General features: G+C 67.2%; 94 protein-coding genes, 2 tRNA genes, 3 pseudogenes and 1 riboswitch (1 of these 100 running past the window's edge). Of the genes and pseudogenes, 37 read left to right on the forward strand and 62 right to left on the reverse strand.

The window, feature by feature from the left end; translation table 11 throughout:
* Positions 1–4,701 (reverse strand): GLUG motif-containing protein (locus RND78_RS20440; protein WP_312731732.1); only part of this gene is annotated, 4,701 nt, incomplete at its 3' end.
* 294 nt (positions 4,702–4,995) lie between these two features.
* On the opposite strand from RND78_RS20440, the gene RND78_RS20445 reads away from it, so the two are divergent.
* Positions 4,996–5,595, forward strand: a complete 600-nt coding sequence (locus RND78_RS20445) for a response regulator transcription factor (RefSeq protein ID WP_312731733.1) — start codon at positions 4,996–4,998, stop codon at positions 5,593–5,595.
* Positions 5,592–7,373: a hybrid sensor histidine kinase/response regulator gene (locus RND78_RS20450; protein ID WP_312731735.1), complete on the forward strand. Its 1,782-nt coding sequence runs from the start codon at positions 5,592–5,594 to the stop codon at positions 7,371–7,373. The genes RND78_RS20445 and RND78_RS20450 overlap by 4 nt, the downstream gene beginning before the upstream one ends.
* Positions 7,374–7,412: 39 nt before the next feature.
* Here RND78_RS20450 and RND78_RS20455 read toward each other — a convergent pair whose 3' ends face one another.
* The 6 genes from RND78_RS20455 to RND78_RS20480 all read right to left on the reverse strand — a co-directional run bounded on the left by RND78_RS20455 (position 7,413) and on the right by RND78_RS20480 (position 14,326).
* Complete coding sequence (locus RND78_RS20455) at positions 7,413–8,351, reverse strand: class I SAM-dependent methyltransferase (protein WP_312731736.1); 939 nt, start codon at positions 8,349–8,351, stop codon at positions 7,413–7,415.
* Positions 8,352–8,502: 151 nt separating this feature from the next.
* Complete coding sequence (locus tag RND78_RS20460; protein ID WP_312731737.1) at positions 8,503–9,882, reverse strand: MFS transporter; 1,380 nt, start codon at positions 9,880–9,882, stop codon at positions 8,503–8,505.
* 130 nt (positions 9,883–10,012) lie between these two features.
* The gene (salA, locus tag RND78_RS20465; RefSeq protein WP_312731738.1) at positions 10,013–11,287 is read right to left on the reverse strand and encodes a salicylate 1-monooxygenase; all 1,275 of its coding nucleotides are present in this window, start codon (positions 11,285–11,287) and stop codon (positions 10,013–10,015) included.
* Between the two features lie 25 nt (positions 11,288–11,312).
* Positions 11,313–12,038, reverse strand: a complete 726-nt coding sequence (locus RND78_RS20470; RefSeq protein WP_312731740.1) for an alpha/beta hydrolase family protein — start codon at positions 12,036–12,038, stop codon at positions 11,313–11,315.
* Between the two features lie 12 nt (positions 12,039–12,050).
* Positions 12,051–13,235: an OmpP1/FadL family transporter gene (locus RND78_RS20475; protein WP_312731741.1), complete on the reverse strand. Its 1,185-nt coding sequence runs from the start codon at positions 13,233–13,235 to the stop codon at positions 12,051–12,053.
* Between the two features lie 116 nt (positions 13,236–13,351).
* Entirely contained in the window at positions 13,352–14,326 is a 975-nt protein-coding gene (locus RND78_RS20480; RefSeq protein WP_312731742.1) for an AraC family transcriptional regulator, read from the reverse strand.
* 349 nt (positions 14,327–14,675) lie between these two features.
* On the opposite strand from RND78_RS20480, the gene RND78_RS20485 reads away from it, so the two are divergent.
* Positions 14,676–17,645, forward strand: coding sequence for an autotransporter domain-containing protein (locus RND78_RS20485; RefSeq protein WP_312731743.1), 2,970 nt, complete (start codon positions 14,676–14,678; stop codon positions 17,643–17,645).
* 23 nt (positions 17,646–17,668) lie between these two features.
* Here RND78_RS20485 and RND78_RS20490 read toward each other — a convergent pair whose 3' ends face one another.
* Positions 17,669–18,523, reverse strand: a complete 855-nt coding sequence (locus RND78_RS20490; RefSeq protein WP_312731745.1) for an IclR family transcriptional regulator C-terminal domain-containing protein — start codon at positions 18,521–18,523, stop codon at positions 17,669–17,671.
* A 139-nt stretch (positions 18,524–18,662) separates the two neighbouring features.
* On the opposite strand from RND78_RS20490, the gene RND78_RS20495 reads away from it, so the two are divergent.
* On the forward strand, positions 18,663–19,181 hold the full coding sequence (locus RND78_RS20495; RefSeq protein ID WP_312731746.1) for an Mpo1-like protein: 519 nt from the start codon (positions 18,663–18,665) through the stop codon (positions 19,179–19,181).
* Here the strand turns inward: RND78_RS20495 and RND78_RS20500 are convergent.
* The 7 genes from RND78_RS20500 to cobG form a co-directional block, all read right to left on the reverse strand.
* Positions 19,166–19,930: an ABC transporter ATP-binding protein gene (locus RND78_RS20500; RefSeq protein ID WP_312731747.1), complete on the reverse strand. Its 765-nt coding sequence runs from the start codon at positions 19,928–19,930 to the stop codon at positions 19,166–19,168. The two genes, RND78_RS20495 and RND78_RS20500, sit on opposite strands and share 16 nt — an antisense overlap.
* Complete coding sequence (locus tag RND78_RS20505) at positions 19,927–20,961, reverse strand: iron ABC transporter permease (protein ID WP_312731748.1); 1,035 nt, start codon at positions 20,959–20,961, stop codon at positions 19,927–19,929. Before RND78_RS20505 ends, RND78_RS20500 begins: the two co-directional genes overlap by 4 nt.
* The gene (locus RND78_RS20510) at positions 20,958–21,974 is read right to left on the reverse strand and encodes an ABC transporter substrate-binding protein (RefSeq protein WP_312731750.1); all 1,017 of its coding nucleotides are present in this window, start codon (positions 21,972–21,974) and stop codon (positions 20,958–20,960) included. Before RND78_RS20510 ends, RND78_RS20505 begins: the two co-directional genes overlap by 4 nt.
* Positions 21,975–22,004: 30 nt before the next feature.
* Positions 22,005–22,143, reverse strand: a riboswitch (cobalamin riboswitch).
* A 16-nt stretch (positions 22,144–22,159) separates the two neighbouring features.
* Positions 22,160–23,830 carry a precorrin-3B C(17)-methyltransferase gene (gene cobJ, locus RND78_RS20515; RefSeq protein WP_312731751.1) on the reverse strand — a complete coding sequence of 557 codons (1,671 nt, stop codon included), beginning with the start codon at positions 23,828–23,830 and terminating at the stop codon, positions 22,160–22,162.
* Positions 23,818–24,558: a precorrin-2 C(20)-methyltransferase gene (locus RND78_RS20520; RefSeq protein ID WP_312731753.1), complete on the reverse strand. Its 741-nt coding sequence runs from the start codon at positions 24,556–24,558 to the stop codon at positions 23,818–23,820. The genes cobJ and RND78_RS20520 overlap by 13 nt, the downstream gene beginning before the upstream one ends.
* A complete protein-coding gene (locus RND78_RS20525) occupies positions 24,558–25,184 on the reverse strand; it encodes a precorrin-8X methylmutase (RefSeq protein ID WP_312731754.1) in 627 nt (208 codons plus the stop codon). The genes RND78_RS20520 and RND78_RS20525 overlap by 1 nt, the downstream gene beginning before the upstream one ends.
* Entirely contained in the window at positions 25,177–26,463 is a 1,287-nt protein-coding gene (gene cobG, locus RND78_RS20530) for a precorrin-3B synthase (protein WP_312731755.1), read from the reverse strand. The genes RND78_RS20525 and cobG overlap by 8 nt, the downstream gene beginning before the upstream one ends.
* 98 nt (positions 26,464–26,561) lie before the next feature.
* On the opposite strand from cobG, the gene cbiE reads away from it, so the two are divergent.
* From cbiE to cobM, 3 genes are all read left to right on the forward strand, one after another.
* A complete protein-coding gene (gene cbiE, locus RND78_RS20535) occupies positions 26,562–27,764 on the forward strand; it encodes a precorrin-6y C5,15-methyltransferase (decarboxylating) subunit CbiE (RefSeq protein WP_312731756.1) in 1,203 nt (400 codons plus the stop codon).
* A gap of 332 nt (positions 27,765–28,096) precedes the next feature.
* The gene (locus RND78_RS20540) at positions 28,097–28,819 is read left to right on the forward strand and encodes a cobalt-precorrin-6A reductase (RefSeq protein ID WP_312731757.1); all 723 of its coding nucleotides are present in this window, start codon (positions 28,097–28,099) and stop codon (positions 28,817–28,819) included.
* A complete protein-coding gene (cobM, locus tag RND78_RS20545; protein ID WP_312731758.1) occupies positions 28,816–29,547 on the forward strand; it encodes a precorrin-4 C(11)-methyltransferase in 732 nt (243 codons plus the stop codon). Before RND78_RS20540 ends, cobM begins: the two co-directional genes overlap by 4 nt.
* An 89-nt stretch (positions 29,548–29,636) precedes the next feature.
* Here the strand turns inward: cobM and deoC are convergent, their stop codons facing one another.
* Together deoC and RND78_RS20555 are read right to left on the reverse strand one after the other, a co-directional pair.
* Positions 29,637–30,314 (reverse strand): deoxyribose-phosphate aldolase, encoded by a 678-nt coding sequence (gene deoC, locus RND78_RS20550; protein ID WP_312731759.1) that lies wholly within the window; start codon positions 30,312–30,314, stop codon positions 29,637–29,639.
* A 76-nt stretch (positions 30,315–30,390) separates the two neighbouring features.
* A complete protein-coding gene (locus RND78_RS20555; RefSeq protein WP_312731760.1) occupies positions 30,391–31,716 on the reverse strand; it encodes a DUF3100 domain-containing protein in 1,326 nt (441 codons plus the stop codon).
* Positions 31,717–32,046: 330 nt separating this feature from the next.
* Between RND78_RS20555 and RND78_RS20560 the strand changes: the two genes are divergently transcribed.
* Positions 32,047–32,949: a LysR family transcriptional regulator gene (locus RND78_RS20560; protein WP_312731762.1), complete on the forward strand. Its 903-nt coding sequence runs from the start codon at positions 32,047–32,049 to the stop codon at positions 32,947–32,949.
* A 19-nt stretch (positions 32,950–32,968) separates the two neighbouring features.
* On the opposite strand, the gene RND78_RS20565 is transcribed toward RND78_RS20560, so the two are convergent.
* The 3 genes from RND78_RS20565 to RND78_RS20575 are packed head-to-tail and all read right to left on the reverse strand — an operon-like array spanning position 32,969 to position 36,576.
* Complete coding sequence (locus RND78_RS20565; protein ID WP_312731764.1) at positions 32,969–34,123, reverse strand: M20 aminoacylase family protein; 1,155 nt, start codon at positions 34,121–34,123, stop codon at positions 32,969–32,971.
* Positions 34,124–34,126: 3 nt separating this feature from the next.
* On the reverse strand, positions 34,127–35,644 hold the full coding sequence (locus RND78_RS20570) for an aldehyde dehydrogenase family protein (protein ID WP_312731765.1): 1,518 nt from the start codon (positions 35,642–35,644) through the stop codon (positions 34,127–34,129).
* A 2-nt stretch (positions 35,645–35,646) separates the two neighbouring features.
* On the reverse strand, positions 35,647–36,576 hold the full coding sequence (locus RND78_RS20575) for an NAD(P)-dependent oxidoreductase (RefSeq protein ID WP_409457089.1): 930 nt from the start codon (positions 36,574–36,576) through the stop codon (positions 35,647–35,649).
* 301 nt (positions 36,577–36,877) lie between these two features.
* Between RND78_RS20575 and urtA the strand changes: the two genes are divergently transcribed.
* From urtA to RND78_RS20610, 7 genes are all read left to right on the forward strand, one after another.
* Positions 36,878–38,152 (forward strand): urea ABC transporter substrate-binding protein, encoded by a 1,275-nt coding sequence (gene urtA / locus RND78_RS20580; RefSeq protein WP_312731768.1) that lies wholly within the window; start codon positions 36,878–36,880, stop codon positions 38,150–38,152.
* A 259-nt stretch (positions 38,153–38,411) separates the two neighbouring features.
* A complete protein-coding gene (gene urtB / locus RND78_RS20585; protein WP_312731770.1) occupies positions 38,412–39,980 on the forward strand; it encodes an urea ABC transporter permease subunit UrtB in 1,569 nt (522 codons plus the stop codon).
* 23 nt (positions 39,981–40,003) lie between these two features.
* Positions 40,004–41,056 (forward strand): urea ABC transporter permease subunit UrtC, encoded by a 1,053-nt coding sequence (gene urtC / locus RND78_RS20590; RefSeq protein WP_409457091.1) that lies wholly within the window; start codon positions 40,004–40,006, stop codon positions 41,054–41,056.
* Complete coding sequence (gene urtD / locus RND78_RS20595) at positions 41,053–41,898, forward strand: urea ABC transporter ATP-binding protein UrtD (protein ID WP_312731773.1); 846 nt, start codon at positions 41,053–41,055, stop codon at positions 41,896–41,898. The genes urtC and urtD overlap by 4 nt, the downstream gene beginning before the upstream one ends.
* A 139-nt stretch (positions 41,899–42,037) precedes the next feature.
* Positions 42,038–42,736 (forward strand): urea ABC transporter ATP-binding subunit UrtE, encoded by a 699-nt coding sequence (gene urtE, locus RND78_RS20600; protein WP_312731774.1) that lies wholly within the window; start codon positions 42,038–42,040, stop codon positions 42,734–42,736.
* A gap of 195 nt (positions 42,737–42,931) precedes the next feature.
* The gene (gene aroQ / locus RND78_RS20605; protein ID WP_312731776.1) at positions 42,932–43,372 is read left to right on the forward strand and encodes a type II 3-dehydroquinate dehydratase; all 441 of its coding nucleotides are present in this window, start codon (positions 42,932–42,934) and stop codon (positions 43,370–43,372) included.
* Between the two features lie 4 nt (positions 43,373–43,376).
* Complete coding sequence (locus RND78_RS20610) at positions 43,377–44,231, forward strand: shikimate dehydrogenase (protein ID WP_312731777.1); 855 nt, start codon at positions 43,377–43,379, stop codon at positions 44,229–44,231.
* Positions 44,232–44,318: 87 nt separating this feature from the next.
* Here RND78_RS20610 and RND78_RS20615 read toward each other — a convergent pair whose 3' ends face one another.
* The gene (locus RND78_RS20615; RefSeq protein ID WP_312731778.1) at positions 44,319–44,774 is read right to left on the reverse strand and encodes an REP-associated tyrosine transposase; all 456 of its coding nucleotides are present in this window, start codon (positions 44,772–44,774) and stop codon (positions 44,319–44,321) included.
* Between the two features lie 129 nt (positions 44,775–44,903).
* Positions 44,904–47,171 carry a YgiQ family radical SAM protein gene (locus RND78_RS20620; protein ID WP_312731779.1) on the reverse strand — a complete coding sequence of 756 codons (2,268 nt, stop codon included), beginning with the start codon at positions 47,169–47,171 and terminating at the stop codon, positions 44,904–44,906.
* Positions 47,172–47,440: 269 nt separating this feature from the next.
* Between RND78_RS20620 and RND78_RS20625 the strand changes: the two genes are divergently transcribed.
* Positions 47,441–48,817 carry an amino acid permease gene (locus tag RND78_RS20625; protein ID WP_312731781.1) on the forward strand — a complete coding sequence of 459 codons (1,377 nt, stop codon included), beginning with the start codon at positions 47,441–47,443 and terminating at the stop codon, positions 48,815–48,817.
* A 284-nt stretch (positions 48,818–49,101) separates the two neighbouring features.
* Here the strand turns inward: RND78_RS20625 and RND78_RS20630 are convergent, their stop codons facing one another.
* The 10 genes and pseudogenes from RND78_RS20630 to rnr all read right to left on the reverse strand — a co-directional run.
* Positions 49,102–50,583, reverse strand: coding sequence for a glucosyltransferase domain-containing protein (locus tag RND78_RS20630; RefSeq protein WP_312731782.1), 1,482 nt, complete (start codon positions 50,581–50,583; stop codon positions 49,102–49,104).
* A gap of 258 nt (positions 50,584–50,841) precedes the next feature.
* Positions 50,842–51,855: a D-alanine--D-alanine ligase gene (locus RND78_RS20635; RefSeq protein WP_312731783.1), complete on the reverse strand. Its 1,014-nt coding sequence runs from the start codon at positions 51,853–51,855 to the stop codon at positions 50,842–50,844.
* On the reverse strand, positions 51,855–53,249 hold the full coding sequence (dnaB, locus tag RND78_RS20640; protein WP_158896716.1) for a replicative DNA helicase: 1,395 nt from the start codon (positions 53,247–53,249) through the stop codon (positions 51,855–51,857). The genes RND78_RS20635 and dnaB overlap by 1 nt, the downstream gene beginning before the upstream one ends.
* A 150-nt stretch (positions 53,250–53,399) precedes the next feature.
* Entirely contained in the window at positions 53,400–53,846 is a 447-nt protein-coding gene (gene rplI, locus RND78_RS20645) for a 50S ribosomal protein L9 (RefSeq protein ID WP_059231672.1), read from the reverse strand.
* A 20-nt stretch (positions 53,847–53,866) separates the two neighbouring features.
* Complete coding sequence (locus RND78_RS20650; RefSeq protein WP_312731786.1) at positions 53,867–54,757, reverse strand: hypothetical protein; 891 nt, start codon at positions 54,755–54,757, stop codon at positions 53,867–53,869.
* A 35-nt stretch (positions 54,758–54,792) separates the two neighbouring features.
* Positions 54,793–55,023 carry a 30S ribosomal protein S18 gene (rpsR, locus tag RND78_RS20655; RefSeq protein WP_058765609.1) on the reverse strand — a complete coding sequence of 77 codons (231 nt, stop codon included), beginning with the start codon at positions 55,021–55,023 and terminating at the stop codon, positions 54,793–54,795.
* 26 nt (positions 55,024–55,049) lie between these two features.
* Positions 55,050–55,466 carry a 30S ribosomal protein S6 gene (rpsF, locus tag RND78_RS20660; RefSeq protein ID WP_058768704.1) on the reverse strand — a complete coding sequence of 139 codons (417 nt, stop codon included), beginning with the start codon at positions 55,464–55,466 and terminating at the stop codon, positions 55,050–55,052.
* Between the two features lie 182 nt (positions 55,467–55,648).
* A complete protein-coding gene (locus RND78_RS20665; RefSeq protein ID WP_312731789.1) occupies positions 55,649–56,023 on the reverse strand; it encodes a response regulator in 375 nt (124 codons plus the stop codon).
* Positions 56,024–56,149: 126 nt separating this feature from the next.
* On the reverse strand, positions 56,150–56,905 hold the full coding sequence (gene rlmB / locus RND78_RS20670; protein ID WP_312731790.1) for a 23S rRNA (guanosine(2251)-2'-O)-methyltransferase RlmB: 756 nt from the start codon (positions 56,903–56,905) through the stop codon (positions 56,150–56,152).
* A gap of 1,010 nt (positions 56,906–57,915) precedes the next feature.
* A pseudogene (gene rnr / locus RND78_RS20675) lies at positions 57,916–60,327 on the reverse strand (ribonuclease R); the annotation flags it as partial.
* A 213-nt stretch (positions 60,328–60,540) separates the two neighbouring features.
* On the opposite strand from rnr, the gene RND78_RS20680 reads away from it, so the two are divergent.
* Both RND78_RS20680 and RND78_RS20685 read left to right on the forward strand, forming a co-directional pair.
* A tRNA-Leu gene (locus RND78_RS20680) sits at positions 60,541–60,627 on the forward strand.
* Positions 60,628–60,738: 111 nt separating this feature from the next.
* Positions 60,739–60,825: transfer RNA gene (locus RND78_RS20685), tRNA-Leu, on the forward strand.
* 88 nt (positions 60,826–60,913) lie between these two features.
* Here the strand turns inward: RND78_RS20685 and RND78_RS28395 are convergent.
* The 13 genes and pseudogenes from RND78_RS28395 to RND78_RS20745 all read right to left on the reverse strand — a co-directional run bounded on the left by RND78_RS28395 (position 60,914) and on the right by RND78_RS20745 (position 76,063).
* A complete protein-coding gene (locus tag RND78_RS28395) occupies positions 60,914–61,585 on the reverse strand; it encodes a methyl-accepting chemotaxis protein (protein ID WP_409457092.1) in 672 nt (223 codons plus the stop codon).
* Positions 61,586–61,771: 186 nt separating this feature from the next.
* Positions 61,772–62,848: pseudogene (locus tag RND78_RS28400) on the reverse strand (HAMP domain-containing protein); the annotation flags it as partial.
* A 198-nt stretch (positions 62,849–63,046) separates the two neighbouring features.
* Positions 63,047–64,342 (reverse strand): adenylosuccinate synthase, encoded by a 1,296-nt coding sequence (locus RND78_RS20695; RefSeq protein WP_312731793.1) that lies wholly within the window; start codon positions 64,340–64,342, stop codon positions 63,047–63,049.
* 78 nt (positions 64,343–64,420) lie between these two features.
* On the reverse strand, positions 64,421–65,608 hold the full coding sequence (locus RND78_RS20700) for an ATP phosphoribosyltransferase regulatory subunit (RefSeq protein WP_312731794.1): 1,188 nt from the start codon (positions 65,606–65,608) through the stop codon (positions 64,421–64,423).
* A gap of 268 nt (positions 65,609–65,876) precedes the next feature.
* Positions 65,877–66,746: a protease modulator HflC gene (gene hflC / locus RND78_RS20705; protein WP_312731795.1), complete on the reverse strand. Its 870-nt coding sequence runs from the start codon at positions 66,744–66,746 to the stop codon at positions 65,877–65,879.
* Positions 66,746–67,933 (reverse strand): FtsH protease activity modulator HflK, encoded by a 1,188-nt coding sequence (gene hflK, locus RND78_RS20710; protein WP_312731796.1) that lies wholly within the window; start codon positions 67,931–67,933, stop codon positions 66,746–66,748. Before hflK ends, hflC begins: the two co-directional genes overlap by 1 nt.
* Before the next feature lie 98 nt (positions 67,934–68,031).
* Positions 68,032–69,336, reverse strand: coding sequence for a ribosome rescue GTPase HflX (hflX, locus tag RND78_RS20715; RefSeq protein ID WP_312731797.1), 1,305 nt, complete (start codon positions 69,334–69,336; stop codon positions 68,032–68,034).
* A gap of 20 nt (positions 69,337–69,356) precedes the next feature.
* Positions 69,357–69,602 carry an RNA chaperone Hfq gene (gene hfq / locus RND78_RS20720; protein ID WP_312731798.1) on the reverse strand — a complete coding sequence of 82 codons (246 nt, stop codon included), beginning with the start codon at positions 69,600–69,602 and terminating at the stop codon, positions 69,357–69,359.
* 86 nt (positions 69,603–69,688) lie between these two features.
* Complete coding sequence (miaA, locus tag RND78_RS20725; RefSeq protein ID WP_312731799.1) at positions 69,689–70,669, reverse strand: tRNA (adenosine(37)-N6)-dimethylallyltransferase MiaA; 981 nt, start codon at positions 70,667–70,669, stop codon at positions 69,689–69,691.
* 42 nt (positions 70,670–70,711) lie between these two features.
* Positions 70,712–72,613 carry a DNA mismatch repair endonuclease MutL gene (mutL, locus tag RND78_RS20730; protein ID WP_312731800.1) on the reverse strand — a complete coding sequence of 634 codons (1,902 nt, stop codon included), beginning with the start codon at positions 72,611–72,613 and terminating at the stop codon, positions 70,712–70,714.
* A complete protein-coding gene (locus tag RND78_RS20735) occupies positions 72,606–74,036 on the reverse strand; it encodes an N-acetylmuramoyl-L-alanine amidase (RefSeq protein WP_312731802.1) in 1,431 nt (476 codons plus the stop codon). The genes mutL and RND78_RS20735 overlap by 8 nt, the downstream gene beginning before the upstream one ends.
* A 90-nt stretch (positions 74,037–74,126) precedes the next feature.
* Entirely contained in the window at positions 74,127–74,588 is a 462-nt protein-coding gene (gene tsaE, locus RND78_RS20740) for a tRNA (adenosine(37)-N6)-threonylcarbamoyltransferase complex ATPase subunit type 1 TsaE (RefSeq protein WP_312731804.1), read from the reverse strand.
* The gene (locus RND78_RS20745) at positions 74,576–76,063 is read right to left on the reverse strand and encodes an NAD(P)H-hydrate dehydratase (RefSeq protein ID WP_312731805.1); all 1,488 of its coding nucleotides are present in this window, start codon (positions 76,061–76,063) and stop codon (positions 74,576–74,578) included. Before RND78_RS20745 ends, tsaE begins: the two co-directional genes overlap by 13 nt.
* Before the next feature lie 61 nt (positions 76,064–76,124).
* Here RND78_RS20745 and queG point away from each other — a divergent pair, with 61 nt between their 5' ends.
* The gene (gene queG / locus RND78_RS20750; protein WP_312731849.1) at positions 76,125–77,189 is read left to right on the forward strand and encodes a tRNA epoxyqueuosine(34) reductase QueG; all 1,065 of its coding nucleotides are present in this window, start codon (positions 76,125–76,127) and stop codon (positions 77,187–77,189) included.
* A gap of 16 nt (positions 77,190–77,205) precedes the next feature.
* Here queG and RND78_RS20755 read toward each other — a convergent pair whose 3' ends face one another.
* The 5 genes from RND78_RS20755 to RND78_RS20775 all read right to left on the reverse strand — a co-directional run bounded on the left by RND78_RS20755 (position 77,206) and on the right by RND78_RS20775 (position 81,874).
* Positions 77,206–77,892 carry a DUF2931 family protein gene (locus RND78_RS20755; RefSeq protein WP_312731806.1) on the reverse strand — a complete coding sequence of 229 codons (687 nt, stop codon included), beginning with the start codon at positions 77,890–77,892 and terminating at the stop codon, positions 77,206–77,208.
* The gene (locus RND78_RS20760; protein ID WP_312731807.1) at positions 77,889–79,775 is read right to left on the reverse strand and encodes a PAAR domain-containing protein; all 1,887 of its coding nucleotides are present in this window, start codon (positions 79,773–79,775) and stop codon (positions 77,889–77,891) included. The genes RND78_RS20755 and RND78_RS20760 overlap by 4 nt, the downstream gene beginning before the upstream one ends.
* Before the next feature lie 98 nt (positions 79,776–79,873).
* Positions 79,874–80,488: a trimeric intracellular cation channel family protein gene (locus tag RND78_RS20765; protein ID WP_312731850.1), complete on the reverse strand. Its 615-nt coding sequence runs from the start codon at positions 80,486–80,488 to the stop codon at positions 79,874–79,876.
* Between the two features lie 16 nt (positions 80,489–80,504).
* Positions 80,505–81,053: an oligoribonuclease gene (gene orn / locus RND78_RS20770; RefSeq protein ID WP_059232057.1), complete on the reverse strand. Its 549-nt coding sequence runs from the start codon at positions 81,051–81,053 to the stop codon at positions 80,505–80,507.
* Between the two features lie 50 nt (positions 81,054–81,103).
* The gene (locus RND78_RS20775) at positions 81,104–81,874 is read right to left on the reverse strand and encodes a class I SAM-dependent methyltransferase (protein ID WP_312731809.1); all 771 of its coding nucleotides are present in this window, start codon (positions 81,872–81,874) and stop codon (positions 81,104–81,106) included.
* 94 nt (positions 81,875–81,968) lie between these two features.
* Between RND78_RS20775 and rsgA the strand changes: the two genes are divergently transcribed.
* On the forward strand, positions 81,969–82,991 hold the full coding sequence (gene rsgA, locus RND78_RS20780) for a small ribosomal subunit biogenesis GTPase RsgA (protein WP_312731810.1): 1,023 nt from the start codon (positions 81,969–81,971) through the stop codon (positions 82,989–82,991).
* A 67-nt stretch (positions 82,992–83,058) separates the two neighbouring features.
* Here rsgA and RND78_RS20785 read toward each other — a convergent pair whose 3' ends face one another.
* From RND78_RS20785 to motA, 3 genes are all read right to left on the reverse strand, one after another.
* Positions 83,059–83,658 carry a nitroreductase family protein gene (locus tag RND78_RS20785; RefSeq protein ID WP_312731812.1) on the reverse strand — a complete coding sequence of 200 codons (600 nt, stop codon included), beginning with the start codon at positions 83,656–83,658 and terminating at the stop codon, positions 83,059–83,061.
* Positions 83,659–83,821: 163 nt separating this feature from the next.
* Positions 83,822–84,994, reverse strand: a complete 1,173-nt coding sequence (locus tag RND78_RS20790; RefSeq protein ID WP_312731813.1) for a flagellar motor protein MotB — start codon at positions 84,992–84,994, stop codon at positions 83,822–83,824.
* Complete coding sequence (gene motA, locus RND78_RS20795; RefSeq protein ID WP_027598848.1) at positions 84,994–85,845, reverse strand: flagellar motor stator protein MotA; 852 nt, start codon at positions 85,843–85,845, stop codon at positions 84,994–84,996. Before motA ends, RND78_RS20790 begins: the two co-directional genes overlap by 1 nt.
* Before the next feature lie 117 nt (positions 85,846–85,962).
* Between motA and RND78_RS20800 the strand changes: the two genes are divergently transcribed.
* From RND78_RS20800 to RND78_RS20820, 5 genes are read left to right on the forward strand one after another with little or no spacing between them, the layout of a single operon-like run.
* On the forward strand, positions 85,963–87,480 hold the full coding sequence (locus tag RND78_RS20800) for an HDOD domain-containing protein (RefSeq protein WP_312731815.1): 1,518 nt from the start codon (positions 85,963–85,965) through the stop codon (positions 87,478–87,480).
* A 57-nt stretch (positions 87,481–87,537) separates the two neighbouring features.
* Entirely contained in the window at positions 87,538–88,347 is an 810-nt protein-coding gene (locus tag RND78_RS20805) for a rhodanese-like domain-containing protein (protein ID WP_312731816.1), read from the forward strand.
* Between the two features lie 16 nt (positions 88,348–88,363).
* Positions 88,364–89,272, forward strand: a complete 909-nt coding sequence (asd, locus tag RND78_RS20810; protein ID WP_312731817.1) for an archaetidylserine decarboxylase — start codon at positions 88,364–88,366, stop codon at positions 89,270–89,272.
* A gap of 43 nt (positions 89,273–89,315) precedes the next feature.
* Positions 89,316–91,094: a molecular chaperone gene (locus RND78_RS20815; RefSeq protein WP_409457090.1), complete on the forward strand. Its 1,779-nt coding sequence runs from the start codon at positions 89,316–89,318 to the stop codon at positions 91,092–91,094.
* A 40-nt stretch (positions 91,095–91,134) separates the two neighbouring features.
* Positions 91,135–93,204 (forward strand): EAL domain-containing protein, encoded by a 2,070-nt coding sequence (locus RND78_RS20820; RefSeq protein ID WP_312731818.1) that lies wholly within the window; start codon positions 91,135–91,137, stop codon positions 93,202–93,204.
* Positions 93,205–93,311: 107 nt separating this feature from the next.
* Here the strand turns inward: RND78_RS20820 and serB are convergent, their stop codons facing one another.
* The gene (serB, locus tag RND78_RS20825; protein WP_312731819.1) at positions 93,312–94,466 is read right to left on the reverse strand and encodes a phosphoserine phosphatase SerB; all 1,155 of its coding nucleotides are present in this window, start codon (positions 94,464–94,466) and stop codon (positions 93,312–93,314) included.
* Positions 94,467–94,654: 188 nt separating this feature from the next.
* Between serB and RND78_RS20830 the strand changes: the two genes are divergently transcribed.
* The 3 genes from RND78_RS20830 to RND78_RS20840 all read left to right on the forward strand — a co-directional run bounded on the left by RND78_RS20830 (position 94,655) and on the right by RND78_RS20840 (position 98,447).
* Positions 94,655–96,157: an AhpA/YtjB family protein gene (locus RND78_RS20830; protein WP_312731820.1), complete on the forward strand. Its 1,503-nt coding sequence runs from the start codon at positions 94,655–94,657 to the stop codon at positions 96,155–96,157.
* Positions 96,158–96,177: 20 nt separating this feature from the next.
* Entirely contained in the window at positions 96,178–97,716 is a 1,539-nt protein-coding gene (locus RND78_RS20835; protein ID WP_312731821.1) for a C13 family peptidase, read from the forward strand.
* 89 nt (positions 97,717–97,805) lie between these two features.
* On the forward strand, positions 97,806–98,447 hold the full coding sequence (locus tag RND78_RS20840) for an oxidoreductase (RefSeq protein WP_312731822.1): 642 nt from the start codon (positions 97,806–97,808) through the stop codon (positions 98,445–98,447).
* Positions 98,448–98,744: 297 nt separating this feature from the next.
* On the opposite strand, the gene RND78_RS20845 is transcribed toward RND78_RS20840, so the two are convergent.
* A complete protein-coding gene (locus RND78_RS20845) occupies positions 98,745–99,680 on the reverse strand; it encodes a LysR substrate-binding domain-containing protein (RefSeq protein ID WP_295460281.1) in 936 nt (311 codons plus the stop codon).
* Between the two features lie 126 nt (positions 99,681–99,806).
* On the opposite strand from RND78_RS20845, the gene RND78_RS20850 reads away from it, so the two are divergent.
* Positions 99,807–101,183 (forward strand): L-serine ammonia-lyase, encoded by a 1,377-nt coding sequence (locus RND78_RS20850; protein WP_312731824.1) that lies wholly within the window; start codon positions 99,807–99,809, stop codon positions 101,181–101,183.
* Between the two features lie 63 nt (positions 101,184–101,246).
* Complete coding sequence (locus RND78_RS20855) at positions 101,247–101,723, forward strand: YbaK/EbsC family protein (protein WP_312731825.1); 477 nt, start codon at positions 101,247–101,249, stop codon at positions 101,721–101,723.
* On the opposite strand, the gene RND78_RS20860 is transcribed toward RND78_RS20855, so the two are convergent.
* On the reverse strand, positions 101,711–101,839 hold the full coding sequence (locus RND78_RS20860) for a hypothetical protein (protein WP_310123544.1): 129 nt from the start codon (positions 101,837–101,839) through the stop codon (positions 101,711–101,713). The two genes, RND78_RS20855 and RND78_RS20860, sit on opposite strands and share 13 nt — an antisense overlap.
* Before the next feature lie 144 nt (positions 101,840–101,983).
* Between RND78_RS20860 and RND78_RS20865 the strand changes: the two genes are divergently transcribed.
* From RND78_RS20865 to RND78_RS20875, 3 genes are all read left to right on the forward strand, one after another.
* Positions 101,984–103,387: a PLP-dependent aminotransferase family protein gene (locus tag RND78_RS20865; protein WP_312731827.1), complete on the forward strand. Its 1,404-nt coding sequence runs from the start codon at positions 101,984–101,986 to the stop codon at positions 103,385–103,387.
* 86 nt (positions 103,388–103,473) lie between these two features.
* Positions 103,474–104,088 (forward strand): NAD(P)H-dependent oxidoreductase, encoded by a 615-nt coding sequence (locus RND78_RS20870; protein WP_312731828.1) that lies wholly within the window; start codon positions 103,474–103,476, stop codon positions 104,086–104,088.
* Entirely contained in the window at positions 104,085–104,672 is a 588-nt protein-coding gene (locus RND78_RS20875) for a TetR/AcrR family transcriptional regulator (protein ID WP_312731830.1), read from the forward strand. Before RND78_RS20870 ends, RND78_RS20875 begins: the two co-directional genes overlap by 4 nt.
* A gap of 2 nt (positions 104,673–104,674) precedes the next feature.
* On the opposite strand, the gene RND78_RS20880 is transcribed toward RND78_RS20875, so the two are convergent.
* The 5 genes from RND78_RS20880 to RND78_RS20900 form a co-directional block, all read right to left on the reverse strand.
* Entirely contained in the window at positions 104,675–104,959 is a 285-nt protein-coding gene (locus RND78_RS20880) for a YceK/YidQ family lipoprotein (RefSeq protein ID WP_312731831.1), read from the reverse strand.
* A 147-nt stretch (positions 104,960–105,106) separates the two neighbouring features.
* A complete protein-coding gene (gene ubiX / locus RND78_RS20885) occupies positions 105,107–105,739 on the reverse strand; it encodes a flavin prenyltransferase UbiX (protein ID WP_312731832.1) in 633 nt (210 codons plus the stop codon).
* Positions 105,739–107,094, reverse strand: a complete 1,356-nt coding sequence (mpl, locus tag RND78_RS20890; protein ID WP_312731833.1) for a UDP-N-acetylmuramate:L-alanyl-gamma-D-glutamyl-meso-diaminopimelate ligase — start codon at positions 107,092–107,094, stop codon at positions 105,739–105,741. The genes ubiX and mpl overlap by 1 nt, the downstream gene beginning before the upstream one ends.
* 334 nt (positions 107,095–107,428) lie before the next feature.
* Positions 107,429–107,635, reverse strand: coding sequence for a hypothetical protein (locus RND78_RS20895; protein ID WP_312731834.1), 207 nt, complete (start codon positions 107,633–107,635; stop codon positions 107,429–107,431).
* A gap of 1,089 nt (positions 107,636–108,724) precedes the next feature.
* Entirely contained in the window at positions 108,725–109,024 is a 300-nt protein-coding gene (locus RND78_RS20900; RefSeq protein ID WP_312731835.1) for a hypothetical protein, read from the reverse strand.
* Between the two features lie 147 nt (positions 109,025–109,171).
* Here RND78_RS20900 and RND78_RS20905 point away from each other — a divergent pair.
* Together RND78_RS20905 and RND78_RS20910 are read left to right on the forward strand one after the other, a co-directional pair.
* Positions 109,172–109,309, forward strand: a pseudogene (locus tag RND78_RS20905) (hypothetical protein); the annotation flags it as partial.
* A gap of 130 nt (positions 109,310–109,439) precedes the next feature.
* On the forward strand, positions 109,440–110,603 hold the full coding sequence (locus RND78_RS20910) for a TDT family transporter (RefSeq protein WP_312731837.1): 1,164 nt from the start codon (positions 109,440–109,442) through the stop codon (positions 110,601–110,603).
* Here RND78_RS20910 and RND78_RS20915 read toward each other — a convergent pair.
* Positions 110,600–112,492 carry a sigma-54-dependent Fis family transcriptional regulator gene (locus tag RND78_RS20915; RefSeq protein WP_312731839.1) on the reverse strand — a complete coding sequence of 631 codons (1,893 nt, stop codon included), beginning with the start codon at positions 112,490–112,492 and terminating at the stop codon, positions 110,600–110,602. The genes RND78_RS20910 and RND78_RS20915 overlap by 4 nt on opposite strands.
* Positions 112,493–112,741: 249 nt before the next feature.
* Here RND78_RS20915 and RND78_RS20920 point away from each other — a divergent pair, with 249 nt between their 5' ends.
* Complete coding sequence (locus RND78_RS20920) at positions 112,742–114,262, forward strand: aldehyde dehydrogenase family protein (protein WP_312731840.1); 1,521 nt, start codon at positions 112,742–112,744, stop codon at positions 114,260–114,262.
* A 169-nt stretch (positions 114,263–114,431) separates the two neighbouring features.
* Positions 114,432–115,343, forward strand: the 5' portion of a protein-coding gene (gene adhP, locus RND78_RS20925) for an alcohol dehydrogenase AdhP (RefSeq protein ID WP_312731841.1). 120 nt of this gene lie beyond the right edge of the window; the window shows 912 of its 1,032 coding nt (coding positions 1–912); it begins with the start codon at positions 114,432–114,434; its stop codon lies off the right edge, out of view.

A 115,343-nucleotide genomic window follows, 5' to 3' on the forward strand; every position in this document is an offset into this window, starting at 1 on the left:
ATCGTAGGTCTTGTCCTCGGCACTGATGCTGCCGGTAATGGACTTGGCCGTGATGCTGGCGGTGGTGGCGGCGTTGGTGCTGCCCAATGTGTAGTTGCCGGCATCGGCGCCGCTGAGGCTACCGCTGACGTTCACTCTCTTGCCATTGCCTGCGTTCTTGTCGGCGAAGCTGCCACTGCTGCTCAGGCTCACGGCGTCGCCGTCGATGACCCCGCTCAGGCTACTGCTGGTGGTGGCGCTCGTGGAGCCATCGTAGGTCTTGTCCTCGGCACTGATGCTGCCGGCGATGGACTTAGGCGTAATGCTGGCGGTGGTCGAGGCGTTGGCGCTGGCCAGGGTGTAGTTGCTGGCGTCACTACCGCCGAGGGTGATGCCGGTAATGTTCACGGTCTTGCCGGCGCCGGCGTTCTTGTCGGTGAAGTGCCCACTGCCGCTCAGGCTCACGGCGTCACCGCTGATCGTGCCATCAAGGCTGCCGTGGGTCATAGCGACGGCGGTGCCGTCGTAGGTCTTGTCCTGGGCGGTGATGCTGCCGGCGATGGACTTGGGCGTGATGTTGGCGGTGGTCGAGGCATTGGTGTTGGCCAGGACGTAGTTGCCGGCGTCACTACCGCCGAGGGTGATGCCGGTAATGTTCACGGTCTTGCCGGCGCCGGCGTTCTTGTCGGTGAAGGCGCCGCTGGCGGAGTTCACGTTCAGCGTATCGCTGCCGATCAGCCCGGTGAAACCTGCCCCGCCGTAGTTCAGGGTGGCAGCGGTGCCGCCGTCGTAGGTCCGGTTTTCTGCGGTGATGCCGGTCACGGCACTGATGCTGGCTTTGACTATGAGCAGGCTGGCGTCCGCATAGCTGATGTCATAGCCCTGCTGCCCCGAGTACAGACCGCTGACCATCAAGGTGCCATCGGCGCTGCGGTATGTGCCCGCGTTCTTGCTGTTACTCGTGTAAACCAAGCTGCCTAGCAGTTTGCTGGCGTCGAGGGCATTGCCCAGGCTGCTGCCTGTGTAGTGGGTCGAACCCGTGGCAGCCGTGCCGTCATAGGTTTTGCTGCCTGCGCCTGCGTTGACCGTGAGCGTGACGCGCTGCAGGAAGCTGCGCAGCAGCGGGGTGCTGTAGCCATCGTAGAGGCGCCAGATCGCATTCGAGCCGCCGGTGCGGGCGATATCCCAGCCGGCGAAGGTCGAGGCTTGGGTGAGTTCTGCCCAGGTTTTGGCAGTGCCATAGCCATTACCGGAAAACGAGCCGTTCGTGGCTCCTGCGTTGTTGATGGCGGTACCGTCCGCCTTGGTGGTGGCGTAGAAGCTGTTGTTGATGGTGCCGTCGTTGTATCCGACCAGCCCGCCAACGCTGGCACTGCCCGAAACGCTACCAGTGGCATAGGCATTGCCGATGGTGCCTTGGCTGTTGAATCCGACCAGGCCGCCGACGTAGCCGTCGGTACCCGAAACGCTCCCGGTGGCATAGGCGTTGCTGATGGTGCCGTCGTTGTATCCGACCAGCCCGCCGACGTAGTAGGCGCCCGAAACGCTACCGGTGGCATAGGCATTGCCGATAGTGCCTTGGTTGTTGACTCCGACCAGGCCGCCGACGTAGCCGTCGGTACCCGAAACGCTCCCGGTGGCATAGGCGTTGCTGATGGTGCCTCCGTTGTATCCGACCAGCCCGCCGGCGACGCTACTGCTCGAAACGCTCCCGGTGACAGAGGCGTTGCTGATGGTGCCGTGGGAGTTGACTCCGACCAGCCCGCCGACGTTGCCACGGCCCGAAACGCTCCCGGTGACAGAGGCGTTGCTGATGGTGCCTCCGTTGTATCCGACCAGCGCGCCGACGTAGTGCCTTCCGGACACGCTGGCGCTGACCAGCGCCAGGTCGCGGAGGGTCGCGGTGGCGCCGGCGAAGCCGAACAGGCCGACGTAGTCGTTGCCGGAATCGATGGTCAGCCCGGAGATCCTGTGGTTCGCGCCGCTCAGGCTGCCGGTGAAGGCGGCGTTGCTGTCGCCGACCGGGGAGAAGCCGGCGCTGCTCCACGTCCCGCTGGCATTGCTGCCGGCGGTCTGGCTGGCATCGATGTCGGCGGACAGGCTGTAGCTGGCCGCCCGGTTGTACGCCATCAGCTGCAACTGGTGCGCGTTGGCGATGCTGGTGCTGTACTCGCTGGCCAGGAAGGGGCGCGTCTGCCCCTCGAGCATGATCCAGGCCGGGTTGCCGGCGCCATCGCTGGCGACGTAGACGTCGCTGGTACCGGCGAGCAGCGACCAGGTGCCGAGATTGCCGTAGCTGCTGTGGTTGTAGCGGTTGCCGCTGCCGACGCTGGTCAGACTGGTAACGCTGCCGCCGTTGCCGTTTCCGATGGCATTGGCCTGGCCGGTGCTGTCGACGTCCCAGGACGCATTGCTGACGCTGCCGGTATTGGCGCCGATCAGCCCGCCGACGTAGGAGCTGCCTGAAACGCTACCGGTGGCATAGGCGTTGTTGATGGTGCCTTGGGAGTTGACTCCGACCAGCCCGCCGGCGAAGTCCCTGCCCGAAACACTACCGGTGGCATAGGCGCTAATGATGGTGCCGAGGTTGTTGAATCCAACCAGCCCGCCAACGTAGGAGGTGCCCGAAACGCTCCCGGTGGCATAGGCATTGCTGATGGTGCCTCTGTTGTATCCGACCAGCCCACCAACGTAGGAGGTGCCCGAAACGCTCCCGGTGGTATAGGCGTTGCTGATGGTGCCACCGTTCCACCCGATCAGCCCGCCGACGTAGTAGTTGGTGCCCGACACGCTCCCGGTGGCATAGGCGTTGCTGATGGTGCCATCGTTCCATCCGACCAGCCCGCCGACGTAGCTGCCGGTGCCCGATACGCTCCCGGTGGCATAGGCGTTGCTGATGGTGCCGCTGTTCATTCCGACTAGGCCGCCGACATAGTCGGTAGCCGACACGCTCCCGGTGGCATAGGCATTGCTGATGGTGCCTCTGTTGTATCCGACCAGCGCGCCGACGTAGTGCCTTCCGGACACGCTGGCGTTGACCAGCGCCAGATCGCGGAGGATCGCGGTGGGGTCGACGTAGCCGAACAGGCCGACGTAGTCGTTGCCGGAATCGATGGTCAGATCGCGGATGCTATGGCCCATGCCGGCGAAGGTACCGCTGAAACGCGATGAAGATGAGTAAGATCCTATCAACGCCGAGTTATAGGTCGTCCCCACCGCCTCCAGATCCTGAGCCAATGCATAGTTGCCGCCGAGACCCTGGGTATTGATGGCCTGGAGATCCGCCAGGCTATGCAGCAGGCCGTAGCCCTGGCCATTGATGCTCAGGCTGGCAGTGGTGCCGCTCAGGGTGACCGGGGCGCTGACGTGGTAGTCGCTGCCGGCGGTCGCGCTGCCGTTCTGGATGTAGCCACCATAGTTGAGCGCCAGGCCCGCGCTGGCGCCGGTGGCGGTGATGGGCGCATTCAGATAGAGATCGCCATGGGCGTTCAGGGTCAGGGTGGTGTCGGCGCTCCAGCTGACCGCCGAATTCACGCTGAGCGTGCCCGTATCGCTGCCGTTGCTGCTGCTGACGGTCTGCAGGGTGACGTTGCCGTTCTGCAGGTTGGCCGCCAGGGTGCTGGCGCCGATGCCGCTGTCGCTCTGGGCTGTCGTGCCCGCGCTGACGGTGAAGTCGGTGGGATCGAGCAGCCAGGTGCCGCTCTTGCCTTGGGTGGCCTTGGTGGTGATATGGGTGCCGTCGGCCACCTGGACATGGGCACCGGAGGTCTCGACGAAGCCGCCGTTGCCCGTGGTGGGCGCGCTGGCATCCAGGGTGCCGGCGACCTGCACGGTGCCGCCGTCGAAACCACCGAGCAGCTCGATCTTGCCGCCACGCTCGGCCAGGGTCTGGGCCTCGATCACCCCGCTGTTGTTGACCACGGTCTTGAGCAGAGCCTCGCCGGCGTGGGCGGTGAGCAGCACCTGCCCACCGTTGGCGCGGATCAGCTCGCGGTTCTCCGCCAGGGCGTCGGCGGTGGCCTCATCCACCTTGACGCTGAGCAGGCCATCGCCGGCGAAGTCCAAGGTCATGGCCTGGCCGGCGGCCAGGGCCACGCTGCCGCCGTTGGCGACGATCACGCCCTGGTTGCTGACCTGGCCGCCGAGCAGGGCTACGGCGCCGCCGTTCTTGGCGTTGAGACTGCCCTGGTTGAGCACCGATTTCGGCGTGCCCTGGCTCTTGAAACGATAGCGGCCTTGTTCGAAATCGCTGTTGGCGATGTCCAGGGTGGAAGCCACCAGGCCGCCGACGTTCACGCTGGCGCCCTGGCCGAAGAGGATGCCGTTGGGGTTGACCAGGAACACCCGGCCATTGGCCTCCAGGTTGCCGAGGATGCGCGAGGCGTCCTGGCCCACCACCCGGTTGAGGGCCACGGCCTGGCTGGAAGGCTGGTGGAAGGTCACGCCATGGCCAGTGCCGATGTCGAAGCTCTGCCAGTCGATGGCCAGGTTGGGGCTGGTCTGGTCGACGGTGAGCTGCTGGCCAGTGCTGGAAAGGTGCCCGCTACCGGAGACCACCGTCCCGCCGCTGGGCAGGTTCGCCGCCCCGGCACCCAGGGGCGCCAGCAGCAGGAGCCCTACCGCCCGGCCACTGCCGCGCTTGCCGCCACTCTTGGCCAGTTCGCTGGTGACCACCCAGATTTGCAGGCTATAGCTCCAGAGGGTGCGGAAGATACGGTTCATGGCGGCTGTCCTCGCGGAGCGCTAGGTGGCATCAGGTCGCGGCGCGGATAGCGGCGACCCGGGGTGGCGTCTGGGTCCTGGTACGCACGCGGCCCATGAGGCGCTGGTCTGACGGTGCGTAAGGCACCTTCGATCAGGTGTGATGAACGGCGCGCCAGGCATCGAGCCCAGGCCTGCGTGAGAGGCCGCTCACAGGTCTGGCTACCTTAGGGATGCTGCCCGTCGCCGCCTATAGTCCATTTGGACCGGTTTGGAACCCTTGAGCGTCAGCGTGGTCGCGTCTAGATTGCGGGAATGGACAAGCCAACTACCCTGCTCCTCATCGACGACCACGCCCTGTTCCGCTCCGGTATCGCCCTGGTACTGGCGGCGGGCCTGCCCCAGGTCACCATCGAGGAAGCCTGCTCGCTCGAAGACGCCTTGCACCTGGAGGAGGTGGAGCCGCAGCTGGTGTTGCTCGACGTCCAGCTCCAGGGAGCCAGCGGGCTGGAGGGCATCGCGGCCATCCGCGAGAAATGGCCGCAGGTGAAGATCGTCATGGTGTCGGCCTTCGATCTGTCGGAAGTGGTGCGCGAAGCGGTACGGCGGGGAGCGCTGGAGTTCATCTCCAAGACCGAACAGCCCGAACGGCTGTTGCAGAAGATCCGGGCCCTGCTCGACGGTGTGCTTCCCGAGGGACCGGCACTGGCGGGCGACCAGCCCCGGCTGACGCCACGCCAGATCGAGGTACTCGAGTTGGTGAGCCAGGGGTTGTCGAACAAGATGATCGGCCGCCGCCTGAATCTATCCGAGCACACGGTGCGCGGCCACGTCCAGGCGCTGCTCGCCACGCTGCGGGTGGCCAGCCGGGCCGAAGCCACCTACGCCGCGCGCCGGCTGGGCCTGATTCTTTGACCGATGAGGGCCGGATCCAGAGCGAGCGGCTCCGGCTGATCCTCCAAGGGATCGATCAGTCGCTGTGGGTCGGCATCCTCTTGTCGACGCTGTTGTTCGGCGTCTTTCTGGTGACCGGGCGCTCGAGGGCTGACGACGCCTGGCCGCTGACCGCCAGCCAATTGCCGTTGGCGCTATGGTACCTGGCGTTTCTCGCCTGCCGCTTCTTCCAGGTCGGCTACTGCCGGCGTCGGCTACGGCAGCCGCCGGACCAGGCCACGATCACGCCGACGGTGCGCGTGCTGGTGCTCAGCAAGCTGGCGGAGGGCCTGATCTGGGGCTCGCTGGCCTGGATCGGCCTGCGCGACGGCGTCCCGGCCAGTTCCATCGCCCTGCTGCTGGCCTTGATGGCGGCGATCAGCAGCAATGCGGTGTCCATGCTTTCACCGATTCTCCGGCTCTACCTGAGCCTGATGCTCCCCATGCTGTCCTTGACCATGCTGCGGCTGATGCTACTAGACGAGCTGACCTATAGGGCCATTGGCGTCTGCTGCCTGCTCTATGTGATCGGACAGTACGGCCAGGCCCGGCTGGTCGGTGGCGGGATCAACACCACCATCCGGCTGCGCTTCGAAAACCTCGACCTGATCGAGCGTCTGCAGCACGAGAGTCAGATGGCCAGCGCCGCGCGCGAAGCGGCCGAGCAGGCCAACGAGGCCAAGTCGCGCTTCCTGGCCGCCGCCAGTCACGACCTGCGGCAACCCATCCATGCCCAGGGGCTGTTCCTGGAAGCGCTGTCCTACAGCCGTCTGGACGAGCACCAGCACCAGGTCCTGGCCAGTGCCAAGGCGGCTGGCCTGGCGTCGGCGGACATGCTCAACACCCTGCTGGACTTCTCCCGCATCGAGGCTGGGGTGGTGCAGCCCAGTGTGCAGCCCGTGGATCTGCACAGCCTCTTTTGCAAGATGGAGCTGGATCTGGCCCCGCAGGCGGATGCCAGGGGACTCATCTACCGCTGTCGCGAGACCGAACTGCAGATCCTCTCCGATCCGGCGCTGCTGGAGCTGATCCTGCGCAATCTGATTACCAACGCCATTCGCTACACGGAGCGTGGCGGGCTGCTGATCGCCGCGCGACGACGGCGCAGCCATGCCATCCTCGAGGTCGTGGATACCGGGATCGGCATCGCCGCGGACCAGCAGCGGGAAATCTTTCGCGAGTTCCATCAACTGGGCAACAGCGAGCGCGACCGCCGCAAGGGCCTGGGGCTGGGCCTGGCCATCGTCGAGGGCCTGGCACGTTCCCTGGGCCATCGCCTGACCCTGGTGTCACGGGTGGGCCGCGGCAGTACCTTTCGCCTGGAGGTGCCAATCGCGCCCTTGCAGCCCCTGGCGCCCTATCCGGACCGACCGCCTCCGGACACGGACACGGCGCTGCAGGTCCGCGGCTGCATCCTGGTGGTGGACGACGACGAGGCCATTCGGCTCGGTATGCAGCAGTTGCTGGAAAGCTGGGGCTGCACCTGCGTGGTGGCCGAGTCCTATGACGCGGCGGTCGCCCTGCCCTGGCGCGCGGCACCAACCATGATCATCTGTGACTATCGACTGCGTGATCAGCAGACCGGGGCACAGGTCATCCGCGCCTTGCGCGAGCATTTCGCCCGCGAGCTCCCGGCCCTGTTGATTACCGGCGACACGGCTCCCGAGCGCCTGAGCGAGGCAGCCTCCAGCGGCATTCCCCTGCTGCACAAGCCGGTGACCGCCAAGGACTTGCGGCGGGCACTGGGCGCGCTGTCATGACAGGCTTCAGTGCCCGCCAGCGCGGCCCGGACCAGCAGCTCAGCCCTGCTGGAACACCAGCACCTTGAGCCCACCCTCGGGGTCTTCGTCGGCGAATTCCGGCGGGTTGGCCAGGCGCTCGACGAAGGCCAGGCTCGGTGCCTCCTGGGCCATGCCGGCAATGAGGAAGTCCGCGCCTACCCCGGGGTCGTTGACACAGGCCAGTACCCGGCCACCGGGGGTGAGCAGTTCCGGTAGCCGGCGCAGGATGCGGGCGTAGTCCTTGGTCAGGGCGAAACTGCCCTGCTGGAAGCTGGGTGGATCGACGATCACCAGGTCGTAGGGGCCGAGCTTGCGCACCTTGCCCCAGGACTTGAACAACTCGTGCCCGAGAAAACTGACCTTGCCGAGGTCGTGGCCGTTGAGTCGGTGGTTCTCCCGCCCACGGGTCAGGGGACCGCGGGCCATGTCCAGATTGACCACCTGGCTCGCGCCGCCGGCCAGGGCGGCCACCGAGAAGCCACAGGTGTAGGCGAAGAGGTTGAGGATGCGCAGACCGGCGGCCTGCTCGCGCACCCAGCGGCGGCCCAGGCGCATGTCGAGGAACAGCCCCATGTTCTGGTGGCGAGTGAGGTCCAGGCCGAATTTCAGGCCATCTTCGTGGATGACGTGCTCGCCCACCGGCGCCCCGATCAGTGCCTCGCTGGCGGCGTCCTGGCGATAGCGGTGCTGCAGCAGCAGGCTGCGCGCGCCGCTGGCGGCCCATGCGGGGGTAGCCGCCAGCGCCCTCAGGGTATCGCGCAGGGCCTCCAATTCGTCGACCGGCAATTCGCGAAACAGGCAGACCCGTACCACCCCTTCCAGCCAATCGACGGTGAGCTGCTCGAGCCCCGGCAGGAGCCGGCCGCGGCCATGGATCAGCCGGCGGGCTTCGCCCGGCGGCGCGGCCAGGGCCTTGGTCAAGAGATCGGTCAGGGTGGCGAGAGTGGAGATATTCATGCAGGCGCGCCGGTCAGGGCGCGCCAGGGTAGCGGAAAGTAGCGCGGACGTCCGCTCCCCTCTTGAGCCTGCACAAAGGCTCAAGAACTAGCGCCAAGCAACGCCTTTCCAGCGCCGTTTGGCCAACACGCAGCAGACTTTGAGCAGGCTCTCAGGTCGCGTCCGCGTGACTGACCACCCCCTTGATCAGCACGGCCAGGGCGGCGATACCCGCCGGCAAGAGCAGCGCGGTGAGCACCTGGGTGAAGGTCCAGCCCAGGCCCAGCAGGGTCGCGCCCATCCAGGCGCCGGTGATGGCGCCGAAGCGGCCGATGCCGAGCATCCAGGACACCCCGGTGGCGCGGCCATGAGTCGGGTAGTAGCGCGCCGCCAGGGATGGCATGGCGGACTGGGCGCCGTTGATGCACATGCCGGCCACCAGCACCAGGGTGGCGACCAGGGCGACCTGTCCCAGGCTCTGGCCGACACAGTAAGCGAAGATGCCGGCCAGGGCATAGAACAGGCCGATCACCTTGTGCGGATTGAACCTGTCCATGGCCCAGCCGACGAACACCGCGCTGAGCACCCCACCGAACTGGAACAGCGCGCCGATCAGGGCGGCCTGCTCCAGGCTGGCGCCAGCGTCGCGCATCAACGTCGGCAGCCAACTGGTGAGCAGGTAGACGATCACCAGGCCCATGAAATAGGTCAGCCACAGCAGCAGGGTGCCGGCGCTGAAGGTGCGGTTGAAGATCACCGCGAAGACGTTGCCGGCCTTGACCGTCTTCTGCTCGGGCACCACGAAGTGGCGCGCCTCGGCGGCCTCACGGCCAATGGGCACCAGCACCCGGCGGATGCGCTCGGCGCTCTTGCCGTGCACCACCAGGTAGCGCGCCGACTCCGGCAGCCAGAGCAGCAGCACCACGGCCAGGGCCAGGGGCAGCACGCCGCCCAGCACCAGCAGGCTGTGCCAGCCATAGGCCGGGATCATCCAGGCCGAGACGAAGCCGCCACCGGCCATGCCCAGGTTGAAGCCGCAGAACATGCTGGTCACCAGCAGCGACTTGAGTCGTTCGGGGGTGTATTCCGAGAGCAGCGTGGTGGCGTTGGGCATGGCGGCGCCCAGGCCCAGACCGGTGAGGAATCTCAGGATCACCAACTGGTCGAGGTTGGCGCTGAAGGCCGACAGCAGGCTGAAGCCACCGAAGATGAAGGTGGCGACCACCAGTACGCCCTTGCGCCCGAAGCGATCCGCCAGCGGACCGGAGAACAGGGCGCCGAAGACCATGCCGCCGAGGGCGGCGCTCATCACCGGCCCGAGGCTGGCGCGTGGAATGCCCCACTCCACCGACAGCGCGGGGGCGATGAAGCCCATGGCGGCGGTATCCAGGCCGTCGAGGAAGACGATCAAAAAGCACAGGGCGACGATGCGCCACTGGTAGCTGGAGAGTGCCTGGCGATTGATGAATTGCTGGACGTCCAGGGTACCGGTCACGGCCGGCGCGGGACTGCCGGCCAGGGGTAAGGTGGCGGATTCGAAGGTTTGGGTCATGGCGAGGCGCTCGTTGTTGTTATGGCGTCAGACGACGCTCGCCAGACCTTAAGCTCCTCACCAATCCGCTGACAATTCGATTATCGGCTAGCTAATCGATAATCGACCACTTTTACCTGACCGGTCAGTCTCAGGCGGGTTGCAAGGACCAGCCCAGCCAGCGCCGGGCCTCGCGCACGTCGCTCAAAAGGTCGTGCTGCCAGAGCCAGTCGAAGCGCTGGGCCAGGGTCTGACCGAGGCGGGCTTCGTCGTCGCCCATGGTCCTATCGCGGTACTCGTAGAGCTCGCCGGCTTCCCAGGAGGTGCGCTGGGTGCGGCAGGCACGCGGCAGGCGCCAGCGCTCGTAGGCCTCCAGTACCCGCTCGAGATTGCCGCTGTCCAATTGCGGATCGATCAGCAGCTCGCGCAGGAACCAGGCGTCTTCCAAGCCCTGGCCGGCACCTGCGCCCTGGTGCGGCAGCATGGCGTGGGCGGCGTCGCCGAGCAGCGCGGCGCGGCCGTGCACGTAGTGCGGCAGTTCCTCGATATCGTGCAGCGCCCAGAGCGTCGGCGACGCGATGGATTCCACCAGGGTCCGGGCCGCCAGGCCCCAATCGGCAAAGGCGGCACCGACCTCGGCGCGACTGGCGTTGCGTACCCAGGGCTGGTCCGCCGGCCAGACCGCCGAGCGTGGCTGGGCGGTGAGGAAGGCGACGATGTTGAGGATCCGCCCCTGCTTGATGGGAAACGTGAGGATATGGCCGTCCTGGGCCAGGTACATCTGCGGCACGTCGAGCAGGTGCTGGTCGAGCCCGGCCGTACGAAAGCGCTCGCGCAGCAGGTCGCGCTCCACCAGGCCACGGTAGGCGACGCTGCCGGTGAAGCGCGGGCCCGGATCGCCCAGGCCATGCCCGGCAAGGACCGGCGCGCGCAGGCCGGACTTGATGCCATCGGCGGCCAGCACCAGGTCGCAGCGGTGGGTGGTGCCATCGGTGAAGCTCAGGGTGGCCCCCGTGGCGTCCTGCGTCAGGCCGCAGGCACGCTTGCCGAACACCGCCATGCCGTCGGGCAAGCGGCGCGCCAGGGCGTCGAGGAAGTCGGCGCGGTGGATGGAGGACTGGCCAACCCCGGGGGCCAAGGTGGCGCCCAGGTAGCTGGCGTCGCTGCCGCGGCGCCATTCGAACCAGACGTCCTGCCAGGGCTCGGGGGTGCGGTCGGCCAGGGCCTGGTAGGGCTCGGCCATGCCCAGCCCGGCCAGGGCGCGCACGGCATTGGCGCCGAAGGAGACGCCAGCGCCGATCTCGCCGAAGGCGGGCGCGGATTCGAACAGGGTGACCTTGAGGTGCGGGGCGTCCTTGAGGCCGAGGGCCAGGCCGACGCCGGCGATGCCACCACCGACGATGGCGATGTTGAGGGGAGCGTTCATGGGATTTCCTCGTCAAGTGCCTGCGCTAGTCGCGAGCCGCCAGGTGGATGGCCTGGGCCAAGGCCTCGGGCCGGGTGAAGAGCACCTCGTGGCTGCCGGCCAGGGATACCAGGCGATAGCCGCCCAGCCGCTCGCTCAGGCGCGGATGCCAGCCGTACTGGCCGGGCGGTAGGGCCACGTCGTCCTGGGCGTAGAGCCAGCTGCGCGGGATCGGCAGGCCGTCGAAGGTCTTCAGCGGCACGGCGTCGAAGTGACTGCGCGCCGGGGTCGGGGTGAGGTATTCGGCGTAGACCGCCTGGGCCTGTTCCAGGCTGGCGTCACCGATGAAGGCATCGCGGAACACCGGGAAGGGCAGCATGATGCCGCCATCGGGCTGCTCCAACTGGCGCCACAGGGCCTGGTAGTGCGGTGGCACCAGGTCGAACAGGGCCTCGCCATCGCGCAGTACGAAGGCGTTGTGGAACACCAGGCGCTTGAGTCGCGCGGTCTCGATCTCGGCCAGGCGCTGCAGCACGGTGCCGCCCCAGCTGTGACCGAGGGCGACCACGTCGCGCAGGTCATGGCGGCGCACGTAGTCGACCAGGGAGTCCACGCAATCGGCGTGACTGGCCGCAAGATCCGCGCCGTGGCCATGACCGGCCAGGGTCGGGGCATGCACCTCGGCGCCCTGGGCGCGCAGGGCCTGGGCGACGCCGTCCCAGGCGCGACCGTCGTGCCAGGAACCATGGATCAGCAGGTAGGTAGTGGTCATGGTGTCGTCCTCTTAGAAGCGGTAGCCAATGCCGAGATTGAGATAGCTGACGTCGGTGCCGACGCTGACACCCTGGCTGGCGTCTCTGCCTTTCAAGCGATCGTTGACGGCGTAGAGATAGCTGCCGGTGACTTCCCAGCCGTTGCCCAGCCGGTAGCTGGCGCCAAGGCTGTAGTGGTCGTACTGGGCCAGCGGTGCCAGGGTGGCGAAGGTGGTTTCGCTGTTGGGAATGAAGTGATTGGAAAAGGAGGCGCCGGCGCGCAGCGTCCATCGTTCGTTCAGCGCGTAGCTGGCGCCGAATCTCAGGATCTTCTGGTCGCGCCAGCCGAAGCCGGGACCGTCGCTGGCGCCCAGGGGACCGCCCTCGGTCAGGCGATTGCCGTAGGCGCGCTCGCCGGACCAGTCGATCCACAGGGCATCGGCGGCCAGGGTCAGCTGGGGCGTGGCCTTGAATGCCAGGCCGACGCCGGCCTGCTGCGGCAGGTTCAGGCGACCGTCCGGCAAGAGGCCGCGATAGCGCTCCAGGCGCTGGAACCACAGCGGGCTGGCGTAACTGACACCCAGGCTCAGGCGCTCGCTCAGGGCACCCTGGTAGCCCAGGGCGAAGCCGCCGCCATAGGCCTTGTCGGTCCCTGGACTGGCGAAGCCGAAGCCTTCCAGCCCGGCGATCTCCAGGCGTTGATAGGCCAGTCGTGGCGAGAAACCGACATAGTGACCCGGGGCCAGGCGCCAGGTGACGGTGGGCGCCAGCACCACCTGCTGCAGGCTGGACTTGAGGTCGTGGGTGCCGAACACCGGCTCGCCGTAGTCCAGGGCGATGCCCTGGCCGAACACCGAGAGACCGGCGCTCAGATCCTCGTTGATGACCCGGTTGAAGCCGCCGGTGGGCACGGCCACCACGGCGTTGTCGGCGTAGTGGTTGCTGCCGACTTCGGTACGGATCGGTGCCCGCAGCAGGGTCAGGTCGGCGTCGAAGCGATCACCCAGCAGGGCCATGCCGGCCGGGTTGTTGGCGGAGGCGGCGGCATCCTGCGGCAGGGCGATGGACACCCCGGCCATGCCCATGGCCTTCGCACCATAGGCGGGCAGTTGGACGCCATTGTTGGCCTGGGCCGGCAGGCTGACTCCCAGGCCGAGGAGCAAGGCGGAGACGACGGGCAAAGCCGTGCCGGTGGATAACGCGAAAGGCTTGGACATGGCGGTGCGCTCGAGTTGTTGTTGTAGGAGCGTTGTCGCTGGGCGGGACGTCTTGCGTCCCTGGTGTCCATGCTCGCCCTACCGCACCCCTGCCACTATCCCGCCACTGTGCTGGACTATCCGCCTACTGCCGTCTGACTCGCGCGTCCGCGCCAGGTCGCCGAGGGCGTTTCTCCGAAGCGCGTCCGGTACTGCTGGGCGAAGCGTCCCAGGTGCAGGAAGCCGTGGGCCAGGGCCACCTCGGTCACGCTGCGCGCGCTCGCCTGGGGATCGAGCAGCATCTGGCGGACCCGCTCCAGCCGAAGTCGCCGCACGAACTCCAGCGGCGCGCAGCCGACCTCGCGCTGGAACAGGCTGAACAAGGCCCGCTCGCTGAGGTGCGCCTGGGCCGCCAGCTGGCGCGGCGAGAGTTCTTCGTCCAGATGCGCCTCTATGTGCTCCACCAATTGGGCGAAGCGGCTGCAGGGTTCGCTCCTGCTCGCCGGCGCGGCCAGGTTGCTCGGCAATTGCAGCAGCAGCTTGCTCGCCAGGATCTGCAGGTAGGGCTCGTGAAAGCCTCCGGGCAGCGCCGCCTCGGCCTCGTGGCAGATCAGGCTGAGCAGGTCGAGGATGTCGCTCGAGGGACGCTGGGCCTGGGGCCGGATGAACCGGATGCCAGCGCTCGGCAACACCCAGCCGCGGGCCTGGCAGACCCGCTCCAACAAGCTCGCCGGCAGCTTGACGATGAATTTCTCGCAGTCGTCGGAATAGACCAGATCCACCGGCTCGTTGGGATTGAGCAGCATCAGCTCGCCGGAGCCGTAGCAGCGCGCGCCGTCACGGCCCTGCCACAGGCAGCGACCGCGCAAGAGGATCTGCAGGTGATAGAGCTCGTCGAGCGCGGGGGCCAGGATGCGCACCTGGCCGGCATAGTGCAGCCGACAGAGATCGAGGGCGGCGAAATGGCGATGGGCGAGACTGGCCCGCGCGGTGGTGTCGCGGCCGATCTGCAGGCGATGGCTACCAAGGTGGCGACCGACGTACTCCGAGACCTGACCGGGCGCACAGGCGGCGAAGACCTGGCTGCCCTCACTCAGCAAGACCCTGTCCATGGCGATACTCCTGGCAGTTTGTTGTTATGCCGCCAGCATGCGCAGCCGCTCTGGAATCTGTCCAATACCGCCGAAGTGGGCCTTCCATACCCCCTGGGTATGGCGCTTCACCGCGTCAGACATTGGCCACGGCGCCGCGGCCAAACAGCCGTCCGCGCCACCGACGACCGCCAGGGCCGTTCACGGCGAGTTGCCACTAGTACAGAAGCACTGGCTGTACACCCGTACTATTCGTCGCTGCAGAGCGGCTCCAGATACTTCCCGCGCTGGCTACCGGCCGGTCAGGAAAGGTCGAGGTGGTGACAGCGGTCGCCACCACCCTGGCACCCATGGAGTCTCTGGAGTCGTTATGAAGCCCCTATTCAAACAATCCCCGCTCGCCTTCGCCATCTCCCTGGCGCTACTGCCACCGGCCCACGCGGCCGACTACGTACTGAGCACCGGTCAGCAGACCTGGAGCAGTGATCAAACGGTCAATGGCGCGGTGGTGGTCAAGCCGGGCAACGGTGACACCGCCAGCCTCACCATCAACAACGGCGCGACCGTGACCAGCCAGGGCGGCCAGGTCAGCAGCGCCTCCAACACCTCCGCCGCCAACGTCGGCCAAGGCAACATCCTGGTGGATGGCAGCGGGACCAAATGGAATACCGGAACGGGGAATTCGCTCCTGGTCGGCAGTAATGGCCGGGGCAAACTCACCATCAGCAATGGTGCCCAGGTGTCGGCGGGCACCGTGCAACTGAGTGACAACGGCAGTACCGGCAACGCGGTTTCCCGCGCGGAACTGGTGGTGACCGGGCAGAACGCCCTACTCGACACCGTCAATGTCAAGGCCGGCGGGGTCTTTTTGTACGACTCGCGCATCACGGTCAGCAACGGTGGCCACATCAACAGCCAACAGGTCGCCATCGACTCGGTCACCCAGCTCTCGGGCAGCGGCAGCCGCTGGGACAACAGCGGAGCCTTCACCACCAAGAACGACCTCAGCCTGAGCGACGGCGCGGTGCTGACCAGCAACACCCTGGCGCTGGGCTCGGCGCACAACGATCGCAACACCCTGGTGAACGTCTCCGGCCAGGGCACGCGCCTGGCGGTGGCCCAGGACTTCACCCTCGGCACCACCAGTTCCAGCACCGTGCTGACACTGTCCAACGGCGCCCAGCTGAGCGCCGGCAACGGCCTGACCCTCGGCACCCTGACCGGCGTCAACACCGCCGCGAGCGGCGCCCTCAGCATCGGCGGCGGCGTGACGGTGGACGATGGCAGTACCGACTACGACTCCGTCACCGCCGGTACCGCCCAGGCCGCCGGGCAACTGGACCCCCAGACCGCCGTCCGCTTCGGTCCCGGCCGCGGTACCCTGGCCTTCAACCACACCGACAGCGGCCTGCAGTTCGGCAACAGCGTGGGCGGCCAGGGGCGGATCTACTCCTTCGCCGGGGACACTACGATGAGTGGCGATCTCTCAGGTTTCTCTGGCTCCGTCGTGGTACGCGGCGGCCGGCTGGTGCTCGCCGGGAACGTCGACCAGGTCAATCTGGGCGGCGCTTCCAGCTTCTCCCAGAGCTATTCGCGACTGAATGTCGGCAACGGCACCCTGGTGGTCAACGGCACCGTCGGTCGCACGCAATTCGGCACCTACACCAACAGCGCCCAGGTACTGGACGGTGGCGTGCTGGCGGGTAACGGCCAGGTGGGCAGCACCACGGTCGCCTCCGGCGGTACCCTCTCGCCCGGCGAAGGGGCCATCGGCACCCTGGCCATCCAGGGCAACCTGGACATGGCCGCCGGCTCGCGCTATGCCGCGGACATCGCCGGCAACGGCAGCGGCGACCGGATCAACGTCAGCGGTACCGCCACCCTGCGCGGCACCCAGGTCGCGGTGACCGCCCTGGACCCGCAGCAGAGCTACCAGAGCGGCCAGAGCTACACCCTGCTGCGCGCCCAGGGCGGCCTGGTCGACGGCGCCGCCCAGGGCACCGCCTATGCCCAGGCGGTGAGCAACTCGGCCTTCCTCGACGTAGCGCTGCAAAAGACCGACACCGACCTGAATCTGACCATCGCGCAGAAGAACAGCAATCCCGGCAATCCGTCGAATCCGGGCAACCCTTCGAACCCTGGCAATCCCTCGAATCCCGGTAATCCGTCGAACCCAGGTAACCCGTCCAATCCGGGCACTCCCGCGAACCCGGGCATCTTCCAGACCGTGATGGAAACCTCGAACCAGTGGAACACCGCCGGCGCCCTCGGCCAGCTGGCCCAGAGCGGCGACCCTCTGCGCCTGTACAACAACCTGCTGATCCTCGACGCCGCCAGTGCCCGGAGCGCCGCCGACCAGCTGTCCGGCGACTACCAGGCCAGCACCTCGACCGCCTTGATCGCCAACAGCCAGGTGGTCTCCGGCGTCCTCGGCAATCGTCTGCGCAGCCTGCTGGACCTGGGTTCGCTGCGCATGCCGGCCATGGCCCTCAACTTCCAGCCCGGCACCGCACCCGCGGAGAACGGCGCCTGGGTGCAACCCTTCGGCAACTGGACCCGCCTGGGCGGCCAGAACGGCGCCAGCGGCCTGCGGCAAGACACCGGTGGCGTGCTGATCGGTGCCGACGGCAGCTTCACCGAGGATTGGCGCGGCGGTATCTACGGCGGCTACAGCCGCTCGAACTTCAACGCCGACGATCGCGACGCCAGCGGCCACAGCGACAACTACCACCTCGGCCTCTACACCGGCGGCCAGATCGACGCCCTGCGCCTGAGCGCCGACCTGGGCTACACCTGGCATCGCCTCGAGAGCGAGCGCGACGTCGGCTTCGCCAGCTACAGCGATCGCCTCACCGGCAAGCGCAACGCCGAATCCCTGCAGGCCGGTGGCGAAGCGGCCTATCGCATCCCCTTCGGCCAGGTGGTAGTGGAGCCCTTCGCCGGGCTCTCCTATGTACATTTCGACGCCGCGGACCTGCATGAAAAAGGTGGCCCCGCCGCCCTGGATATCTCCAGCGACAAGCAGGACACCTTCTTCTCGACGCTGGGCACGCGAGTCACGGCCAATACCCGGGTGGCGAACCACGAGACCCAGTTCTATGGCTCGTTGGGCTGGCGCCGTGCCTACGGCGATCTGACACCCCGCAACGAGCAGTCCTTCGTCGGCGGTCCGAGCTTCGAGGTACAGGGCGTGCCCCAGGCACGTGACACTGCCGTGACCGAGCTCGGGGCGACGCTACGGGTGAATCGGCTGACCGACGTCGGGCTGTCCTACCAGGGGCAATTCGGCGACGACACTCGCTTCCACTCGGTGAATGCCGGGCTGACAGTGCGTTTCTAAGCCGAGGGTGGCTGAGTATCCGGCTAGTGGAACAACCGGGTGCTCAGCTCTTCACTGGCCGCCAGCAACACCGGGAGGAAACGTGTCTCCAACTCCTGGCGACTGACCCGACTGGCGTGGGTACCGACGTTGAGCGCCGCCAGCACCTGGCCGGCGGCATCTCTCAGGGGCACCGCCAGGGACCGCAGCCCCACTTCCAATTCCTGGTCGACGATCACGTAGCCCTGCTGCCGCACCTGGCCCAGGCACTCGATGAGCGCCGGCGGCTGGTAGAGGGTGCGACTGGTCTTGGCCTGCAGGTCGGCGTGCTCCAGGTAGTCGTGCAACGCGGCGTCGTCCAGCGCGGCGAGCAGGATGCGCCCCATGGAAGTGCAATAGGCCGGCAGGCGACTGCCGACGCTGAGGTCCACCGAAATCAGCCGCTGTGGCGTCGCCGAACGGGCGATGTAGAGGATCTCGTCGCCCTCCAGGGTGGCCATGGAGCAGGCTTCGTGCAGCTGTTCGCTGAGACGATCGAGCACTGGCTGGGCGGTGACCGCCAGCGGCGTGGACGACAGGTAGGCATGACCCAGGGTCAGCACCTTGGGCAGCAGCGAATAGGTGCGACCGTCGGTGGTGACGTAGCCCAGCTTCATCAGGGTATGCAGGCAGCGGCGTACCGCCGCGCGGGGGATCTCGGTGCGATGGCTGATCTGGGCGATGGTCAGCTGGCGCTTGCGCTCCTGGAAGGCATGGATGACCGCCAGGCCACGGGCCAGGGAGGTCATGAAATTCGGATCGCCGGTAAAGGCTTCGATGCGCTTGGCGGGTGAGGCAATGATGGGCGGCGCCGCCAGCGGCGGCAGGCCCGTGGCATGAGCGGTGCGGTTATCGTCCATCGGGCGGTCCTCGGCAGGCTTTTGACCGATTATCGAGCGAGGGGGCGATTATCGCAATGGCATTTAGCGGGGTGCCCGCAGACGACACGGCCAGCAAGGTGCATGCTGGAGGTTCGCCCCTGCCGTTGGGTACCTGCCGATGAAGACCCTGGAAGATCATCTCAGCCAGTACGCGAGCTACCACCGCGATCCCCGCAACATCGCCAGTCACTTTCCCGGCATCCTGCTGATCGTCCTGGCGGTAGCCATCCTGCTGTCGCGCCCGGCGCTGGTCGTCGGCGGCTGGCCACTATCGCCCGCGGTGGTACTCGCGAGCGCCGTGGCGCTCTTCTACCTGCGCCTGGATCGGCCCCTGGGACTGCTGATGACCGGCCTACTGGCCATGGCGCTCTGGCTGGGCGCCCTGCTGGCCGCCCGCAGCACTGCTATCTGGTTGGCCTGGGGCCTGGGCCTGTTCATCGTCGGCTGGGCCATCCAGTTCGTCGGCCATCACTACGAGGGGCGCAAGCCGGCCTTTCTCGACGACCTCGCCGGCCTGGCCATCGGCCCGCTGTTCATCGCCACCGAGGCAGTGTTCTGGCTGGGTGGCCGCCCGCAGCTCCGGCAGGCAATCGAAGAGCGGGCCGGCCCGGTGCGGCGCCGTCAGCCCAGCCGGTAGCGGATCGTCGGCCGGGCGTCAGGGCCGTCCAGCGTCACCTGCGCCTTCACGCCCCAGACCTGCTGGATCAGCTCTGCCGTCAGTACCTTGGCCGGCGTGCCCTCGGCCACCAGGCGGCCATCCTGGAGTACCGCCAGGCGGTTGCAGAACAGCGCAGCAAGGTTGAGGTCGTGGATGGCCAGCACGCAGGTGGCCGGCAGGCGACGGACCAGGTCGAGGATCTCCAGCTGGTGCTGGATATCGAGGTGGTTGGTAGGTTCGTCCAGCAGCAGCTCACTGGGTTCCTGGGCCAGGGCGCGAGCGATCTGGGCGCGCTGGCGTTCGCCGCCGGAGAGGCTGTGCCAGCGGCGGGCAGCCTTGTCGACCAGGCCCACCTGGGCCAGGGCGCGCTGGCAGACCTCGGCGTCACGAGCGCTCCAGGCGTCGAGCAGGCCGCGATGGGGAGTACGCCCGAGGCGCACCACCTCGGCCACCGAGAGATCGGCCTCGGTACCGGCCTGTTGTTCCACCAGGGCGACGCGGCGCGCCAGGTCGCGGCGGCGCACGTCAGGCAGCGGCGTCTCGTCGAGACTGACCGCGCCGTCCTCCGGCCGCCGTAGTCCGGCCAACAGCCGCAGCAGGCTGGACTTGCCCGAGCCGTTGGGGCCGAGCAGGCCGAGCACCCCGCCGGGTGGCACCCGCAGGGTCACTCCGCGCAGGATCGGCTGACCGCCGGCGCTCCAGGCCACGTCCTGCGCGACCAGGCTCATCTGACCTCCCGCGCGCGATAGAGGATGAAGGCGAAGGCCGGCGCACCCACCAGGGCAGTGACCACGCCGATGGGCAGGGTCTGCTTGGCCACCAGGGTGCGGGCGACGATGTCGGCCAGCACCATGAACAGGGCGCCGATCAGGGCGCAGGTGGGCAGCAGCCGGCCATGCCCCGGACCGACCAGGAAGCGCGCCACATGGGGAATCACCAGGCCGACGAAGCCCACCGCGCCGACCAGGCTGACCAGGCAGGCGGTGATCAGGCCGGTCACCGCCAACAGCAGCAGGCGCAGCGGTCCCACCGCCACGCCGAGGCTGGCGGCGGCGTCCTCGCCAAAGGCGAAGGCGTCCAGCGCCCGGGCGCAGGCCAGGCACACCAGCAGGCCACCCAGGACCACGGCACCGGCCAGCCAGACATCCGGCCAGCGCACCCCGGCCAGGCTGCCGAGCAACCAGAACATCACGCTGCGCGCCTGCTCGGCATTGGCCGCGGTGGCGACGATATAGGCGGTCAAGGCATTGAACAGCTGGGAGGCGGCCACCCCGGCGAGAATGATGCGGGTGCTGCCGCCGCTGCCGAGAAAGGGCAGCACCACGGCGAAGGCCAGCACCGCGCCGAGGAAGGCCCCCAGGGAGACGCCGAGCACCCCGCCGCCGATGCCCAGCAGCATCACCAGCACCGCGCCGGTGGAGGCGCCAGCCGACAGTCCCAGCACATAGGGTTCGGCCAGGGCGTTGCGCAGCAGCGCCTGGAGGATGGCGCCGGAGACCGCCAGGCCCGCGCCACAGCAGGCGGCCACCAGGGCGCGACTGAGGCGGTATTCCCAGACGATGCCCTGGACGATGCGCTCCACCGGATAGGGCCCCAGGCCAAGGCCGTTGGCGATGGCCTGCAGGCTGGTCAGGGGCGCGATGGGCATCTCGCCGAAGGACGCCGCCAGCACCACGCTGGCCGCCAGGGCCAGCACGGCGGCCAGGCCCAGCAGCCAACGCCAGGGCCGGGCGCCCTCGGCCGCCAGGGGCAGACTCATGGTTGCGGCTTGGTTAGCGCGGTGGACAGCGCTTCGAGCCCGTCCACCACCCGCAGCGAGGGGTTGAGCGTCGGGGCGTCCACCACCAGCAGGTGGTTCTCGCGTACCGCGCGCAGTTCGCGGGTCAGGGGATCGCTGCGCAGGAAGGCCAGCTTCTTGTCGACGTCATCGGCCGGGTAGAGACGGCGGTCCATGCGCGCCACCACGATATAGTCCGGGTCCAGGGCGGCAATGCGCTCCCAGCTCACTGCCGGCCACTCCTCGGCGCTGTCGACCACATTGCGCAGACCCAGGGCCCGGGCGATCCAGGCCGGTGCGCCGAGCGTGCCAGCGACCCAGGGATCCCCCTCCAGACGCGGGCTGGAGAACCAGAACAGCACCGAGCGGCCCTGGACGCCGGCGGCCTTGGCCTGCTCGCCAGCGGTGGCGATGCGACGGTCCAGTTCGGCAACCAGGTGCTCACCGGCCGGCTGCACATCGAGGATGGCGGCCAGTTCGTGCGCCTCGCGGGTCACCAGATTCATGTCGAAAGGCGCGCTACGGCTGCCGTCGCTGTTGGAGTCGGCGGTGACCGCCTTGCCTTCGCAATCGCTGGGCGCCACGTAGGCGGCGATGCCCAGCTTGGCGAAGCGCGGGAAGTCCGCCACCTCGCCGCCCGGGCCAACGTGATAGGTGTACTGCGCCGCCACCAGGTCCGGTCGGGTGCCGACCACGGCCTCGAAGCTGGGCGCATTGTCGGCCAGGCGCGGAATGCCCTTGCCGGCCTCCTGCAGATCCTTCGGCAGGGCGCCGAACCAGACCCCGGTACCCACCAGGCGTGGGCCCACGCCCAGGCGCAGCAGTAACTCGGTACTGGCCTGGCCGAGGCTGACCAGGCGCTGGGGCGCGCGCTCGAAGACCAGGTCGCGACCGCAGTTGTGCACGGTCAGCGGATAGCTCGTGGCGGCCTGGGCGGTGACGGCGGAAATGGACAGCAGGCCGGCTGCGAGGAGCGGCGAAAGGCGGCGAAGCATGGACTCTCCTTGGGATGACGCGTCCCTGGTGGCTGATAGACGTCCCCTGGCGAGGTCTGGCTCACTTCTTTCGAAGCTCACAGTGGCGCGACCGCGCCGGATTCTCACCGGCTTCTCGCCAAGGGATCTGAGGGGTCGCCGACGGTAGGCCAGCGGCGACAAGGTTTCAAGCACTAAATGTTACTTTATAACAATTCCGGATCGTACCAGCGTGGCGTATAGACCCATTCACCACCATCGGCCCGCGGAAAGCGGCGGGTATGGCTGGAGCCGAGGATCACCAGGGTGCGCGAATCCACCATCTCGCTGCGCAGGGCGCCGAGGCTGGTGTACTCGAGACCGCCACCGGGACGACCGACATCGCGGCCGAGGATCACCGGGGTGAGCGCCGGACGGCAACTGCGCAGGACGTCCAGCGCCCGGTCCAGCTGGTGCGGACGGGCCTTGGAGATGGGGTTGTAGAAGGCCATGGCCAGGTCCGCCGCGGCGGCCTGGCGCAGGCGCTGCTCGATCACCGACCAGGGCTTGAGATTGTCGGACAGGGAGATCAGGCAGAAGTCGTGGCCCAAGGGCGCCCCGGCCAGGGCGGCACTGGCCATGGCCGCGGTGATGCCCGGCAGGATCTCCAGTTCCACCGCCGCCCAGCGCGGGTCGTCGGCACCTTCCAGCACCTCCAGCACCGCGGCGGCCATGGCGAAGACACCGGGGTCGCCCGACGACACCATGACCACCTGGCGACCGCTGGCGGCCAGTTCGAAGGCATGGCGGGCGCGCTGCAATTCTTCGCGATTGTCGCTGGCATGGGCCAGTTGGTCCGGGCGCAGTGGGCCGGCCATCTTCACGTAGGTCGCGTAGCCGAGCACGTCCTGGGCCTGGTCCAGGGCGCGACGCACCACCGGTGCCAGGAGGTCGGCCGCACCGGGACCGAGGCCCACCACGCTGAGGCGTCCGCGAGGTTGGCCGAGGCGGTCGATCTCCAGCGGCGCCGGGTGCAGATACAAGGCGACACCCTCCTCCTGGGCTCGCATCACGGCCTGCCCAGCAAATTCAGGGGTGGTATTATTAACGAAGCGCAGTGGCAGGCTCAGGGCGTCGGCCAGCGCGGCCAGGCGCAGGTCGGTCATGTCCTCGGCGCGCGCCAACAGTCCTGCCATGGCGCCCGGGGCATAGCCGGCGCGGGCGAGTCGCTCGCTGACCGTGGCAGCGCTGGCATCGGCGCGCACCGCCACCAGCACGGCACGGGGATGGATCAGGAGGGTGTGGTCGTCGGTACTGGCCAGCGGCGAGACCAGGATGCGCTGGCGAGCGGCGGGATCACGCGCCAGGGGTACCTCGTCCAGCCAGGGCGCCTCGCCCTCGATGCGCACCGGTTCACCGGCCAGCAGATCGGCCACCCGGTGCTTGGCCACGTCGACGTCGGCCAGGGCATAGCCGACCGGCGGATCGAGCAGGCAGGTGCCGAATCTCAGCTCGCCACTGGTGGTAATGGCCGGGGCCACGTCCAGCAAGGTACTCAACTGACGGGCCAGGCGATTGGCGCCGGCCAGGCCGCCCAGCAGCGGCACCACGGCGCTGCCGTCCTCGGCCACGGCCAGCACCGGCGGCTCGGCGGTCTTGTCGTCCAGTAGGGGCGCCAGGGTACGGATGACGATGCCGGCGGCGCAGAGCACCACCAACGGCCGCTGCTGGCGATAGAGGTCACGCAGGTGGTCGCCGAAGGCACTGTAGCTGACATCGCCCTCGACCCGGCCGGTGAGGCCGTGCACCAGGCTGCCCGGCAGGCCGGCCTGCAAGCGGCGGGCAGTGGCCAGGGCGCCGGGTCCGAGGATGACGATGGCCGGGCTCAACCCTTCCATTTCACCCCCGGCACCACCACCAGCGAGAAATAGGGCGAAGCCATAGGCTCGACCTCGTCCAGCGCGATGATGCGCTGGTTGTCCATGGTGGCGCGCTCGATATAGCGGGCGCGCTGGTCCAGGCCCAGGTCACGCAGGACTTGGCGCACCTTGTCGAAGTTGCGGCCAAGCTTCATCACCACGGCGGCGTCGGCGCTGTGCAGACGCGCCTTGAGCTCGTCCGCGGAGAGCACCCCGGAGAGCACCGTGAGGGTCTGGTTGCGATAGACCAGCGGCAGGCCGAGCATGGCCACGCCGCCGAGCATGGAGCAGACCCCCGGCACCACCTGGGCCTCGTAGCGCTCGGCCAGGCGGTCGTGCAGGTACATGTAGGAACCGTAGAAGAAGGGATCACCCTCGCAGATCACCGCCACGTCGCGGCCGGCGTCCAGATGGTCGGCCACCTGGGCGGCAGCGGTGTCGTAGAAGTCGGCGATCACCGTCTCGTAGGACAGCGGCGGCGCCAGCCTCTCGGTGGTCACCGGATAGACCAACGGCAGGCGCTGCTGGCCGTCCAGCAGATAGCCCTCGATGACGCCATAGGCATTGCCGCCCTGGCCGACGTTGGCCTTGGCCTTGGCGACGAAGTAGGCCACCACCGGCGCGCCCTGTAGCAGCCGCAGGGCCTTGAGGGTGATGAGTTCCGGATCGCCCGGGCCAACGCCCAGGCCGAGCAGGCGGCCAGCCATCACTCCACCTCCGTGGCCAGGGCATTGACCGCCGCGGCGGCCATGGCACTGCCGCCCCGGCGGCCGCGGACGATGACGTAGGGCACGCCACGGCTGTCGGCGGCCAGGGCGTCCTTGGACTCCCTGGCGCCGACGAAGCCCACCGGCATGCCGAGGATCAGCGCCGGCTTGGGCGCCCCGGCGTCGAGCATCTCCAGCAGATAGAACAGTGCGGTGGGGGCGTTGCCGATCACCACCACGCTGCCGGCCAGGTAAGGCCGCCAGCGCTCCAGGGCCACCGCCGAGCGGGTGTTGCCCCGCTCGATGGCCAGCTCACGGATGCCCTCGTCATGCAGGGTGCAGATGACCCGGTTATCCGCCGGCAGCCGGGTGCGGGTGACGCCCTCGGCGACCATGCGCGCATCGCAGAGGATGGGCGCGCCGGCCGCCAGGGCCGCGCGACCGGCTGCGCCGGCACCCGGGGAAAAGGCCAGGTCCTGGACCACGTCGACCATGCCGCAGGCGTGGATCACCCGCACGGCGAGCTTTTCCAGGTCGGCGGGGACGGCCGAGAGATCGGCCTCGGCGCGGATGGTGGCGAAGGATTGGCGATAGATCGCCTGGTCGTCGCGTTCGTATTCAAGCATCACTAGGGCTCCGGGCCAGCCAGGCGGCGGCCTCGTCGAGAGAAAGGTGGGTGGCGCGCCGCTGGCCCGGACCGGGCTGGGTGGCGTCACGCACGAAGAGGTCATAGCGGCCGGGAGCCACCGCCAAGAGGGTGTGGGGTGCCTGGCCGGCCAGGGCGCAACTGCGTGGGCAACCGGAGAGATGCACCTCGACGTCCGCGGGCAGCCGTTCGGCCAGGCGCAGGGCATCGCCCTTGGTGTCGGCCTGGCCCTTGGCGCAGCCTGAGCTGCCGGTGCAGGCGATCAGCCGGGCCAGGGGCGCGACGGGATCGGTGGTCAGGTCCAAGCTGGCCAGGGCCGTGAGCAGCTCGGGCGCCTGGTCGACAGGCACATCGGGTAGCAGCAGGCCCTGCCAGGGGGTGAGGTGCAATTCACCGTTGCCCAGTCGCTCTGCCAGGTCGGCGACCCTGGCCAGGCTCGTGGCTGGCAATCGCCCCAGGGCGGGTTGGGCGCCAATCCAATGGAAGCCGGCTTGGCGCTGCGGATGACTACCCAGGCGCTGCGCGGTTGCGGCCGGCACGCGTGGGCTGGGCGGAACCGGCAGCAGGTCCAACCCCGCCAGCAGTTCCTCGGCCGGATGCTGCGCCAGCAACTGGCGCATGCGGTGCTGCTCGGAGTTGGCCAGGTCGAGGAAGCGATGCAGCAGCAGCGCCATTGTCGCTACCTCGCGCCCCAGTGGAATCAGGCCCAGAGGCCCATCCAGCGGAGTACCGGCAAGCCCGAGCGCATAGCCTTCAGGGCACGCCGACAGCCAGACATCATGGGGATGGTCGAGCCGGGCCAGGGCTTCGCCGCCGTCCAGTTGTAGGGCGAACTTGGGCGACAGGCCATGCAGCCGGCGATCGCCTTCCAGCAGGGCGAGCAGGTCGGTAGCCAGGGGGCGGACGTCGCGCACCTGTTGCGGATCACGGCCCGCGGCGGGGCTGAGCAGCAGATTGCGCACGTCGTCGGCGGCCGGATCGGCTGGCCCCAGACCAGCGCCTTGCAACTCGGCCACCAGGGCCTCGGCCCCTTCCGGGCGCACGCCACGCAATTGCAGATTGGCTCTGTTGGTCAGCTCCAGCACGCCGCTGGCCCAAAGCTCGCTGGCAGTGGCGATGGCCCGCGCCTGGACGGCCGTCAGCCGGCCACCCGGCAACTTCACCCGGCACAGGCCACCATCGCGCGCGGGCACGATGCGCAGCAATCCCGGACAGGCCGAGGGCCGCGAGACGGTGGCGGAGGAGGACGGAGGATTCACAGGCGGAGGTCGGGCTGGACGGAGAAAGCCGCTATTATGCCCGCTTTGGCCGACCCCTTGAAAACGCCCGGTCGGCAGACGTTCGATGAGGTTTGTTCATGATTCCCTGGCTGACCGTGGTGGGTATCGGCGAAGACGGCTACCCAGGCCTCGGCAAGCAGGCCCGCCGCGCCCTGCTGGAGGCGCAGGTCGTCATCGGCGGCCCGCGCCACCTGGCCCTGCTGCCCCCCTGTATCCGCGCCAACCGCGAGCCCTGGCCGCAGCCCTTCGCCCTGGCCCCGGTGCTGGCCCGCCGCGGCACCCCGGTGTGCGTGCTGGCCAGCGGCGACCCCATGCTGTTCGGGGTCGGTGCGAGTCTTTCGCGCCAGTTGTCGGCCGACGAATTGCAGGTACTGCCAGCCCCCTCCTCCTACTCCCTCGCCGCCGCCCGACTGGGCTGGCCATTGCAGGAGGTGGCGCTACTGTCGGTGGTGGCCCGACCCCTGGCCGCCGTGGTGCGCCATCTGCATCCTGGTGCACGGTTGCTGGTGCTGAGCAATGACGGCCGCAGTCCCGCCGCCCTGGCCGCCCTGCTGGTGGAGCAAGGCTTCGGCGCCAGCCAGCTGCAGGTGCTGGAGCACCTGGGCGGCCCCCTGGAAAGACGGATCGCCGGCCGGGCCCAGGACTGGTCGTTGGCGGAAGCAGCCGCGCTCAATCTGGTCGCCATCGAGGTCCTGAGCGAGACCGGTGAGCCCGGTCTGCCGCTCACCCCCGGTCTACCAGACAGCGCCTATCGTCACGACGGTCAGTTGACCAAGAGAGACGTGCGCGCCGTGACCCTGGCGCGCCTGGCACCGCGACCGGGCGAACTGCTGTGGGACGTGGGCGCCGGCTGTGGCTCCATCGGCATCGAATGGGCACGCAGCCATCCCCGCTGCCGGGTGCTGGCCATCGAGGCCGACGCCGGACGCCAGGCCTATATCCTCCATAACCGCGATCACCTCGGCGCGCCCGCGCTGCAGCTGGTGGCCGGCCCGGCGCCGGAGGCCCTGGCCGGCCTGGCCAGCCCGGACGCCATCTTCATCGGCGGCGGCCTCACCGCGCCCGGGGTGCTGGACGCCTGCTGGGCCGCGCTGAAGCCCGGCGGACGCCTGGTCGCCAATGCCGTGACCCTGCAGACCGAGGCCGCCCTGGTGACCTTTCGCGAGCGCCACGGCGGCGACCTGACCCGCCTGCAGGTTGCCCAGGCCCAGCCGCTGGGCGCCTTCGACACCTGGCGCGCGGCGCTGCCTATCACCCTATTGGAGGTGGTCAAGTCGTGAATGTTGGTCTTGGCCCCCTCACCCCAGCCCTCTCCCCGTGGGGAGCGGGGGTGGTTGGATACGCCCTTTTCATCCATGAAGGTAGTGAGCGGCGCCTTGCCCCCTCACCCCAACCCTCTCCGCGTGGGGGAGAGGGGGTGGTTCGGTGGAGGGTTGGACGTCTGGCGTCCGGGCTGACGCCCACTGCGCTGCTCAACAGCGAGACTAGCCGTCCTGCTCCCCGACTCGACGCCAAGCACCGCTCTCCCTCCCCTCTCCCTCCGGGAGAGGGGCCGGGGGTGAGGGCGCGCCATGCCTAACCAAACCCTCGGCGCCCTGCTGGGAGCAACCCGGTGAAGATCCTCCTGCTCGGCGGCACCACCGAGGCCCTGGCCATCGCCCGCACGCTGCCGGCGGACGCCCTCTACAGCCTGGCCGGCCTCGGTCGCGTACCCCAGGACCTACCCTGCCCGGTGCGGGTCGGTGGCTACGGCGGCGCCGAGGGGCTGGCCGCCTTTCTTCGCCGTGAAGGCATCGACCTGCTGCTGGACGCTACCCATCCCTACGCCGCCCGGATCAGCGATAACGCCGCCCAGGCCGCGACCCGTGCCGGCATCCCCTGCTGGGCGCTACGCCGCCCCGGTTGGCAGGCCGGACCGAACGACGACTGGCGCGAAGTGGCCGACTGGACCGAGCTGCAGGCGGTCCTGGCACCCTTCGTCCGCCCCTTCTTCACCCTCGGGCGCGAACCCCTGGAACACCTGGGCGAGATCCCCGCCCAGCAGTTCTGGACCCTGCGCCTGCTCGACGACCACCCCGGTGCCGAGCGGGCGAGGATCATCGCCGACCGTGGCCCCTTCGCCCTGGAAGCCGAGCGCACGCTCTTCGCCGAGGGTGACTTCGACGTACTGATCAGCAAGAACAGCGGCAGCGCCGCTACCCAGCCCAAGCTGCAGGTGGCCCGCGAGCGTGGCCTGCCGGTGCTGATCCTGCGCCGCCCCGCTCTGCCCACCGTCGACCGTGAATTCGCTGGCGTCGCCGACCTGCTCGCCGCTCTCGCCGAGGAAACCCCATGACCGTCCATTTCATCGGCGCCGGCCCCGGCGATCCCGACCTCATCACCGTCAAGGGCCAGCGGCTGATCCGCCAGTGCCCGGTGATCCTCTATGCCGGTTCCCTGGTGCCGCCCGCGGTGCTGGAGGGTCATGGCGCCGAGACGGTGATCGACACCGCCCACCTGGACCTGGATACCATCGTCGGTCACCTGGCCGCCGCCCACGCCCGCGGCCAGGACGTGGCCCGGGTGCACTCCGGCGATCCCTCGCTGTACGGCGCCATCGGCGAGCAGATCCGCCGCCTGCAGGCACTGGGCATTCCCTACGCGATCGTCCCTGGCGTCACCGCCACCGCCGCCTGCGCCGCCCTGCTGGGCTGCGAACTGACCCTGCCCGGCGTCAGCCAGACGGTGATCCTCACCCGCTATGCCAGTCGCACGGCCATGCCGGAAGGCGAGGCGCTGGCCGACCTGGCGCGGCATCGCGCGACCCTGGCCATCCACCTCGGCGTCGGCCAGCTGGAGCGCATCGTCGCCGACCTCCTGCCGCACTATGGCCCCGCCTGCCCGGTGGCCATCGTCCACCGCGCCAGCTGGCCGGACCAGGACAGCGTCCGGGGCACCCTGGCCGACATCGTCGAACGGGCAAGTGACAAGGACTTCCGCCGCACGGCGCTGATCCTGGTCGGCGAGGTGCTGGCGCCGGGAGACTTCCAGGATTCCAAGCTGTATCGGCAGGGGCCGGGGTAGCCACCTTTGGGCTTATCGCGGCCATGGGCCGCTCCTACAAAAGCACCATGCTCTGTAGGAGCGGCCCATGGCCGCGATAGGCCGGGACCTCAATACCCCGCCCCACCCTCGCCACCGCTGACGATGGCCACCCCTGAACTGGTCCCCAGGCGGGTCGCGCCGGCCTCCAGCATGGCCAGGGCCGTGGCGCGGTCACGCACGCCACCGGAGGCCTTCACCCCCATTTCCGGCCCCACCTCTTCGCGCATCAGCCGCACGTCGTCCAGGGTCGCACCGCCATGGCCGAAACCGGTGGAGGTCTTGACGAAAGCCACCCCGAGATCGCGACAGATCCGGCAGGCCTGGCGCTTCTGCTCATCGTCGAGCAGACCGGTTTCCAGGATCACCTTGAGCGGCACCTCACCACAGGCGGCCAACACCTCGGCGATGTCGGCGGACACCTCGTCCAGCAGGCCATCCTTGAGCCAGCCGATATTGAGCACCATGTCGATCTCCCCGGCCCCGGCGGCAATGGCCTGCTCGGCCTCGAAGGCCTTGGCCGCGCTCAACCCGGCGCCCAGCGGAAAGCCCACCACCGCGCAGACCTTGACGGCACTGCCAGCCAGTTGCTCGGCCGCATAGGGGACCTGGCCGGAATTCACGCACACCGAATAGAAGCCGTGGGCCTGGGCCTCGGCGCACAGCTGGGCGATGCGCGCGCGACTGGCATCGGCGGCGAGCAGGGTGTGATCGATATGGGACGCGAGCGAAGCGGCATCGAGCTGCATGGAAACCTCCAGGGAGTGGAGGCTGCAGTATGGACGCCCGGCCCCGGTACGGCGACCGGGACCAGGCGTGCCTTCATCAGTGGAACAGCTCGGCAATGAACACCGCGCCGATGAAGGTACCGAAGCTCGCGGTCAGGGACACTACCACGATGCGCCAGCCGAGGCGGCGGAAGGCGGGGATGTCCTTGGCGATGGACAGGCCAGCGAAGGCCAGCATGGGGGTGATCACCGCCAGCACCCCGACGCTGTTGGAAGCGGCGGTGATCTGCGGCGCCAGCGGGCACCAGGGCGAGGTGAGGAACATGGCCACCAGCGACACCCAGCACACCGCCGGCACCTTGCGGCGGAACAGTTGGCAGAGCAGCTCGCCGACGAAGGCCGCGGCGATCAGCAGCGCCGCGGCGGTGAAGGCGGCCGCCGGCAGTGCCTTGGTGGCCACGAAGGTGCTCAACAGGGCCAGGGCGGCAGCGGCCAGCCAGGCACTCAGGCGTCCCGACCAACCCAGTTCCACCGGCTCGTCCACCACCGTCTCATCCACCGCGCTCTGGCTGAAGGACGCCCTGGTGGTACGGCCGATGCGCGGCTCCAGGACCCGATAGCCCCAGACCGCCAGTGGCAGGGAGATGAACAGGGTGAAATAGGTGCCCAGGGTGGTGGTGATCAGGTTGGCGGCGGCGGCCAGCGCCATGACCTGCTTGGCCACCTCGGGGGTCTGCTGGGCAGCCACCGCACCGGCCGCGGCGGCCATGATGCTGCCCGAGCCGATCCCGGAGCCCATGGCCAGGGAATAGGGATGGAAGAGGTTGAGGCTGGCGATGAAGCCGGCCACGATGGCCATGAACACGGCGCCGATCAGGGTGCCGGTGAGGTACTCGGCGAGCACGCCACGCCCTTCCGGGGAATCCATGCCGTAGCGTTCGCCGATGATCGCCAGGCTCGGCTCGCGACCCACCGAGAAGGTGGCGCCGATGGCCTCGCGCTTGATGCCCAGCAATAGCGCCACCGGCAGGCCGAGCAGGATGGTGCCGACGAAATGCCCCAGCTCCTGGAAGGCCAGCGCCCAGCCCGCGGCGATCACCGTGGGCAGCGAGCCACCCACCACCAGGCCGAGCTTGGCGATGAAGATCAGCAGGGCGTATTGCAGGATGGCCGCCGAGCGCACCTGGGCCGCGCGGCCGATGGCCATGCCCTGGGGCAGGCGCTTGCTGGCCAGGCCGACGGCGGCGCCCAGCAACAGTGCCCAGATCATCGGCAGCAGGACCACCTTGCCCGGCCCCAGCGGAATGCTGATGGCGCCGACCAGCTCGGCGATCAGCAGCGCTACCGCCGCCCAGACATAGAGTTTCACGGTATCGCTGACCGCGCGGTCCTGGCCGACGGCCAGAGTCGGATGGGCACTCATTCTTCCCCCTGCGGCCCACTCGTGGGCTCGGTTGTAGGTATGGTTGGCAGACGCAAGCGCTATGGCTCGCTGGGCAGAAGCGAAGGCTCCACGAGGGAGCATGACCCGGCCGTTCTAGAGCGGCTGGTCGAGGTCGCACGGAGGTTTGCCAGCGGCGCAAGCGCCGGGGAGAACGCCGTCTTCCAACGGATATTCCGCCGCTCTGGGCCTCTAGGTCGCGGGCCTCGTCCAGGCCGGGGCGGCCGTGGTTTGGACCGAGTATGGACAGCGCCCTGTTCTCTCTCCAATACTGGAAATGGCCTTTTCCGTTGCCTTTACGAGAATACACGGATGCGTGGAATTCACGAACAGCGCTTGCATTATTTCGTCGAGGCGGTGCGTCTGGGCAGCGTACGCGCTGCCGCCGACGCCCTGGACATCGCCCCTTCCGCGGTCAGCCGGCAGATCGCCCAGGTGGAGGCGGAACTGGGCGTCGATCTCATCGAAAGACACCGCCGCGGCATCACCCCGACCGAGGCCGGCCGCCTGGTGCTGGACTATTTCCGCCAGCGCCAGACCCAGCTCGACGGCCTTAGAGACGCCATCGCCGACCTTCAGGGGCTGCGTACCGGCAACGTGGTGCTGGCCATCGGCGAGGGCTTCATCGGCGATCTGTCGTGCAGCCTGGGCGAATTTTCCGCGCGGCATCCGGACATCGAGGTAAGGGTCAACGTGGTGGGCACCAACGAGGTGATCCGCCAGGTGGTGGAGGACGAGGCGCACCTGGGACTGGTGTTCAATCCACCGCGCGATCCCCACCTGCGGGTGCACGGCAGCCGGGCACAGCCGCTCTATGCGCTGGTGGCCCCGGAGCATCCGCTGGCCGAGGCGCGAGGCCCGGTGAGCCTGGACGAACTGGACCGGCACCGCCTGGCGCTGCCGGAGATTTCCTACGGCATCCGCCAGATGCTCGATGCCGTGGAGCAGGCCGCCGGCCAGCGCCTGGCACCGACGCTCACCTGCAATACCTTCGCCCTGCTCAAGCACTATGCGCGCGAAGGCGGTGTGACCCTGCTGCCGCTGTTCGCCGCCACCCAGGAGCTGGATAGCGGCGCCCTGCGCGCCCTGCCCCTGGCCGATCCGGGCTTCGCCCGCGCCCACGTCGAGCTGGTCACCCGCCTGGGGCGCAAGCTCAGCCGCGCCGCGGACGAACTCAGAGCGAGCCTGGTGCAGCAGATGACTGCCTTTCGCTGAGCCGCCACTGAAGCGGTCCCTAAAGGGGCAGTTCCTGACGCACCAACTCCGCCCATAGCCTGACCGCCGGCTCGATGATGGTGTCATTGAAGTCGTAGGCCGGGTTGTGCAGCGGCGCCGAGGGCTGCTCGCCGTCGACACCCAGCCAGAGATAGGCCCCCGGCCGTGCCGCCAGCATGAAGGCGAAGTCCTCGGAAGCCATGGACGGCGGTACGCCGTCGCTGACCCGCTCGGCACCGAAGGCCTTCACGGCAGCCTCGCGTACTCGCGCCGCCTGGGCGGCATGGTTCCGGGTCACCGGATAGCCCCGGGTGAATTCCAGTTCTCCGCGCACACCCTGGGCCAGTGGCGCCTGGGCGACGATCTCGCCGATCAGCCGCTCCACCTCGGCGCGCACCGCGCCATCCAGGCAACGCACCGTGCCCTTGAGCCGCGCCACCTCGGGGATGACGTTGATCGCCTCCCCCGCTTCCATCATCGTCACACTCACCACCGCGGACGCCAGCGGCGAAATGCGCCGGGCGACGATGGTCTGCAGCTGCAGGATCAGATCCGCCGCCGCGACGATGGGATCGCGCCCGCGCTCGGGCATGGCCGCGTGGCAACCCTGGCCGGTCAGGGTGATGGCGAAGGTGTCCAGGGAGGCCATCATCGCCCCCGGATTGACCACCACCTGCCCGGCCGGCAGTCCCGGCCAGTTGTGCAGGCCATAGATGGCATCCATCGGGAAGCGCTCGAACAGGCCCTCCTCGATCATCCGCTGGGCACCGCCGAGATTCTCCTCGGCAGGCTGGAAGACGAAGTAGACCGTACCGCGGAAGTCACGGCTTTCGCTCAGGTGGCGGGCCGCGGCCAGCAGGATGGCAGTGTGGCCGTCATGCCCACAGGCGTGCATGCGCCCGGCGGCGGTGGAACGGTGGGGAACGTCACCCACCTCCTGCATCGGCAGGGCGTCCATGTCGGCGCGCAGCCCCAGGCTGGGGCCCTCGCCATGGCGCAATACCCCGACCACGCCGGTGCCGCCGAGGCCACGATGGACCTCCAGGCCGAAGCCTTCGAGCAGTTCGGCCACCCGTGCCGCGGTGCGGTGCTCGGCGAAGCCCAGCTCGGGATGGGCATGGAAGTCGCGCCGCCAGCGGCGGGCATCGTCCAACAGGGCTTGGTGGATAGTCATTCGTTACTCCAGGCTGGCGCCGTAGCCGAAGCTGGCGGCGGGCACGGCCGCGGTTTCCACCCAGACGCTCTTCACCTCGCTGTATTCGCGCAGGGCGTCGAGACCGGAGGAACGGCCATAGCCGCTCTCGCCGTAGCCGCCGAAGGGCGAGCTGACGTGGATGGTCTTGTAGCCGTTGACCCAGAAGGTGCCGGCGCGTACGCCGCGGGCCACCCGGTGGGCGCGACCGACATCGCGGGTCCAGACCGCGCCGGCCAGGCCGAAGCGACTGTCGTTGGCGAGGCGGATGGCCTCGGCCTCGTCCTTGAACGGAATGGCCACCACCACCGGCCCGAAGATCTCTTCCTGGGCGCAGGCCAGGCCGTTGTGGCCGGCCAGCACCGTGGGGTTGACGTAGTAGCCGGTCCCGGCCGGCAGCGGCTCGACGCCATTGGCCACGTGCCGGGCGCCCTCGCCCAGGGCACCTTCCACCATCCGCCGCACATGGGCGAATTGCTTGGCATTGTGGATCGGGCCGATCTGGGTCTCGGGATCGCTGGGATCGCCGACCTTGAACTGGCTGGCGGCGCGGGCCACCGCCTGGATGAAGCGTTCGTAGACGGATTCCTGCACCAGCAGTCGCGAACCGGAGACGCAACTCTGGCCGGCGCCGGAGAAGATCGCCGCCTGGGCGCCGCGCACGGCCAGGTCCAGGTCGGCGTCCTCGAAGACGATGTTGGCCGACTTGCCGCCCAGCTCCAGTACCACCGGGATGCAGCGCTGGGCCGCGGCGGCGGCGATGTGGCGGCCGGTGGCCGGCGAGCCGACGAAGACCACCTTGCGGATATCGGCGTGGGCGATCACCTGCTGGCCGACGGTATGGCCCTGGCCGGCGAGGACGTTGACCAGGCCCTTGGGCGCACCGGCGCGTTCCACCAGCACGCCGAGCAGCAACGAGGTCACCGGGGTCAGTTCGGACGGCTTGAGGATCACCGCATTGCCGGCGGTGATGGCCGGGGCGATCTGCCAGCCACCGGTAAAGATCGGCGCGTTCCAGGGAGTGATCTGCAGCACCGTGCCCAGGGGTTCGTAGGTCACGTAGTTGAGGTGGCTGGTGGGCACCGGGATGACTTCGCCGTGCAGCTTGTCGGCCCAGCCGGCGTAGTACTCGAACATCTCCGCGACCTTGAGCACCTCGACGCGGGCATCGCGGATCGGCTTGTTGGCGGTCTGGGATTCCAGCTGCGCCAGGACCTCGGCCTCTTCGCGGATTAGCGCCCCTACCTTATAGATGATGCGCCCGCGCGCCTGGGCGGTCAGGGACCGCCACTCCTCGCGCGCCCGGCGGGCGGCGGCATCGGCGCGCTCGACCACGGCGAGGTCGGCATCGGGATAGCTATAAGCGGGGCTGTCGTCATGGGCGTTGCGCACGGTGATCCGCTCGCCACTGCCGTCGACGAAGGCACCGTCCACAAAGCTTGCGACCTGCTGGCGGTCGCCCCAGAAGGGCTTGAGCAATTCCAGCGTCTTGGCGTTCATCATGATCATTCCCCCTTGCCGAACAGGTCTTCGCTGGTGCGTCGGGCGATGGCGCAGAAATCCTCGCCATCGGCCAGGGTCTCGGCACTGGCCGCCCAGGCCTGGGCGGTGGCCGTGGCCAGTGGCAGGTCGAGGCCGAGTTCGGCGATGAGGTCGCGTGCCAGGCCCACGTCCTTGCGCATCAGGCCCATGGTGAAACCGGAGTCGTAGGCCTTGTTCAGTACCCAGGTGGGGAACATGGCCTGGCTGGCGGCGCTGCGGCCGGAACCGGCGTTGATGCCTTCGATCAGCTTTTCCGGGGCCACGCCAGCGCGTGCGGCCATGGTCACCGCCTCGGCGGTGGTGATCAGGTGCGCCGCGGCCAGCAGGTTGTTGGCGATCTTGGCGATGTTGCCTGCGCCCACGGCACCAACGTGCACCCGGGTCGCGCTCATGGCTTCCAGCACCGGCAGCGCCGTGGCCAGAGCCGCTTCGCTACCGCCGATGACCATGGTCATGGTGCCGGCCGCGGCACCGGCCGGACCGCCGGAGACCGGGGCATCGAGGAAGTCGGCGCCGACCTCGGCGAAGGCCGCCGCCACCCGGCGGCTGGTCTCGGGGGTGGAGGTGGTGGTGTCGACCACCACGGTGCCGGGCCGCACGCGGCTGACCAGGCCCGCCTCGCCCAGGCACACGGCCTCGACGTGCTCGGCCTTGGGCAGCGACAGCACGATGACGTCGCTGCTGGCGGCCAGGGCGGCCAGGTCGCCGGCGACGGCCACGCCCTGGGCGGCGACCCGCTCGCAGGCCGCGCTGGAGGGGTCCAGCCCGATGACCGGCACGCCCTTGCGCGCCAGGGTGATCGCCATGTTACCGCCCATGTTGCCGAGTCCGATGACCCCGACCTGCCTGCCCATGCCCTGTTCCTCTCTTCGCGGATGACGGTCGACCGGCACTCTGGCCAGCCCTTGAGATCGAGTATGGGAGGCGCCTGGCATCACCACCAATACGGCATTCGGTCTTTCGTGTTGCGCGAAAGGCAACGGATAAACTCTCGGCACCAGCATCGTGCAAAGCCCGACAAGCGTGCATAGACAAGCCCCAAAGTGGTGCGCACCGCTGTTCCTGAACACTCGGTCAGGCCAGTCGCCACCAGCCGCCACGCGCTCGCCCGCCCGCTGGCACAAATCCTGAAATGGCGTCTGCCGGGCCCCGAGCCCAGTCCAACAACAGCGCACGTCGCCAGGAGCCATTCGCATGAAGCGCCGCCCCCTACTGAAGACCACCCTCGCCGCCAGCGCCCTGCTCATGAGCGGCCTGTTTCCCTGGAGCGCCGCCCACGCCGCAGACACCATCAAGGTCGGCATCCTGCATTCGCTCTCCGGCACCATGGCCATCTCCGAGACCTCGCTCAAGGACATGGCGCTGATGACCATCGACGAGATCAACGCCAAGGGCGGGGTCCTGGGCAAGAAGCTCGAACCCGTGGTGGTCGACCCGGCCTCCAACTGGCCGCTGTTCGCCGAGAAGGGCCGCCAGCTGCTGACCCAGGACAAGGTCGCCGTCACCTTCGGCTGCTGGACCTCGGTGTCGCGCAAGTCGGTCCTGCCGGTCTTCGAAGAACTCAACGGCCTGCTGTTCTACCCGGTGCAGTACGAAGGCGAGGAAATGTCGCCCAACGTCTTCTACACCGGCGCCGCGCCGAACCAGCAGGCCATCCCGGCGGTGGAATACCTGCTGAGCGAAGACGGCGGTGGCGCCAAGCGCTTCTTCCTGCTGGGCACCGACTACGTCTACCCGCGCACCACCAACAAGATCCTGAGATCCTTCCTCCACAGCAAGGGCATCCAGGACAAGGACATCGAAGAGGTCTACACCCCCTTCGGCCACAGCGACTACCAGACCATCGTCGCCAACATCAAGAAGTTCTCCGCCGGCGGCAAGACCGCGGTGGTCTCCACCATCAACGGCGACTCCAACGTGCCCTTCTACAAGGAACTGGGCAACCAGGGCCTGAAGGCCACCGACGTGCCCGTGGTGGCCTTCTCGGTGGGCGAAGAAGAACTGCGCGGCATCGACACCAAGCCGCTGGTGGGCCAGCTGGCCGCCTGGAACTACTTCGAATCCCTGGATAACCCGGCGAACAAGAAGTTCGTCGAGGCCTGGAAGGCCTACGCCAAGGCCAAGAACCTGCCCAACTACCAGACCGCCGTGACCAACGACCCCATGGAAGCCACCTACATCGGCATCCACATGTGGGCCCAGGCGGTGGAAAAGGCCGGCAGCACCGACGTCGACAAGGTTCGCGTGGCCATGGCCGGCCAGACCTTCGCCGCGCCGGACGGCTACACCGTGAAGATGGACGAGAAGAACCACCACCTGCACAAGCCGGTGATGATCGGCGAAGTCCAGGAAGACGGTCAGTTCAACGTCGTCTGGCAGACCGAGGGCCCGGTCCGCGCCCAACCCTGGAGTCCCTACATCCCCGGCAACGACAAGAAGTCCGACGAACCGGTGAAGAGCGGCAAGTAACGGGCCGCCCTCACCCCCGGCCCCTCTCCCAAGGGGCGAGGGGAGCAAGACCGGCAGCTCCGAGCTCCGGGGTGAGGCTGCTCTTTCCCCCTCTCCCTCTGGGAGAGGGCTGGGGTGAGGGTAGCGCCCCGCTCCGTCCTCTCCCTGCGGGAAAAGCCGGGGTGATGGCCGCCAGGCACCCGGCACCAGAAACGAGGCCAGCCGCGCCGCACGCTCCACGTCGCTGCGCCGGAGCCTTTACCTTTAGACGAGGCCGCGCATGTTCCTACGCCTTTTCCTCCTGCCCCTGCTGTTGCTGCTCGCCGGCACCGTCCAGGCCGGCCCCGCCGCCGACCTCGCCGCCGCCAGCGCCAGCGACCAGGCCAAACTCCTGCAGGACTGGGCCGCCGCGCCCGATCCCGCCCAGCTCCCGGTGCTCCAGGCACTGCAGGACGGTCGCCTCTACGTCGACGACGCCAAGCGTCCCTTCTACAAGACCGGCGACACCTTCGCCGCCGCCGAAGGCGAGACCGCCGCGCCCGCCGGCACGCCCAAGCAGATCCGCCTGAACAACCGCCTGCGGGTGCTCATCGGCGCTGCCCAGGCCAGTGGCGGCCTGCTCTCCAGTGACGCCACCCAGCGCCTGGCCGCCGCCCAGGCGCTGCGCCAGGAGGCCAAGCCCGAACAGCGGCCCTTCCTGGAAAAACGCCTGCAGACCGAAGCGGACAAGGACGTGAAGGCCGCCCTCGCCGCCGCCCTGGCCAATCTGCAACTGACCGATCCCGACCCCGCGGTGCGCCTGGCCGCGGTGCGCCTGCTCGGCGAATCCGGCGAGCCCCAGGCCAAAACCCGCCTGCAGGCCCTGCTCGACCCCGCCGTGGAAGCCAACGAAGACGTCCGCAAGGCCGCCGCCACGGGCCTTGCCCAGGTAGACCGCAAGCTGCTGCTGGGCGATCTACTCGGCCAGGCCTTCACCGGGCTGTCGCTGGGCTCCATCCTGCTGCTGGCCGCCCTGGGCCTGGCCATCACCTATGGCCTGCTCGGCGTCATCAACATGGCCCACGGCGAGATGCTGATGCTCGGCGCCTACACCACCTACGTGGTGCAACTGACCCTGCAGCGCCTGGCGCCCGAGTGGCTGGCCTGGTATCCACTGTTGGCACTGCCGATGGCCTTCCTGGTCACCGCCGCCATCGGCATGGCCCTCGAACGCACCGTTATCCGCCATCTCTATGGCCGGCCGTTGGAAACCCTGCTGGCCACCTGGGGCATCAGCCTGATGCTGATCCAGGCGGTACGGGTGCTGTTCGGCGCCCAGAACGTCGAGGTGGCCAACCCGGCCTGGCTGTCCGGCGGCATCCAGGTGCTGCCCAACCTACTGCTGCCGTGGAACCGGGTGATCATCCTCGGCTTCGTGGTCTTCGTGCTGGTCCTGACCTGGACCCTGCTGAACAAGACCCGCCTGGGTCTCAACGTGCGCGCCGTGACCCAGAACCGCAACATGGCCGCCTGCTGTGGCGTGCCCACCGGGCGTATCGACATGCTCGCCTTCGGCCTCGGCTCCGGCATCGCCGGCCTCGGCGGCGTGGCCCTGTCGCAGATCGGCAACGTCGGCCCCGACCTCGGCCAGAGCTACATCATCGACTCCTTCCTGGTGGTGGTGCTGGGCGGCGTCGGCCAACTGGCCGGCAGCGTGCTGGCGGCCTTCGGCCTGGGCATCCTCAACAAGATCCTCGAACCCCAGATCGGCGCCGTGCTGGGCAAGATCCTCATCCTCGGCCTGATCATCCTGTTCATCCAGAAACGGCCCCAGGGCCTGTTCGCCCTCAAGGGGAGGGTCATCGATTGAACCAGCCACTCGCGCTTACCGCCGTGCAAAAGGTCGGCCCGCGCCTGAGCCTGGCCGTGCTCGGCCTGGTCCTCGCCGTGCTGATCGCCCTGCCGCTGTTGTTCCTGCTGCCCGCCGACAACCCCTTCCAGGTCTCGGCTTACACCCTCACCCTGGTCGGCAAGATCCTCTGCTACGCCATCGTCGCCCTGGCCCTGGACCTGGTCTGGGGCTACGCCGGGATGCTCTCCCTCGGCCACGGGTTGTTCTTCGCCCTGGGCGGCTACGCCATGGGCATGTACCTGATGCGGCAGGCCGCCGGCGATGGCCTGCCGCCCTTCATGAGCTTTCTCTCCTGGACCAGCTACCCCTGGTTCTGGGCCGGCACCGACCACTTCCTCTGGGCCCTGTGCCTGGTGGTGCTCGCCCCCGGTCTGCTGGCCCTGGCGTTCGGCTTCTTCGCCTTCCGCTCCAAGATCAAGGGCGTCTACTTCTCCATCATGACCCAGGCGCTGACCTTCGCCGGCATGCTGCTGTTCTTCCGCAACGAGACCGGCTTCGGCGGCAACAACGGCTTCACCGGCTTCACCACCCTGCTGGGCTTCCCGGTGGCGGCCCAGGGTACCCGCGCGGTGCTCTTCGCCCTCACCGTGGCGCTGCTGGTAGCCAGTCTCTGGCTGGGCTGGCGCCTGGCGCAGAGCAAGTTCGGCCGCATCCTCACGGCGATCCGCGACGCCGAGAACCGGGTGACCTTCTGCGGCTACGATCCGCGTGGCTTCAAGCTGTTCGTCTGGGTGCTCTCGGCGGTGCTCTGCGGCCTGGCCGGTGCGCTCTACGTACCCCAGGTGGGCATCATCAACCCCAGCGAGATGGCCCCGACCAACTCCATCGAGGCCGCCATCTGGGTCGCCCTCGGCGGACGCGGCAGCCTGATCGGCCCGGTGCTCGGCGCCGGCATCGTCAATGGCGCCAAGAGCTGGTTCACCGTGGCCTTCCCGGAGTACTGGCTGTTCTTCCTTGGCGCCCTGTTCATCGTCGTCACCCTCTACCTGCCGCGTGGCGTGATCGGCCTCATCAAGAAGGAGCGCGACGCATGAAAGTCGCCCCCGTTCCCCCTCTGGCCGCCGAGGTGCTCGACCCCGGCATCGGCGGCGAAGCCAGCGGCCTCGGCCATCGCGCCGGCAAGGGCCTGGACACCCGCCACGGCACCATCCTCAGCCTGGAAGGCATCGAGGTCAGCTTCGACGGTTTCAAGGCCCTGCGCGACCTCAATCTCTACATCGGCGTCGGCGAACTGCGTTGCATCATCGGCCCCAACGGCGCCGGCAAGACCACCATGATGGACGTCATCACCGGCAAGACCCGCCCCGACCGCGGCAGCGCCTGGTTCGGCGAGACCCTGGACCTCACCCGCCTGCAACCGGTGCAGATCGCCCAGGCCGGCATCGGCCGCAAGTTCCAGAAGCCCACGGTGTTCGAGGCCCTGACCGTCTGGGAGAACCTGGAACTGGCGCAGAAGACCGACAAGGGCGTCTGGGCCAGCCTCCGCGCCCGCCTCTCCGGCGAACGGCACGATCGCCTGGAAGAGGTGCTCAGCACCATCCGCCTGCAGGAGTCCCGCGGGCGCACCGCCGGGCTGCTCTCCCATGGCCAGAAGCAATTCCTCGAGATCGGCATGCTGCTGGTACAGGAGCCGCAGCTCTTGCTGCTCGACGAACCCGTGGCCGGCATGACCGACGCCGAGACCGAATTCACCGCGGAGCTGTTCAAGTCGCTGGTGCCCAGGCACTCGCTGATGGTGGTGGAGCACGACATGGGCTTCGTCGGCAGCATCGCCGACCACGTCACCGTGCTGCACCAGGGCCACGTCCTGGCCGAAGGCTCGCTGGACCAGGTCCAGGCCAACGAACAGGTGATCGAGGTGTACCTGGGGCGCTAGCGCCGCGCCGAATTGAATGCATATCGCGGCCATGGGCCGCTCCTACCAGGAGCGGTCACATCGGCGAACCGCCAGGGCCGTGCACCCTATCCGTAGGAGCGGCCCATGGCCGCGATTAAAGAATCTCCCCGAGGCCCCCATGCTCCAGGTCAACGAACTCCATCAGTACTACGGCGGCAGCCACATCCTGCGCGGCCTGTCCTTCGAAGCCCCCATCGGCGAGGTCACCAGCCTGCTCGGCCGCAACGGCGTCGGCAAGACCACCCTGCTGCGCTGTCTCATGGGCCTGATTCCGGCCAAGCGTGGCAGCGTCACCTGGGAAGGCCAGGACATCACCGCGCGCAAACCCCACCAGCGGGTGCAATCCGGCATCGCCTACGTGCCCCAGGGCCGCGAGATCTTTCCGCGCCTCACCGTCGAGGAAAACCTGCTCATGGGCCTGTCGCGCTTTCCCGCCCGGGAAGCCCGCGAGGTGCCCGACTTCATCTACGAACTCTTCCCGGTGCTCCGGCAAATGCGCCAGCGTCGCGGCGGCGACCTCTCCGGCGGCCAGCAGCAGCAACTGGCCATCGGCCGTGCCCTGGCCAGCCGCCCGCGACTGCTGATTCTCGACGAGCCCACCGAAGGCATCCAGCCCTCGGTGATCAAGGAGATCGGCACCGTCATCGCCCATCTGGCCAAGCGCGGCGACATGGCCATCCTGCTGGTGGAACAGTTCTACGACTTCGCCAGCGAATTGGCCGACAACTACCTGGTGATGTCCCGCGGCGAGATCGTCCAGCGCGGTCGCGGCGCCGACATGGAAGCCGAGGGGGTACGCGGGCTGGTGGCGATCTGAGCCTGCGCGAAGGCGCCGTGGTCGTCTTCGGCTGACCGCGGCGACGCTCGCCACCGCGGGCCCGAACAAGGGCGATAATCGAACGATTCCGCTGTGGGCCATCTCCTGCCAATTGACGAAAGTAACCGGCTGGTACATTTTCTCTGCAGCGCCGAACCCGTTTTCGGCCATAACAACAATACAGAGAAGCCCTCCATGTCCCGCCGCATCCTCGTCCTCAACGGCCCCAACCTGAACCTGCTCGGCACCCGCGAACCCGCTACCTATGGTCATGAAACCCTGGCCGATGTCGCCCGCCTGTGCGAGCGCAGCGCCACCGAGGGTGGCTACGAGGTAGACTTCCGCCAGACCAATCACGAAGGCGAACTGCTCGACTGGATTCACCAGGCCCGTGGCGCCTATGCCGGCGTGGTGATCAATCCCGCCGCCTGGACCCACACCTCGGTGGCCCTGCGCGATGCCCTGGTGGCCTGCGAACTGCCGGTCTACGAGGTGCACCTGTCCAACGTGCATCGTCGCGAAGCCTTCCGGCATCATTCCTATGTCTCCGGCATCGCCGTCGGCGTCATCTGCGGCCTAGGCAGCCAGGGCTATCGAGCTGCCATCGCCGCGCTCATCGCACACCAGGGAAACTGATTCCATGACCGCACCTACCTCCGTGCTCGCCGGCCTGATCGGCGCCGGCATCCAGGCCTCGCTGACCCCCGCCATGCACGAGCGCGAGGGCGATGCCCAGGGCCTCCGATATCTCTACCGGCTGATCGACCTGGACGCCCTCGGTCTCACCGCCGACGCCCTGCCCGAGCTGCTGCAGGCCGCCCAGCGCACCGGCTTCACCGGCCTCAACATCACCTTCCCCTGCAAGCAGGCGATCATCCCGCTGCTCGATGACCTCTCCCCCGAGGCCCGCGGCATCGGCGCGGTGAATACCGTGGTCCTGGCCGACGGCCGCGCGGTCGGTCACAACACCGACTGCCTGGGTTTCGCCGAGGGCTTTCGCCGCGGCCTGCCGGACGTGGCCAAGCGCCTGGTGGTGCAACTGGGCGCCGGCGGTGCCGGCAGCGCCGTGGCCCATGCCCTGCTTGCCGAGGGTGTCGACCAACTGTTCATCTTCGACGTCGAGGTCCAGCGTGCCCAGGCCCTGGTGGACAACCTGACCCAGCACTTCGGCCCCGGTCGCGCCGCGCTCGGTACCGATCGGGCCGCCGCCGTGGCCGCCGCCGACGGCCTGGTCAATACCTCGCCAGTGGGCATGGCCAAGCTACCCGGCCTGCCGCTGCCGGCGGAGCTGCTGCACCCCGACCTGTGGGTGGCCGAGATCATCTACTTCCCGCTGGAAACCGAACTCCTGCGCCACGCCCGCGCCCTCGGCTGCCGCACCCTGGACGGCGGCACCATGGCCGTGTTCCAGGCGGTCAAGGCCTTCGAACTCTTCAGCGGCCGCACCGCCGACGCCGCCCGCATGCAGGCCCACTTCGCCGAGTTGCGCGGCTAGCCCTATCGCGGCCATGGGCCGCTCCTACAGGAGATGGATGCTCTTGTAGGAGCGGCCCATGGCCGCGATAAAGCTCTATGGCACGATCTACAACCACACCGCATCCCAAAACGGATAATCCCCTACCCGCCGCACCAACCCCGCCCGCACCGGATTGGCGACGATGTAGCGTGCCACGCCCTGCACATCCTCTTCCGCCCGCAAGGCATGGTCATGATAGGCCGGTGCCCAGATCGCACCCTGGGCTTTTCGGACCGCATTGACCCTACGCGCGCTGGCTGACTTCAGGCGCAAGACCAATTCGTCCAGCGTGAACCTTTGTCCCAATGCGAGCAGCCAATGCACGTGATCCGGCATCAGCACCCAGGCGAGTAGCTTGGCGTCGCTCAGCAAACGAGGATCGTGGAAAGTTCGCGCCGCGGCCCAGGCGATCTGGAAGTCAGCAAAAATGGTTTGCCGCTCGATGGTGGTAGTGGTGAGGAGATACAACTGGCCAGGCAAAGAAACCCGGCCCCTGCGCAACGCCGCATGACGTGATGACATCGCTCGTCTTTGAGAGATGAAAACGACAGTCTAAGCATTTCTAGCAGCTTTATCGCGGCCATGGGCCGCTCCTACAGAAGCATCACACCCCGTAGGAGCGGCCCATGGCCGCGATCAAAATCCCACACCCTACCGCGGCATATTCGGCTGGCGCCGCGACTTCTTACGCGGGCCGCCCTTGGCGTAGCCGGCGGCCTGGCCTTCCTGGCCCTTGTCCCAGGCCTTGCTGCCGTCGCTGGCGCGTGGCGGCAGACCGGTGTGCTGGGTGAGGATGCGCCCGCCCGCGGTGCCGGTCTTCTTGCTGCCCACCGGGGTGGAATTCTTGCGCCGGGCGCTCTGGTAGCCGGCGTCGCCCATCGGCTGGGTGGCCGGGATCAGTTGGTGCTTGCCCGGACCGATCAGGTCGGCGCGACCCATGCGCTCCAACGCCTCGCGCAACATCGGCCAGCCCTTGGGATCGTGGTAGCGCAGGAAAGCCTTGTGCAGCCGGCGCTGCTGGTCGCTCTTGACGATGGTCACGCCGTCGCTCTTGTAGGTGACCTTGCGCAGCGGATTCTTGCCCGAGTGGTACATCGCCGTGGCGGTGGCCATCGGCGAGGGATAGAAGGCCTGCACCTGATCGGCGCGGAAGCCGTTGCGCTTGAGCCACAGGGCGAGGTTCATCATGTCCTCGTCGGTGGTGCCCGGGTGCGCCGCGATAAAGTAGGGGATCAGGTACTGCTCCTTGCCCGCCTCCTTGGTGTACTTCTCGAACATCTGCTTGAAGCGATCGTAGCTGCCGATGCCAGGCTTCATCATCTTGTCCAGCGGACCGCGCTCGGTGTGCTCGGGCGCGATCTTCAGGTAGCCGCCGACATGGTGGGTGACCAGTTCCTTGACGTACTCGGGCGACTCCACGGCCAGGTCGTATCTCAGTCCCGAGGCGATCAGGATCTTCTTCACCCCCGGCAACGCCCGCGCCTTGCGGTACAACTCGATCAGCGAGGAGTGATCGGTATTGAGGTTCTCGCAGATGCCAGGGAAGACGCACGACGGCTTGCGGCAGTGACGCTCGATCTCCGGGTCCTTGCAGGCGATGCGGTACATGTTGGCGGTCGGCCCGCCGAGGTCCGAGACCACGCCGGTAAAGCCCGGCACCTTGTCGCGCATCTCCTCGATCTCGCGAATGATCGAGTCGTGGGAGCGATTCTGGATGATCCGGCCTTCGTGCTCGGTGATGGAGCAGAAGGTGCAGCCGCCAAAGCAGCCGCGCATGATGTTCACCGAGAAACGGATCATCTCGTAGGCCGGGATCTTTTCCTTGCCATAGGCCGGGTGCGGTACCCGCGCATAGGGCATGCCGAACACATAGTCCATTTCCTCGGTGGTCATGGGGATGGGCGGCGGATTGAACCAGACGTCCACCTCGCCATGCTTCTGCACCAGGGCGCGGGCGTTGCCCGGGTTGGTCTCCAGGTGCAGCACGCGGTTGGCATGGGCATAGAGCACCGGGTCGTTGCGCACCTTCTCGAAGGACGGCAGGCGGATCACCGTCTTGTCGCGGGTCATGCGCGGGCTTTCCAGCAGTTGCACTACCTTGGCTTCGTTGGGGTCTTCGACCTCACCCTTGGCCTGCTCGATGGCGCAGGCCTCGGTATCCTGCGTATTGACGTAGGGATTGATGATCTTGTCGACGCGGCCAGGGCGGTCGATGCGGGTCGAGTCGACCTCGAACCAGCCCGCGGGGGTGTCACGGCGGATGAAGGCGGTGCCACGCACATCGGTGATGGACTCGACCTGCTCGCCGCGCGACAGCCGCTGGGCGATCTCGACCACCGCCCGCTCGGCGTTGCCGTAGAGCAGGATGTCGGCGGTGGCATCCATCAGGATCGAGCGGCGCACCTTGTCCTGCCAGTAGTCGTAGTGGGCGATCCGGCGCAGGGACGCCTCGATGCCGCCGAGCACCACCGGCACGTGGCTGTAGGCTTCCTTGCAGCGCTGGCTATAGACCAGGCTGGCGCGATCCGGGCGCTTGCCGGCGACATTGCCCGGGGTATAGGCATCGTCGGAGCGGATCTTCTTGTCGGCGGTGTAGCGATTGATCATCGAATCCATGTTGCCCGCGGCCACGCCGAAGAACAGATTCGGCTCGCCGAGCTGCATGAAGTCGTCCTTCGACTGCCAGGCCGGCTGGGCGATGATGCCCACGCGGAAGCCCTGGGCCTCCAGCAGACGGCCGATGATGGCCATGCCGAAGGACGGATGATCGACGTAGGCGTCCCCGGTGACGATGATGATGTCGCAGCTGTCCCAGCCGAGTTGGTCCATTTCCGCCCGACTCATGGGCAGGAACGGCGCCGGACCGAAGCACTCGGCCCAGTATTTCGGATAGTCGAACAGCGGCGTGGCGGCTTGCATGGCAGCTTCCGGGAAAGGGGTGTTTTCAGGAGGGCGCGAAGAATAGCACAAAAAATGACCAGTTCAGCCCCCGGACATCGATTGCCTTTGGCCGCTATTCCCCCTCTCCCTCAGGGAACGGGCCGGGATGAGGACGCCCCTCCACACGCCAAGCCGTAGGATGGACAACGGCGCAGCCTTGTCCACCTATGCTCCCCAAGACCAAGCCCTCGATGACGGGAGTGCTACCATAGCCCCTGCTCCCCCTCACCACCGAGACACCCCCCTCCATGTCCCAGCCCCAACCCGCCGCCGGCCAGCTGCAGCGCGGCCTGAAGAATCGTCATATCCAGTTGATCGCCCTCGGCGGGGCCATCGGCACCGGCCTGTTCCTCGGCTCGGCCGGGGTGCTCAAGTCGGCCGGCCCGGCGATGATCCTCGGCTACGCCATCGCTGGCTTCATCGCCTTCCTGATCATGCGCCAGCTCGGCGAGATGATCGTCGAGGAGCCGGTGGCCGGCTCCTTCAGCCACTTCGCCAGTCGCTACTGGGGCCGTTTCCCGGGCTTTCTCTCCGGCTGGAACTACTGGGTGCTCTATGTGCTGGTGGGCATGTCGGAACTCACCGCGGTGGGCAAGTACGTGCAGTACTGGTGGCCCGAGGTACCGACCTGGGCCAGCGCCCTGGTGTTCTTCGTGCTGGTCAATGCCATCAACCTGTTCAACGTGAAGGCCTTCGGCGAGACCGAGTTCTGGTTCGCGCTGATCAAGGTGGTGGCCATCCTCGGCATGATGGCCTTCGGGCTCTGGCTGCTGGTCAGCGGCGCCGGTGGCCCCGAAGCCTCGGTGAGCAACCTCTGGAGCCATGGCGGCTTCCTGCCCAACGGCTGGAGCGGCCTGTTCGCGGTGTTGGCGATCATCATGTTCTCCTTCGGAGGCCTGGAACTGGTGGGTATCACCGCCGCCGAAGCCGACCAGCCGCGCACCGTCATTCCCAAGGCCATCAACCAGGTGGTCTGGCGCATCCTGATCTTCTACGTCGGCGCCCTGACCATCCTGCTCTCGCTGCATCCCTGGGACGAACTGGTGCGCAGCATCGGCGCCGGCGGTGACGACTACGCCGGCAGCCCCTTCGTGCAGACCTTCGCCCTGCTCGGCAGCGACACCGCCGCGCACCTGCTCAACTTCGTGGTGCTGACCGCGGCGCTGTCGGTCTATAACAGCGGTGTCTACTGCACCAGCCGCATGCTCTACGGCCTGGCCGAACAGGGCGACGCACCCCGCGCCCTCTTGCGCACCAACCGCAGTGGCGTGCCGCTGCTGGGCATCGCCGTGTCTTCGGCGGTGACCCTGCTGTGCGTGGTGGTGAACTATCTGCTGCCGCAGAATGCCCTGGAACTGCTGATGTCGCTGGTGGTGGCTTCGCTGGTGATCGCCTGGGCGCTGATCAGCCTGACCCACCTGAAATTCCGCGCTGCCCAACGCCAGGCCGGCCGCACCTCGCACTTCCCGGCGCTCTGGTCGCCGGTCGCCAACTGGCTGTGCCTGGCCTTCGTCGCCATGATCCTGGTGCTGATGCTGCGTATCCCCGGCATCGCCGTCTCGGTCTACGCCATTCCGGTCTGGCTGGCCTTCCTGTTCGGCTGCTACAGGCTGCGCCGGGGCTGATCGCCCCGGCTGGTGTTGGCTTGAGGCGTTGATCGCGGTCATGGCGGTCCGCCGATGCGGCCGCTCCTACAGATGCGCTCCGTTACTGTAAGGGTAACTGTCTCATCGCGGCCGTGGGCCGCTCCTACAAAAGCATCACCCCCTGTAGGAGCGGCCCATGGCCGCGATAGCCGGTAGGGTGGGCGGAGACAGAGGTATCGTCGAAGCCCAACGAGCGGAGCCAAGCCAGGCATTGTTAGGCTTCGCTACTCTCGGCCCACCGCCCTCTCAAATCCAACCCGCCCCTACTCGAAGGGTATCCACGGCTGGTGCGGCTTCATGATGATGCAGCCGTCCTCGCCCACCGCCCAGATATCGTAGAAGAGGTTGTCCACCAGTCGCGTGGCGGCGCCCGGCACGGCCACCCGCTGGGTGCAGGTGTCGCTGTCGGAATCGTCGATCACCCCCAGATCCAGCAGGCGCTCGGCGATCATGAAGTTGCCCGGTGACAGCGCCAGGATGAAGGGCATCACCGGCAGTTGCTCCAGGGTCTTGTAGGCCAGCGGCAACCAGGTCGCCTCCAGCGGACCACCGGTCCAGAGGATACGCTTGAACTGGCGCAACTCGGGCCGGCTGGCGAGGTCGTGGTGCAGCTCCTGCGCCAGGCCGCGCTCGAAGGCCTTCTGCACCGACAGGATCTGCCCGTAGGCATAGGCCAGCGACAGCATCCACAGCAACGGCAGCACCAGCAGCCAGGTCAGGCGCGGCTGCAGCCGCTCCAGCAGATCGTGGGCCAGCAGCAGCGCCAGGGTCAGGATCACCGCCAGCCCCATCAGGGTGCGGGCCTCGAGGATGAAGTCGCTGAACAGCAGGGTGATGCCCGCCACGCAGAAGGCCAGCACCGGCAGGGTGGCCCCGTACACCACCAACGGCAGCAGCGCCCGCCGCCCGTAGGCGCGGCCATAGGCCAAGGCGCCGAGCCCGTAGCCGACCGCCGCCAGAGCACCGAACAGCACCCATAGCCAGAGATTGCCCGGGGTGATCAGCAGCGCGACGCTGTGGAACACCTCGCCCAGCCGCTGCCAGAGGATCGTCAGGACATCACCGCCCAGACCGGCATGCCGGGTGGTGGTGACCAGCTGATAGGCCGTCAGGTAATAGAGCACGCAGCCCAGCAGCAGCTGTACACCCTGACGCAGCACCAGTCGCAATGCCTGCTCCGGTGCCTCGCGGCGTTGCACGGCGCGAACCAGCTCCAGGCAGCAGAGCGCGACGAAGACGTTGAGCGCCACCTGGTAGAAGGCGATGGCCGCCGCCACCAGCACGGCGGGCACCAGCAACGCCAGCAGGGTATGGCGGCTGCGATAGATCACCGCATAGATCACCGCCACCAGGCTCAAGGCCATGGTCGGGCCGTCGTACTGGTAGGTCAGGTTGCCCAGCCAGAAGGGCGAGAACCACAGCGGCAGCAGTGCCAGGCATTGGGTGGCGCGCGGTGCGCCGAAGCAGTGCCGGGCCAGATCGCCAAGGGCCCAGGCCGCGGCGCAGCAAGCGATCAGCAGCGGTAGCGGAAAGAGATTGAAAGTGCTGCCGCTGAAGGTCAGCAGGTGATAGAAGACCTCGGTGAGTACCCGCCCCTGCTCGCGCCACTCCGGTCCGTTGCGCAACTGGATGCGCCAGTTGTCGTCCACGTAGGGAAAGTCGGCGAGGATGAAGGGCAGGACGAACAGCAGAAGGGCGATCAGGAAGAACAGGCGGGTCTGTAGCGGGGTCAACGGCCGATTCAAGATTCCGCTCCCTGGCGGCGAATGGAGGGACCTGCGGGTACGTACCGGCAGGGGCTGCCAACCGACCGGGCGCCTGCCCGGCCGGGTTCCGGCAGGCCTGCAGGCGGGCGGCAGCGACGCCGGGGAGGCAGGTACCTGGCAGCAACGCCCATCCCCCAGCGAGTCACGGCCGACGCCTGGAACAGGCTCTACCGGGTCGGATCGCTTCCACTGCGGGAGTCGTTCAGCGCGTCACGCCCTTCCCGCAGCAGGCGCTCATCATCGCAGAGCCAGGCGACAAATGCGCTCGCACAGTTCATCGAAATCGATACCCACCGCCGCCGCCGATTGCGGCAGCAGGCTGGTGGCGGTCATGCCCGGCAGGGTATTGACCTCCAGGCACCAGAGGCGCCCCTCGGCATCCAGGCGGAAGTCCGCACGGCTGTAGCCGTCGAGCTTGAGCGCCCGGTGCGCGGCCAGGGCCAGGCGCCGTGCTTCCTCCGCGATCTCCACAGACACCTCGGCCGGAAATACCTCCACCGCGCCCTGGGGCTGGTACTTGCTGGTGTAGTCGAACACGCCGCTTTGGCCGAGGACGATCTCGCCCACGGCCAGCGGCTGGTCGCCCAGCACCCCCACGGTCAGCTCACGTCCGGCGACGAAGCGCTCGATCATCACCTCGCGGTCGTAGCGCAGTGCCAACTCAATGGCCGGCTGCAGATCTTCGGCGCGATTGACCTTGCTCAGGCCCACGGTGGAGCCCTGCTGGCTGGGCTTGACGATCACCGGGAAGCCCAGCGTCTCGGCCACGACCTGGGCATCCACCGGTGCCATCAGCCAGTCGGCGGTAGGCACCTCAGCGGCGCGGAACAGCCGCTTGCTGAGGTCCTTGTCCATGGCCACGGCGCTGCCCACCCGGCCGCTGCCGGTGTAGCGCAGTTCGGCCAGGTCGAGCAGGGTCTGCAGGGTACCGTTCTCGCCGGTCCCGCCGTGCAGGGCAAGGAACAGCAGATCCTGGTCGCCCAACTGCGCCCGGCTGAGCACGGCACCGGCATCCTGGCCGCGCATGCGCACCAGGGCGGTCCGCTCCGGCGGTTCAAGGCCAACGCGGGCTTCCAGCAGCGCCCGTTCGGCGTCCTCGTCCAGCAGGCCCAGGGCGGTGTCCACGGTCACGACCTGGTGCCCGCGCCGGCGCAGCGCCGCCACCACCTGGGCACCGCTGGCGATGGACACGTCGCGCTCTTCGCTGGTGCCCCCGAGCAGGACCGCGATCTTCAGCTTGTCCTTGACCATCATTCGTCCTCGAAAACGTAGCTGCCGGGTGCGAGATTCTCGAACCGGGTGTATTTGCCGATGAAGGCCAGCCGCGTGGTGCCGATGGGGCCGTTACGCTGCTTGCCGATGATGATTTCCGCCACGCCCTTGTATTCGGTCTCGGGGTGATACACCTCGTCCCGGTAGACGAACATGATGACGTCGGCGTCCTGCTCGATGGCGCCCGATTCCCGCAGGTCGGAGTTCACCGGGCGCTTGTTCGGCCGCTGTTCCAGCGAGCGGTTGAGCTGGGAGAGCGCCACCACCGGACAGTTGAATTCCTTGGCCAGCCCCTTGAGCGAGCGGGAGATCTCGGAGATCTCGGCGGTCCGATTCTCACCGCTGCTGCCACCGATCTGCATCAGTTGCAGGTAGTCCACCATGATCAGCGCCAAATCGCCGTGCTCGCGCACCAGGCGCCGGGTGCGGGCGCGCATTTCCGAAGGACTGATGCCGGCGGTATCGTCGATGAACAGCTTGCGGTCATTGAGCAGGTTGACCGCCGAGGTAAGCCGCGGCCAGTCATCGTCGTCCAGCTTGCCGGAACGCACCTTGGTCTGGTCGATGCGACCGAGGGACGAGAGCATCCGCAGGACGATGGAGTCGGCGGGCATCTCCAGCGAGAACACCAGCACCGCCTTGTCGGTGCGCAGCACCGCGTTCTCCACCAGGTTCATGGCGAAGGTGGTCTTGCCCATGGACGGCCGGCCGGCGACGATGATCAGGTCGGCCGGCTGCAGGCCGCTGGTCTTTTCGTCCAGGTCGGCGAAACCGGTGGAGACCCCGGTGATGGCTTCGCTGGAGTTGAACAGGGTATCGATACGGTCGATGGCCTTGGTCAAGATGTCGTTGACCCCGACCGGACCACCGGATTTCGGGCGGGCCTCGGCAATCTCGAAGATCTTGCGCTCGGCTTCGTCGAGCAGCTCGTTGGCGCCGCGCCCTTCCGGGTTGTAGGCACTGTCGGCGATGGCGGCGCTGATGCCGATCAACTGCCGCAGGGTGGCCCGTTCGCGGACGATCTGCGCATAGGCCTTGATGTTGGCCACCGAAGGGGTGTTCCTGGCCAGCTCGGCCAGATAGGCCAGGCCGCCCACCTGGGGCAGCTGGCCTTCGTTGTCCAGCTGTTCGGACAGGGTCACCACGTCGAACGGCTGGTTGCGCTCGGCCAGACGGGCCACGGCGCGGAAGATGAGTCTGTGGTCGTGGCGATAGAAGTCGCCATCGGACACCTGATCGAGGACACGCTCCCAGGCGTTGTTGTCCAGCATCAGACCACCCAGCACGGCCTGCTCGGCCTCGATGGAGTGCGGCGGGACCTTGAGGGCAGCGGTCTGCAGGTCGTACTGCTCGGGCAGGGAAATCTCGTTCATGCGCAGGTCTTGGGCCCCCATTGCGGGCGGCGAAGGGTTTTTCGAAACGGCAGAAAAGACAAAGGGCACGTCACTGCCTTGGCAATGACGTGCCCGATTGTCGGCAGACCGGCGCCGAGGCGCAAGTCCACCAGTCAGGCGACGGCGCGCTTACTCAGCGACGACGACCACCTTGACGGTCGCTTCGACGTCGGTGTGCAGGTGCACTTCGACGTCGTATTCGCCGGTGTTACGCAGCGCGCCGTTGGGCAGGCGAACTTCGCTCTTGTCCAGCTCGACGCCAGCGGCGCTGACAGCCTCGGCGATGTCGCGGGTGCCGATGGAACCGAACAGCTTGCCTTCGTCGCCAGAGTTGGCGGCGATGGTCACGGTCAGTTCAGCCAGCTTGGCGGCACGGGCGTCGGCCTGGGCCTTCTTCTCGGCAGCTTGCTTCTCGAGCTCGGCGCGACGAGCTTCGAAAGCCTCGACGTTGGCAGCGGTGGCTGCGGTGGCCTTGCCCTGCGGCAGCAGGAAGTTACGGGCGTAGCCGCCCTTGACGTTCACTTTGTCGCCCAGGTTGCCCAGGTTGGCGATCTTTTCCAGCAGGATGACATCCATTGAGTCTTTCCTCTTAACTTTTAACCTTCACCGTCCGTAGGACCCTGCGGCTCTTGCGCAGACCGTCCACGGAAATCGAACACGCTATCGATCACAGCCAGAATCACCAACAACGGATAGATCAACTGCCCGAACAGCAGCAGCGTCACGTACAGCCCCACCAGCCAGAAGCCCGCCAGGCGCTTGGCCGCCACCAGTCCGTGCAGCAGTGCGATACCGGCGAACGCCAGCGGCACACTGCACAGCGGGGTCAGCAGGCCAAGCCCACTGCCCAGGTTCGGCGCCAGCACCAGCAGGGCCAGCAGGCCGAGGGCGATGGCCGGACGCAGACGCAGGGCCCGGAACTCGCGGCCAAACCCCTGAGGGTTGTACAGCGCCGCCTGCCAGTAACGCCCGAGCATCAGGCACAGCAGGCAGGTGATCTGGAAGAACGCCGCCATCAGGCCGGTCAACACGGGCAGCAGCAACTGCTGCAACTGCGCCTGCTTTTCCGGCGGCAACTGCGCCGCGCTCGGGCCCAGCACCTGGGGCAACATCTGGCGGATGGTATCCGCCAGCTCGTTGATACCCTCGGCGTAGACCTGTCCCAGCACCAGGGCGAAGACCAACCCCAGGGGAACGCTGGCCAACAGCACCCGCGTCCAGGACAGACTCTGGCGCAGTATCGCCGCCAGCAGCATCGAACCCAGCACCACCAGCAGGATGCTGGCATCGCCCCAGTACAACCAGAACAGCGCCGGCAGCAGGGCCCAGATCAGCACCCCAGCCGCCGCGGCAGGTCCCCGGCGCAACAGCACCAGGCTGCCACCGGCAGCCGTCATCCAGTACAGCAGCGGCACGACCGCTCCCAACACCACCACCAGGGTGGCCTGGGTACGCCCGCGCATGATGAACTCAGCCAGAGGCCGCATGCCGTGTTTATCCGTTATCCGTGCTCAGGCGTCGATCAACGACCGTGGCTGTCGGTGTAGGGCAGCAGGGCCAGGTAACGGGCACGCTTGATGGCGGCGCCCAGCTGACGCTGGTACTTGGCCTTGGTGCCAGTGATACGGCTCGGGACGATCTTGCCGGTTTCGGAGATGTAGGCCTTCAGGGTGTTGAGATCCTTGTAGTCGATCTCTTTCACGCCTTCGGCGGTGAAACGGCAGAACTTACGACGACGGAAGAAACGTGCCATGACAATGATTCCTCGCTAGATCCAGATTACTCGGCGCTGTCGGCGTCGTCGGAGCTGCCATCGGCGGACTCGGACTCGGACTCGGCAGGACGCTCGCGACGCTCGCGACGCTCGTTGCGGTTTTCTTCGGCCTTGAGCATCTCGGACTGACCGGTGACGGCCTCGTCACGGCGCAGGATCATGTTACGGATCACGGCGTCGTTGTAGCGGAAGTTGTCTTCCAGCTCGGCCAGGGCCTTGGCGCTGCACTCGATGTTCATGAGTACGTAGTGAGCCTTGTGAACGTTGTCGATGGCATAAGCCAGCTGACGACGGCCCCAGTCTTCCAGGCGATGGACTTTGCCACCGTCTTCTTCGATAGCCTTGGTGTAGCGCTCGACCATGCCGCCCACCTGTTCGCTCTGGTCCGGATGAACCAGGAACACGACTTCGTAATGACGCATTTAATGCTCCTTACGGGTTGCAGCCTGCCGCGGAAACGCGGTCAGGCAAGGAGTGAATAGTTCGGATGACTTGCCCGGCGGAGTACGGACGTACTCCAGGCAAGGGGCGACATTCTAGAGAAGGGCGCCAAGGGGCGCAACTGCGGCAATCACCGACGCGACCGTCGGCCGGTGTGCGGGTCTCAGCGCTGCACGTCGGCCAGGGCCTGGCGGATCTTGTTCAGATCGTAGGGCTTGATCAGCACCCCGACCCGCGCCTCCATGCCGGGCTCGCGCTCGAAAGCGTAGCCGGAGGCGACGACGATGCGCAGCGCCGGATCCATCGCCAGGGCGCGACGGGTCAACTCGATCCCGGACATGCCACCCAACCCGATGTCGGTGAACAGTACATCATGATTGCCCTGGGGCAGCAGTTCGAGGGCGGCCTCGGCCGAAGAGACCGCCGTGACCTGATGATCCAACTCTTCGATGACTTCCGTGGTCAGCATACGTAGCGTGGCGTCGTCCTCGACGAGCAACACTCGCAAACCTACCGGCTCTTGGATCTCCTGACTCACGCGGGCATCCTCTTGTTGGCAGGATTCGCCCCGAACGTGCACGGGGCGAGCCGGTATTCTGCGTACTGCAGCGCGATTCGTATAGTGCGATACGCACCAGAACGGCGCTAAATCGTTTCAGTACGCTTATCTTTTGGGCGCGGATGCCCGTCGTTGACGCACCGCCTCGAACAGGCAGACGCCGGTCGCCACCGACACATTGAGACTGCTGACGCTACCGGCCATGGGCAGACGCGCCAAGTGATCGCAATGCTCACGGGTCAGGCGACGCATGCCCTTGCCCTCGGCCCCCATGACCACCACGGTCGGCCCACTCATGTCGACGTCGTAAATTTCCTGGGTCGCTTCGCCAGCGGTACCCACCACCCACAGGCCGCGCTTCTGCAGCTTCTCCAGGGTCCGCGCCAGGTTGGTCACGGCCACCAGGGGCAGCACCTCGGCAGCGCCGCAGGCCACCTTGCGCACCACCGCGGTGAGGGTGGCGGACTTGTCCTTGGGCACGATCACCGCCAGCGCACCGGCGGCATCGGCGCTGCGCAGGCAGGCGCCGAGGTTGTGCGGATCGGTCACGCCATCCAGGACCAGCAGCAGCGGCGGACCCTCGGCCCGGTCGAGCAATTCTTCGAGCATGGCCTCGCCCCACACCTGACTGGGGCTGACCTGGGCCACGACGCCCTGGTGCACCCCTTCGGCGACTTCATCGAGCAGGACGCGCGGCTTGGTCTCCGCCGCCAGGCGCTGGCCAGCGGCCAGCTCGAGCAGGGCCTCGACCCGAGGCTCGCGCCGCCCTTCGGCGATCCAGAGCTGCTTGACCCGCCGCGGATGAAAGCGCAGCAGCGCCTCCACCGCGTGGATACCGTAGACGGTCTCCAACTGGCTCATGCATCACCCTTGGGACGCGACTGACCCTTGCGATGGGGTTTCTTCGCCTTGGCCTTGACCCTGTCCTTGGCGGCAGCCTGGCCGTCGTCCTTGGGCTTGCTTGCCGACTTCTTCTTGGCAGCGACGGCCTTGGCTTTCTTGACCTTGGCCTCCACCGCCGCCGCACCCTCGGCGACCGCCCCCTTATCTTGCCGCGCCGGCGCGGTACGCGTCTTGGCCGTGTCGCTGGCCTTGCCCTTGTCGGCACCACCCTTGGCTTTGCCATTGGCCTTGCCTTTGGTTTTGGGCTTGCCACCCTCGACCTTCGCCTCGGCCAGCAGCGCCTGCTTCACCGCGCGACTACGCTTGACGTCAGTATTACCCAGCACCGGCTCGTCTTGTTTCGGCAACTCGGGCGACATCGTCGCAGCCGACGCTGACGCGGCCGCACTGACGCCCTGCTCCTGTCCTGCTGACGCCTCGCGACGACGCTCGCTACGCGAGCGGCGGGGTTCGCGCTCCGGCTTCGCCACGACTGTCTCAGCCGGCGCCTCGGCAGCCGGGGCGACGCTTTGCTCTTGCGCTGGCGCACCGCGACGACGGCTATTGCGCGAACGACGGGGTTCGCGTTCCGGCTCTGCCGCAACGGTGTCAGCCGGTGCCTCGACGACCGGAGCGGCGCTCTGCTCTTGCGCTGGCGCACCGCGACGGCGGCTATTGCGCGAACGACGGGGCTCGCGTTCCGGCTCTGCCGCAACGGTCTCAGCGGGCGCCTCGACAACCGGGGCGGCGCTCTGCCCTTGCGCTGACGCACCGCGACGGCGGCTATTGCGCGAGCGACGAGGTTCGCGTTCCGGCTCTGCCACAACAGCCTCAGCGGGCGCCTCGACAGCCGGGGCGGCGCTCTGCTGTTGCGCTGGCGCACCGCGACGGCGGCTATTGCGCGAACGACGGGGCTCGCGTTCCGGCTCTGCCGCAACGGTCTCAGCGGGCGCCTCGACAACAGGGGCGGTGCTCTGCTCTTGCGCTGGCGCACCGCGACGGCGGCTATTGCGCGAGCGGCGAGATTCGCGTTCCGGCTCCGCCGCAACGGTCTCAGCCGGTTTCTCAGCCGCCGTAGCGGCGCCTTGCTCTTCAGCGGGCCCACTGCGACGACGATTGTCGCGCTTGCGGCGCGGCTCGCGCTCCTCACGCACCCGCGGCGCGCCGGCACTGGCCGGCAGCACGAAGTCGATCTTGCGTTCGTCCAGATCGACCCGGGCCACCACCACCTCAAGGGGATCGCCCAGGCGATAGCTGCGCCCGCTACGTTCACCCGACAGCCGATGATGGACACTGTCGAAGTGGTAGTAGTCGTCCGGCAGCGCGGTGACGTGCACCAGGCCCTCGACGAACACCTCGGACAGCTCGACGAATAGCCCGAAGCCGGTTACCGAGGTAATGACGCCGGCGTAGGTCTCGCCGACGCGATCCTTCATGAACTCGCATTTGAGCCAGTTGGAGACGTCCCGGGTGGCTTCGTCGGCGCGGCGCTCGGTCATGGAGCAGTGCTCGCCGAGCTGATCCAGGCGCAATTCGTCGTAGGGATAGATGCGCGCCTTGGCCATGCTCGTCGCGCCTGCGCGCTTGACGTGCTTGGTCTCCAGCTTGGAGCGGATCACGCTGCGGATCGCGCGATGGATCAGCAGGTCCGGATAACGGCGGATTGGCGAGGTGAAGTGGGTGTAGGCCTCGTAGTTGAGACCGAAGTGCCCATTGTTGTCCGGACTGTAGACCGCCTGACTCAGGGATCTGAGCATCACCGTCTGGATCAGGCGGAAGTCCGGTCGCTCGCGAATCTGCTGGAGCAGCGCCTGGTAGTCCGACGGCACCGGATTGGCCTTGCCCTTGGTCAGCGACAGCCCCATCTCACCGAGGAACTGCCGCAGATTGGTCTGCTTTTCCAAGGGCGGTGCGTCGTGGACCCGGTAGAGGGCCGGCACCTTGTGCTTCTCGAGGAACTTGGCGGTGGCCACGTTGGCGCACAGCATGCACTCCTCAATCAGCTTGTGGGCATCGTTGCGCTGGGTCGGGCGGATCTCGGAGATCTTGCGGTCGGCGCCGAAGACGATGCGCGTTTCCTGGGTCTCGAAATCGATGGCGCCGCGCACGTGGCGGGCAGCCAGCAGCACCTTGTACAGCCCATAGAGCTGCTCCAGGTGCGGCACCAGCTCGCCGAGCTGCTTGCGCAACTGCTTGCCTTCGGCCGATTTGGGCTGTTCCAGCACCGCGGAGACCTTATTGTAGGTCAGGCGCGCGTGGGAATGGATGACCGCTTCGTAGAACTGGTAGCCCGTCATCCGGCCGGAGGCGGCGATGGTCACCTCACAGACCATGGCCAGGCGATCGACCTGCGGATTGAGCGAGCAGAGGCCGTTGGATAGCGCCTCGGGCAGCATCGGGATGACCCGCGCGGGGAAGTACACCGAGTTGCCACGCTTCTCCGCCTCGGCATCCAGCGCCGAACCGACCTTCACATAATGGGAGACGTCGGCGATGGCCACGTACAGCCGCCAGCCGCCGGACTTCTTGGCTTCGGCGTAGACGGCATCATCGAAGTCGCGGGCATCTTCGCCGTCGATGGTGACGAAGGGCAGCTGGCGCAGGTCGATGCGCTTCTGCTTGTCCTTCTCATCCACTTCGGGCTTGAGCTTGGCGGCTTCCTTCTCGACGGCCTTGGGCCACTCGTGGGGGATGTCGTAGCTGCGCAGGGCGACCTCGATCTCCATGCCCGGCGCCATGTAGTCGCCGAGGATCTCGATCACCTCGCCCTGGGCCTGGCGGAAGGTGGTGGGCCACTCATCGATGCGCACCTGCACGAATTGGCCGTGGGCGGCGCCGCCGTGCTTGCCCTCGGGCACCAGCACCTGCTGACCGATCTTCGGATTGTCGGGCACCACGTAGGCCAGGCCACTCTCCTGGAAGAACCGGCCGACCAGGGACTCGTGGGCGCGGCTGACCACCTCGACCAGGCCGCCTTCGCGACGACCGCGACGATCATGGCCGGCGACCCGCGCGAGGGCGATGTCGCCATCGAACACCAGACGCATCTGCGCCGGACTGAGGAAGAGGTCGTCGCTGCCGTCGTCGGGGATCAGGAAGCCGAAGCCATCGCGGTGGCCGGCGATGCGACCGCGCACCAGATCGAGCTTGTCGATGGGTGCATAGGCGCCACGGCGGGTGTAGATCACCTGGCCATCGCGCTCCATGGCGCGCAGGCGCCGCCGCAGGGCTTCGAGCTGGTCTTCGGTGACGAGGCCGAATTCCTCGGCCAGTTGCGGCCGGGTGGCCGGGGCGCCGCGATCGGCCAGGTGAGCCAGAATGAGTTCGCGACTCGGAATGGGGTTATCGTACTTTTCCGCTTCCCGGGCGGCCTCGGGATCGAGGGATTGCCAATCGGCCATCAGTCTGGGGTTACCTTCTGTGTCTGTGTTCGTTGGGAGCTGTCATGGCGCCTATTGAAGCGTGAAAACCGCGCAATAGTTAGCCTGCCATGCTCAATAAAAATATTTTTCGCAGCAGGGGTTTACAAGCAAACGCCCCCTGAGTAAAGTGCCGCCCCACGACGGCGTGAGCAGTTGCGACGTCGGAGTCGATGAGTGATCATCGCACTGAGTGCCCAGGTGGCGGAATTGGTAGACGCACTAGGTTCAGGTCCTAGCGGTGGCAACACCGTGGAAGTTCGAGTCTTCTCCTGGGCACCACTCATTATAGTCGATCGAGTTGCAGATCGGTCGACGAAAAGCCGGCGCTAGCCGGTTTTTTAATCCTGAAACCCGCAAGGGCGACGGAAGCGACCAGAAGTCGCACTGCAGGCCCAGGTGGCGGAATTGGTAGACGCACTAGGTTCAGGTCCTAGCGGTGGCAACACCGTGGAAGTTCGAGTCTTCTCCTGGGCACCAATACCAAACGGACGATCCTGAATCGGACGTACAGAAAAAACCGGCTCCGGCCGGTTTTTTCTTGCCCGCGAAAAAGCGCTGCCCCTCCCTACGCCTTGAACTGCCCCAGGCTGCCGCGCAGTTGCCCCGCCAGCTCCGCCAGGGTCCGCCCGCCGCGAGCGGTAGCCGCCATCGACTCGGCTGCCTTCAGGGCTTCGCCATGGATAACCTCGACGCGCAGCCGTACCGCCGCAGCCCCCTCCGCCTGCCGCCGGGCCGCCTGGGCGGCCGTGGTCATGCTGGCATGCACCTGGTCCACCGCGAGATGGACGTCCTGCTGGATGCGATTGCTGTCGCGCAGCATGACCAGGCCGCTACCCGCCTGCTGGCGGGCCTCGCCGATGGCCGCCACCGCCTCGCGGGCGCCGTCCTGCAATCCGGCGATATGGGAGCGGATGCTGCCGGTGGATTCCTGGGTCTTGCTGGCGAGCGCCCGGACTTCATCGGCGACCACCGCGAAGCCCCGCCCGCTCTCCCCGGCCCGCGCCGCCTCGATGGCAGCGTTGAGCGCCAGGAGATTGGTCTGCTCGGCGATGCCACGGATCACGTCCAGCACCACCTCGATCTGCTCGCTCTGCTCGGCCAGGCGTTCGATCACCTTGGCCCCGGACTCGACCTGGGTCACCAGACCCTCGATGCCCTGGGCCACCTGGCTGGCGATCCGCGCATTGCTCTGGGTGGAGCTGCGAATGGCTTCCACCTGCTGCAGCGCGCCCTGCATGGCTGCACTTTCGCCCTGGGCCTCTTCGGCGATGCCGGACAGCGCCTCCAGACTGCGGGCCACCTCTTCACGCTGCCGTTCGGCCGCGGCCTCGGCCGTGGCACTGCTGCCGGCCAGGCCGCGAATTTCCTCGCCGGTGCGCTCGGCGACCCGATGGGCTTCGCCCACCAAGGGTTGCAACTTGGCGATGAAGCGGTCGACCGCTCCGCCGAGCGCCTGGATCTCGTCCCCCTCGCCCAGCTTCAGCCGCCGGGTGAGATCGCCCTCCCCCGCCACCAGATCGTCCAGCGCCCGCTGCAGCAGGCCGATACGTCGCAGCACACGCCGGCCCAGCACCAGGGCCACCGCCAGAACCATGACCACGCCGACCAGCACGAGCCCCAGGGCGATCTGCCAGCGCAGCGCAGCGGCCATGGAGGCCACCGTATCACTGGCATTGCGGCTCATCGCCAGGGCCGTCTGACGAGTGCCCTCCAGGCGCGCGGCCAGGGTGGCGGTGCTGCCCTTGGCAGCTTCCGCCACGCTGGAAGACACCAGGCCGCCCGCATCATCGATCAGGCTCTTGAAACTCTTGTCCAGCTTGGCACCCGCGCGCTCGATGGACGCCGTGGAAATCCCCACCAGCACCTTGCCGATCTCCACGCCATTGGGACTGATGGAGGCGTCTACGCGATACACGGACGGGTCGCGGGTCGCCGCGTCAAGCACCTTGGCGAGGGCGCCCTCGCCCTGGCCCACCTCGAGCAAATGGGTGATACGGGCATCCTGACGATTGAGATAGCGCGTCAGGTTCTGGCCCTGAGCATCCTGGAAGATCACGAAGAGTACATCGGGATTGCTCTGGGCCCGCCGCGCCAGATCGGAGAGCGCCGGTACATCGGCATCCCACATCGCCTTGGGCGATACCCCGGCCAGCAGCTCCGCCAGGTTCTTCGCATTACCCTTCAGGGTATCGGTCAGGGTTTCTCCCACCTGCTCCCGCTCGCGAGTCAAGCGCTGCGACAGCCCCTCGGCCAGGCGCCCACGCGTCTGGCCAGCCAGTTCAGCCAGGCTACCACCCACCTCGCTCCCCGCCTGGCGCAGCGTATCGGCCAGGCGCTCGGACTCCCCGGACAGACGCTCGGCCAGGCCGAGCTGCAGATCCCGCACCGCGCCCTGGGTCAACCACACCGCCAGGGCGACCTGGATGACGACCGCCAGCAACAGGCTGATGAACACCGGCAACAACAGCCGACTGCGCAGCAACGACAAGAGAAACGACATGGGGGTCTCCGGCGACAAAGGACGATTACAGACTGTCGGCCAACTACTCGCGAGCTGGAGTCAAGTGATCAGTTGTCATAGCAATTTGCTGGCCATTCTAGACCAGCGGCCATTACCGGCAGATGGCCGAAAGGCTTGCCCCCGGAAAGCACAAAGCCCCGCGGGACGGGGCTTTGCGAACTGCATCCTTTTAGCGCATCAGGCGAAAGGATGGCGCAGCACGATGGTTTCCTTGCGATCAGGACCGGTCGAAACGATGTCGATCGGCGCCTCGACCAACTCGGCGATGCGACGGATGTAGGCCTGGGCATTGGCCGGCAGTGCCTCGATGCTCTGGGCACCGACGGTGGATTCGCTCCAGCCCGGCATGTCCTCGTAGACCGGCTGCAGACCCGCGTAGCTGTCGGCGTCGGTGGGGGCTTCGGTCAACAGGTTGCCGGCGGCATCCTTGTAACCCGTGCAGATGCGCACGGTTTCCAGGCCGTCGAGTACGTCCAGCTTGGTCAGGCAGAGACCGGAGATGCTGTTGATCTCGATGGAGCGACGCAGGATGACGGCATCGAACCAGCCGCAACGGCGTGGACGACCGGTCACGGAGCCGAACTCATGGCCCTGCTTGGCCAGGTAGGCACCGGTCTCGTCGAACAGCTCGGTCGGGAAGGGACCGGAGCCGACGCGGGTGGTGTAGGCCTTGGTGATGCCGAGGATGTAGTCCAGGTACAGCGGACCTACGCCAGAACCGGTCGCCACGCCACCGGCGGTGGTGTTGGAACTGGTGACGAAGGGATAGGTGCCGTGGTCGATGTCCAGCAGGGTGCCCTGGGCGCCTTCGAACATCAGGTTCTCACCGGCCTTGCGCAGCTCGTGCAGACGGCTGACGACGTCCATGACCAGCGGCTGCATGACCTTGGCGTGTTCCATGGCTTCGTCGTAGGTCTTCTGGAAGTCGACCGGCGGCTCGTTGAAGTAGTTCTGCAGGACGAAGTTGTGGTAGTCCAGCACTTCCTTGAGCTTGGCGGCGAAGCGCTCGGGGTGGAACAGGTCACCGACGCGCAGGCCGCGACGGGCGATCTTGTCTTCGTAGGCCGGGCCGATACCGCGACCGGTGGTGCCGATCTTGGCTTCGCCGCGGGCCTTCTCGCGCGCCTGGTCCAGGGCCACGTGGTAGGGCAGGATCAGCGAACAGGCCGAGCTGATGCGCAGACGCTCGCGCACCGGGACGCCACGGGCTTCCAGTTCGCCGACTTCCTTGAACAGGGCCTCCGGCGAGAGCACCACGCCATTGCCGATCAGGCACTGGGTGTCGGCGCGCAGGATGCCCGAGGGAATCAGCCGCAGGATGGTCTTCTGGCCATCGATGACCAGCGTGTGGCCGGCGTTGTGGCCACCCTGATAACGCACCACGGCAGCGGCCTGGTCGGTCAGCAGGTCCACGATCTTGCCCTTGCCCTCATCACCCCACTGGGTGCCCAGGACGACGACGTTCTTACCCATAACCTTATCCCCTGTCAGGAAGATTTCTGTCGGCCAGGCCGACGATGCTCACGATCACCCGGATGCAGGATCCGGTGCTTAGGAATTCAAGGGTTCCACCACCCAGACGCCCTGCCGCTCGACCAGCCGCCGGTCGCAACCGGCAGCGCGCAGCTGGGCTTCGTCTTCCAGGCTGGTGGCCTGGATGATGCGCTCGCCGGCAGCCCGCAGCGTGCGCACGGCCTGCCACAGCGGCGCACCGTGCCCGGCCGGCGCCCAGATACCGCGCCGCGGCTCTTCGAGCACAGCGGTACCCAGTTCGACGAGGGTCTTGAGGTCGGTGGAAAAGCCGGTCGCCGGCCGCGAACGGCCGAAATCGGCGCCGATATTGTCGTAACGGCCACCCTGGGCGATGGACTGCCCGGTACCCGGCACGAAGGCGGCGAAGACCACACCGGTGTGGTAGTGGTAGCCACGCAATTCGCCGAGGTCGAAATACAGCGGCACGCTCGGGAAACGACTCTGCAACGACTCGGCCAGCGCGACCAGTTCATCCAACGCCCGCAGTACTTCTGCCGGGGCACCGGCCAGACGCTGACGCGCCTGGCCGAGCACGGCAGCATCGCCGCTGAGTTCCACCAGGGCCCGCAGCCAGCCACGCGACGCAGCGGGCAGGTCGGCGGTCAGTTGATCGATCTCATCGACGGCCTTGCGCTGCAGGGCGTCGAACAGCTCCTGCTCGCTGGCGCCGGAGACACCGGCAACCTGGCAGAGGCCACGGTAGATACCCACGTGGCCGAGGTCCATGTGGACATCAGGCACCTGGGCCTGCTCGAGCACGTCGAGCATCAGGCTGATGACTTCGAGATCTCCTTCGCTGCCCGGCACGCCATAGAGTTCGGCGCCGACCTGGATGGGGCTGCGGGAGGTGGACAAGGCCCGCGGCCGGGTGTGCAACACGCTGCCCGCGTAGCACAGGCGGCTGGCGCCGTCATGCTTGAGACTATGGGCGTCCATGCGCGCGACCTGGGGCGTGATGTCGGAACGGAAGCCCATGAGGCGCCCGGAGCTGGGATCGGTCACCTTGAAGGTGCGCAGCTCCAGTTCCTGGGCGGCGCCGGTGAGCAGCGATTCCAGAAACTCCAGGTGCGGGGTGATGACGAACTCGTAGCCCCAGCAATGGAACAGTTCCAGCACCCGGCGCCGAGCGCCTTCGATGCGCGCCGCGTCGGGCGGCAGGATTTCCTCGATACCGTCAGGCAGCAGCCAGCGGTCTACCGTAGCCATTAGGCCTCTTCTCCATGTCATGGATCGGCACGCGGCCAACACGGTCGGCGCGATGGACTCGCAGGGGAGTCATCGGCCGGATCGAGCCGCTTTGCCGTGGATTGCTACCCGGATCAGCCAGGGCGTCGCCCTTCCACGGGTTTCGTACGGACGCAAAAAAGCCGGGGATGGCCCCGGCTGATTCATGATAACACGAAAAAATCGGCGATCGGGGAGGAACGACGAGCGCGGCGTACCGCGCTTGCCTAGTCGTCGTCCCCCCCGGTCATCACTGCCCTGGGCTCTGGAAATACTTGAAGAAATCGCTCTTCGGATCCAGCACCAGGACATCGCTCTTGCTGGAGAAGCTGGAGCGGTAGGCCTGCAGGCTGCGATAGAAGGAGAAGAACGCCGGATTCTTCGAGTAGGCCTGGGCATACACCTGGGCCGCCTGGGCGTCACCTTCACCGCGGGCCTGCTCGGCCTGGCGATAGGCCTCGGCCAGCAGCACACGGCGCTGACGATCGGCATCGGCACGAATGCCTTCGGCCAGCTCGCGACCCTTGGCCCGGTGCTCGCGGGCTTCCCGCTCACGCTCGGTACTCATCCGCTCGTAGACACTACGGCTGACTTCCTTGGGCAGGTCGATGGCCTTGACGCGCACGTCCAGTACCTCGATACCCAGCTCCTGGTTGGCCATCTTGTTCAGCGAGGCGGTCAGGGAGCCGACCATGGCATCGCGCTCGCCGGAGACCACCTCATGCAGGGTGCGACGACCGAACTGGTCACGCAGTCCTGCCTCCAGGCGGCGCAGCAGACGTTCGTCGGCGATCTGCTTGAGACCCGAGGTGGCGGTGTAGTAGCGGTCGGCATTGAAGATGCGCCACTTGGCATAGGCATCCACCATGACAGCCTTCTTCTCCAGCGTCAGGAAACGCTGGGTCGGGGTGTCGAGGGTCTGCAGGCGGGCATCGAACTTGCGCACGCGATTGACGTAGGGAATCTTGAAGTGCAGACCGGGCTCCAGGTTGGGCTCGACCACGCGACCGAAGCGCAGCATCACCGCCCGCTCGGTCTCCTTCACTATGAACAGACTGCTCCAGGCGCCCAGGCCCAGGACGACCACGACGATCAGCGCGGCCAGTGATTTATTGCTCATCAGCGGCTCTCCCTGGTACGCGGCTCGGTGGACTGCGGCAGATTGCGAATGACCGAGGCGGCCGTATCGCTGGACGCCGCCGGAGCCGCGCCACTGCTGATGGCCGAGGTCGGCGCCGGGGCGCGGTTCTGCATCAGCTTGTCAAGCGGCAGATAGAGTAGGTTCTGGCCGGCCTGACTAGTGACCATGACCTTGCTCGACTGACCCAGCACTTCCTGCATTGTCTCGATGTACAGACGCTCGCGCGTCAGCTGCGGATTGAGCGCGTACTGGACCGCCAGTTGGCTGAAGCGCGACGCATCACCCTGGGCGCGAGCGACGACTTCGTCGCGGTAGCCGTTGGCTTCCTCGATGATGCGCTGGGCAGCACCGCGGGCTTCGGGGATCACGCCGTTGGCATAGGCCTCGGCCTGGTTCTTCTCGCGCTGCTCGTCTTCGCGGGCCCGGATGACGTCGTCGAAGGCTTCCTGGACCTCACGCGGCGCCGAGGCGCTCTGGATGTTCACCTGGGTCACGGTGATACCAGTGCCGTAGGTGTCGAGGAAGCGCTGCAGCCGCTCGCGGACGCTGGTAGCGACCTGCTCGCGGCCGTCGGTCAGCAACTGGTCCATGGTCGACGAACCGGCGACGTGGCGCAGCGCGCTGTCGGTGGCCTGCTGCAGGCTCACTTCGGGCTGGTCGACATTGAGGACGAAGTCCTTGAGATTGGTGATGCGGTACTGGACCGTCAGCGGCACCTCGACGATGTTCTCGTCCTGGGTCAGCATCGCGCCCTGCTTGCTGTAGGCCCGCTCGCGGGTGACGTTTTCCTGGTACTTGGTCTCGAAGGGGGGGAAGTAGATGTTCAGGCCCGGGCCCACGGTATCGTGGTATTTGCCCAGCCGCAGCACCACCGCCTGCTCCTGCTCGTCCACGACGTAGACGGCGTTGTACAGCCAGAGCGCACCGACCAGCACCACGCCGAGCAGCAGCAGGCCCTTGCCGCCACCGGAGCCGAGGCCACTGCCGTCGCTGCCGCCGGAGCGCTTCTTGCCACCGACCAGGCGGTTGATGCGGTCCTGAAATTTACGCAAGGCTTCGTCGAGATCCGGCGGCCCCTTGCGTCCACCATTGTTGCCACCGCCGTTGTTGCGGCCGCCCCAGGGGTCTTGATTATTCGAGTTGCCACCGGGCTCGTTCCAAGCCATAGCGCTCTCCCTACTGATAACGCGAAAACGCGCCGAAATGGCGCGTCGACCAATGCTACCGGATGGTCCCCGTCCGAACAAAAGCACCGAGCGGGGGTTTATTGCAAAACATGTTGCTGGATAAAGACTTCCGGTTCTTCACCGGCCCGGCTGAGCAGTCGATTGAGTTCGGCCCGGGGTACTCGTACAGACAACAGGATATTGCCTTCGTCGTCGTGGTCATCGCTTTGCACCACGCCGAGCTCGAACAGCCGTGCGCGCAAGCGAGCGTGGCGCTGGGGCAGGCGGAACACGCCGACGAAGAGGTCTTCGCCGAGCAGTTCGGCCACGGCCTGACCGATGAGATCCAGGCCGCGGCCGTCGCGCGCCGAAACCCAGACCCGGATCGGGCGGCCGGTTTCATCGTCGCGCTGGATGTGGGGCTCGACGCCCTCAAGCAGGTCGATCTTGTTGTAGATCTCCAGCATCGGCAGACCGTCGGCACCGATTTCGTGCAGGACCGCTTCGACCTGCTGGATCTGCAACTGGCGATCCTCCTCGTGGGCATCGATCACGTGCAGCAGCAGGTCGGAGTTGCTAGATTCCTCCAGCGTCGCGCGGAAGGCTTCGACCAGCTTGTGTGGCAGGTGGCGGATGAAGCCTACCGTGTCGGCCAGCACGATCGGCCCCAGGTCCGGCAACTGCAAACGACGCAGGGTAGGATCGAGGGTCGCGAACAGCTGATCAGCCGCATAGACGGTGGATTCGGTAAGGCTATTGAACAGGGTGGACTTGCCGGCGTTGGTATAGCCGACCAGAGATACTGCGGGAATCTCGGCGCGACGCCGACCGCGACGGGCTTGTTCGCGCTGGCTGAGCACCTTGTCCAGGCGCTGCCGAATCTGCCGGATGCGCACTCGCAGCAGGCGACGGTCTGTTTCCAGCTGGGTTTCACCGGGGCCACGCAGGCCGATACCGCCCTTCTGGCGCTCGAGGTGAGTCCAGCCGCGGACCAGCCGGGTGCTCATGTGTTCGAGCTGGGCGAGCTCCACCTGCAGCTTGCCCTCGTGGGTACGGGCGCGCTGGGCGAAGATATCGAGAATCAGACCGGTACGATCCAGGACGCGGCACTCGAAGGCTTTTTCGAGGTTACGTTCCTGACTGGGCGTGAGGTCGTGATTGAAGATGACCAGGTCAGCCTCGTTGGCATGCACCTGATCGTGCAGCTCTTCGACCTTGCCGGTACCTATGAGAAAACGCGCGGTCGGCTGGCTGCGGTTCACCGTGACAAAAGCCACGGTTTGCGCACCCGCTGACCGCGCGAGCTCGAGAAACTCCTGAGGGTCTTCGCGCGCCTCGGGATGCAGGCCTTCCAAATGGACCAGAATGGCCCGCTCACCACCTTCGTGACGCTCGAAGAACAACAGGGCGCTCCTCTTGTTGTTTATTCGCTATCCGGCTCGCCAGTCTCGGAGCTGGGCAGACGGACCGGGCGGCTCGGCACCACGGTGGAAATCGCATGCTTGTAAACCATCTGGCTGACGGTGTTCTTGAGCAGGATCACGAACTGGTCGAAGGACTCGATCTGACCCTGCAACTTGATGCCGTTGACGAGATAGATGGAAACCGGAACGCGCTCTTTACGCAGGGTGTTCAGGTAAGGGTCTTGTAGCGAATGCCCTTTTGACATCGTGTCGCTCTCCTAAAGAATGAAAATACCGATCTGGCGACATGCCAGTTTCCGCTGCCCACCATGGACATGCGGACAAAAACGATTCAGCTGCGGGGCGATATGGAGTCGCCGGCGAGACATTTCAAGATCCGTGGCAGATTGTCGCAAGCCAGGCTGTCGAAGGTGTGCACGGCGGGCCAGCCACGCAACCAGGTCAACTGCCGCTTCGCCAACTGCCGCGTCGCCGCGATGCCACGCGCCACCATTTCTTCCCGCGTGCAGCCCCCCTCGAGGAACTCCCAGACCTGACGATAGCCCACGGATCGCATGGAGGGCAGCCCCGGATGCAGCTCGGGACGTTCCCGCAAGGCTGAGACTTCGTCGATGAAGCCCTGTTCCAGCATCAGCTCGAAGCGCTCGGCGATTCGCGCATGGAGCACCTCGCGACGACTGGGCGACAGGATCAATTGGGCGACAGTATAGGGCAATTGTGTCTGGGACGCCCTGTTCGAATCGGCATTGGCACGCATTTGCAGTGCGCGGTGCTCGGTCATCGAACGGCCGCTGACGCGAAACACTTCCAGCGCCCGCAGCAGACGCTGGGGATCATTGGGATGGATGCGCTCGGCGGACACCGGATCGACCTCCGCCAGCCGCCGATGGACCTCGCCCCAGCCGGCCTCGGCCGCCACGGCTTCGATCTCGGCACGCACCGCCGGATCGGCGCTGGGCATGTCGGCCAGGCCTTCGAGCAGGGCTTTAAAGTAGAGCATGGTACCGCCCACCAGCAGCGGGATGCGGCCGGCCGCGGTGATCTCGGCCATGGCGGCCAGGGCATCGGCGCGAAACTCGGCGGCGGAGTAGCTCTCGGCAGGATCGCGGATGTCCACCAGCCGGTGCGGATGGGCTGCCAGCAGCTCGGCGCCGGGCTTGGCGGTACCGATGTCCATGCCGCGGTAGATGAGCGCGGAGTCGACGCTGATCAGCTCGATGGGCAGCAGCCGGGCCAGCTCGATGGCGAGGTCGGTCTTGCCGGAGGCGGTCGGCCCCATGAGGAAGATGGCGGGCGGCAGGGGGGCGGTCATGTCGGGGTCTCGGCAGGCGCCGCGGAAACCGCGGAGAGGCGGTCAGCGGCCGCGCAGGAAGAGTTTGTCCAGATCGTCCAGGCTGAGCTGGGCCCAGGTGGGACGACCATGGTTGCACTGGCCGCTGCGCTCGGTGGTTTCCATGTCGCGTAGCAGGGCATTCATCTCCGGCAGGGTCAGCCGCCGGTTGGCCCGCACCGAGCCGTGGCAGGCCATGGTGCCGAGCAATTCGTTGAGGTGCGCCTGGATGCGGTCGCTGGTGCCGTAGTCGAGCAGATCGGCGAGCACGTCCTGCACCAGCCGTGCGGCCTGGGCCTGCTTGAGCAGCGCGGGGATCTGGCGGATGGCCAGGGTTTCCGGGCCAAGGCGCTGCAACTCGAAGCCGAGGCGCTCGAACCACAGCCCGTGCTCCTCGGCGCAATCGGCCTCGCGCTCGCTGACCGCCAGGGACTCGGGCACCAGCAGTGGCTGGCCGCGCAGGCCTTCGCTGGCCATGGCGACCTTGAGGCGCTCGTAGGTGATGCGTTCGTGGGCGGCGTGCATGTCTACCAGGATCAGGCCCTGGGCGTTCTCGGCCAGGATGTAGATGCCCTTGAGCTGGGCCAGGGCGTAGCCCAGGGGCGGTACATCGCCCTGCTCCGCTGGCAGAGCGGCAACGGCTTCGGCGCCCTCCGGTAGCGGTGCGAAGAAGGCCTTGTAGGCGCTCTGCACCTCGGCCACCGGCGCCCCGGCATAGGATTGCGGAGCCGGACTGTAGCGCGACGCGCCCCCCGCTCCACCGCTACTGGCGAAGGGTTGCGCGGGTGGTGCGGGGCTGTCGTGGAGCACGGCGGCGGCCAGGCGCATTTCGCCCTGGGGGCCGAATTCGCCGGCGGCCGGGCCAGTTAGGGGTGTGGGGGCGGTAGGCGCCACCACGGCGAGCTGGTCGTCTGGACGGATGTCGCCCAGGGCGCGGTGCAGGGTGCCGTAGAGGAAATCATGCACCTGGCGGCTGTCACGGAAGCGCACCTCGTGCTTGGTGGGGTGGACGTTGACGTCCACCGTCGCCGGATCGAGTTCGAGGAACAGGACGAAGGCCGGATGGCGGCCATTGTAGAGCACGTCGCGATAGGCCTGGCGCACGGCATGGGCGACCAGCTTGTCGCGCACCATGCGGCCGTTGACGTAGAAGTACTGCAGATCGGCCTGGCTGCGCGAGAAGGTCGGCAGACCGACCCAGCCCCAGAGGCGCAGGCCGTTGCGCTCGTGTTCCAGCGGCAGGGCCTGTTCGAGGAAGGCCGGACTGCAGACAGCGCCGACCCGCCGCCCCTGGCTCTGCGGATCGCCCGCCGGATGCAGGGCGAGCACGCTCTTGCCATTGTGGCGCAGATGGAAGCCGACGTCGAAGCGCGCCAGCGCCAGGCGCCGCACCACTTCCTGCAGATGGTCGAATTCGGTCTTCTCGGCGCGCAGGAACTTGCGCCGCGCCGGCGTATTGAAGAACAGGTCGCGCACCTCCACCGAGGTACCCTGGGGATGGGCGGCGGGCTGCAGCCGCGGCTGCATCTCGCGGCCCTCCGTCTCCACCTGCCAGGCCTGGTCCTCGCCCCGGTAGCGCGAGGTCAGGGTGAGGCGCGACACCGAGCTGACCGAGGCCAGGGCTTCGCCGCGAAAGCCCAGGCTGGTGACGCTTTCCAATTCGTCCAGGTGGTAGATCTTGCTGGTAGCGTGCCGCGCCAGGGCCAGCGGCAGGTCATCCGCTGGAATGCCGTGGCCATCGTCACGGATGCGCAGCAGCTTGACACCACCCTGCTCCACCTCGATGTCGATGCGCGAGGCACCGGCGTCCAGGCTGTTCTCCAGCAACTCCTTGGCCACCGAGGCGGGGCGTTCGACCACCTCACCGGCGGCGATCTGGTTGGACAGCCGCGGACTGAGCAGCTGGATGCGCCGGGGTTCAGTCATTGCTGGCCGCCAGTTCGTGGGTGGGGATGGTAAGGACCTGGCCGGAGCGGATGCGGTCGCCCTTGAGCCGGTTGGCGGCGCGCAGGGTGGAAAGGTCCACGTCATAGCGCCGGGCGATCAGGCTCAGGCTTTCGCCGGGTTGCACCCGATGCTGGTCGACGCCGCGCACGCTGCCGACCTTGCCACCGCGCTGTTCGCGCTGCCAGGCCAGGTAGGTGCCGGGCGGCGGCCGGTGCTGGAAATATTGCACCACGCCCGCCTGAATCTGGCGGGCCAGCAGGCCCTGGTGCGCCGGACTGGCCAGCTTGGCCGATTCGTTGGCGTTGGTGATGAAGCCGGTTTCCACCAGGATCGAGGGGATGTCGGGCGACTTGAGCACCACGAAGCCGGCCTGCTCGACCCGCGAATGCAGCAGCTTGGTAGCCCGGCCGACCTGGCCGAGGATGGTCTGGCCGACCTCCAGGCTGGAGGCCACGGTGGCGGTCATCGACAGGTCCATGAGCACGCCGGCGAGCATGGGGTCCTTGTTGTCCAGGGCGTCGGAGACGCCGCCGACTTGGTCGGAACGGTTTTCCGCGTCGGCCAGCCAGCGGGCCGCCTCGGACGTGGCACCGCGCTGGGACAGGGCGAAGACGGTGACGCCCTCGGCGCTGGAGCTGGGCGCCGAGTCGGCGTGGATGGAGATGAACAGGTCGGCGCCCTTCTTGCGGGCGATGATCTGCCGCTGGCGCAGCGGGATGAAGTAGTCGCTGGTGCGGGTCAGCTCGGCACGGAAGCCCTTCTGCCGGTTGAGATTGGCCTGCAACTGCTTGGCGATGGCCAGCACCACGTTCTTCTCGTACAACCGGCCGCGACCGATGGCGCCGGGGTCTTCGCCGCCGTGGCCGGGGTCGATCACCACCACCACATCACGCTTGCCACTGGGGCTGGACGGCAAACGGGTCGCTGGCTGGGCGGGCGTCACCGGGGTGGCCGGCAGATTGGGCGTGACGGTGGCCGGGATGTCGCTGGCGGCCGGATCGGTGCCCTGGTCGTAGAGATCGACCACCAGACGGTTGCCGTACTCCTTGTTGGGCGCCAGGGTGAAGCTCTTGGGCGTCAGGGCACCCTTGGTATCCAGCACCAGGCGTACCTCGCCGGGCGCGCGCTGGGCCGCGCGCAGCCCGGTGACGGGGGTATTGCGCAGGGGCTTTTCGCTCAGCCCGCCGGAGAGCTGCGCGCCGGACAGGTCGATGACGATGCGGTCCGGGGCACTGAGGGTGAAGACGCTAGCCTTGACCGGGCCGCTCAGGTCGAACACCAGCCGGGTATTGTCGGGCGCTCGCCAGACGCGCATCCCCTTGATTTGGGTAGCGGCGAGGAGCTGGCTGCTCAGGATCAACAACAACAGGCCGAGTCCCGACCTGAAAAAACGCTTGCGCATGCCTGCGACCGTATAGCTGGAGAACGAAGGATCGGCGCCTAGGGGTCGCCTGACAGTCGCGGAGCGAACATCAGGTCATTTCAGACCCGCCTAGGACGCGAGGGCGGCGCACCAGGCCTCGCCATGGGCTCCCTGGCTAACCAGGCGGAGATCACGGCCGTCGGCGCGTGGCGTAATGGTAATGGCCAGGTCCGGCTTTGGCAAAACGCCCTGCCCGCGCTCGGGCCATTCCACCAGGCATAAGGCCTCGGGTGTGAAGTAGTCGCGAATCCCCATGAATTCTAGTTCTTCCGGATCGGCCAGACGATAGAGGTCGAAGTGATAGACCACGCCGCTGGCCAGTTCATAGGGCTCGACCAGGGTGAAGGTCGGGCTTTTCACCGCGCCGACGTGGCCGAGGCCGCGCAGGATGCCACGCGACAGGGTGGTCTTGCCGGCGCCCAGATCACCGTGCAGATAGAGCACGCCGCGCCCACCGCTGGCCTGGGCCAGGCGCGCGCCGAGGGCGTACATGGCGGCTTCGTCGGCGGCGTACAGGGTCAGTTCAGGCATGGCTGGAGTTCCTCGAGCAACTGGCGGGCGACCGGGGGCAGATCGCTGGCGGCGAGGCCGCGGCCCTGGCGCCCCAGCTCGGCGCCGGCGCGGCCGTGCAGCCAGGCGCCCAGACAGGCGGCCTCGAAGGGCGCCAGCCCCTGCCCCAGCAGGGCGGCGATGATACCGGTGAGAATGTCTCCCAGGCCACCCGTGGCCATCGCCGGATGCCCTTCGCCACAGAGCGCCATGCGGCCGTCCGGATGGGCAATCAAAGTGCCGAAGCCCTTGAGCAGCGCCACACCGCCGTAGCGCCGGGCAAGTTCGCGGGCACTGCCGGGCCGGTCGGCCTCGATGTCGGCAATGGACACGCCCAGCAACCGCGCCGCTTCGCCTGGGTGAGGCGTCATCACCCAGGGCCCGCGTGGCGCCTTGACCACCCCGGCGGCCAACAGGTTGAGGGCATCGGCGTCCCAGACCTGGGTGACGTCCAGCGTCGCGGCCGCACTGGCCAGGGCTTTGCCCCAGGCGCCCTGCCCCAGGCCCGGCCCGACGGCGAGGACATCGGCCTTTTTCGCCAGTTCGAGCACGGCAAAGCTGGAATGCACGCCGGCGACCATGATCTCCGGGCGCCGTGCCAGTACCGGTGCCACATTGGACGGCCGGGTCGCCAGGCTGAGCATGCCGGCACCACAACGCAGCGCTGCCTCGCTGGCCATGATGGCCGCACCACCGGTACCTTCGTCGCCGCCGATCACCAGCAGATGGCCGAACTGGCCCTTGTGCGCATTGAGCGGTCGCGCCGCCAGCCGCGGCAGGTTGCCCGGCGCCAGGCGCTGGGCGGTGGCATGGGCGGGATTCTGCGGCTCCTCCATCAAGGGCTCGAATACCAGGCTGCCGACGTGATCCGGGCCTTTGCCGGTGAACAGCCCGAGCTTGAGGCCGATGAAGGAGATGGTCAGGTCGGCGCGCACCAGGGGGCCGGCCGCGGCGCCGGTATCGGCGTCCAGCCCCGACGGGAGGTCGATGGCCACCACCGGCAACTCGCTGGCGTTGATCCGTTCGATGGCCGCGGCGTAGGGCTCGCGGGCCGGCCCCTTGAGCCCGGTACCCAGCAGGGCATCGACTACCACACCGCCGAGCGGGGCATCCGCGCGCCAGGGCTGGATGTCCACCCCGGCGGCCTGTGCCTCGGCATGGGCCAGGGCGGCGTCGCCCTTGAGCCCAGCCGGGTCGGCCAGATGCCAGACCCGCGCCTGCCAGCCGGCCTTGCGGGCCAGGCTGGCGACCAGATAGCCGTCGCCCGCATTGTTGCCGCCGCCGGCCAGCACGCACAGCGCCCCGGCATGGGGCCAGCCATGGCGCAGGGAACGCCAGGTCGCCGCGGCGGCACGCCGCATCAGTTCAAGCCCCGGCAGGCCGCCGGCGATCAGTTGGGCATCGAGATCCCGCACCTGCTGGGCGCTGTAGAGCTGGAACGGCAGTTCGTCGTACATGCTGGGAAAGCCTCCGGAGTCTGGCAAAATGGGCGGCCCTCCTGCCCGTGCGTTCCTGTCGATGTCCGCTTGCGCCCTAGATCTCGCCGCCCTGGCCGACCTCATCAAGACCTGGGGTCGGGAACTGGGCTTTCAGCAGACCGGTATCGCCGGCCTGGATCTGGCACGTCACGAAGAACATCTGGAGCGCTGGCTGGCCGCCGGTTTCCACGGCGAGATGGACTATATGGCCGCGCACGGAACCAAACGTTCGCGGCCGGCCGAACTGGTCTCGGGCACCCTGAGGGTGATCTCCCTGCGCATGGACTACCTGCCCGGCGATACCCGCATGAGCGAGCGCCTGGCCGACGGCACCGCCGCCTACCTCTCGCGCTACGCCCTGGGCCGCGACTATCACAAGCTGATCCGCAAGCGCCTGCAGCACCTGGCCGAGCGCATCCAGGCCGAGATCGGTCCCTTCGGCTATCGCGCCTTCGTCGACAGCGCCCCGGTGCTGGAAAAGGCCCTCGCCGAACAGGCTGGCCTGGGCTGGATCGGCAAGAACACCCTGGTGCTCAATCGCAAGGCCGGGAGCTGGTTCTTCCTGGGCGAACTCTTCGTCGACGTGCCCCTGCCGGTGGACGAGCCTACCCCACGTGACCATTGCGGCACCTGCCGCGCCTGCCTGGACATCTGCCCGACCCAGGCCTTCGTCGGTCCTTACCAACTCGATGCACGCCGCTGCATCTCCTACCTGACCATCGAGTTCAAGGGCTCGATTCCCCTGGAGCTGCGCCCGCTGATCGGCAATCGAGTCTTCGGCTGCGATGACTGCCAGTTGGTCTGCCCCTGGAATCGCTTCGCCAAACCCACCGCCGAAGGCGATTTCCAGCCGCGCCATGGACTGGATAACGCCAGCCTGGCCGAGCTCTTCCGCTGGACCGAAAGCGAATTCCTCAGACGCACCGAAGGCTCGCCGCTCCGCCGTGCCGGCTACGAGCGCTGGCTGCGCAACCTGGCGGTGGGCCTGGGCAATGCACCGACCAGCATTCCGGTGCTGGAGGCGCTGAAGGTCCACGCCGAGCATCCTTCGCCGCTGGTGCGCGAGCATGTGGAATGGGCGCTGGCGCGGCACGGCGAGGCGTAAACTACAGGTCCCGCGCTCAAGGGCCGACCGTGGTGTAGGGGATCGGCGCCCACCAGCTGCCGTAGGGCACGCCGTACTTGTCGACATAGGCCTTCACCACCGGAGACAGCGGGCGGTACTTGCCGCCCGACTTGCCACCGTAGGGCCCCTTGGGCTCAATTTCGGCTTGCAAGGTCAGGACTTCGATGGGGTCGAGACAGGGGCCCATGATCCAGACCTTGACCACACCGCCTGGGGCCAAGCCGATGGTGAGATCCTTGCGATAGTCTGAGGTGCGACCACTGACAGGACAGTCTGCTGGCAGACTCTCGACCATCTTCCTTCGCGCCCAATCGGGAATAAGAAACGCCGCATGGTAGGTCTGGGGCTCGACCATGGACTGCCAGCGTAGTGAAACCACATAGGGCAGATCCAGGCCGGTCATAGAGCGGCCTTTGCCCGAGCCGATTCGCTTGGGCCAACCCTTGGCGGTAGCCGATAGACTCTCGGGCTGGCCCATGGCGATCACTCCCCCCATGGCCCTGGGAAAGATGAGTCCGTTGACATCGCTAATACTGGCCTGCTCCAGCCAGACCTCCATGTAGTTGGGTGCCAGGAAGCCCAGGTACCAGGCAGCGTAGGGCAGCTTGGGCTTGGTCGCAGCGCTGGATTGGCAGCCGGCCAGGCCCAACGCCAGGATGAGGCAAAGCAGCCAGCGGCTCATTGTGGATAGCCTGCCTGGGGACGATTGGGATAGGCGTAACGCCGACCGTCGGGCGTGGGGGCATGGACGAAGACCGCGTCCACGTTGCCCAGGCCGCGGCCGATCTGGGCCTGCCAATGGGCGGAGAGGTGCACGTAGCGCCCGAGCAGCAGGCGGGTTTCGGCCTGGTCGAGATGGAGCGCCGCACCCTGAGCATGGGCCTGAAGCTTGGTGGCTATCGCCTGGAGTTCATCCGGCAGGCGTAACTCGGGATCGTCGTCATCGATGGCCGACAGCGGCACCCCTTGGACACTGGCCAGGCGCTGCATCACCCGCAGATAGACCAGGGACAGCTCACCCCGCACCTGTCGCTCCAAGCGCACGGCGGCGAAGACCTCGGACTCGGGCAGCTCACCGCGAGCAGCGGGCAGCCGGATGCGCCAGGTATCGAGGGTCAGTCTGGCCTGATCCGGATCGAACCAGGCTTCCTGCTGGATATGTGCCAGCTCGACCTGGGCCTGGCGATAGCTCCAGGCGGCGTGACTGTCGGTGCCATAGCGCTCGCGCGAGACGAGCGGCCGGGTCGGCAGCAGGCGCTCGGTCATCTCGGCCGGATAGCCGCCACCCAGGTCGGCATGGGCGCCGGGCAGGACGATTTCCTCGTGCTGGGGCGCGACGCGGGTGAGGGCGAAATTGCGCCGCTGCTCGTCGTTGGCCACCAGTTGCACCACCTTGCGCGCGCATCCGGCCGGCAGATAGAGGTTGAGCCCCGGATTGATGGCATTGGCCGGGCTGAAATCTCCGCGCAGCGGATCAGCCACTGCCGCCACCGTATCGAACAGGCCGATGAAGTTGAGCCTTACCTTGGCGCGTTGCCAGGAAAAGCACGGCGCTAAGCCCGTAGCCACGATACCGCCATCAGCCTTGAGCGCCTCGTTGGCAAAATGCCGTGCCGCCGCTGCGCCCCGGCTGAAGCCGAAGAGATCGAACTCGATGGCTTCGACGATAACCTCGGGGTTACTGCGTTTGAACTGGTCGTAGCGTTCAGAGAAAGCAGCGGGGAAAGTCTGAACGCAAGCCAGGACACCACTGCTACCTAGGCCGGTACCCATGGACAGAGGGCTGTCCGGTTGGCCGGCACGGGTGCCGATACCTTCGATGTAGACCGGAATGACCGCGGCGTTTTCGTCCTGCTCGATGGCACGCTGGGTATCGTCTCGGTAGAGCCGATACAACCGCGCGATATTCGTCTCCGCATTGGCGTAACTGCTGTCGTCCTTCAGCATGAATTTTTCGCAGTGCAGTGCGATGCTCTCTGCCTGGTCCTGCCGAAAACCCTGAGCTTCCGCTCGGCAAGTTGCACCCGTGGCGGCGTTGAAGAGGTTGTTGCCGGTGCCATCGAAGAACACGCCGACACGTAGGGTGATGCGCTGCTCCACCGGGCGTTCGGGCTGGCTAACTGAGCTGTCCTGACCGACTGGCCCCCCAACTGGGCGACTGGAAGCGCTGCCCGGCCCTGGCCTTTCACGTCCGCGCAGGCCGAGTGGCGCGGTCCGTCCTGGCGCTTGGCGGGCAAACTCCCCACTCGCGGCACAGGCGCCGTTCGCCAAGCTGCCAGTGCTCAGCCCTCCGCCACCCATGCCGATGATCACCGTCCCCGAACCACCGATCACCACCCCGCCATGGCTGGTGACGCTGCCGAGCACGGCAGCAGGCTGGCCGTTGATCAGGACGTTGGGGACGACGGCGGCCCTTACCGCCGCACCACAGCCACAGGCGTGACCCAGGGTGGCGGCGGGCAAGCCGTCGAAGAAGACGTTGGCCGAGCCCTGGACCAGGACCGTGGCCCCGCACTTGGGGCAGGTGACGGCGTCACCCAGGCGCGCAGCAGGTTTTCCGGACATGACCGATTTCCCTATCGGTGATTTCAGGCCCGGAAGATGCCGCAGGAAAGGCTCTAGAACAATAGTTACAGACCGATAACGCGGAAACCGTCACACCGCTACCCGTGTGGATCTTCCGGGTAGGTGAAGGTCGGCATCTGCCAGTTGAATTTCAACGCCAGCAGGCGTATCAGCAGGCCGGCAGCCAGGGTGAAGAGCAGCGCCTGCTCCTCGCCCAGCCACTGCCGGCAGAGCAGGTAGCAGCCGGCGGACAGCACGGCCACGCTGGCATAGAGTTCGCGCCTCAGGATCAGCGGGACGTCGTTGCAGAGGATGTCGCGCAGGATACCGCCGCAGGTACCGGTCAGGGTGCCGCTGACGATGACGATGACCGGGCTCAGGCCCATCTCCAGGGCCACCTGGCAGCCGATCACGGTGAAGGCCACCAGGCCCAGGGCGTCGAGCAGCAGGAACAGTCGGCGCAGGTAGCGCATGACCCGGGCGATGGCCACGGTGGCGAGGCCGGCGCCGACGGTCAGCGCCAGGTACTCCGGGTGCTTCACCCAGCCCAGCGGATAGTGGCCCAGCAGGACGTCGCGCACCGAGCCGCCGCCCAGGGCAGTGACGCTGGCGATCAGCGCCACGCCGAACAGGTCCATGCCGCGGCGACCGGCGGACAGGGCGCCGGTCATGGCCTCGGCGGTGATGGCCACCAGGTAGAGGATGGAGAGCAACACGGGGGCGCGGTCGTCAGACCTTGATGAAGTGCTCGCGGTAGTGGCGCAGCTCGGCGATGGAGTCGCGGATGTCGTCCAGCGCCAGGTGGCTGCCGCTCTTTTTCACCCCGTCGCGGACGTGGGGCGCCCAGCGCGCGGCCAGCTCCTTGAGGGTGGAGACGTCCAGGTTGCGGTAGTGGAAGTAGGCTTCCAGCTCCGGCATGCGGCGATGGAGGAAGCGGCGATCCTGGCAGATGCTGTTGCCGCAGATCGGCGACTTGCCCTTGGGCACCCATTGACGCAGGAACTCCAGGGTTAGGGCCTCGGCCTGGGCGGTGTCGACGGTGCTCTCGCGGACCCGCTGGGTCAGCCCCGAGCCGCCGTGCTGACGGGTATTCCACTCGTCCATGCCGGCCAGCACCTCGTCCGACTGGTGGATGGCCAGTACCGGGCCCTCGGCCAGCACGTTGAGATCGCTATCGGTGACGATGGTGGCCATCTCGATGATCACGTCCCGATCCGGATCCAGGCCGGTCATTTCCAGGTCGATCCAGATCAGGTGCTGCGGATTGGGGGTGGTCATGGCGAACTCCTTGATGAGGGCGCCAGTGTAGCAGCGCGCCTGTCGCCTACCTACCGGCGCCATAGCAGCAGGCGGCTACCGCGCAGGTCACCCACTTCAAGGACGGCATCGGCCGGCTGACCGGGAATCTCGAAGGTGTTGCTGACCAGCCAGCTGCCGGAGCGCAGCTCCTGGCGGGCTTTCTCGCCCAGGCGTGGCATGGGCGCCGGCGAGAGGAAACAGTAGACGACGTCGAATTCGCCCAGCTCCACCCGCCAGAGGTCACGATAGCGTACCTGGCAGTTGCGCCGTGGCAGGCAGCGCAGCCAGGCCAGGGCGAAGCTCAGCGGCGCCGTCTCCACGCCGACGAAGGTGGCGGCCGGAAAGCGGTGGGAAAGATCGACCAGGGTATCGCCCAGGCCGCAGCCGAGGTCGACGAAGCGAAAGGTCGACTCTCGTTCGGCGAGCAGCGCCGCCAGGCGCTCGCGGGTCTGCCGCCCGGTGAGATACAGCGGCACCCGTTCGCGCAGGCTGTTCCAGTTCAGCAGCAGGAGCAACAGAAAACCGAGCGCGGCGATGCCCGCCGACAGGCCGCGACCGCTGACCAGATAGAGCGCGGGGGCGAACAGCAGGTTGATGAACACCCACCAGCGCGCCAAGCCGAGCAGCTCCCCCAGCAGGGCCGCCAGCACTGCCTGCAGGCAGACCAGCGCCAGCAACGAAGGCCGCTGACCGGCGAAGCTGGCCCAGAGTCTCAGGCCGACGATGGCGACCACCAGGGCGGCCAGTTGCACCAGCACGGCCAGCAACAGGGGATAGCGCGAGGCGAGATGGGCCAGCATGGGCGCTCCAGAGCGACGAGGTGCGCCAAGTTTAGGTAATCCGTGGGGAGCGGCCAATGCTAGACTCCTCGCCCCTGCAACCCGCGGACTCCCCATGGCCAAACGCCACCTGACCCGTCGCCAGAACTGGCGGATCGAAAAAATCCAGACCGAACGCGCCGCTCGCGCGGAAAAGCGCGAATCCAAGCTGGTCGACGAACTCGAAGGCGGCGATCTGGGCCCGGAACAGCAGGGCCAGGTGATTGCCCACTTCGGCGTTCAGGTGGAGATCGAGGATGGCGAGGGCCGGCTGCAGCGCTGCCATTTGCGCGCCAACCTGCCGACTCTGGTTACCGGGGACCAGGTGGTGTTCCGCGCCGGGGTACAGGGCAATGGCGTCATCGTCGCCCAGTTGCCGCGCCGCTCGGAGATCTGCCGGCCAGACATGCGTGGCCAGCTCAAGCCGGTGGCAGCCAACGTCGACCGCCTGGTGATCGTTTTCGCCCCGCTGCCCACCCCCCACGCCAATCTCATCGACCGCTACCTGGTGGCGGCCGAGCACGCCGGCATCCAGCCGCTGCTGCTGCTCAACAAGGCCGACCTGATCGACGAGCACAACGCCGCGGCGCTGGACGACTTGCTGGGTATCTATCGCGGCCTGGACTATCCGCTGCTGGAGGTCTCGGCCCACAACGGCCTGAGCATGGACCAGCTAAAGAGCGCCCTGGACGAGCACGTCAGTGTCTTCGTCGGTCAGTCCGGCGTGGGCAAGTCGTCGCTGGTGAACGCCCTGCTGCCCGGCGTCGATACGCGGGTCGGTCCGCTGTCGGAGCTGACCAACAAGGGTACCCACACCACCACCACCGCCCGGCTCTTTCACTTTCCCGATGGCGGCGACCTGATCGACTCCCCCGGCATCCGGGAGTTTGGGCTGAGCCACGTCAGCCGTGATGACGTGGCCGCCGGATTCAAGGAGTTCGACGACTTTCTCGGCCGCTGCCGCTTCCGCGACTGCCAGCATGAGCGCGAGCCGGGGTGCGCCCTGCTCGCCGCCCTGGAACGGGGCGACATCCATCCGCAACGGATGGCCAGCTACCGGCATATCCTGGCCAGTCTGGAAGGCGATTCGCGTTACTAGCCCGCGTTTGTCTCCCAGTCGTAGACAGGACTAAAAAAACGCCGGGCCAAGCCCGGCGTTTTTCGTTTCAGCCGAAGACGCGGAAGCGCTCGGCGTCGTCCATGAAGCCTTTCTCGGGGAAGTCGCCCTCGTTGGAACCGAAGGGCATCTGCGCCCGCAGGTGCCAGGTCTCCGGCAACTGCCACTCGGCGGCGGCCAGGGCATCGGGCAGCGGATTGTAGTGCTGCAGACTGGCGCCGATGCCGGCATTGGCCAGCGCCGTCCATACCGAGAACTGGGCGATGCCGCTGGCCTGTTCCGACCAGATGGGGAAGTTGTCGGCGTAGCTGGGGAATTTATCCTGCAGGGCCGAGATGACCTGACGATCCTCGTAGAACAGCACGGTGCCAGCACCGGCGGCGAAGCTGTTGATCTTGCCTTCGGTGGGCGCGAAGGACTCGGCCGGCACGATCTGCCGCAGGGCCTGCATGACGAAGCCCCAGAACTTCTCGCTCTCGGCGCCGAACAGGATCACCGCCCGCGAGCTCTGGGAGTTGAAGGCGGAGGGCGACAGCTTGACCGCTTCCTGGATCAGCGCAGTGATCTGGCCCTGCGCCAGCGGCAGGTTCTTGCCCAGGGCGTACTGGCTGCGACGGCGCTTGATGGTATCGATAAAGGCGTTGCTCATCGGGAGGCTCCTGCAAGGGAATCGGAGATCGAGAGACCGCGCGCCAGGGCGCAAGGTGCCCGATCAATCATGAAACCCTTGCAGCATAACGAGCCCATTGCGCGCCAACGGACGAAAAAACCGAACGCTGGCAGCGAATTTTCCTATCGATCACCCCCTGCGCTCAGGGTTTGCCCTGGATGACACCCGCATCGAAGGCGTTGATCTGTTGCTTGAACGCCGTATTGTTGATGGGCTGCGCCAGATTGCCGGTGGCGGATACGCCCCCGCTGGAGACCCCGCCGCGATTGGCGCCGGGCGCATCCTGGGCCGGCGCCGTGGAAGGACCCTTGTTGGCGTTGCGCCCCTCGATGGCCTGCTGGGCCTTCTTGGTCAGCACGATGATGTCGATGCGCCGGTTGACCGGGTTGAGCGGATGCTCACGGTCGAAGGGCGCCGAAGCCGCGTAGCCGACGATCCGGGCCACCTGCTCGTCCGGATAACCGCCCGCTTCCAGGGCACGCCGCGCCGAGTTGGCCCGACCGGCGGACAGCTCCCAGTTGCTGAAATCGCCCTTGCCGACGTAGCGAGCGGCATCGGTATGGCCACTGATGCTGATCTTGTTCGGCACCTGGCGAATGGTGTCGGCCATGGCCAGCAGGATGTCCTCGAAATAGGGCTTCAGCCGCGGGCTGCCCGAATCGAACATCGAGCGATTGTCGGCATCGACGATCTGGATGCGCAGGCCGTCCTGGGTGATCTCCATCAGGATCTGGTCCTTGAACTTCTGCAGTTCCGGATTCTCGTTGATCTTGTTCTGCAACTCCTGCAGCAGCAGCTCCAGGCGCTGCTTCTCGACCTGCTCGGCGATCTTCTCCGCCTGGCTGGCATCCATTTTCTGCGCCTGCTGGCTCGGGTCCTTGTTCTGATCCTTCTGCGCCGCCGCATTCGGTTGGCGATCCGGCGCGGTATCCGGGGACTGGGTCGGATCGGGCTGCACACGGTTGGAGTCGTTGGGGTCGGCGCGCTCCTCCATGTCCGGATTGACCTTGTTCTGGGTCGAATCCGGCTGCGCTTGGATCTCGGGATTCAGGGTGCGGTCGGGTGCCGGCGTCGGGGTACCGCCGAGGTCGATGACGTAGGGACTGGCACTCTCGGTGAAGCCGATCGGGTCCTGGAAGTAGCCGGCGATGGCCTTCTTCTGCTCCGGGGTGGCCGAGGACATCAGCCAGAGCACCAGGAAGAACGCCATCATGGCGGTGGCGAAGTCGGCGAAGGCGATCTTCCAGGCGCCGCCGTGGTGGCCGGCGGCGCTCTTCTTGACGCGCTTGACGATGATCGGCTGGTTGTTGTCCATCAGCTGCCCCGCATCGCCTGCTCGAGTTCACTGAAGGACGGTCGGTGCGCGGGGAACAGCACCTTGCGGCCGAATTCCACGGCGACGGTGGGCGGCATGCCGCTGGCGGCGGCCACCAGGCAGGCCTTGATGGCTTCCAGCACGTTGAGCTCTTCCTTGGCGTCGTGCTCCAGGCAGGTCGCCAGCGGACCGAAGAAGCCGTAGGCCGCGAGAATACCGAGGAAGGTACCGACCAGGGCCGCGCCCACGTGGCCGCCGATGGCCGCCTGGTCGCCCTCGCCGAGCATGCCCATGGTGATCACGATCCCCAGTACCGCGGCGACGATGCCAAAGCCGGGCAGGCCGTCGGCGACTCGCGATACCGCATGGGACGGGTGCTCCAGTTCTTCCTTGATGCCCGCCAGCTCCATGTCGAACAGGCCCTCCAGCTCGTGGGGCGCCATGTTGCCGGAGGACATCAGCCGCAGGTAGTCGGCAATGTAGGCCGTCATCCGCTCATCCTTGAGGATGTTCGGGTATTTGCTGAAGATCGGGCTGGCCTTGGGGTCCTCGACGTCGGCCTCGATGGACATCATGCCCTCGCGCCGGCTCTTGTTGAGGATCTCGTAGAGCAGCTTCAGCACGTCCAGGTAGAAGGCGTGGGTGAAGCGGTTGCCGAACATCTTCAGCGACTTCTTGAACACCTGCATGAAGGTGCTGCCCGGGTTGGCCTGCAGAAAGGCCCCCAGCGCGGCACCGCCGATGATCAGCACCTCGAGCGGCTGGATGATCGCGGCGATCTTGCCATGCGCGAGGATGTAGCCGCCGAGGACAGCCGCGAATATCACGATGATGCCGATGATTTTTGCCATGGTTGGGAATACTGTGTGCTAAGGAAAGTTGAGCCGGGGATTTGCCCTCACGCCCCCTTTATCGGACCCGGCGTCCCGGACTGAAGGCCTTTCATCAAATTTCAAGGCGACCGTCGTATGTCCAGCCGCCCGAACACCGTCGAAGACTGGGTCAAGCATCTGGAAGGCGTGCGCCTGCCAGTGGCCACCAACACCGCCGAGCGTCTACGCCGCACCCTGGCCGATGGCCGGCTGGCGTTGCATGAGATAGCCGAACGACTCTGCGAGTCACCGCCCCTGGCGCTGGCCCTGCTGCGCGAGGCCAATCGTGGCCATGCCAGCCTGGGCGATCCGGCCGCCAGCCTCGAGGCCGTGCTCGGCCGCGTCGGCCTCGGCCCGGCGGAGTATCTGGTGGCCCGTCAGGCCAGCCTGGTCGAGGAGCGCCTGCCGCAACCACTGCGGCAGCTGTGCCTGGTCAGCCAGCACGCCATGACCCTGGGTCTCGGCCTGTTCGGCGTGCCCCTGGCGCGCCTCTGGCCGGACATCCGCCTGGCCGCCCTGCTGTTCCTGGCACCGCTCTGGCCGCTGGTTACCCGCTATCCGGAGCTGTTCGAGGAATGGGAGCGCCGGGTGCTGGGCGAAGGCGAGCCGGCGCTCAAGGTCGAACTCGACCTGCTGGGCGTTCCCGCCGTGCGCCTGTGCCAGGCACTGGCCCGCCACTGGCAACTGCCGGACTGGATCGTCGAGGGCTATCGCCTGCTCGACCAGGATCGCCGCCAGTTGGTCAAGGCCCTGCACATCGCCCATGCTGAGGATCCGCTGGAACAGCAGCACCGCCTCGACGAGGACCCGGAGCTGCGGCGCTGGCTGACCCACCCGGGCAACACCATCCTGCTGGCCAACGGCCTGGCCCTGGCCAGCCACCATGCCTGGAACGGCCCTCACACCCTGCGCTGGCAGCGCCTCAGCGCGCTCTACCTGCAGCTGCCGCTGGCACGCGTGCAGAGCCGCAGTCACGAACTCGCGGTCCAGGATGCCCAGCGGCATGCCCGCCCCGGCCTCTGGCACCCCGCCGAAGGCCTGCTCTGGCCACCCGGCGAACGCCGCCTCAAGCCGATCCCCAAGGTCCAGGTCGCCGCCGAAAGCCAGGCACAGCGCTGGCGCGGCCTGTGCGAGCAACTGCTGCACACGCCCAGTGCCTTCGCCACCCTGCCCCAGCTGTTCGACTGCGCGCGCCAGGCCCTGGTGGCCTGCGGCCTGCCGCGCCTGCTGCTGCTCACCCCCGACCGCACGGGGACGAAGGGCAATGTCCAGTTGCACCATGGCCTGGACGAAGCGGCCAGCCTGCAACTGGATATTGCCGGCCAGCCGCTGCTGGCCAAGCTGTTCGGCAACCCCGGGCAGTTGCGCATCGACGCCGCCAACCGGGCGCGCTTCGCCCCCCACCTGCCCACTGACCTGCGCCGGCTGTTCACCAGCGAACGCCTCTGGCTGCGCAGCCTGGGCTTCGGCGAACGGGTGGTGGTGCTGGCGGTGCTGGATACCGAGCTGGAGCCGGCGGACCCCCGCCGAACGGCGGCGCTGGACAAGACCTTCACTTGCATCGAGCGCGCCATCGCCACCTTCGGCAATCGTCCCAGAGCGCGGCCGACCTGACGCTGGGCGGCCAACCTCGGTACACTTGACCCTCTTCGGACTGACGGGAAATCCGCGATGCCCTTTTCCGCCCTGCCCCTGGTGATCGAACCGGCCGACCTCGCAGCGCGCCTGGATGCGCCCGAACTCATCCTGGTCGACCTCTGCAGCGCCGCCCACTACGCCGAGGGGCACCTGCCCGGTGCGCGCCATGTCGCGCCCGCCCGCACCCAGCTGGGAACCAAGCCGGCACCCGGCCTGCTGCCCGCGCAGGCGGACCTGGAGCAGCTGTTCGGCGAACTGGGCCAGCGCGGGGAAGCCGTCTACGTGGTCTACGACGACGAGGGCGGTGGCTGGGCCGGGCGTTTCATCTGGCTGCTCGACGTCATCGGCCATGGGCACTACCACTACCTCAACGGCGGCCGCCAGGGCTGGATCGCCGCCGGCCTGCCGCTGGAGACCGCCGCTCCCGCCCCCGCCGGCGGACCGGTGCCCCTGACCCTGCACGAGGAGCCCACCGCCACCCGCGCCTACCTGCAGAGCCGGCTGGGCGCCGAGGACCTGGCCATCTGGGACGCCCGCGGCGCCGACGAATACCGGGGCGAGAAGGTGCTGACCGCCCGCGGTGGTCACATTCCCGGGGCGATCAACCTCGAGTGGACCGCCGGCATGGACCCCGCGCGCCAGTTGCGCATCCGGGAGGATCTGGCCGCCGAACTCGAGCGCCTGGGCATCACCCGTGACAAGGAAATCGTCACCCACTGCCAGACCCACCACCGATCCGGCTTCACCTACCTCGCGGCCAAGGCCCTGGGCTACCCGCGCGTGAAGGCCTATGCCGGCTCCTGGGGCGAATGGGGCAACCACCCAGACACGCCCATCGAATGATCGCCAAGGACACCCCATGAAACTGCAAGACCGTCTGTTCATCCTGGCCCAGCACCTGCTGCCCCACCACCTGCTGTCGCGGATGATCGGCGGCTTCGCCGAGTGCCGCGCGCCCTGGTTCAAGGACCGCCTGATCCGCTGGTTCGTGCGCCACTACGACGTGGACATGCGCCAGGCCCTGGTGGAAGAACCCACGGCCTACGAGAACTTCAACGCCTTCTTCACCCGCGCCCTCAAGGCCGATGCCCGCCCGCTGCCGGTCGAGCCCGGCGTGGTGGTCAGCCCCAGCGACGGCGCCATCAGCCAGCTCGGCCGCATCGAACATGGCCGCATCTTCCAGGCCAAGGGCCACAGCTACAGCCTGCTGGAGCTGCTCGGCGGCGATGGCCTGCGCGCCGCGCCCTTCATGGGCGGCCATTTCGCCACCATCTACCTGTCGCCCAAGGACTACCACCGGGTGCACATGCCGTTCACCGGCACCCTTCGGGAAATGGTCTACGTTCCCGGGCGCATCTTCTCGGTCAACCAGCTCACCGCCGAGAACGTGCCCGAGCTGTTCGCCCGCAACGAGCGGGTGGTCTGCATCTTCGACACCGCGGTGGGTCCCATGGCGGTCATCCTGGTGGGTGCCATGATCGTCGCCAGCATCGAGACGGTATGGGCCGGCCTGGTCACGCCGCCCAAGCGTGAACTCAAGCGTTTCGCCTACGACGAGGCGGCGCGGGCACCCATCACCCTGCGCACCGGCGACGAGTTGGGTCGCTTCAAGCTGGGCTCTACCGCCATCGTCCTGTTCGGACCCGAGGCGGTGAACTGGTCCGCTGAACTCGGCGCCCTGTCCACCGTCAACATGGGGCAACTGCTCGGCGTTCCTGCCGCGCCCACCCCATCGACCACCGTTTCCGAGCCTGGGCCTCTCGTCTAGATGCGCGGTTCATTGCCCATCGAAAGAGGAGTACGAACGGCGAATGGATAGCAAAAGGCCACAGCTCATGTTGCGGGTACCGACGCCCGACCAGCGCAGCCTGACGTTCTGTGACGCTACGCCAGCCGGCCTCAAGCGCTGGCTGGACCAGTTGCCCCGGGCCAAGCTCGGCGAATTCGCACGGCTGCTCTACCAGGGCCTGCTCGAACTCAACCGCCTGATGCTCACGGCAGAGGCGCGGCTGCGTCTGCTGGAGGCCCTGCGGCCGGACGTGCAACGGGTTTGCCAGTTGCTCGAACGCCACGTGCTCAACCAGGCCATCGTGCTCGACGAGCGCTCGCGCAAGGTGGCGAATCTCTGCCAGGCGCTGCAGAACCTGCTGGCCGCCGGCTACAAGCTGATCGTGGTCGAGGAAAGCGAACGCGGCACCCTGCTGGCCACTGCCATCCAGCGCGCGCTGCGCGCCCTGCTCGGCCCGCTGATTCGCGCCGCGCAACTCTATACGCCGGTCCACGACAACCTCTGGCTGGAGCTGCACCAGCTCTACCGCCTGGCGGTGACCACGGGGGTGCACAATCAGAAGGTCCGCGACGAGCTGCTGCCAGGCGATGGCAGCCAGACCATCACCCAGGCCTATTGCGCCGCCCTCCTGTTCGGCGCCGCGCGTTGCAACCAGCTGCGCCAGAGCCATATCGCCCAGCTCACCCTGCACCTGGACGACTGGGCCAACCTGGTCCGCCTGCAGGGTCCCGAGCAGAACGGCACCCTGATGGTGGTGGCGCCACAGATCGATGCCCCGCCGCGCTACCGCTCGCTGTTGCGCGAAACCAACCTCAGTGGCCTGCTGGGCCTCGCCCCGCAGCAACTGGTCCAGGCCATCGAGGACTATCTCGCCCTGGCGCCCGAACAGCGCCCCCGGGCCCGCCTGCCGGTGCATGGCGACCTGTCCCTCGACCTGCTGCAGCATCTGGTCGGGGCCTGGGGTCAGGAAGCCGATCGCGCCTTCCAGCGCATGCCCGGACAGGGCCAGGTACAGGTCTGCATCGGCATGAGCGCCCTGCACTACCAGCTCTCCGGCGGCCAGGCCTTCACCGACACCCTGCGCCAGTCCACGCCGCGGGCGCCCGATGCCTTCGCTCCGAAACCCAAGGAAGACGTCTGGTCGCTGGCCTTCGACGCCGATATCCGGACCTCCGACGCCCTCGACTGGAACGCCGGGGCCATGGAAGAAATCCACTACGACGTCCTGCCCGGCGACAGCGAGGCGGCCAGTCCTGCCTTTCCGATCCATTCCGTCCAGGTGGTCAACCACAGTCCGGGCGGCTATTGCCTGAGCTGGGGTGGCGAGGTGCCCGAGCAACTCCAGGCCGGTGAACTGCTCGGCGTGAAACTGCCCGAGGATCGCAACTGGGGCCCCGGCGTGGTGCGCTGGGTACGCCAGGTCCCCGGCAGCGGCACCCAGATGGGCGTCGAACTGCTGGCCCCTACCGCCCGGCCCTGCGGCCTGCAACTGCTGCGCAAGGCCGAGCAGAACAGCCAGTACCTACGCGCCCTGCTGCTGCCCGAGATCAAGGCCATCGACCAGGCACCGACCCTGATCGCGCCGCGCCTGCCCTTCCAGGAGGGCAGCAAGGTGCAGATCAACCAGCAGGGCGACGAACAGCGCGGCATGCTCGACCGGCGCCGCAGCATGACCGTCAGCTTCAGCGTCTTCGAGTATCACCTGCTGGAGCAGAGCGCGCCGCAACCCTCTGGAGTGCCGTCCGGCGGACCTGGGGTCCGTCAGGAAGAAGACTTTGACTCCCTGTGGAAGTCTCTGTAGTTTCAGAGAATTATCGTTATCGCCAAGGTGCGAGTAGACCATGGCTTCCGAACACAGTGCGATCCGCCTGTTGCTGCTCGAAGCATCGCAGAACGAGGCAGAACGCCTGGTAAGCCTGTTTCGTAATGCCGGCCGGGCCACCCGTGCCCACCGCCTCGCCGATCCGGCCGGGTTCGAGGAACTCCTGACCCAGTCCTGGGACCTCGCCATCCTCGCGGCGCCCTCCGAAGAACTCGATCCCGCCGCGGCGCTCGCCCTGTTGCGCCAGCGCGCGCCGCGACTCGCCGTCATCCAGCGCGTCCACCCGGACGATCCCGATGCCGTGGTCAGCGCCCTGCGTCAGGGAGCCCGCGATGCCATCGCCACCGATAACGACGAACACCTGCTGCTGGCCAGCCTACGTGAATTGGGCAACCTGGCCGACCGCCAGGAGCGCAGCCGCCTGGAACAGGCTCTGGCCGAAGCCGAACAACGCTGCCAGCTGCTCCTGGCCAATGCCGTGGACGCGGTCGCCTACGTCCACGAAGGCCTGCACATCCACGTCAACTCGGCCTACGTGGAACTGCTGGGCTATCCGAGCGCGGACGACCTGGAAATCACCCCGCTGATGGATCTCATCGCGCCTGCCGACCAGCCGGCATTGCGCGAGGCCTTTCGCCAGTTGCGCGACAGCCCCAGCGCCTGCGAACTGGACTGCCAGTGCGTCCGCCACGACGGCAGCCTGATCGATGTCAACCTGCGACTGGCACCGGCGATCTATCTCGACGAACCCTGCGTGCAACTGCACCTGCGCGAAGAGCGTGCGGTGCCCGAATCCCTCGAGGAGCAGCTGCGCGAGGTCCGCTCCCAGGACGTCCTGACCGGCCTGATCAACCGCGGGCGCATGCTCGACCTGCTGGAAGACGCCCTGGAACGCGCCCGGCTCGGCGCGCCGGCCAGCTTCGCCTACCTCACCATCGACCGCTATCCGGCACTGCTGGCGGAGCTGGGCATCGGCGCTATGGACGAGCTGCTGGTGGCGCTGGCCGACCGCCTGCGCGAGCACTTCGGCACCCTGGCGACCCTGGCCCGCTTCGCCGACGATGCCTTCGCCGCCCTGCTGCCCCAGGCGGCCGACGCCAGCCTGGATACGGCCTTCGAGCGCCTGCTCGGCCGCCAGGAACGCCTGCCGCTGACCATCGCCGGCCGGGCCCTGGCCATCAGCTACTCCATCGGCGTGGTCGGCCTGGATACCCACGTCAAGAGCGCCGGCGACCTGGTCGACCGGGCCCACCGTTCCGCGCGCCAGATCGCCCAGCGCGGCGGCAACGCCTGCAAACGCTACGACCCGGCGGAAGAGCTGGCGGCCGCCGCCAATCGCGGCAACCTGGTGGCCATGGTCAAGCAGGCGCTACAACAGAACAGCTTCCGCCTGCTGTTCCAGCCGGTGATCGGCCTGCGCGGCGGCAGCCACGAGTACTACGAAGCCCTGCTGCGGCTGATCAATCCGCAGGGCGAGGAGGTCTCGCCGACCGAATTCGCCCGCACCGCACGGGACAGCGGCCTGAGCGGGCAGATCGACCGCTGGGTGATCAACCAGGCGGTCCGCCAGCTGGGCGAGCATCGGGCACGCGGGCATGGCACGCGGATCTTCGTGCATCTGTCGGGTGCGACCCTGGACGACCTGGAATTGCTGCCCTGGCTGGCCAAGACCCTGCAAAACCAGAACCTGGCCGCCGAGGCGGTGATCTTCCAACTCACCGAAGACGACCTGCTGGCCAATCCGACCCAGGGGCTGGCCATGGTCCAGCGCCTGCGCCGCCAGGGCCACCAGGTCGCCGTCAGCGGCTTCGCCGGCAGCAGCCAACCGCTGGCCGCGCTACGCCTGCTGGTGCCGGACTACGCCAAGCTCTCCAGCACGCTGATCCGCGACCTGGGCCAGCCGGAACACCAGGAGCGACTCAAGGCCATGGTCGCCGAGCTGAATGCGCAGAGCGTCCTGACCATCGCGCCCTTCGTCGAGAGCGCCAGCGTGCTGGCACAGCTCTGGCAGGTCGGGGTGCACTTCATCCAGGGCTACTACCTGCAGGAGCCCAGCCAGGCGATGGACTACGAGTTCCAGGCCGAATAATGGCCGTGCCGAGACACCTTCGTTATCGCGGCCATGGGCCGCTCCTACAAGCTCAGGCACAGCTGTAGGAGCGGCCCATGGCCGCGATCTGGTGTTTCAACCGCGAGTCAGCCCAGGGTATGGCGATCTTCCACGCCCAACAGATAGAGCACCCCGTCCAACCCCAGCACACTCACCGACTGGCGGGCGGACTGGCGCACCAGGGGCTTGGCCCGGAAGGCCACGCCCAGGCCAGCCAGGGCCAGCATCGGCAGGTCGTTGGCGCCATCGCCCACGGCGATGGTCTGGGCCAGCTCCAGGCCCTCACGGCTGGCCAGCTCACGCAGCAGGTCGGCCTTGCGCTGGGCATCGACGATGGGTTCCACCGCCCGCCCCGTCACCTTGCCGTCGATGATCTCCAGCTCGTTGGCATAGACGTAATCGATGCCCAGCCGCGCCTGCACCTGGCGGGCGAAATAGGTGAAGCCGCCGGAGAGGATGGCGGTCTTGTAGCCCAGGCGCTTCAACTCGGCGAACAGCCGCTCGGCGCCCTCAGTCAGGCGCAACTGCGCACCGATGTCTTCCAGGACGTCCTCGGACAGGCCCTGCAGCAATGCCATGCGCTCGGTGAAACTGGCGCGGAAGTCGATCTCGCCGCGCATGGCGCGCTCGGTGATGGCCGCCACCCGCTCGCCGATGCCGGCGGCCTTGGCCAGTTCGTCGATGACCTCCGCCTGGATCAGGGTGCTGTCCATGTCGAACACCGCCAGGCGGCGATGCTGGCGCGGCAGCTCGTCCGGCTGCCAGCCGATGTCGGCCTGGCCTTCCTGCGCCAGCTCCAGCAGCGCGGCGCGCCAGGCCTGGGCATCGTGCGGCTCGCCCGTGACACGCAGTTCCAGCGCGGCGCGCTCGGTCGAACCCGGCTCGCTCAGGGCGCGGATGGCCTGGATACTCAGGCCCTGCGCACGGCAGAGTGCGCTCAGCCGGGTCAGCGGCAGAGCGGCCAGGGTACGCCCCATCAAGGTCAGTACGTGGGGAACGCCAGTGTCCGGCGCGGGGTGCGCCAGGGGCGCCACCTGCAAACCCAGCGCCTGCAGGGCCTGGACCAGCGCGGTGCCAGTGGCGGCGGGGCTGATCAGCAAGGTCACGGCGGCGCCGCCACCCAGGCCCTGTTGCTGCAGCGACTCCAGCCGGGCACCGGCCGCGGCCAGGGCGCCGGCGAGGGCAGCCAGCCAGTCGGCGGGCAGCGTGCCCACGGCCTGAAGTCCGATAACGTCTTGCATGGCGATCCCCTCGGCGAAAAGCGCGCAGTCTACCCTTTCGCCCGGGCGGTGCCGAGCCGGGCACGCCGGCCGGCGGAGAGAGTCCACCGCCGGCCTTATTTGCGGGCGAGGACCCGCATTCGCCGTTTTCGCCCTCCGACCCGCTGGTTATACTGGCCGCACACTTTTTGTCCAAAGAAACGATTTCTGTGACCCGCCCCGCGACCGTCAAGCCCGATAATTTCTTCCTGCTGATCTACCGAGCCCTGCGCCAGCGTCGTGTGCCGGTGGCCTTGCGCATCGTTTCCCACAGTCTACTGCTGGTGGCCGCCGCCCTGGTGATCTATGCCGGCATCATGAGCATGCAGTTCCGCCACGCCATGCAGCAGCAGGCCGATGCCCTCGGCCAGAGCCTGGTGACCCAGACTGCCAACTCCGCCGCCGAGTTGCTGGTGGCCAACGACAACCTCAGCCTCAACGTGCTGCTCGGCAACCTGGCGCGCAATCCGCTGGTGGCCCATGCCGCGGTCTACAGCCCCGACAACCGGGTGCTCGCCGAATCCGGCACCCGCCCGAGCCAGGGCCTGCTGACCGCCACCGACGGCATCTACAGTACGCCGATCCGCTTCCAGGACGTCACCGCCGGCCAGGTCCGCCTGGCGCTGGACATGGACCAGTTCCAGCAGCCGATGATGATCAGTCTGCAGAACATGGGCCTGCTCGGCCTGATCCTGCTGGCCCTGACGCTGATCCTCAGCCTGCGCCTGGGGCGCCAGCTGTCGACCCCGCTGCTGGAGCTGCGCGTCTGGCTGCGCGATCCCGACGATCCGGCACCGGGCGCCGGGCGTCTCGACGAACTGGGCGACCTGGCCCGCCAGCTGCAGAGCCGGCTGGTCCCGCCCAAACCGCCAAAGGCGGAGGCCGCCGCGGACGACGATCCCTTTGCCGACGAAGCGGGGGGCCTGAGCGTCAAGCCGCCCCCGGTGCGCAAGGCCGCGGCCGCCAAGCCAGCCGTGCGCAAGCCGGCTGCACCGGCGCAGCCGGAGAGCGACGAGCTGGACGCCGATGCCTTCGCCGATCTGGTCCCGGAGTCCTTCACCGAGCCGCCACCCACCCCGGCCCCGGCGCTGCCCACCGAACCCGACATCGTCACCTCTGCCGTGCTGGCCATCCAGCTCGGTGCCCAGGACCAGCTCAGCCGCCTGCCCCGCAGCCGGTTGGAAGAGCTGCTCGGTCGCTACCGCGATTGCCTGCAGCAGGCCACCGAGCTCTACGACGGCGAGCTGCACACCCTCAAGGACGGTGGCAGCCTGATCCTCTTCCACGAACGCAGCGACGACGACGACTACCTGACCCGTGCCCTCTGCTGCGGCGAGATCATGCGTGCCCTGGGTCACGCCTTGCAGGTGGAAGTGATAGGGAGCGGTGCAACCCTGCAGCTGCAACTCGGTCTGACCCAGGGTGAACGTCTCGCTGGCCTGGAACTCGCCCAATTGCTGGACAACACCACCGTACGCAACGCCCAGACCCTGAGCCGCCACAGTCGCAACCTGCTGCTGGTCGAACAGAGCATCGCCGAGGACGAGCTGCTGCGAAAACGCGCCCGCATCCGCACCATCGCGAGTCCCGCGGGTGCCAGTTGCGTGGAACGCCTCCTGGAACCCTACTCCGCGACGCTGGAGCGTCATCTGGTCCGGCTCGAGGCGCGTTAAAGCGCCCACCGACCCCACCTATGAGCGCCCTATCGCCCCGTCTCGCCTTCGCCGCGCTGTTGCTGGTGGCTTGCGTCGCCCAGGCGGCGCCCAACGCGAGCAGCGTGAGGTTGCCCGATGGCGGGGTCTACACCGGCGAGATCGTCAGTGGCCTGCTCAATGGCAGCGGCCGCATCGAATGGCCCAACGGCAACTGGCTCAAGGGCCGCTTCAAGGACGGCCTGGCCGAAGGCCCCGGCGAACAGCAATTCGCCGACGGCACCTACTACCAGGGCACCTTCCGCCGCGGGCTCTACCACGGCCAGGGCAACCTCATCAGCAGCAGCGGCTGGGAATACCACGGCAGCTTCATCAACGGCCGCATGCAGGGCCAGGGCTCCAAGCTCGACAGCGACGGCACCCAGACCATCGGCACCTTCAACGACGGCCACCTCAATGGCGTCGGCCAGTGGCAGGAGCCGGGCGGTGACCGCTACGACGGGGAATTCGTCGACGACCAGTTCGAGGGTGCTGGTGTCTACCGCAGCGCCGGCGGCGATCTCTGGCGCGGCCGTTTCAGCGGCGGCGAACTGACCGGCAACGGCGAATTCGTCGGCAGCGATGGCAGCCAGTACCGCGGTGCCTTCCGCAACTGGAAGTTCGATGGCCAGGGGGTGCTCACCAACAGCGACGGCAGCATCTACCGCGGCAGCTTCGCCGATGGCGTCTACGCCGGTGCGGGCGTCCTCACCCGTGCCGACGGCCAGCTCGAGCGCGGTCTCTGGGAAGGCGGCAAGCGCATCCGCGACGACCAGGGCCAGTACATCGCCGATCCCCTGGAACGCGCCCTGCTCGACCAGGGCAAGGTCCTCGAACAGGAACTGCAGCAGATTCCCGCCTCCACCCCCGCCACCGAACTCTATGGCCTGGTGCTGGCCGGCGACGGCAACCAGGGGGTGTTCCAGCGCGAAGCCAACTACGTGGCCAACTTCATGACCACCACCTGGGGGGCCCGCGGCGTCGTCCACCTGATCAACGCCAAGGACATCCGCAGCGATCACCCGCTGGCCACCCGCGAGAATCTCTACCAGAGCCTGCAGACCCTGGCCCAGCGCACCGGACCGGAAGACCTCATCGTCATCTACCTGACCAGCCATGGTTCGGCCGATCACCAGCTGGTGCTCGACGAGCCCGGCCTGGACCTCTCCAGCCTGCCCGCGGCGGAACTCGGCCGCCTGCTCGCGCCGCTGCGCGGCCGCGACAAGCTGGTGATCGTCTCCGCCTGCTACAGCGGCGGCTTCATCCCGCAGCTGCAGGACGATCATACCCTGGTGATGACCGCCTCCAAGGCCGATCGCACTTCCTTCGGCTGTACCGACGAAGCCGATTTCACCTATTTCGGCCGCGCCCTCTTCGCCGAGGCCTTCCAGCATACCGACGATCCCGAGCAGGCCTTCCAGCGTGCCCGCGATACGGTCTCGGTGCGCGAGAAGACCGAAGGCTTCGACCCGTCCGAGCCCCAGCTGTGGGCCCCGCCCGCCGTGCTGCAGAAGTGGCGTGCCTGGCGCGCGAGTCGCTGAGTGCACTTCTTGCCGGCGGCCTTGACGAACAACCGGAACGTCCGCGGTCCAACTCGGCAGAAGTGGCCGCCGCTACCAAGGAGAGCCCCGTGTACCTGACGCCTCAGCATGCCCTCATCGCCGGCGCCACTGGCCTGACCGGCGAACATCTGCTCGACCGGCTGCTCAACGAGCCGACGGTACCCCGCGTCCTGGCGCCCACGCGTCGGCCACTGGCGGAACACGTGCGCCTGGACAACCCGGTCGGTGACCTCAACAGCCTGCTGCCGACCCTGGAAGGCCCTCTCGACGTGGCCTTCTGCTGTCTCGGCACCACCATGAAACAGGCCGGCTCCGAAGCCGCCTTTCGTGCGGTGGACTACGGCCTGCCCCTGGCGGTCGGTCAGCGCGCCCTGGAACTGGGGGCCCGCCACTACATCGTGGTCAGCGCCATCGGCGCCGATCCGCAGTCGTCGATCTTCTACAACAAGGTCAAGGGTGAGCTGGAAGAAGCGCTGCGCGCTCAGGGCTGGACCCAGCTGACCCTCGCCCGCCCCTCGTTGCTGATCGGCCAGCGCCAGGAAGAGCGGCTGGGCGAGCGCCTGGCCGCGCCCCTGTCGCAGTGGCTGCCAGGCAAGTGGCACGGCATCGAGGCCGCCGTCCTGGCCCGCGCCCTCTGGCGCCTGGCCCTCGAAGAGGGCAAGGGCGTGCGGGTGGTGGAATCGGACGAGTTGCGCAAGCTGGGACGCTGAGAGCGCCGCTCGGGACTCTGGAGCGCCTTCCATCGCGGTCATGGACCGCTCCTACAGATAGCGCCTGGGACGGTCGATCACGATTTCCGGAAGCGTATCAACGACACGGATAACCCTCTCCCCGCGGAAGGAGGCCACTTCGCAACGACGCATCCAGTGGCAAAGGCTGCGCCGTTTTCCACGCTACGGTGCTACTGATACAGCCATACCTCCGGTGTTATCGCGGCCATGGGCCGCTCCTACAGGAGTATCCGTACCTTTAGGAGCGGCCCATGGCCGCGCTCCCTCTCAACCCCCTCACGCCGGCTGGGCCAGCACCATCTGGTCGGCCTCCAGCACTAGCCAGTCATGCAGGGCGCGTAGCCGCGGATCGGCCAGGGCGCCCTGGGCATAGAGCAGCATGTACCTCTTGTGCGCCGGTACCGAACGGCCGAAGGGCGGCACCACCAGCGCGCCCCGCGCCAGCTCGTCGGTGATCAGCGCCCGGCGGGCGATGGCAACGCCCATACCGGCGATGGCCGCCTCGATGGTCAGGTGGTTGCGGTTGAAGGTATGACCGCGGCGCACGTCCAGCGCTGGTGCGCCGATGCTGGCCAGATAGAACTCCCATTCGGCGTATTCGTAGCTGCCACGCCAGGCGGTGATGTCGTGCAGCAACGGATAGAACTCCAGGTCCTCCGGTCGCTCCAGCGGCGGTCGCCCGGCCAGCAGACTCGGCGCACAGACCGGAAAGATCTCCTCTTCCATCAGGGGCGTCGAGGCCAGGCCCGGATAGCTGCCGTCGTTGAGGTCGATGGCCAGGTCGAATTCCCCCTCGCGCAGCGACCAACTGCTGTCTTCCGCCACCAGCCGCAACTGCAGATCGGGAAAGCGCTCCTGCAGCCGCGGCAGGCGCGGCGTCAGCCATTTGCCGAGGAAGGAGGGAATCGACCTCAGCCGCACCACCCCACCGAACTGGCCAGCGTTCAATCGCCGCAACTCGGCGTCGATCAGCCCATAGGCCTGGTTAAGGGTGGTCGCCAGGCGCTGGCCTTCGGCGGTCAGTTCCAGGCCCCGCGCCACCCGATGGAACAGCTTGAAGCCCAGGCGCTCTTCCAGCTGGCGCATCTGCTGGCTGATGGCGCCGGGCGTCACGTGCAGCTCTTCGGCGCAGCGCGTGAAGGAGAGATGCCGGGCGGCGCAGGCGAAGACCTGCAGCCAGGCTTGGGTTTGGGCGTTGAGGATCCGGCTCATCGATGAGTTCCGCTAAAGGATCGCTTAGAAGCTTTCGTTTGTGCGAGCTGAGGGCTAATCACCACTATGGGCCATCCGCCGGCAGCTTGTCTGGCGCCCATTCAAGCTCAATCAGGGATTATCGTCATGGCCATCAGCGTCTTCGACCTGTTCAAAATCGGCGTGGGTCCGTCCAGTTCCCATACCGTGGGACCGATGCGGGCCGGTGCCCTCTTCGCCCAGCGGCTGGTCGACGAAGGCGTGCTCGAACAGGTCAAGCGCATCGAGGTCCGCCTCTATGGCTCGCTGTCGGCCACCGGGGTCGGGCATGGTACCGATCGCGCCACTCTGATCGGCCTGATGGGCGAATGGCCGGATCGCGTCGATCCGGCTGCCGTGGAACCGCGCATCGAGGTGCTGCGCAATGAGCGCAAGCTGCTGCTGGCCGGCACCCACTCGATCAATTTCAACTGGCAGGAAGACCTGCTGCTGCTGGACGAAAGCCTGCCCTACCATCCCAACGCCATGACCCTGACCGCCTTCGGTGCCACCGGCGAGGTGGCCGAAGCCACCTACTACTCCGTGGGCGGCGGCTTCGTGGTGGACGCCGAGCAGGCCGCCAGCGGCGTGCTGGACAACGACACCACCGAGCTGCCCTACGAATTCTCCAGCGGCGCCGAGTTGCTGCACCTGTGTCGGACCCATGGCCTGGGCGTGGCCGAGCTGATGCTGGCCAACGAAAAGAGCTGGCGCTCCGAAGACGAGATCCGCAGCGGCCTGCTGCGCATCTGGGCCGTGATGAAGGAATGCGTCCAGAACGGGCTCGCCAACGAAGGCATCCTGCCCGGCGGCCTCAAGGTCCGTCGCCGCGCCGCCCGCCTGCATCAGAGTCTGCAGGCCATCGGCAAGCCCAATGTCATCGGCTCCACCCTCTCCGCCATGGAGTGGGTCAACCTCTTCGCCCTGGCGGTGAACGAGGAGAACGCCGCCGGCGGCCGCATGGTCACCGCCCCCACCAACGGCGCGGCCGGCATCATCCCGGCGGTGCTGATGTACTACATGAAATTCAACCCCGACGCCTGCGACGACGACGTGGTGCGCTTCATGCTGGCCGCCGCCGCGGTCGGCATCCTGTGCAAGAAGAACGCCTCCATCTCCGGTGCCGAAGTCGGCTGCCAGGGTGAGGTCGGTTCGGCCTGCGCCATGGCCGCCGCCGGTCTGGCCGAGGTACTGGGTGCCAGCCCGGCGCAGCTGGAAAACGCCGCCGAGATCGGCCTGGAGCACAACCTGGGGTTGACCTGCGACCCGGTGGGCGGCCTGGTGCAGGTGCCCTGCATCGAGCGCAACGCCATCGCCGCGGTCAAGGCGATCAACGCGGCCCAGATGGCCCTGCGCGGCGACGGCGAGCACTTCATCTCCCTCGACCAGGTGATCCGCACCATGAAGCAAACCGGCGCGGACATGCACGACAAGTACAAGGAAACCTCCCGCGGCGGCCTGGCGGTGACCTTCGTGGAGTGCTGAGTCAGCCTTGACGTGGGCGGCGCGGATTGTCGAAAGTCGGGGTTTGCCTACATGGGAAGCCCTATGAGCCTCGACTCCGTCCGCCAGCATCTCGCCCGCATCGCCCCTGACCTCGAGATTCTCGAGGCCACCACCAGCACTGCGACCGTTACCCTGGCCGCAGCCGCCCATGGCGTGGAGCCGGGGCGGATCGCCAAGACCCTGGGGCTGAAAGTGGGCGATCAGCAGTTGCTGCTGGTCGCCCGCGGCGACGCGCGCCTGGACAACCGCAAGCTCAAGGCCGCCTTCGGCGGCAAGGCCAAGCTGCTCGATGCCGCCACCGTGGAAGGCCTCACCGGGCACCCGGTGGGAGGCGTCTGCCCGTTCGGGCTGACCACGCCGCTGCCGGTATACTGCGACGAATCGCTGAAAGCCTTCGATGAGGTGCTACCGGCTGCAGGTGCCATCCACAGCTGCGTGCGCCTCGCGCCGGAGCGGCTGGCCGCCCTCAGCGAGGCGCGCTGGGTGGATGTCTGCGAGCTGGGCGATCAGCGCAGCTGATCGTTCTTTTCCACGTCGCGACGATCCTTGTTCAGCACGACGCAGGCGTAGTAGCCGCTGCCGAGCAGGATGAGTGCGAGCACACTGAAAAGAATCATGAAGATACCATCGTCCATGGCTGCCTCCGCGGGATGCCAGAAAGGGATGGGTACAGCCTAGCCCCCGGTGCGCGGGCTTTACAGCAGCAGGTAGATACCGGAAAAACCGGATCAGATGGAGCAGGATCGCTATAGTGACGGTCTCCCCTGCCCTGGCCCCGCATGAAGCGCTACGAAAGATTCGCCGACCAGCTCACCACCCTGATGACCAGCGGCGTCCTCGCGCCCGGTGATCGCCTGCCGTCGGTGCGCAGCGCCAGCCAGACCCATGGCATCAGCCCCTCCACGGTGTTCCAGGCCTATTACCTGCTGGAGAGCCGCGGCCTGATCGAGGCCCGTGAGCGCTCCGGCTATTTCGTCCGCGAACCGGCCCGGTCGCGGGATTCGGCGCCGCTGCTGGCGCCCCTGGAAGGTACCGAAGTCGCGGTGAGCGACCTGGTCTATTCGGTGCTGCAATCGCTGCAGGACCCAGGCATCGTGCCCTTCGGCTCGGCCTTTCCCAGCCCCGATCTCTTTCCCCTGGCGCGGCTGGCGCGCAGCATGGCCCACGGCCTGCGCGACCTGCCCGCCCAGGACCTCACCGCCTATGTGACGCCAGGCCATCCCGAACTACGCCGGCAGATCGGCCGCCGCTACGGCCTGGCCGGCATGCCCGAGATTGGTGAAGAGCTGGTGATCACCCACGGCGCCCTGGAGGCGCTGAACCTCGGCCTGCAGAGCCTGACCCGGCCCGGCGATCTGGTGGCGGTGGAAAGCCCGGCCTTCTACGCCAGCCTACAGGTGCTGGAACGGCTGCAGCTCAAGGCGGTGGAGATCCCCGTCGATCCCGAGCACGGCCTCAATCTCGATGCCCTGGAAGAAGCCCTCACCCGCCTACCGATCAAGGCCTGCTGGTTCATGAGCGGCTTGCAGAATCCCACAGGGGTCAGTCTCGACGACAGCGCTCAGCAGCGACTCTATGGCCTGTTGCAACGCCACCACGTGCCGCTGCTGGAAGACGACGTCTACGCCGAGCTCTACAGCGGCAGCGAACCGCATCGTCCGGTCAAGCGTTTCGATACCGACGGCCTGGTGCTGCACTGCGGGTCCTTCTCCAAGTGCCTGGCCCCTGGCTACCGCATCGGCTGGATCGCAGCCGGACGCCAGGCCGGCGCCGTCGCCCGGCTGCGGCTGATGACCACCATCACCCCTTCGATGCCGGCCCAGGCCGCCCTGGCCGACTATCTGCAGCACGGCGGCTACGATCGCCATCTGCGTCGCCTGCGGCTGAGCCTCGACCGCCAGCGCCAGGCCATGCTGGCCGCGGCGCGGCGCTACTTCCCCGCCGATACCCAGGCCAGCCGACCGCAGGGCGGTTACTTTCTTTGGTTCGAATTGCCCATGCGGGTGGACAGCCTGGCGCTCTATCGCCAGGCCCTCGCCGAGGGCATCAGCCTGGCGCCGGGACCGATCTTTTCCGCGCAGCAGGGCTTTCGCCACTGCATCAGACTCAATTGCGGCCATCCCTGGGACGAACGCAGCGAGGCGGCCATGGCCAAACTCGGGGAGCTGCTGGCCGGGTTCTGAATCGTCCATAGCAGCAGGCCAAGTAGACGAATTAATTTACCAAGAGTAAGTTACCTTTGGTAAATTACCTTGTGAGGCCCTCTCTCATGCATGCACTCATCGTCGTTGCCCATCCCCTGCCGGACTCCCTGACCCAAGCGGTCACCGCTCAGCTTGCCCAGGGCATTGGCGCTGCCAGCTCTACAGACTCCTGGGAGATCGCCGATCTCATCAAGGAGGGCTTCGATCCCCGCTTCAACAGGGAAGATCTGGCGCTATTCCGTGGCGATAGCGCGCCTGCCGCCGATATCGCCGCCGAACAGGCCCGTTTGGAACGGGCGGACGCCCTGGCCCTGGTCTATCCCCTCTATTGGTGGTCCTTCCCGGCCGTGCTCAAGGGCTGGATCGACCGGGTCTTCAGCCACGGCTGGGCCTATGAAGACAAGGATGGCACCCTGGTGAAAAAGCTAGGCTGGCTACCCGTTCATCTGGTCGCCCTGGGCGGCGCCGATCGCGGCACCCTCGACCGACACGGCTACGAGGCGGCCATGAAAACCCAGATCGATCACGGCATCTTCGGCTACTGCGGGGCTCCCGTGAAAACATCGACGCTGCTCCTGGCTTCCGACGATGGCTATCCCGAGGCCCATCTCCAGCGGGCCCGCTCCCTGGGGCAACGTCTATTCGCCGAGCACCGTACCCAAGAGGATTCTCCTGCATGACCTCCACACCGCGGCGACGTCTATCCCGCGCAGCCCGCACGCGCCAGTTGCTGGATGCAGCCTGGCAACTGATCGCTGACGAGGGTACCGATGCCCTCACCCTGATCCACCTCAGCGAGGTGGCGGGGGTTACCAAGCCCCTGGTCTACGATCACTTCGGAAGTCGCAACGGCCTGCTGGCAGCCCTGTATGAGGATTACGATGCCCGCCAAACCGCGCTGTTCGATGCGGCCGTCGCCGCCTCCCGACCCAGCCGAGAGGCCAAGGCGCACATCCTGGCCGCCAGCTATGTCGACTGCGTACTCACCCAGGGACGCGACATCGCCGATGTCCTGGCCGCCCTGACCGGGTCCCCGGAATTGCTCGCGGTGAAACGCCGCTACCAACTCGCCTTTATCGAAAAGTGCCTGGCCGTTCTGGCGCCCTTTGCGGGACCAGCGGGTTTATCGATCGCCGGCCTCTGGGGTTTTCTGGGAGCGGCAGAGGCGCTATCCAACGCTGCGGTGGCCGGTGACATCACCGCTGAGCAAGCGCGCGGCGAACTCGAACTGAGCCTACTCGCGCTGCTGGCCCGTACGGATTGACCTTAGAGCCCGCCCTGCACACTGCCGCGCCCGCCGATGGCGGCGGGTAGCGACAACGGCAGCAACAGGGTATCGAGCAGGGCACTGCCGGGCAGGTCCAGCACCGGCCAGGCCGGCGCCTCGGCACCGAAACGATCCAGCGCACAGCAACCGCCCTGCAGGACATAGAGATCCAGCCGCGTGCCGGCATAGACCACCGGCGCGCCGGGCTTGGCGGCGTCCAGGGTACGCGCCGTGGCGCAACCGCCGAGGGCCAGGATGGCCGTCAGCAGCAGACCGAGGCGCACCGCCCTAGGTTCTGTACGAAAACTGCCTGCGCTCGGTGATGCTGCGTTAAAAATCAGCTCGGAATGCTCATTTACCATTCGTAAACTCCGCTTCCTCGCTGATTTTTGCCTTGCCTGACCTTCGCCCGGCGACTTTTCGTACAGAACCTAGTCATCGCTGCTGGCCAGGTGATGCTCGCCCCAACGCGGCAGCATGTCCTGGGGAATGCCCAGGGTGTTGAGGATGCGCGCCACCACGAAGTCCACCAGGTCGTCGAGGGTCTGCGGCTGGTGGTAGAAACCCGGCGAGGCCGGCAGGATGGTCACCCCCAGGTTGGACAGCTTGAGCATGTTTTCCAGGTGGATGCTGGAGAACGGCGACTCGCGCGGGACCAGGATCAGCTGCCGCCGCTCCTTGAGGGCCACGTCGGCGGCGCGCTCGATGAGGTTGTTGCTGGCCCCGGTGGCGATGGCCGAGAGGGTGCCGGTGGAACAGGGACAGACCACCATGGCCGCCGGGGCGCTGGAACCGGAGGCTGGCGGCGCCATCCAGTCGCTCTGGCCGAACACCCGCACCTGGCCGGGGGCCGCGCCGGTGTATTCGGTGAGAAAGGCCTGCATGGCCTGGGGCTTGGGTGGCAGGATCACGTCGGTCTCGGTGGCCATCACCAGTTGCGCGGCCTTGGAGATGAGGAAGTGCACCTCGCGCTCCTCCTGCACCAGGCAGTCCAGCAGGCGCAGGCCGTACTGGGCGCCCGAGGCGCCGGTCAGCGCCAGGGTGATGCGTTCGGGGCCGGCCATCACCGGGCCTCCAGGGCCGCGGCCAGCTTGCCGTGCAGGCCGCCGAACCCGCCGTTGCTCATGATCACCACGTGGGTGGGCCCGTCCAGCTCGGCCTGGACGCGTTCGATAATGGCCTCCAGGGAAGCGCAGACCACGGCCGGTACGGCGCAGGCCTCGGCCGTCCCGGCCAGGTCCCAGCCCAGATTCGGCGGGGCGTACCAGACGACGCTGTCGGCCTGGGTGACGCTATCCGGCAGGCCGTCGCGGTGGGCGCCGAGCTTCATCGAATTCGAACGTGGCTCGATGACGGCGATGATGCGCTCGCCACCAACACGGGCGCGCAGCCCCTGCAGGGTGGTGGCGATGGCGGTCGGATGGTGGGCGAAGTCGTCATAGACGGTCACGCCCTCTACCTCGGCGACCTTCTCCATGCGCCGCTTGACGCTGCGGAACTCACTCAGGGCAGCGACGCCCAGGCTCGGCACCACGCCGACGTGACGGGCCGCCGCCAGGGTGGCCAAAGCATTGGCCACGTTGTGCTGGCCGGTCAGTTCCCAGGCCACGGTGCCCTGCACCTGGCCGTCGAACAGCACCTCGAAGCGCGAGCCGTCCTCGGCCAGCAGCCGTGCCTGCCACTCGCCGCCTTCGCCAGTGGTCTGCACCGGGGTCCAGCAACCCATTTGCAACACCCTCGCGAGCGCCGTTTCCGCCGTGGGGTGGATGATCAGGCCAGTACTGGGGATGGTCCGCACCAGGTGATGGAACTGCCGCTCGATAGCCGCCAGATCCGGGAAGATATCCGCGTGATCGTATTCCAGGTTGTTGAGGATGGTGGTCCGCGGCCGGTAGTGGACGAACTTGGATCTCTTGTCGAAAAAGGCGCTGTCGTATTCGTCGGCTTCCACCACGAAGAAGGGCGTACCGCCCAAGCGCGCCGAGATACCGAAGTTCTGCGGCACCCCGCCGATGAGAAAGCCCGGACTCATGCCGGCGTGCTCCAGCACCCAGGCCAGCATGCTGGTGGTGGTGGTCTTGCCGTGGGTGCCGGCCACCGCCAGCACCCAGCGGCCCTGCAGGACGTGCTCGGCCAGCCACTGGGGGCCGGAGACATAGCGCAGGCCCTGGTCCAGCACGTACTCCACCGCCGGGTTGCCCCGCGACAGGGCATTGCCGATCACCACCAGGTCCGGCGCCGGATCGAGTTGCCTGGGATCGTAGCCCTGGGTCAGCTCGATCCCCTGGGCCTCGAGTTGGGTGCTCATGGGCGGATAGACGTTGGCGTCGGAGCCGGTCACGCGATGGCCGGCTTCCTTGGCCAGCACCGCGAGCGACCCCATGAAGGTGCCGCAGATACCGAGGATGTGGATGTGCATGACAGGCGGGCTCCGCTGCAGATTGAACGGCGGCAAGGTTAGCACGGGGGGCCGCGCCGCCGGAGCGATGGCCGTCGCGGATGCTCCTGTACTGCGGTAGCTCAAGGCGCGGGACTTTACAACTCGACTTCCGCGTGGAGGTGCATCTTTCGGCTGTGCAGACGTCCATGGCGCTCACGCGAGCAACACGCAGTACGTGGCGCAGCCACAGGAGATTCCATCACTCAGCCGGCGACAGCCCGGACGCGCTGAAACCGCTGGCCAAACTCAAGACGTGGTGCCTAGGTCGTGGATTTATGTCACCCATGCCAACGGTGAGGGGCGATGGCCACGATCACGCCTGCCGGTTATGTGACCCGGACGGGGGAATGACGAAATCAGCTGATTCCCGCGGCTCAATGTCCCAGTCGAGCGCGGAGAACGAGTCTGAAAAGTCCACCTCTGGATGCAGGCGTTCTTTCAGCCACTGGGTACGGCCAGGTTCGAATGTCAGGATGAAGCCGCCGTACTCGACTGGTGTAATCCTTTTCTTTTTTGGCATCGTGCGATTCCCTTGCCCCTTTGCCAGATGGTATCTCCCTAACGTGGATAGTCATAGGTGGCGTCTCCCGGCAAGGCCGGGCCCGCTAAGGTGCTGCGCATTGAGCCCCTGGCGGGCTTCCATCGTTCCCTGGTTGCGCTCGGCTGACGCCTCCGGCGCGGCCCTACGGGTCCGTGCCTGCGCACTTCGTTTGCTGCATCGGCTGGAATACCGAAAAAGCGCATGAGGCTATGCAGAGATTTTTATTGAAAAATTCCCACCGCCGCATGGTGGCCGCCATAAAATCCCATATTGACTCGGATTGTGTTCGAAGATTCGAAAACCTGATACGCAAAGATATCCTAGTGGCCGCTGAACTCGGGGTGATTATTCATATCTTTAGCGGCATCTTCTTTGTGCTCCTCAACTGCCGCGTAAATTTAGATCGATTGAATTATCTAAAAGAATGAAGAGCGGAAGCGCATACAGCGGAACGAGAAGCTTCTTTTGGCAGTTGTAGTGATCAAAATAAAGGGCCAGACGTCCTTATCAAGACAGCCCAATAGCCCGATATTCAAGGCAATCTTATTATCAAAATTTAACGCACCACCTTCCCATTGGAAGCCGAATCCTCCTAAGTTACTACTGCGCTTCACCGCTAGCCGAATGGCTCCCCGTACAGCGCTGCTTATAATCGCCTCAGGAACGTTCTTTAAGATCGCGCCTAAAAAAATTCGAGTATTCGTCGGCTTCGGATAGGTCGTTATTGTGCTGTGCACAGGATGGCACTGTGGTCATCCGTGGCCAGTCCACTCCCTTGGGGTAGATGCATTTGGGTGGGGCGTGTTCTCGTCCCGTGGCAATTGCGTCGCAGTGATAGCAGGTAAACGACCGGGAAGTTGCCATGCAGCTCCGGGAGAACGCCGAGCTCGGAGTGAGAGGCTAGGAAGGTACTGCGTAGTCGCCGTTGTAGGCAACCGCATAGCTGCGCACTGTGTCGGCGTGGGGCTGCTCGGGCGCCCGCGCCCGGCAGGCCTAGATTCGCATACACGAAGCCCCGCGGCATCGGGAAGTAACCCGGTGTCGGGTCAAGATTTTTTGAGGGTTGCTTCAGCGGAAGTGGCGCTCCTTCAGGATCTCATGGCAGCGCTTTGCCAAGGTGCCGTGGAACCAGACGGTGACGCCCAAGCCTGCCAGGAAGGCGAAGGCGGCGGCGGCAGATAGGTTGAGTCCGTGCTGGTTGGTCGCGCGCACCAGTGGCGGCAGCACGTCTTTCACGGCCATAGACCAGTATCCGGCGATCAGGAATGACGCGCCCCCCAGGGCTGCAAGCAGCCAGTCATTCATCTCATGCAACTGCCATTCGCGGCGTGCTTGAAAGGCTGCCCTGGCGTTCTTGATGACCCGCATGCTCTTGCACTCCGTGTCGTGTGAAAAAACCCATCATATGCCGGGCTTGAGCTGTTGACCTACTCCCTAATGGCATGATGCTGTCGTCCAGCTCTCTGGAAGACGACCAGGCCAGGCCGCACTGCCGTACTGCACATCGAGCCGCCTACGATGTTGACCCGTGACGACGGCAGCCAGCAATGGGCCTACCAGGGCAAGCCGCTGTACACCTGGGTCAAGGACAGCAAGCCGGGCGATACCTCGGGTGACGGCGTCAATCAGGTCTGGCACGTGGCCAAGCCCTGATGCGCAGGTACTGTCTGCCGAACGCAGGCAGCGCCTTATCTACCAAATGGTTTATTATTTCATGATCATTCATTTTTAATGATAAGCAAGCAGGCTTAGCCTGAAGGCCTTTCCTTTCAGGAGCCCTGCCATGCCATTTCTCGCCGTTGTCCCAGAGCAGGTACTCAGACCCTTCAGCCAGCTCGACCGCCCATTGGAGGTCATCCGCCAGTTCACCCCCAACTGGTTCGCCGTGACCATGGGCACCGGCGTGCTGGCCCTCGCCCTGGCAGCCTTTCCCTGGCGGTTTCCTGGATTGCACGCCCTCGCCGAGGGCCTCTGGCTGCTCGATGTACTGCTGTTCTGCCTGTTCACCGGGCTCTATGCCGCGCGCTGGTTGCTGTTCTTCGACGAGGCCCGCGAGATCTTCGCCCACGCCACCGTCTCGATGTTCTTCGGCACCATCCCCATGGGCCTGGCGACGCTGATCAACGGCCTGCTGCTGTTCGGCCTGCCGCGCTGGGGCGAGGCCGTGCTGCCCCTGACACTCGGCCTCTGGTGGCTGGACGCGGCCATGGCGCTGGCCTGCGGAGTGCTGATCCCCTATCTGATGTTTACCCGCCAGGCGCATCGTATCGACCAGATGACCGCCGTCTGGCTGTTGCCGGTGGTGGCCGCGGAGGTGGCCGCTGTCAGCGGCGGTCTGCTGGTGCCGCACCTGGCCGCGGGCGAGCAATTCACCGTGCTCGTCGCCAGCTATGTGCTCTGGGCCTATTCGGTGCCCGTCGCCCTGAGCCTGCTGGTGATCCTGCTGTTGCGCCTGGCGCTGCACAAGTTGCCGCCGGCCAGCATGGCAGCCTCGAGCTGGCTGGCGCTGGGGCCGATCGCCACCGGCGCCCAGGGGCTGCTGGTGCTGGGCACCGATGCCCCCACGGTGTTCGCTACCCAGGGGCTGGCGCTGGTAGGCGAGGTCGCCCAGGGGCTGGGAACGCTGGGCGCCCTGTTGTTATGGGGCCTGGGGCTCTGGTGGCTGGCGCTGGCCGTACTGGTGACCTATCGCCAGGCCCGTGACGGCATGCCCTTCAACCTGGGCTGGTGGGGTTTCACCTTTCCCCTGGGCGTCTATGCCCTGACCACCCTGCGCCTGGGCGCAGCCCTGGCGGCGCCCCTCTTCACCGGCCTGGGCGCGGTCTTGGTGGTGCTGCTGGCCCTGCTGTGGACCCTGGTCGCCAGCCGCACCCTGGCAGGCGCCTACCGGGGCGAGCTGTTCGTCTCGCCTTGCATCGCGCACCTCTGTGCCAAGGCGGAGCGCTAATCCTGCGGGCGCTGCAGACCGTTCTGGTGCAGCCAACGATAGAGGGTATTGCGACTCACCCCCAGCCGCTTGGCCGCCCGGGTCATCTGCCAGTGGCACTCCTCCAGCACCGCGCGCAACTCCTCCCGGGCGCTGTCGACCGGTGTGGTGCCGGTACCGGCGCGGGGCTCGGTGCGAAGGCACTCGGCCGGTAGCTCGTCCAGGCCGATAAGGCCGTCTTCGCTAAGGGCCACCAGGGTACGCAGCAGGGTACGCAACTGGCGCACGTTGCCGGGCCAGGGCTGGGCCAGCAGGCAGGCACGGGCCGCCGGATCGAGGCGGATCATCTCGCCGCGAGCCTCCTCGGCCAGCAGCACATCGAGCAATTCGCCCTTATCGCTGCGCTCACGCAGCGCCGGCAGGGTCACCACCAGGCCGCGCAGGCGGTAGTAGAGGTCTTCGCGAAAGCTGCCGGCAGCCACCAGGGCGTCCAGGTCGCGGTGACTGGCGCTGACCAGCCGCAGGTCCAGGGCACGCGGCGCGCCGCCGCCCAAGGGCACCACCTGGCGCTCTTCCAGCACCCGCAGCAAGCGGGTCTGCAGGGCCAGCGGCATGTCGCCGATCTCATCCAGAAAGAGAATGCCGCCATCGGCCTGCTGCAACTTGCCGGCCATACCCTCCTTGCGCGCGCCGGTGAAGCTGCCGCCGCGATAGCCGAACAGCTCGCTCTCGATCAGCGTCTCCGGAATGGCCGCGCAGTTGAGGGCGACGAAGGCCTGGCCGGCGCGACTGCTGGCACGGTGCAGGGCGCTGGCGAAGGCCTCCTTGCCGGTACCGGTCTCACCGTGCAGCAGCACCGGCACGTCGCGTTCGAGCACCTTGAGCGCCCGGGCGAAGTCGCGCGCCAACACCGGATCGGCCAGGCAGATGCCGCTGGGCATCGGGGCCTTGGCTACCGCCACCGGGGTGACCGGACGTACCTGAGGACCGCGCACCAGCCCGTGGAAGCCCTGGCCCTGGCGGCCACGTAACGCCCAGCAGGCGCTGGGTTGCGGGCGAGCGCGCTCCAGCAGCTCGTCCTGCCGCAATTCGAACAGGGCTTCCATCCGCTGCCCCAGCACCGCACTGCGCGCCAGCCCTAGCAGCATCAGGGCGGTCTCGTTGGCGGCATTGATCCGCCCCTCTTCATCAAAGGCCAGCAGGCCCTCGCTGAGCAGGCCGACATAGGCCGCCTGGGCATGGAAGCGCAGCAGATAGCCGTCGGCGTAGCGGTCGAGGAAATAGCAGCTCTCGATCAGCTTGGCCGAGAGATTGACCAGCGCCATGGTATGGAACTGGCCCTGGCGCGAGGCTTCCTGGCGGGCGGTGGAGACGTCGAGCACCGCCAGCAGCTCGCCGGCCGGATCGAAGACCGGACTGGCCGAGCAGGTCAGCTGGGTATGGCGACTGCGAAAGTGTTCGTCGCGGTGGATGGTCAGCGCCTGGCGCTCCACCACGCAGGTGCCGATGCCGTTGGTGCCCTCGCAGGCCTCGCTCCAGTCGGCGCCCAGCCACAGCCCGGCCTGCTGGAAGGTCGCGCGCTCGGCGTCGGCGGTGACGCAATCGAGGATCAACCCGCGGGCATCGGTGAGCAGCACGGCATGGCCGGCGCCGCCCAGTTGCTGATGCAGGGAATTCATCTGCCCACGGGCGATCTGCAGCACCCGCTGTTGGCGCTGGCGGTGCTCGTCGAAGCGGGCGCGCTCCAGCACCCAGGGCGCTACCGGCGCGGTCGGGTCCAACTGGTGTTCGTCGAGACAGCGCCGCCAAGAGCGGGCGATGGCCGGATCACTGGCAGGACCGTCGAGGACGGCGCCGCGGGCGAGTTCGAGCACCTGGCTGGCATGACGATCGGACGGGGTGGCGGGCATTGTTGTTGTCCTCCGCTAGTGCGTCTGCGCGGCCTCCAGCATAGGCCAAATCGGCCGGGCTGGGCACTCTGTCACCCCAAGGTGACAGGCTGTCACGTCAAGGGGTGACACCTCTGTCACAGTGACAGTGGGCAGCGCGCTACCCGACAGTGGCAAAGCCTGCAATGGCGCGGATTCGACGAATGTGGCCCGCGCCTTGCTCAGGATCGGAGCGCCGCTCTTCCTACAAGAACAAACAGGAGACCTACCATGCGCTACGCAGCTCCCGGCACCCAAGACGCCCTGCTGACCCTGCAGGCCCGCTACGGCAACTACATCGGCGGCGAATTCGTCGCCCCGGTTAAGGGCCAGTACTTCACCAACACCTCCCCGGTGAACGGCTCGGTGATCGGTGAATTCCCCCGCTCCGACGCCGCCGACATCGAACGCGCCCTGGACGCCGCCCATGCCGCCGCCGATGCCTGGGGCCGCACCTCAGTGCAGGACCGCTCGCTGATCCTGCTCAAGATCGCCGACCGCATCGAACAGAATCTGGAAAAACTAGCCGTCGCCGAGACCTGGGACAACGGCAAGGCGGTGCGCGAGACGCTCAACGCCGACGTGCCCCTGGCCGCCGACCACTTCCGCTACTTCGCTGGCTGCATCCGCGCCCAGGAAGGCAGCGCCGCCGAGATCAACGACAACACCGCCAGCTACCATTTCCACGAGCCGCTGGGCGTGGTCGGCCAGATCATCCCCTGGAACTTCCCGCTGCTGATGGCCGCCTGGAAGCTGGCCCCGGCGCTGGCCGCCGGCAACTGCGTGGTGCTCAAGCCCGCCGAGCAGACCCCACTGTCCATCACCCTGTTCGTCGAGCTGGTCGGCGACCTGCTGCCACCCGGCGTGCTCAACGTGGTGCAGGGCTATGGCAAGGAGGCCGGCGAGGCCCTGGCCACCAGCACCCGCATCGCCAAGATCGCCTTCACCGGCTCCACCCCGGTGGGCTCGCACATCCTCTCCTGCGCGGCCAAGAACATCATTCCCAGCACCGTGGAGCTGGGCGGCAAGTCGCCCAACATCTACTTCGAAGACATCATGCAGGCCGAGCCGAGCTTCATCGAGAAGGCCGCCGAGGGTCTGGTGCTGGGCTTCTTCAACCAGGGCGAGGTCTGCACCTGCCCATCCCGCGCCCTGGTGCAGGAATCCATCTATGCGCCCTTCATGGAAGCGGTGATGAAGAAGATCGCCCAGATCAAGCGCGGCGATCCGCTGGACACCGAGACCATGGTCGGTGCCCAGGCCTCCCAGCAGCAGTTCGAGAAGATCGTTTCCTACCTGGAGATCGCCCGCGAGGAAGGCGCCGAATTCCTCACCGGCGGCCATGTGGAGAAACTGCAGGGCGACCTGGCCAGCGGCTATTACATCCAGCCGACCCTGCTCAAGGGCCACAACAAGATGCGCGTCTTCCAGGAGGAGATCTTCGGTCCGGTGATCGGGGTGACCACCTTCAAGGACGAGGCCGAGGCCCTGGCCATCGCCAACGACACCGAGTTCGGCCTCGGCGCTGGCGTCTGGACCCGCGACATCAACCGCGCCTACCGCATGGGTCGCGGCATCAAGGCCGGTCGCGTCTGGACCAACTGCTACCACCTCTACCCCGCCCACGCTGCCTTCGGTGGCTACAAGAAATCCGGCGTCGGCCGTGAAACCCACAAGATGATGCTCGACCACTACCAGCAGACCAAGAATCTGCTGGTCAGCTACGACATCAATCCGTTGGGTTTCTTCTAGGAGTGACCGGCAGGACGTCGGGGCACGCCTCCCGCCTGACCTGGATCAACACCCCCTCCCCGCGGGTGGCCGACGCTAGACGCAGCGGCCGCCCGTGGTGGACAGGTGCATCCCGGCGCAGGCTCCGTCTGGCTTCATCCACGCATCATGCCTCCATGAGGGACTCGTCATGCCCAAAACAATGAAAGCCGCTGTCGTCACCGCCTTCGGCCAACCCCTGGAAATCCGCGAAGTGGGGGTGCCCACTCCGGGCGCCGGCCAGGTACTGGTCAAGATCGCCGCCAGCGGCGTCTGCCATACCGACCTGCACGCCGCCGAAGGTGATTGGCCGGTGAAGCCCAACCCGCCCTTCATCCCCGGTCACGAAGGCGTCGGCCATGTGGTCGCGGTGGGCGCCGGGGTCAGCCACGTCAAGGAGGGCGACCGGGTCGGGGTGCCCTGGCTGTATTCCGCCTGTGGTCATTGCGAGCACTGCCTGGGCGGCTGGGAAACCCTCTGCGAATCCCAGCAGAACACCGGCTATTCGGTGAATGGCGGCTTCGCCGAATACACCCTGGCCGATGCCGGCTACGTCGGCCGCCTGCCGGACAACGTCGGCTTCGTCGAGATCGCGCCCATCCTCTGCGCCGGGGTCACCGTCTACAAGGGCCTGAAGATGACCGACACCAGGCCCGGCAACTGGGTGGTGATCTCCGGCATCGGAGGCCTGGGGCACATGGCCGTACAGTACGCCCGCGCCATGGGCCTGAACGTGGCGGCGGTGGACGTGGATGACAAGAAGCTCGACCTCGCCCGCCGGCTGGGCGCCGAGGTCACGGTCAACGCCCGTACCCAGGATCCGGCGGCCTATCTGAAGAAGGAGATCGGCGGCGCCCATGGTGCCCTGGTCACGGCGGTCTCGCCCAAGGCCTTCGAACAGGCCATCGGCATGACCCGCCGCGGCGGTACCATCGCCCTCAACGGCCTGCCGCCGGGTGACTTCCCGCTGTCGATCTTCGACATGGTGCTCAACGGCACCACGGTGCGCGGCTCCATCGTCGGCACCCGCCTGGACCTGCAGGAGGCGCTGGATTTCGCCGGC

It is taken from the genome of Pseudomonas oryzihabitans, from assembly GCF_032027545.1.
GTDB lineage: Bacteria > Pseudomonadota > Gammaproteobacteria > Pseudomonadales > Pseudomonadaceae > Chryseomonas > Chryseomonas oryzihabitans_F.

Bases quoted from the DNA above. Each gene is read 5' to 3' on its own strand.
- RND78_RS20820 (WP_312731818.1), top strand. From the start codon at position 91,135: ATGGCTTCCGAACACAGTGCGATCCGCCTGTTGCTGCTCGAAGCATCG.
- RND78_RS20865 (WP_312731827.1), top strand. From the start codon at position 101,984: ATGAAGCGCTACGAAAGATTCGCCGACCAGCTCACCACCCTGATGACC.
- queG (WP_312731849.1), top strand. From the start codon at position 76,125: ATGTCCGCTTGCGCCCTAGATCTCGCCGCCCTGGCCGACCTCATCAAG.
- RND78_RS20800 (WP_312731815.1), top strand. From the start codon at position 85,963: ATGTCCAGCCGCCCGAACACCGTCGAAGACTGGGTCAAGCATCTGGAA.
- RND78_RS20815 (WP_409457090.1), top strand. From the start codon at position 89,316: ATGGATAGCAAAAGGCCACAGCTCATGTTGCGGGTACCGACGCCCGAC.
- RND78_RS20760 (WP_312731807.1), bottom strand. From the start codon at position 79,775: ATGTCCGGAAAACCTGCTGCGCGCCTGGGTGACGCCGTCACCTGCCCC.
- RND78_RS20895 (WP_312731834.1), bottom strand. From the start codon at position 107,635: ATGCCAAAAAAGAAAAGGATTACACCAGTCGAGTACGGCGGCTTCATC.
- serB (WP_312731819.1), bottom strand. From the start codon at position 94,466: ATGCAAGACGTTATCGGACTTCAGGCCGTGGGCACGCTGCCCGCCGAC.
- RND78_RS20910 (WP_312731837.1), top strand. From the start codon at position 109,440: ATGCCATTTCTCGCCGTTGTCCCAGAGCAGGTACTCAGACCCTTCAGC.
- RND78_RS20745 (WP_312731805.1), bottom strand. From the start codon at position 76,063: ATGTACGACGAACTGCCGTTCCAGCTCTACAGCGCCCAGCAGGTGCGG.
- RND78_RS20915 (WP_312731839.1), bottom strand. From the start codon at position 112,492: ATGCCCGCCACCCCGTCCGATCGTCATGCCAGCCAGGTGCTCGAACTC.
- RND78_RS20505 (WP_312731748.1), bottom strand. From the start codon at position 20,961: ATGAGTCTGCCCCTGGCGGCCGAGGGCGCCCGGCCCTGGCGTTGGCTG.
- cbiE (WP_312731756.1), top strand. From the start codon at position 26,562: ATGATTCCCTGGCTGACCGTGGTGGGTATCGGCGAAGACGGCTACCCA.
- RND78_RS20460 (WP_312731737.1), bottom strand. From the start codon at position 9,882: ATGACCCAAACCTTCGAATCCGCCACCTTACCCCTGGCCGGCAGTCCC.
- RND78_RS20775 (WP_312731809.1), bottom strand. From the start codon at position 81,874: ATGCTGGCCCATCTCGCCTCGCGCTATCCCCTGTTGCTGGCCGTGCTG.
- hflK (WP_312731796.1), bottom strand. From the start codon at position 67,933: ATGGCTTGGAACGAGCCCGGTGGCAACTCGAATAATCAAGACCCCTGG.
- RND78_RS20695 (WP_312731793.1), bottom strand. From the start codon at position 64,342: ATGGGTAAGAACGTCGTCGTCCTGGGCACCCAGTGGGGTGATGAGGGC.
- RND78_RS20475 (WP_312731741.1), bottom strand. From the start codon at position 13,235: ATGTCCAAGCCTTTCGCGTTATCCACCGGCACGGCTTTGCCCGTCGTC.
- RND78_RS28395 (WP_409457092.1), bottom strand. From the start codon at position 61,585: ATGCAGGGCGCGCTGCAGCAGGTGGAAGCCATTCGCAGCTCCACCCAG.
- RND78_RS20920 (WP_312731840.1), top strand. From the start codon at position 112,742: ATGCGCTACGCAGCTCCCGGCACCCAAGACGCCCTGCTGACCCTGCAG.
- RND78_RS20615 (WP_312731778.1), bottom strand. From the start codon at position 44,774: ATGTCATCACGTCATGCGGCGTTGCGCAGGGGCCGGGTTTCTTTGCCT.
- urtB (WP_312731770.1), top strand. From the start codon at position 38,412: ATGTTCCTACGCCTTTTCCTCCTGCCCCTGCTGTTGCTGCTCGCCGGC.
- RND78_RS20565 (WP_312731764.1), bottom strand. From the start codon at position 34,123: ATGACTATCCACCAAGCCCTGTTGGACGATGCCCGCCGCTGGCGGCGC.
- RND78_RS20510 (WP_312731750.1), bottom strand. From the start codon at position 21,974: ATGCTTCGCCGCCTTTCGCCGCTCCTCGCAGCCGGCCTGCTGTCCATT.
- tsaE (WP_312731804.1), bottom strand. From the start codon at position 74,588: ATGCCTGAACTGACCCTGTACGCCGCCGACGAAGCCGCCATGTACGCC.
- RND78_RS20805 (WP_312731816.1), top strand. From the start codon at position 87,538: ATGCCCTTTTCCGCCCTGCCCCTGGTGATCGAACCGGCCGACCTCGCA.
- RND78_RS20520 (WP_312731753.1), bottom strand. From the start codon at position 24,558: ATGGCTGGCCGCCTGCTCGGCCTGGGCGTTGGCCCGGGCGATCCGGAA.
- RND78_RS20790 (WP_312731813.1), bottom strand. From the start codon at position 84,994: ATGGACAACAACCAGCCGATCATCGTCAAGCGCGTCAAGAAGAGCGCC.
- RND78_RS20835 (WP_312731821.1), top strand. From the start codon at position 96,178: ATGAGCGCCCTATCGCCCCGTCTCGCCTTCGCCGCGCTGTTGCTGGTG.
- motA (WP_027598848.1), bottom strand. From the start codon at position 85,845: ATGGCAAAAATCATCGGCATCATCGTGATATTCGCGGCTGTCCTCGGC.
- RND78_RS20855 (WP_312731825.1), top strand. From the start codon at position 101,247: ATGAGCCTCGACTCCGTCCGCCAGCATCTCGCCCGCATCGCCCCTGAC.
- aroQ (WP_312731776.1), top strand. From the start codon at position 42,932: ATGTCCCGCCGCATCCTCGTCCTCAACGGCCCCAACCTGAACCTGCTC.
- RND78_RS20560 (WP_312731762.1), top strand. From the start codon at position 32,047: ATGCGTGGAATTCACGAACAGCGCTTGCATTATTTCGTCGAGGCGGTG.
- rpsF (WP_058768704.1), bottom strand. From the start codon at position 55,466: ATGCGTCATTACGAAGTCGTGTTCCTGGTTCATCCGGACCAGAGCGAA.
- RND78_RS20900 (WP_312731835.1), bottom strand. From the start codon at position 109,024: ATGCGGGTCATCAAGAACGCCAGGGCAGCCTTTCAAGCACGCCGCGAA.
- rpsR (WP_058765609.1), bottom strand. From the start codon at position 55,023: ATGGCACGTTTCTTCCGTCGTCGTAAGTTCTGCCGTTTCACCGCCGAA.
- mutL (WP_312731800.1), bottom strand. From the start codon at position 72,613: ATGACTGAACCCCGGCGCATCCAGCTGCTCAGTCCGCGGCTGTCCAAC.
- RND78_RS20625 (WP_312731781.1), top strand. From the start codon at position 47,441: ATGTCCCAGCCCCAACCCGCCGCCGGCCAGCTGCAGCGCGGCCTGAAG.
- salA (WP_312731738.1), bottom strand. From the start codon at position 11,287: ATGAACGCTCCCCTCAACATCGCCATCGTCGGTGGTGGCATCGCCGGC.
- RND78_RS20455 (WP_312731736.1), bottom strand. From the start codon at position 8,351: ATGAATATCTCCACTCTCGCCACCCTGACCGATCTCTTGACCAAGGCC.
- deoC (WP_312731759.1), bottom strand. From the start codon at position 30,314: ATGCAGCTCGATGCCGCTTCGCTCGCGTCCCATATCGATCACACCCTG.
- ubiX (WP_312731832.1), bottom strand. From the start codon at position 105,739: ATGGCCGGCCCCGAACGCATCACCCTGGCGCTGACCGGCGCCTCGGGC.
- RND78_RS20860 (WP_310123544.1), bottom strand. From the start codon at position 101,839: ATGGACGATGGTATCTTCATGATTCTTTTCAGTGTGCTCGCACTCATC.
- RND78_RS20735 (WP_312731802.1), bottom strand. From the start codon at position 74,036: ATGCGCAAGCGTTTTTTCAGGTCGGGACTCGGCCTGTTGTTGTTGATC.
- dnaB (WP_158896716.1), bottom strand. From the start codon at position 53,249: ATGAACGAGATTTCCCTGCCCGAGCAGTACGACCTGCAGACCGCTGCC.
- cobJ (WP_312731751.1), bottom strand. From the start codon at position 23,830: ATGGAAGGGTTGAGCCCGGCCATCGTCATCCTCGGACCCGGCGCCCTG.
- RND78_RS20495 (WP_312731746.1), top strand. From the start codon at position 18,663: ATGAAGACCCTGGAAGATCATCTCAGCCAGTACGCGAGCTACCACCGC.
- RND78_RS20700 (WP_312731794.1), bottom strand. From the start codon at position 65,608: ATGGCTACGGTAGACCGCTGGCTGCTGCCTGACGGTATCGAGGAAATC.
- asd (WP_312731817.1), top strand. From the start codon at position 88,364: ATGAAACTGCAAGACCGTCTGTTCATCCTGGCCCAGCACCTGCTGCCC.
- RND78_RS20570 (WP_312731765.1), bottom strand. From the start codon at position 35,644: ATGATGAACGCCAAGACGCTGGAATTGCTCAAGCCCTTCTGGGGCGAC.
- RND78_RS20555 (WP_312731760.1), bottom strand. From the start codon at position 31,716: ATGAGTGCCCATCCGACTCTGGCCGTCGGCCAGGACCGCGCGGTCAGC.
- RND78_RS20755 (WP_312731806.1), bottom strand. From the start codon at position 77,892: ATGAGCCGCTGGCTGCTTTGCCTCATCCTGGCGTTGGGCCTGGCCGGC.
- RND78_RS20850 (WP_312731824.1), top strand. From the start codon at position 99,807: ATGGCCATCAGCGTCTTCGACCTGTTCAAAATCGGCGTGGGTCCGTCC.
- RND78_RS20610 (WP_312731777.1), top strand. From the start codon at position 43,377: ATGACCGCACCTACCTCCGTGCTCGCCGGCCTGATCGGCGCCGGCATC.
- RND78_RS20500 (WP_312731747.1), bottom strand. From the start codon at position 19,930: ATGAGCCTGGTCGCGCAGGACGTGGCCTGGAGCGCCGGCGGTCAGCCG.
- RND78_RS20490 (WP_312731745.1), bottom strand. From the start codon at position 18,523: ATGGACGATAACCGCACCGCTCATGCCACGGGCCTGCCGCCGCTGGCG.
- RND78_RS20845 (WP_295460281.1), bottom strand. From the start codon at position 99,680: ATGAGCCGGATCCTCAACGCCCAAACCCAAGCCTGGCTGCAGGTCTTC.
- RND78_RS20785 (WP_312731812.1), bottom strand. From the start codon at position 83,658: ATGAGCAACGCCTTTATCGATACCATCAAGCGCCGTCGCAGCCAGTAC.
- urtA (WP_312731768.1), top strand. From the start codon at position 36,878: ATGAAGCGCCGCCCCCTACTGAAGACCACCCTCGCCGCCAGCGCCCTG.
- urtE (WP_312731774.1), top strand. From the start codon at position 42,038: ATGCTCCAGGTCAACGAACTCCATCAGTACTACGGCGGCAGCCACATC.
- miaA (WP_312731799.1), bottom strand. From the start codon at position 70,669: ATGACCGCCCCCCTGCCGCCCGCCATCTTCCTCATGGGGCCGACCGCC.
- RND78_RS20485 (WP_312731743.1), top strand. From the start codon at position 14,676: ATGAAGCCCCTATTCAAACAATCCCCGCTCGCCTTCGCCATCTCCCTG.
- hfq (WP_312731798.1), bottom strand. From the start codon at position 69,602: ATGTCAAAAGGGCATTCGCTACAAGACCCTTACCTGAACACCCTGCGT.
- RND78_RS20480 (WP_312731742.1), bottom strand. From the start codon at position 14,326: ATGGACAGGGTCTTGCTGAGTGAGGGCAGCCAGGTCTTCGCCGCCTGT.
- mpl (WP_312731833.1), bottom strand. From the start codon at position 107,094: ATGCACATCCACATCCTCGGTATCTGCGGCACCTTCATGGGGTCGCTC.
- RND78_RS20620 (WP_312731779.1), bottom strand. From the start codon at position 47,171: ATGCAAGCCGCCACGCCGCTGTTCGACTATCCGAAATACTGGGCCGAG.
- cobM (WP_312731758.1), top strand. From the start codon at position 28,816: ATGACCGTCCATTTCATCGGCGCCGGCCCCGGCGATCCCGACCTCATC.
- RND78_RS20470 (WP_312731740.1), bottom strand. From the start codon at position 12,038: ATGACCACTACCTACCTGCTGATCCATGGTTCCTGGCACGACGGTCGC.
- hflC (WP_312731795.1), bottom strand. From the start codon at position 66,746: ATGAGCAATAAATCACTGGCCGCGCTGATCGTCGTGGTCGTCCTGGGC.
- rsgA (WP_312731810.1), top strand. From the start codon at position 81,969: ATGGCCAAACGCCACCTGACCCGTCGCCAGAACTGGCGGATCGAAAAA.
- orn (WP_059232057.1), bottom strand. From the start codon at position 81,053: ATGACCACCCCCAATCCGCAGCACCTGATCTGGATCGACCTGGAAATG.
- rplI (WP_059231672.1), bottom strand. From the start codon at position 53,846: ATGGATGTCATCCTGCTGGAAAAGATCGCCAACCTGGGCAACCTGGGC.
- rlmB (WP_312731790.1), bottom strand. From the start codon at position 56,905: ATGAGCCAGTTGGAGACCGTCTACGGTATCCACGCGGTGGAGGCGCTG.
- urtD (WP_312731773.1), top strand. From the start codon at position 41,053: ATGAAAGTCGCCCCCGTTCCCCCTCTGGCCGCCGAGGTGCTCGACCCC.
- RND78_RS20870 (WP_312731828.1), top strand. From the start codon at position 103,474: ATGCATGCACTCATCGTCGTTGCCCATCCCCTGCCGGACTCCCTGACC.
- RND78_RS20650 (WP_312731786.1), bottom strand. From the start codon at position 54,757: ATGCGGCCTCTGGCTGAGTTCATCATGCGCGGGCGTACCCAGGCCACC.
- RND78_RS20525 (WP_312731754.1), bottom strand. From the start codon at position 25,184: ATGCTTGAATACGAACGCGACGACCAGGCGATCTATCGCCAATCCTTC.
- RND78_RS20635 (WP_312731783.1), bottom strand. From the start codon at position 51,855: ATGGTCAAGGACAAGCTGAAGATCGCGGTCCTGCTCGGGGGCACCAGC.
- RND78_RS20445 (WP_312731733.1), top strand. From the start codon at position 4,996: ATGGACAAGCCAACTACCCTGCTCCTCATCGACGACCACGCCCTGTTC.
- RND78_RS20875 (WP_312731830.1), top strand. From the start codon at position 104,085: ATGACCTCCACACCGCGGCGACGTCTATCCCGCGCAGCCCGCACGCGC.